The 115,343-nt window shown below is 61.1% G+C and carries 79 protein-coding genes, 1 tRNA gene, 3 rRNA genes and 1 pseudogene (2 of these 84 only partly in view); 26 read left to right on the top strand and 58 right to left on the bottom strand.

Annotation, left to right across the window (positions count from 1 at the left end; genetic code table 11):
- The 9 genes from QMK55_RS14555 to QMK55_RS14515 all read right to left on the bottom strand — a co-directional run.
- Window positions 1-76: the beginning of an alpha/beta hydrolase gene (locus QMK55_RS14555; RefSeq protein WP_320329427.1), read on the bottom strand. Its footprint begins 506 nt before the window's first position; only the first 76 of its 582 coding nucleotides appear in the window; its start codon is at window positions 74-76; its stop codon lies beyond the left edge, outside the window.
- Window positions 77-367: 291 nt separating this feature from the next.
- Window positions 368-769 carry an ExbD/TolR family protein gene (locus tag QMK55_RS14550; RefSeq protein WP_085631869.1) on the bottom strand — a complete coding sequence of 134 codons (402 nt, stop codon included), beginning with the start codon at window positions 767-769 and terminating at the stop codon, window positions 368-370.
- A 1-nt stretch (window position 770) separates the two neighbouring features.
- A complete protein-coding gene (locus QMK55_RS14545) occupies window positions 771-1,496 on the bottom strand; it encodes a MotA/TolQ/ExbB proton channel family protein (protein ID WP_102354714.1) in 726 nt (241 codons plus the stop codon).
- Window positions 1,497-1,541: 45 nt separating this feature from the next.
- On the bottom strand, window positions 1,542-2,357 hold the full coding sequence (locus QMK55_RS14540; RefSeq protein ID WP_320329426.1) for an energy transducer TonB: 816 nt from the start codon (window positions 2,355-2,357) through the stop codon (window positions 1,542-1,544).
- A gap of 275 nt (window positions 2,358-2,632) precedes the next feature.
- Window positions 2,633-2,968: a hypothetical protein gene (locus tag QMK55_RS14535; RefSeq protein WP_102354716.1), complete on the bottom strand. Its 336-nt coding sequence runs from the start codon at window positions 2,966-2,968 to the stop codon at window positions 2,633-2,635.
- A 53-nt stretch (window positions 2,969-3,021) separates the two neighbouring features.
- Window positions 3,022-3,345: a hypothetical protein gene (locus QMK55_RS14530; protein ID WP_102354717.1), complete on the bottom strand. Its 324-nt coding sequence runs from the start codon at window positions 3,343-3,345 to the stop codon at window positions 3,022-3,024.
- A 161-nt stretch (window positions 3,346-3,506) separates the two neighbouring features.
- The gene (locus tag QMK55_RS14525) at window positions 3,507-3,833 is read right to left on the bottom strand and encodes a hypothetical protein (protein ID WP_025111024.1); all 327 of its coding nucleotides are present in this window, start codon (window positions 3,831-3,833) and stop codon (window positions 3,507-3,509) included.
- Window positions 3,834-4,022: 189 nt separating this feature from the next.
- A complete protein-coding gene (locus tag QMK55_RS14520; RefSeq protein ID WP_320329425.1) occupies window positions 4,023-5,366 on the bottom strand; it encodes an aryl-sulfate sulfotransferase in 1,344 nt (447 codons plus the stop codon).
- A gap of 24 nt (window positions 5,367-5,390) precedes the next feature.
- Window positions 5,391-7,751, bottom strand: a complete 2,361-nt coding sequence (locus tag QMK55_RS14515; RefSeq protein ID WP_102354719.1) for a TonB-dependent receptor — start codon at window positions 7,749-7,751, stop codon at window positions 5,391-5,393.
- A 165-nt stretch (window positions 7,752-7,916) separates the two neighbouring features.
- Here QMK55_RS14515 and QMK55_RS14510 point away from each other — a divergent pair, with 165 nt between their 5' ends.
- Window positions 7,917-8,861: a LysR family transcriptional regulator gene (locus QMK55_RS14510; RefSeq protein WP_320329424.1), complete on the top strand. Its 945-nt coding sequence runs from the start codon at window positions 7,917-7,919 to the stop codon at window positions 8,859-8,861.
- 190 nt (window positions 8,862-9,051) lie between these two features.
- Window positions 9,052-10,668 carry an alkaline phosphatase family protein gene (locus tag QMK55_RS14505; RefSeq protein WP_102354721.1) on the top strand — a complete coding sequence of 539 codons (1,617 nt, stop codon included), beginning with the start codon at window positions 9,052-9,054 and terminating at the stop codon, window positions 10,666-10,668.
- Between the two features lie 108 nt (window positions 10,669-10,776).
- Here QMK55_RS14505 and QMK55_RS14500 read toward each other — a convergent pair whose 3' ends face one another.
- Window positions 10,777-11,697 carry a TauD/TfdA dioxygenase family protein gene (locus QMK55_RS14500; RefSeq protein WP_102354722.1) on the bottom strand — a complete coding sequence of 307 codons (921 nt, stop codon included), beginning with the start codon at window positions 11,695-11,697 and terminating at the stop codon, window positions 10,777-10,779.
- A gap of 181 nt (window positions 11,698-11,878) precedes the next feature.
- Here QMK55_RS14500 and QMK55_RS14495 point away from each other — a divergent pair, with 181 nt between their 5' ends.
- Window positions 11,879-12,799, top strand: a complete 921-nt coding sequence (locus QMK55_RS14495) for a LysR family transcriptional regulator (RefSeq protein ID WP_102354723.1) — start codon at window positions 11,879-11,881, stop codon at window positions 12,797-12,799.
- Window positions 12,800-12,922: 123 nt separating this feature from the next.
- On the opposite strand, the gene QMK55_RS14490 is transcribed toward QMK55_RS14495, so the two are convergent.
- Window positions 12,923-13,936: an ABC transporter substrate-binding protein gene (locus QMK55_RS14490; RefSeq protein ID WP_320329423.1), complete on the bottom strand. Its 1,014-nt coding sequence runs from the start codon at window positions 13,934-13,936 to the stop codon at window positions 12,923-12,925.
- A gap of 408 nt (window positions 13,937-14,344) precedes the next feature.
- Between QMK55_RS14490 and QMK55_RS14485 the strand changes: the two genes are divergently transcribed.
- Genes QMK55_RS14485 through QMK55_RS14475 form a run of 3 tightly spaced genes read left to right on the top strand, consistent with a single transcriptional unit; the run spans window position 14,345 to window position 18,380 of the window.
- Complete coding sequence (locus tag QMK55_RS14485; RefSeq protein ID WP_320329422.1) at window positions 14,345-15,943, top strand: ABC transporter permease; 1,599 nt, start codon at window positions 14,345-14,347, stop codon at window positions 15,941-15,943.
- Entirely contained in the window at window positions 15,940-16,755 is an 816-nt protein-coding gene (locus QMK55_RS14480; RefSeq protein WP_102354726.1) for an ABC transporter ATP-binding protein, read from the top strand. Before QMK55_RS14485 ends, QMK55_RS14480 begins: the two co-directional genes overlap by 4 nt.
- Before the next feature lie 14 nt (window positions 16,756-16,769).
- Window positions 16,770-18,380 carry an arylsulfatase gene (locus QMK55_RS14475; RefSeq protein WP_320329421.1) on the top strand — a complete coding sequence of 537 codons (1,611 nt, stop codon included), beginning with the start codon at window positions 16,770-16,772 and terminating at the stop codon, window positions 18,378-18,380.
- 217 nt (window positions 18,381-18,597) lie between these two features.
- Here the strand turns inward: QMK55_RS14475 and QMK55_RS14470 are convergent, their stop codons facing one another.
- Window positions 18,598-19,671: a fatty acid desaturase gene (locus QMK55_RS14470; RefSeq protein ID WP_320329420.1), complete on the bottom strand. Its 1,074-nt coding sequence runs from the start codon at window positions 19,669-19,671 to the stop codon at window positions 18,598-18,600.
- A 100-nt stretch (window positions 19,672-19,771) separates the two neighbouring features.
- On the opposite strand from QMK55_RS14470, the gene QMK55_RS14465 reads away from it, so the two are divergent.
- The gene (locus QMK55_RS14465; RefSeq protein WP_102354729.1) at window positions 19,772-20,776 is read left to right on the top strand and encodes an AraC family transcriptional regulator; all 1,005 of its coding nucleotides are present in this window, start codon (window positions 19,772-19,774) and stop codon (window positions 20,774-20,776) included.
- Between the two features lie 207 nt (window positions 20,777-20,983).
- Here QMK55_RS14465 and QMK55_RS14460 read toward each other — a convergent pair whose 3' ends face one another.
- Complete coding sequence (locus QMK55_RS14460) at window positions 20,984-21,661, bottom strand: Crp/Fnr family transcriptional regulator (RefSeq protein ID WP_102354730.1); 678 nt, start codon at window positions 21,659-21,661, stop codon at window positions 20,984-20,986.
- Between the two features lie 82 nt (window positions 21,662-21,743).
- On the opposite strand from QMK55_RS14460, the gene QMK55_RS14455 reads away from it, so the two are divergent.
- Complete coding sequence (locus QMK55_RS14455) at window positions 21,744-22,268, top strand: DUF962 domain-containing protein (RefSeq protein WP_103520474.1); 525 nt, start codon at window positions 21,744-21,746, stop codon at window positions 22,266-22,268.
- 81 nt (window positions 22,269-22,349) lie between these two features.
- Here QMK55_RS14455 and QMK55_RS14450 read toward each other — a convergent pair whose 3' ends face one another.
- The 6 genes from QMK55_RS14450 to dibA form a co-directional block, all read right to left on the bottom strand.
- Entirely contained in the window at window positions 22,350-23,339 is a 990-nt protein-coding gene (locus QMK55_RS14450) for a sulfate/molybdate ABC transporter ATP-binding protein (RefSeq protein WP_102354732.1), read from the bottom strand.
- Window positions 23,340-23,342: 3 nt separating this feature from the next.
- Window positions 23,343-24,215, bottom strand: a complete 873-nt coding sequence (gene cysW / locus QMK55_RS14445; protein ID WP_041477435.1) for a sulfate ABC transporter permease subunit CysW — start codon at window positions 24,213-24,215, stop codon at window positions 23,343-23,345.
- A 13-nt stretch (window positions 24,216-24,228) separates the two neighbouring features.
- Complete coding sequence (cysT, locus tag QMK55_RS14440; RefSeq protein ID WP_007952818.1) at window positions 24,229-25,047, bottom strand: sulfate ABC transporter permease subunit CysT; 819 nt, start codon at window positions 25,045-25,047, stop codon at window positions 24,229-24,231.
- A 155-nt stretch (window positions 25,048-25,202) separates the two neighbouring features.
- Entirely contained in the window at window positions 25,203-26,216 is a 1,014-nt protein-coding gene (locus QMK55_RS14435; RefSeq protein ID WP_102354733.1) for a sulfate ABC transporter substrate-binding protein, read from the bottom strand.
- Between the two features lie 138 nt (window positions 26,217-26,354).
- Window positions 26,355-26,537: a sulfur starvation response protein OscA gene (gene oscA, locus QMK55_RS14430; RefSeq protein WP_003220508.1), complete on the bottom strand. Its 183-nt coding sequence runs from the start codon at window positions 26,535-26,537 to the stop codon at window positions 26,355-26,357.
- A 300-nt stretch (window positions 26,538-26,837) separates the two neighbouring features.
- Window positions 26,838-28,757 carry a phosphodiesterase DibA gene (gene dibA / locus QMK55_RS14425; RefSeq protein ID WP_320329419.1) on the bottom strand — a complete coding sequence of 640 codons (1,920 nt, stop codon included), beginning with the start codon at window positions 28,755-28,757 and terminating at the stop codon, window positions 26,838-26,840.
- A 146-nt stretch (window positions 28,758-28,903) separates the two neighbouring features.
- Between dibA and desA the strand changes: the two genes are divergently transcribed.
- A complete protein-coding gene (gene desA / locus QMK55_RS14420; RefSeq protein WP_025113401.1) occupies window positions 28,904-30,088 on the top strand; it encodes a delta-9 fatty acid desaturase DesA in 1,185 nt (394 codons plus the stop codon).
- Between the two features lie 247 nt (window positions 30,089-30,335).
- Window positions 30,336-31,325 (top strand): GGDEF domain-containing protein, encoded by a 990-nt coding sequence (locus QMK55_RS14415; protein WP_102354735.1) that lies wholly within the window; start codon window positions 30,336-30,338, stop codon window positions 31,323-31,325.
- 137 nt (window positions 31,326-31,462) lie between these two features.
- On the opposite strand, the gene QMK55_RS14410 is transcribed toward QMK55_RS14415, so the two are convergent.
- The 3 genes from QMK55_RS14410 to gabD all read right to left on the bottom strand — a co-directional run bounded on the left by QMK55_RS14410 (window position 31,463) and on the right by gabD (window position 35,720).
- Window positions 31,463-32,674 (bottom strand): response regulator, encoded by a 1,212-nt coding sequence (locus QMK55_RS14410; RefSeq protein ID WP_320329418.1) that lies wholly within the window; start codon window positions 32,672-32,674, stop codon window positions 31,463-31,465.
- A 140-nt stretch (window positions 32,675-32,814) separates the two neighbouring features.
- Window positions 32,815-34,092, bottom strand: a complete 1,278-nt coding sequence (gene gabT / locus QMK55_RS14405) for a 4-aminobutyrate--2-oxoglutarate transaminase (RefSeq protein ID WP_320329417.1) — start codon at window positions 34,090-34,092, stop codon at window positions 32,815-32,817.
- A gap of 185 nt (window positions 34,093-34,277) precedes the next feature.
- Window positions 34,278-35,720: an NADP-dependent succinate-semialdehyde dehydrogenase gene (gene gabD / locus QMK55_RS14400; RefSeq protein ID WP_320329416.1), complete on the bottom strand. Its 1,443-nt coding sequence runs from the start codon at window positions 35,718-35,720 to the stop codon at window positions 34,278-34,280.
- 443 nt (window positions 35,721-36,163) lie between these two features.
- Between gabD and QMK55_RS14395 the strand changes: the two genes are divergently transcribed.
- Together QMK55_RS14395 and QMK55_RS14390 are read left to right on the top strand one after the other, a co-directional pair.
- Window positions 36,164-36,240 (top strand) — tRNA-Arg (locus QMK55_RS14395).
- 283 nt (window positions 36,241-36,523) lie between these two features.
- A complete protein-coding gene (locus QMK55_RS14390) occupies window positions 36,524-37,525 on the top strand; it encodes a restriction endonuclease (protein ID WP_320329415.1) in 1,002 nt (333 codons plus the stop codon).
- A 240-nt stretch (window positions 37,526-37,765) separates the two neighbouring features.
- Here the strand turns inward: QMK55_RS14390 and QMK55_RS14385 are convergent, their stop codons facing one another.
- The 5 genes from QMK55_RS14385 to QMK55_RS14365 all read right to left on the bottom strand — a co-directional run bounded on the left by QMK55_RS14385 (window position 37,766) and on the right by QMK55_RS14365 (window position 41,593).
- The gene (locus tag QMK55_RS14385; RefSeq protein ID WP_320329414.1) at window positions 37,766-37,975 is read right to left on the bottom strand and encodes a hypothetical protein; all 210 of its coding nucleotides are present in this window, start codon (window positions 37,973-37,975) and stop codon (window positions 37,766-37,768) included.
- 79 nt (window positions 37,976-38,054) lie between these two features.
- Window positions 38,055-38,651, bottom strand: a complete 597-nt coding sequence (locus QMK55_RS14380; RefSeq protein WP_320329413.1) for a hypothetical protein — start codon at window positions 38,649-38,651, stop codon at window positions 38,055-38,057.
- The gene (locus QMK55_RS14375) at window positions 38,648-39,229 is read right to left on the bottom strand and encodes an RNA polymerase sigma factor (protein WP_320330257.1); all 582 of its coding nucleotides are present in this window, start codon (window positions 39,227-39,229) and stop codon (window positions 38,648-38,650) included. Before QMK55_RS14375 ends, QMK55_RS14380 begins: the two co-directional genes overlap by 4 nt.
- A 29-nt stretch (window positions 39,230-39,258) precedes the next feature.
- Complete coding sequence (locus tag QMK55_RS14370) at window positions 39,259-40,944, bottom strand: VWA domain-containing protein (RefSeq protein ID WP_320329412.1); 1,686 nt, start codon at window positions 40,942-40,944, stop codon at window positions 39,259-39,261.
- Window positions 40,945-41,032: 88 nt separating this feature from the next.
- Entirely contained in the window at window positions 41,033-41,593 is a 561-nt protein-coding gene (locus QMK55_RS14365) for a YbhB/YbcL family Raf kinase inhibitor-like protein (RefSeq protein WP_102354742.1), read from the bottom strand.
- 139 nt (window positions 41,594-41,732) lie between these two features.
- Between QMK55_RS14365 and QMK55_RS14360 the strand changes: the two genes are divergently transcribed.
- The gene (locus QMK55_RS14360) at window positions 41,733-43,262 is read left to right on the top strand and encodes an FAD-dependent oxidoreductase (protein WP_102354743.1); all 1,530 of its coding nucleotides are present in this window, start codon (window positions 41,733-41,735) and stop codon (window positions 43,260-43,262) included.
- Here QMK55_RS14360 and pgaD read toward each other — a convergent pair.
- The 13 genes from pgaD to QMK55_RS14295 form a co-directional block, all read right to left on the bottom strand.
- Window positions 43,255-43,788, bottom strand: a complete 534-nt coding sequence (pgaD, locus tag QMK55_RS14355) for a poly-beta-1,6-N-acetyl-D-glucosamine biosynthesis protein PgaD (protein WP_102354744.1) — start codon at window positions 43,786-43,788, stop codon at window positions 43,255-43,257. The genes QMK55_RS14360 and pgaD overlap by 8 nt on opposite strands.
- On the bottom strand, window positions 43,785-45,140 hold the full coding sequence (gene pgaC / locus QMK55_RS14350; protein WP_102354745.1) for a poly-beta-1,6-N-acetyl-D-glucosamine synthase: 1,356 nt from the start codon (window positions 45,138-45,140) through the stop codon (window positions 43,785-43,787). The genes pgaD and pgaC overlap by 4 nt, the downstream gene beginning before the upstream one ends.
- Before the next feature lies 1 nt (window position 45,141).
- The gene (pgaB, locus tag QMK55_RS14345) at window positions 45,142-47,139 is read right to left on the bottom strand and encodes a poly-beta-1,6-N-acetyl-D-glucosamine N-deacetylase PgaB (protein ID WP_102354746.1); all 1,998 of its coding nucleotides are present in this window, start codon (window positions 47,137-47,139) and stop codon (window positions 45,142-45,144) included.
- A gap of 12 nt (window positions 47,140-47,151) precedes the next feature.
- Complete coding sequence (gene pgaA, locus QMK55_RS14340; RefSeq protein WP_320329411.1) at window positions 47,152-49,635, bottom strand: poly-beta-1,6 N-acetyl-D-glucosamine export porin PgaA; 2,484 nt, start codon at window positions 49,633-49,635, stop codon at window positions 47,152-47,154.
- A 241-nt stretch (window positions 49,636-49,876) separates the two neighbouring features.
- Complete coding sequence (locus QMK55_RS14335) at window positions 49,877-51,382, bottom strand: YdgA family protein (protein WP_102354748.1); 1,506 nt, start codon at window positions 51,380-51,382, stop codon at window positions 49,877-49,879.
- Between the two features lie 290 nt (window positions 51,383-51,672).
- Complete coding sequence (locus QMK55_RS14330; protein WP_025113416.1) at window positions 51,673-52,308, bottom strand: hypothetical protein; 636 nt, start codon at window positions 52,306-52,308, stop codon at window positions 51,673-51,675.
- Window positions 52,309-52,401: 93 nt separating this feature from the next.
- A complete protein-coding gene (locus QMK55_RS14325) occupies window positions 52,402-53,844 on the bottom strand; it encodes an efflux transporter outer membrane subunit (RefSeq protein WP_102354749.1) in 1,443 nt (480 codons plus the stop codon).
- On the bottom strand, window positions 53,841-54,728 hold the full coding sequence (locus tag QMK55_RS14320; RefSeq protein WP_102354750.1) for an HlyD family secretion protein: 888 nt from the start codon (window positions 54,726-54,728) through the stop codon (window positions 53,841-53,843). The genes QMK55_RS14325 and QMK55_RS14320 overlap by 4 nt, the downstream gene beginning before the upstream one ends.
- Window positions 54,725-54,934, bottom strand: coding sequence for a DUF1656 domain-containing protein (locus tag QMK55_RS14315; RefSeq protein WP_027611129.1), 210 nt, complete (start codon window positions 54,932-54,934; stop codon window positions 54,725-54,727). Before QMK55_RS14315 ends, QMK55_RS14320 begins: the two co-directional genes overlap by 4 nt.
- Window positions 54,931-56,994 carry an FUSC family protein gene (locus QMK55_RS14310; RefSeq protein WP_102354751.1) on the bottom strand — a complete coding sequence of 688 codons (2,064 nt, stop codon included), beginning with the start codon at window positions 56,992-56,994 and terminating at the stop codon, window positions 54,931-54,933. The genes QMK55_RS14315 and QMK55_RS14310 overlap by 4 nt, the downstream gene beginning before the upstream one ends.
- A complete protein-coding gene (locus QMK55_RS14305) occupies window positions 56,991-57,419 on the bottom strand; it encodes a MarR family winged helix-turn-helix transcriptional regulator (RefSeq protein WP_320329410.1) in 429 nt (142 codons plus the stop codon). The genes QMK55_RS14310 and QMK55_RS14305 overlap by 4 nt, the downstream gene beginning before the upstream one ends.
- A gap of 130 nt (window positions 57,420-57,549) precedes the next feature.
- Window positions 57,550-57,795, bottom strand: coding sequence for a DUF2789 domain-containing protein (locus QMK55_RS14300; RefSeq protein WP_320329409.1), 246 nt, complete (start codon window positions 57,793-57,795; stop codon window positions 57,550-57,552).
- Window positions 57,796-57,919: 124 nt separating this feature from the next.
- Window positions 57,920-58,381, bottom strand: coding sequence for an aminoacyl-tRNA deacylase (locus QMK55_RS14295; protein ID WP_102354753.1), 462 nt, complete (start codon window positions 58,379-58,381; stop codon window positions 57,920-57,922).
- Between the two features lie 174 nt (window positions 58,382-58,555).
- Between QMK55_RS14295 and QMK55_RS14290 the strand changes: the two genes are divergently transcribed.
- Window positions 58,556-59,086 (top strand): NfeD family protein, encoded by a 531-nt coding sequence (locus QMK55_RS14290; protein WP_320329408.1) that lies wholly within the window; start codon window positions 58,556-58,558, stop codon window positions 59,084-59,086.
- 2 nt (window positions 59,087-59,088) lie between these two features.
- The gene (locus tag QMK55_RS14285) at window positions 59,089-59,847 is read left to right on the top strand and encodes a slipin family protein (RefSeq protein ID WP_041070974.1); all 759 of its coding nucleotides are present in this window, start codon (window positions 59,089-59,091) and stop codon (window positions 59,845-59,847) included.
- An 18-nt stretch (window positions 59,848-59,865) separates the two neighbouring features.
- On the opposite strand, the gene QMK55_RS14280 is transcribed toward QMK55_RS14285, so the two are convergent.
- The 12 genes from QMK55_RS14280 to QMK55_RS14225 all read right to left on the bottom strand — a co-directional run bounded on the left by QMK55_RS14280 (window position 59,866) and on the right by QMK55_RS14225 (window position 76,107).
- On the bottom strand, window positions 59,866-61,461 hold the full coding sequence (locus tag QMK55_RS14280) for a glycosyltransferase family 39 protein (protein ID WP_320329407.1): 1,596 nt from the start codon (window positions 61,459-61,461) through the stop codon (window positions 59,866-59,868).
- A 182-nt stretch (window positions 61,462-61,643) separates the two neighbouring features.
- Complete coding sequence (locus QMK55_RS14275) at window positions 61,644-63,191, bottom strand: efflux transporter outer membrane subunit (RefSeq protein ID WP_178082087.1); 1,548 nt, start codon at window positions 63,189-63,191, stop codon at window positions 61,644-61,646.
- Window positions 63,188-64,258 carry an HlyD family secretion protein gene (locus tag QMK55_RS14270; protein ID WP_320329406.1) on the bottom strand — a complete coding sequence of 357 codons (1,071 nt, stop codon included), beginning with the start codon at window positions 64,256-64,258 and terminating at the stop codon, window positions 63,188-63,190. Before QMK55_RS14270 ends, QMK55_RS14275 begins: the two co-directional genes overlap by 4 nt.
- Window positions 64,259-64,284: 26 nt before the next feature.
- The gene (locus tag QMK55_RS14265; RefSeq protein ID WP_320329405.1) at window positions 64,285-65,823 is read right to left on the bottom strand and encodes an MFS transporter; all 1,539 of its coding nucleotides are present in this window, start codon (window positions 65,821-65,823) and stop codon (window positions 64,285-64,287) included.
- Window positions 65,824-66,040: 217 nt separating this feature from the next.
- The gene (locus QMK55_RS14260; RefSeq protein ID WP_025113444.1) at window positions 66,041-66,958 is read right to left on the bottom strand and encodes a LysR family transcriptional regulator; all 918 of its coding nucleotides are present in this window, start codon (window positions 66,956-66,958) and stop codon (window positions 66,041-66,043) included.
- Between the two features lie 175 nt (window positions 66,959-67,133).
- On the bottom strand, window positions 67,134-68,000 hold the full coding sequence (locus QMK55_RS14255) for an ABC transporter permease (protein WP_102354759.1): 867 nt from the start codon (window positions 67,998-68,000) through the stop codon (window positions 67,134-67,136).
- Between the two features lie 20 nt (window positions 68,001-68,020).
- Window positions 68,021-68,881: an ABC transporter ATP-binding protein gene (locus QMK55_RS14250; protein WP_320329404.1), complete on the bottom strand. Its 861-nt coding sequence runs from the start codon at window positions 68,879-68,881 to the stop codon at window positions 68,021-68,023.
- 5 nt (window positions 68,882-68,886) lie between these two features.
- On the bottom strand, window positions 68,887-69,912 hold the full coding sequence (locus tag QMK55_RS14245) for an ABC transporter substrate-binding protein (RefSeq protein WP_320329403.1): 1,026 nt from the start codon (window positions 69,910-69,912) through the stop codon (window positions 68,887-68,889).
- Between the two features lie 18 nt (window positions 69,913-69,930).
- Window positions 69,931-70,827, bottom strand: a complete 897-nt coding sequence (locus tag QMK55_RS14240; RefSeq protein ID WP_320329402.1) for a TauD/TfdA family dioxygenase — start codon at window positions 70,825-70,827, stop codon at window positions 69,931-69,933.
- Between the two features lie 371 nt (window positions 70,828-71,198).
- Window positions 71,199-72,566 carry an HlyD family type I secretion periplasmic adaptor subunit gene (locus tag QMK55_RS14235; protein ID WP_102354763.1) on the bottom strand — a complete coding sequence of 456 codons (1,368 nt, stop codon included), beginning with the start codon at window positions 72,564-72,566 and terminating at the stop codon, window positions 71,199-71,201.
- Window positions 72,556-74,712 (bottom strand): type I secretion system permease/ATPase, encoded by a 2,157-nt coding sequence (locus tag QMK55_RS14230; RefSeq protein ID WP_102354764.1) that lies wholly within the window; start codon window positions 74,710-74,712, stop codon window positions 72,556-72,558. The genes QMK55_RS14235 and QMK55_RS14230 overlap by 11 nt, the downstream gene beginning before the upstream one ends.
- 42 nt (window positions 74,713-74,754) lie before the next feature.
- Window positions 74,755-76,107 carry a TolC family outer membrane protein gene (locus QMK55_RS14225; protein ID WP_320329401.1) on the bottom strand — a complete coding sequence of 451 codons (1,353 nt, stop codon included), beginning with the start codon at window positions 76,105-76,107 and terminating at the stop codon, window positions 74,755-74,757.
- Between the two features lie 355 nt (window positions 76,108-76,462).
- On the opposite strand from QMK55_RS14225, the gene QMK55_RS14220 reads away from it, so the two are divergent.
- Both QMK55_RS14220 and QMK55_RS14215 read left to right on the top strand, forming a co-directional pair.
- Window positions 76,463-94,504 carry an immunoglobulin-like domain-containing protein gene (locus QMK55_RS14220; RefSeq protein WP_320329400.1) on the top strand — a complete coding sequence of 6,014 codons (18,042 nt, stop codon included), beginning with the start codon at window positions 76,463-76,465 and terminating at the stop codon, window positions 94,502-94,504.
- A 148-nt stretch (window positions 94,505-94,652) separates the two neighbouring features.
- Window positions 94,653-94,991 carry a hypothetical protein gene (locus QMK55_RS14215; protein WP_025113506.1) on the top strand — a complete coding sequence of 113 codons (339 nt, stop codon included), beginning with the start codon at window positions 94,653-94,655 and terminating at the stop codon, window positions 94,989-94,991.
- Between the two features lie 124 nt (window positions 94,992-95,115).
- Here the strand turns inward: QMK55_RS14215 and lapD are convergent, their stop codons facing one another.
- Complete coding sequence (gene lapD, locus QMK55_RS14210) at window positions 95,116-97,062, bottom strand: cyclic di-GMP receptor LapD (protein WP_102358699.1); 1,947 nt, start codon at window positions 97,060-97,062, stop codon at window positions 95,116-95,118.
- 14 nt (window positions 97,063-97,076) lie between these two features.
- The gene (lapG, locus tag QMK55_RS14205) at window positions 97,077-97,769 is read right to left on the bottom strand and encodes a cysteine protease LapG (RefSeq protein ID WP_102358700.1); all 693 of its coding nucleotides are present in this window, start codon (window positions 97,767-97,769) and stop codon (window positions 97,077-97,079) included.
- Window positions 97,770-97,965: 196 nt separating this feature from the next.
- On the opposite strand from lapG, the gene QMK55_RS14200 reads away from it, so the two are divergent.
- The 5 genes from QMK55_RS14200 to QMK55_RS14180 all read left to right on the top strand — a co-directional run bounded on the left by QMK55_RS14200 (window position 97,966) and on the right by QMK55_RS14180 (window position 105,043).
- Window positions 97,966-98,676, top strand: coding sequence for a GntR family transcriptional regulator (locus QMK55_RS14200; RefSeq protein WP_102358701.1), 711 nt, complete (start codon window positions 97,966-97,968; stop codon window positions 98,674-98,676).
- Window positions 98,677-99,444: 768 nt separating this feature from the next.
- Entirely contained in the window at window positions 99,445-100,221 is a 777-nt protein-coding gene (locus tag QMK55_RS14195; RefSeq protein WP_102358702.1) for a DUF3050 domain-containing protein, read from the top strand.
- Window positions 100,218-101,147, top strand: a complete 930-nt coding sequence (locus QMK55_RS14190; protein ID WP_102358703.1) for a diiron oxygenase — start codon at window positions 100,218-100,220, stop codon at window positions 101,145-101,147. Before QMK55_RS14195 ends, QMK55_RS14190 begins: the two co-directional genes overlap by 4 nt.
- Before the next feature lie 13 nt (window positions 101,148-101,160).
- Entirely contained in the window at window positions 101,161-104,553 is a 3,393-nt protein-coding gene (locus QMK55_RS14185; RefSeq protein ID WP_320329399.1) for a non-ribosomal peptide synthetase, read from the top strand.
- A gap of 22 nt (window positions 104,554-104,575) precedes the next feature.
- The gene (locus QMK55_RS14180; protein WP_320329398.1) at window positions 104,576-105,043 is read left to right on the top strand and encodes an SRPBCC family protein; all 468 of its coding nucleotides are present in this window, start codon (window positions 104,576-104,578) and stop codon (window positions 105,041-105,043) included.
- Window positions 105,044-105,189: 146 nt separating this feature from the next.
- On the opposite strand, the gene QMK55_RS14175 is transcribed toward QMK55_RS14180, so the two are convergent.
- A complete protein-coding gene (locus QMK55_RS14175; protein ID WP_320329397.1) occupies window positions 105,190-107,070 on the bottom strand; it encodes a methyl-accepting chemotaxis protein in 1,881 nt (626 codons plus the stop codon).
- 329 nt (window positions 107,071-107,399) lie between these two features.
- Here QMK55_RS14175 and QMK55_RS14170 point away from each other — a divergent pair, with 329 nt between their 5' ends.
- The 4 genes and pseudogenes from QMK55_RS14170 to QMK55_RS14155 all read left to right on the top strand — a co-directional run bounded on the left by QMK55_RS14170 (window position 107,400) and on the right by QMK55_RS14155 (window position 112,746).
- A complete protein-coding gene (locus QMK55_RS14170) occupies window positions 107,400-107,900 on the top strand; it encodes a sigma-70 family RNA polymerase sigma factor (RefSeq protein ID WP_102358707.1) in 501 nt (166 codons plus the stop codon).
- Window positions 107,900-108,901 (top strand): FecR domain-containing protein, encoded by a 1,002-nt coding sequence (locus QMK55_RS14165; RefSeq protein ID WP_102358708.1) that lies wholly within the window; start codon window positions 107,900-107,902, stop codon window positions 108,899-108,901. The genes QMK55_RS14170 and QMK55_RS14165 overlap by 1 nt, the downstream gene beginning before the upstream one ends.
- An 87-nt stretch (window positions 108,902-108,988) precedes the next feature.
- The gene (locus QMK55_RS14160) at window positions 108,989-111,490 is read left to right on the top strand and encodes a TonB-dependent siderophore receptor (RefSeq protein ID WP_320329396.1); all 2,502 of its coding nucleotides are present in this window, start codon (window positions 108,989-108,991) and stop codon (window positions 111,488-111,490) included.
- Between the two features lie 77 nt (window positions 111,491-111,567).
- A pseudogene (locus QMK55_RS14155) lies at window positions 111,568-112,746 on the top strand (PepSY-associated TM helix domain-containing protein).
- 72 nt (window positions 112,747-112,818) lie between these two features.
- Here QMK55_RS14155 and rrf (QMK55_RS14150) read toward each other — a convergent pair.
- The 3 genes from rrf (QMK55_RS14150) to QMK55_RS14140 form a co-directional block, all read right to left on the bottom strand.
- Window positions 112,819-112,934: ribosomal RNA gene (gene rrf, locus QMK55_RS14150) — 5S ribosomal RNA — on the bottom strand.
- Window positions 112,935-113,039: 105 nt separating this feature from the next.
- A 5S ribosomal RNA gene (gene rrf / locus QMK55_RS14145) occupies window positions 113,040-113,155 on the bottom strand.
- A gap of 145 nt (window positions 113,156-113,300) precedes the next feature.
- Window positions 113,301-115,343 (bottom strand): 23S ribosomal RNA (locus QMK55_RS14140) (it continues 849 nt past the right edge of the window).

Genomic DNA, 115,343 nt, shown 5'->3' with positions numbered 1-115,343 from the left:
AGTGGGTTTGCCAATGATCTTCTGGCGATCCTTGCCAGCCCGGCACAATCAGATAGCGGATTGATTCGTTGCGCATGGGGGAGCTCTCCTGCGTCGTGTCTGTTCCTGATCGAGTATAGGGACGGGATTTATATTCGTTAAGGAATAAGAAGCTATTTATTAAGACCTGAAAAGAATATTAGATACAGCACCTGCGGGAGCGGCTTGCTCGCGAATGCACTGGATCAGTCTATTCATCTTCGACTGACAGAACGCCTTCGCGAGCAGGCTCACTCCTACAGGAGGTCGTTGGTGTAGCGAGAATCGCGGGATAAAAAAAGGGCCGCACCCTGCCAAGGAGACGGCCCCGGAAAAACGTAAATCCTTGTCACCGCGCAGTGATCACCGACAACTTGGTAATCCCTGCCCGCTCGATCGAAGCCATGGCCCGCGCCACTTCGCCGTAGTTCACCCCGTCGTCGGCCTGCAATTGCACGCGCACTTCTGGGTCTTTCGCCTTGGCCGCCTTGAGGTTGAACTCCAGCAGGTCCGGCTGAATTTCATCCTTGTTGATAAACAGTTTGCCGGCACCGTCGATGCTCACCACCAGCGGGTCTTTCTGCTCGACCGGCGCCACCGCCTCGGTCTTTGGCAGGTTGATCGGAATCGCGTTGGTCAGCAGCGGCGCGGTGACGATGAACACCACCAGCAGCACCAGCATCACGTCTACCAGCGGCGTCACGTTGATCTCGCTCAGTACCTCGTCGCTGTCTTGCGTGGAAAAGGCCATCTCAGGACGCCTCCTTCACTTTTGCTGCGTTGCCCGGCGCCACCACCTTGTTCGCGGTCGGGTGGATCAGCACGCGGAACGAACTCTTCTGCGCCAGGCTGTAGAAGTCGTGGGCGAAGTCATCCAGGTCCGCGGCGGTCAGTTTCAGGCGCCGCAAAAAGTAGTTGTAAACCAGCACCGCCGGCACCGCGACCGCGATCCCCACACCAGTGGCGACCAGTGCCGCGCCGATCGGGCCGGCCACGGTTTCCAGACTCGCCGAACCGGCTGCGCTGATGCCTTTCAACGCTTCCATGATTCCCCACACCGTGCCGAACAGGCCAATGAACGGCGAGGTACTGCCAATACTCGCGACCACCGCCAGACCGGTTTCCAGCGAACGACGTTCGCGCACGATCTGCTGACGCAAGGCACGCTCCAGTCGATCCTGATGGTTGATCGCCTGGCTCAGGTCATTGGCCTGCGGCGCCTCGCCCACCTGAATCGCCGCGTAACCGGCCTGCGCCACCCGGGCGGCAGCGCCGGGCTGGGTTTCGCTCAACTCGGCGGCGGAATCCAGACTCGACGCCGCCCAGAAGCGTTTATGAAACCTGCGATCCTGCGCCTTCAGACGACCGAACTGCACAGCCTTGAGCAGGGCCAGCCCCCAGGTGGCGACGGAAAAAACCACCAGCAGCCAGATCACCGCGCTTTCGATGGATTCCAGTGGAGATGCCAGTAACGTCATGATGTGTTCCCTCGTGTAAACGTTTAGCGCGAAATAGGTTTCGGTTTAATGAATCTTGAAGTCGATGGGCACGCTGACCCAGCCGTCCTGGGCGACATCACCCTGCTTGGCCGGGACGAAGCTCCACTGCTTGACCGCGCTCAGCGCTGCGTCATCGAGCTGTTGCCGGCCACTGCTTTTCTGGATCTGGATCTCGCCCGGTTTGCCGTTGGCCAACACGTGGACCCTTAACATCACCGTGCCTTCCCAACCGCGACGCTGGGCCAGCGACGGGTATTCCGGGGCCGGGTTCTTCAAATATGCGGCGTTGGCCGAGGCCGGTGTCACGGGCGCTGGGGCCGGTGGTGCAGGTGGCGCTGGCGCAGCGACCGGGGCTGCCGGTTGCGGCGGCGCGGGTGGCTGCTCAACGGTTTTCGGTACTGGCTTCGGAACCGGTTTGGCCACCGGTTTCAGCTTGGGTTTTGGAATCGGTTTGGGTGGCGGCGGCTTCACGGCCAACTCGTCTTCAACCGGCGGCGGTGGCTCAACGACCGGCGCCGGTGGCGGCGGTTCGACCACTGGCGGCGCGGGTGGCGCCGGACGCGAAAACTCGATGGTCATCGGCGGAATTTCCGGCGGCACGATCGGCAGCACCGGCGTTGGCTGCTGGTTGAGCCAGTAGATCACCGCAGCGTGCACCACCAGCGCCAGCACACCGAGCAGGATCGCTTCGCGTCGGCTCAGAATGCCCTTGGGCGCACGCTGCAAACGCAACTGCCCCAACGGCACACGATGAGGCCGGCCAAGATCGACCAATTCGCCACTCGGTGCCTGGCGCCACAGCAATTCCTGTGCGCTGGCGGCGGTCTGGACATTGCCCATTGATTCACTCCCTGCGGTCTCTTTTGCGAAGTACCCGACCGGCCGCCACCTGTATCCCCCGTGCGACCGGTCGTTGGGTGAATCATTGGAGCAATCACTTATCTCCGAAAGTAACTTTTATTGATGTGTTTAGATGTTTTTTGTATATAAATTCTCAGCGATCCCCGCGAGGCCACGGCCTGCAAGGGCTTGCGCCGCAGCGCAAATTTACAATGCTTTTCAAGCATGAAAAATATTCGGCCAAAGCATGCGAAAACCGTTTAATCCGCGCTTTTTCAGGGTGCTTGTCGGACAAACTCAAGGCCGGTCAACGCGATCTCTCCGGCCAGGTCGGCAGCGCTGCCCATTGCCCGCAGGCGTGCATAGGACTGATCAGGCGAAAACATCACCCATGCTTGCCCCGTACCATCGGCCATCAACATGCTGAACGTGATGGCAACTGTGCCCGTTGAAAAACCATGCCTGAAATGAAAATTGCCGAATGCGAGTGGGTAATCGGTCCCGGACACAGACAGAGTGCCCGTGAAACTGCCGGTGCGGTCATCGCCATCGGCCAGGGTCAAGGTTGTATCTGAAGGTTCATGACGATAAACGCCGTTGATCGTGGACATGTGCAGCATCCTTGCTTGATGTTTTGAAGGAGAAACCTGGCGCTGGCTGCGCCTCATGCATGGCGAACGAAATCGCCCGGCAGACTGCTGACCGCGCCGTCATAGGTGACACGCACGCAGTGCCCGCGCAATTCGTGCGTGCCGCGACTTGGCGAGAACAGGGTCAGGGCGAAGTAACCGTGATCCTGGTGATTGGCAATGAGCGTGACCACCGTCGGTGGCTGATAGCCGTTGAGGCTGGCATAACGTCCATTGACGATGTCGTAGTCGATGCCTTGGTGATGCAATGTGCCAGCGAAGACACCGGTGCGATCATCGGAATCGACAATAGTCAGTGAGGGTCCATCGAGGGTGTTGGAATAAAGCGCGTTTTGCATGTAAGCGTCCTGATCAATGATTAAGTTCACAGCGAGCTTAGAATCAGGCGCAAGCAAACTCTGTCATCCACAGGAAGCACGACCGGCATGAAAATGACTTATTTCATGTAAGAAAAAGCCGCCAGACTTAAACAGCATGGCGGCTTTTTTGTGAAACTTAATTACTGTTTAATAAATTCTCCCGCCAAACCAACAACATCACCGTCAAAGTTGTTGCGCGAACCCACCGCGCGAACTTTCGAGTAATTGTGATCGGGTGAGAACAATGTCCATGACTGATAGCCAGTACCATCATTCAGCGCCGTAAACGTAATGATCGTAGGCTGCCCGGTGCTGTTCTGGAAATGGTAATGCCCGTAAGCGATGTCGTAGTTCACGCCGTTCTGGCTGAACTTGCCGCTGAAGGTGCCGTTGGAGTCGTTGCCATCGGTAATCGTCAGTTTGGCGCCAGCGTTAGCGTTTACATAATTGCCATTAATGCTCGACATAACGAGATTTCCTTTATCGTTGGATAAGTGTCTTCCGATGAGAGCAAGTTTCCTCCTGGAAACTCACGACACTCAGGATGGTTCGGCATTCACTTATTGTCCACGCGACTTTTCAACGAAATTGCAATAAGCGCTGTTCAAATCGCACATAACTTATCGCCATTCATTCGAGCATTAATTCCTTTTCAACTAACGACTGGCGCTTGTCTGTTGCACGGCCGATGTCGGAGCAATCACGGCGCTCTCGGAGCGGGGTGTGTCCGCCGGCACCCAGTCATAACTCACAGGCAACGCCCGATAGACCCAGTTGCTGATCGCATCGCTGCCCGGCGCCTTGCCCAGATACGGGCTGACGTACTCCCAGACGTTTTCGCCGCTGGCCGTCACCTGGAAAAATCGCCCGTTCATGCCTTCATCGATCAGCGTATTGCCGTTGGGCAAACGTCGCGCGCTGCTGATGAACGAGCTGTAGAACGCCCACCCCGGCTGCTTCGAATTGGCCGCGCTGTACTGCCAGACGATCTGGTTTTTCAGCGGATCGATTTCCAGCACCCGCGAACCGGAAATCAGCCCGAGGGTGACGTTCGGATAACCCGCCGAACCCTGATTGTCGAACACCAACAGGTTACCGGCGCCAGGCAGTCCGGCCGGGATGATGTGCGCGTCATGCTGGCCGACGAACTGGTCCACCGGGCGCGGCAGCTTTTGTGCGGTTTTCGGGTTGATCAGCGGCAAGTTCGGGCCGAGGCGCCAGACCACTTTGCCGCTGCGTTTGTCGATGATCGCGATGAAGTTGGCGTTACGCGAATCGAGTAACAGGTTGTCCGGATTGAAGCGTTTGTCACCGGCATCGAACCACTTGTTCGGCCCGACCACGCTGAGGTTGTTGATGTGCAGGTAATCCGGATTGTCGCTGGCGCGCACCAGTTTCAGTTGCTCCGGGGTGAAGCCGAATTCGTTCAGGTGTTCCGAGGCCAGCCACTGCCATTTCACTGCGCCGTCAGGACTGACTTCATAGATCGCATCGTCGATCACCTCGGGCACTTTGAAACCTTTGACCTGGTGCACTTTGTTCGCCAGCACCACGGTGTTGCCGTTGCTTAACCTGCGTTGATCATGATGCTGTTGCGCCGCGCCGCCGGGCGCCTTGTCACCCCACTGCCAGAGTACTTTGCCGTTCCAGTCCAGTTCGCCGACGCTCTGGTTGCCCAGACCGTTGCCGGCCGAACCGAGCTTGCCCGGATCCTTGTCGCTCAGTTGCAGCAGCACGTGTCCGCGCTCACCGCCGACCAGTTGTGGGTCGATGATCGCCGACGGAAAACCCGCTTGTGGCCAGGTCTTCACCTCATTGCCATTCATGTCGATCAGGTGCGTCTGCTTGTCAGCGCCACTGAAGATCACGTACTGGTTGAACGCCTTGTCCGGGTCGTAACGGGTAACGCCGGTCGGGTACACGCTGGGCGCGGCGAACGCCCCGCTACTGAGCACCGCGCCGGACAACAACAGCGCTGAAGCGGTTTTACCTGGCAACATGATGCAGCTCCTTGAACGATCAAATCAGAAGTCGTAGCGACCGGTTACACCGAGGGTGCGCGGCGTGCCGAGCAGGCCTTCGTAGCCGCCGTTGCCGCCGGTCCAGAGGGTCGTGTAGTAGGTTTTGTCGAAGGCGTTTTTCAGCCACAGCGAGACGTCCCACTGCCCCTGGTTGAAGTCGCCGCGCAGACCGGTCGAGAGGTTGACCACGGCGTAACTCGGGATCTGCCCGTAGTCGGAGTCCTCCACCGTGCCCACCGCTTTGGAGCGGAACGCATAGCTGGCGGTGACGTAGGGTTCGAAGCCATTGGCCAGATTCCATTTGTATTCGCCGTTGGCGTTGCCGATCCATTTCGAGGCGCCGACCACCTGGTGCCCGCTGAGGTCGCAAGAGGCCGGCGCACCCGGTGCCTGGCTGACTTCCGGCGGGCACGGTGCATCTTTGTACGAGAGGTAACTGACGTCGTTGTACGAGCCGTTGAAGTTCAGGGTCAGGCCGCGCAGCGGGATCACCGTGCTTTCAAACTCGACGCCGCGCGAGCGCACCGAGCCGGCGTTGGTCAGGTATTGCACGCGATTGACGTCGTCGTAGGCGTTGGTCTGGTAGGCGTTGACCTGGGTCCAGAACACGTTGGCGTTGAGTTGCAGACGGCGATCCCACAGGGTGCTTTTGAAGCCGAGTTCGGCGTTGTTCGCGCGCTCGGTGCCGATCAGCAGCGAATCGGCGCCGGCGGTTGGCGCAGACCCCACCGCGAGGTTCACCCCACCGGATTTTTCACCGTGGGACAGAGTGGCGTAACCGAGCAGATCATCGGTGATGCGATAACTGAGGTTGAGCAACCCGGACGGGCTGGAGCTGTACTGATTGAGATTGCCGGAATCGTAGGCGCCGGCACGGCCGCGTCGTGCGGTGGCCGCTGCGCCGGTCACCACAGCACCACCGACTGGCGCATCGCGGGTGACCCAGGCATTTTTTTCTTCATAGGTGCCGCGCACCCCGGCGGTGAAATCCAGGCGTTCGGTGAGGTGCCAGGTGCCTTGGGCGAACAGCGCGAAACTGTCGGTCTTGATGTGGCCGTTGCCGACGCTGCCGACATTGGCCAGGGCACCGCGCGGCGTGCCATTCCAGATGTCGGCCTGCGGGCCGTAATAGGCGAAGGATTTGTTGTCCAGATCCGAACCGAAGTAGTACGCGCCCACCACGTAATCGAAGAACTCGTCTTTGGGCGACGCGAGGCGAAATTCCTGCGAGTACTGTTTGTCTTCCACCGAGACACCGGCGTTGTAGGTGGCCGCCACGTTGAGGCCATCGTCGTTGGCCGGAGTGAAATTCCAGAAGCGGTAGGAGCTGATCGAGGTCAGGGTGAAATCACTCGGCAACGTCCAGTTGGCTTCTACCGACGTGCCGCCCTGATGCACGGTAACGTGCTGGTCGCTGTCCAGATTGACCTTGCGGTGCGAACCGTTGACCAGTGTCGCGCCGGCGGCATTGGCCCGCGATTGGTAGAGGTTGACGCCATTGATGGTCGGCCCGGTGCTGTACAGCACGCGGGTACCGGCGCTGGAATCCTCTTCGTTGTAGTCGCCGATCCAGCGCAGGTTGAAATCTTCGTTGGGCTTGAACAGCAACTGCGCACGGAAACCGTCGCGCGATCCGCCATTCAGGTCATGGCCGTTGTACTCGTTCTTGATGTCGCCATCGCTGCGGGTGCGATAGGCCGAAAAGCGCCCGGCCAGTTGATCGTTGAGCGGCCCGGAAATCGTGCCCTTGGTCTGGAAATAGCCGTCCTCGCCGACCGAGGTTTCAATGCTGCGTTCCGGCGTGAAGGTCGGCGCGCGCGTGCTGATGTTGATCACCCCGGCGGTGGTGTTCTTGCCGAACAGCGTGCCCTGTGGCCCGCGCAGGACTTCGAGTTGTTCGATGTCCATCAGGTCAAACACCGCCATCCCCGGACGGCCCAGATACACGTTGTCGATGTACAGACCGACGCTGCCTTCCAGGCCGTCGCTGGCCGGGTTGTTGCCCAGGCCACGAATCGACACGCTGGACTGGCGCGCGTGCATGTAGGCGACGTTGACGCTGGGCACCAGTTGCTGCAAATCCTGAATCCGGTAGACCCGTTGCGTCTCCAGGGTCTGGCCGCTGACCACGCTCATTGGCGTCGGCACGTCTTGCGAACTTTCTTCGCGACGACGGGTGGTGACCGTCACCGTTTCCAGTTGTGAACTGTTGGCCGCAGGCTTGCCGGCCGGGGTCGATGGTGGGGTTTCAGCGTCGGCGGCGTAGCCGTGTGTCCAACTGGCGCTCCCCGCCAGCAACAAGGCCAGAGGCAGGCGTTTGAGCCGTCGTGGCGTTAAGGGTGACGCAAGGTTCAACGGACTCATGGCGCGGCTCCTGGTCAAAAAACACACAGACATCTTCAGCGCTGCATATTCTTTTAAGTTATTTATTTATAGATTTACAAATATTTACTGCATAAGAGATTGCCTTTATAAGGAGTCGACCTAATGCATATCCAATGCATTTCCCGGATATTTTTTATGTGAAAAATGCATATCGACTTGCGCCAGTTACGTCACTTCATCGCCCTCGCCGAACAACGCAGCTTCGTCGCCGGCGCGCAGGCGGTGAACCTGTCGCAGTCGGCGTTCAGCCGCAGCATTCAGGCGCTGGAACACAGCGTCGGCTGTCAGTTGATCGATCGCGGGCGCAAGGCTTTGCCGCCAACCAAACAGGGCCAGGTGCTGCTCGAACATGCTCGGCGGCTGGTCAGCGGCGCGCAGCAGATGGCCAACGAGATCAGCCAGTTCAATGGCCTGGAGGCCGGTGAGCTGCGCTTCGGTTGCGGCCCGGCACCGGCAGCCGGATTGATCCCGCGAGCGATCGGCGCGTTCATCGGGCGTTATCCAAAGGCGCGGGTGCAGTTTCAGGTCGATGACTGGCAGAGCCTGAGCAAACGCCTGCTCAGTGAAGAGTTCGAATTTTTCGTCGCCGACACCCGACACTTCGAGGCCGATCCGGATTACCTCACCTATCGATTGCGCCCGCGTAAATGGCATTTCTGTTGCCGCGCCGGGCATCCGCTGGCTGCTTTTGAACGGGTCACCGCCGAGCAGTTGATGAGTTATCCACTGGCGGTGAGCATCCGTCCGCCGAACCTGCGCAAGGTCATCGTCGACCTCAGCGGCCGCCCGGATTTCACGCCCAATGTGGAATGCGAAAACAGCTCCAGCCTGCTCAGCGTGGTGCTGCGTTCGGACGCGATCGGGATTGTTGGCGCGTATTCCGATGCGCTGCATCAGGCCAAGGGTGAGCTGGTGTGTTTGAAGATTGAGGGCCTGGCGGAAGATCTGGAGGAGCTGTACACCCGTTATGGAATTGTCAGCCGCGCGGGGTATCGGCTGTCACCGTTGGCGGAGGCGATGATTGAGCAGATCAAGGCGATTGATGCGGTGGATGAGGAGGTCTGTTCGCTGGAGAATTTTGCGGTCTGATAAACCGCTATCGCGAGCAGGCTCACTCCTACAAAGGATCGCATTCCTATTGTAGGAGTGAGCCTGCTCGCGATGGCGTCAGCGAAGGCGCTGATGCAATCCCTGCATCAAACCCATTCCCCAAATGCACTTGCCGAACACCCCCACCGAAAGCGAAAACCCTCGCCTGTCTCTCTGACCGGTGAACCCCATGTCCAACCCGCCAAACCCCGTGCGTAACGTGCTGTACATCATGTGCGATCAACTGCGCCGCGATTACCTGTCCTGCTACGGCCATCCGCATCTGCACACGCCAAACATCGATCGCCTGGCCGCCGCCGGCGTGCGCTTCAGCCGTGCCTACACCCAAGGCACGATCTGCGGGCCATCGCGAATGTCCGCCTACACCGGGCGTTACGTCAGCAGCCATCAAGTGGCGTGGAACGCCGTGCCGTTGCCGCTGGAAGAACTGACGATCGGCGACTACCTGCGCCCCCACGGCATCCGCACCGCGCTGGTCGGCAAGACCCACGCCACGGCCAATGTCGATGCGCTGCAGCGCTTGGCAATCAGCCCGGACAGCGCGCAGGCCGAGGTGCTCAACGAGGTCGGTTTCGAACCGTACTTTCGCCACGACGGGATCTTCCCCGACGACCCGTTGTTCGACGACAAACGCGAGTCCGCGCCCTACACCCATTACCTGCGCGAGCAGGGGTTCGACGGGCGCAATCCCTGGCACGACTGGGCCAACGCCGCCGAAGGCGAGAACGGCGAAATCCTCAGCGGCTGGCAGATGCGTCATGCGCATTTGCCAGCGCGAATTCCCGAGCAATTTTCAGAGACTGTCTACACTACAAATCGAGCCATCGACTTCATCGGTGAGCAAGGTGACAAATCCTGGTGTTTGCACCTGTCCTACATCAAACCGCACTGGCCCTACATCGTACCTGCGCCATACCACACATTGTACAGTACGAAATCGATTCTCGAAGCGGTCCGCGCGACGCCCTCCGAAGCCAGCAAACACCCCGTATACACGGCGTTTCGCCAGCATGAGGAGAGTCTCAACTTCTCCCGCGATTCAGTACGATTGAATGTAATTCCCACTTACATGGGCCTGATCAAGCAGGTGGATGATCAGCTTGGGCGGCTGTTCGATTTTCTGCAGAGCAACGGTCGTTGGGATGACACGCTGATCGTGTTCACCAGCGACCACGGCGACTTTCTTGGCGATCACTGGCTGGGCGAGAAGGAGTTTTTGCTGGAGCCGGCGGTGGGCGTGCCACTGATCGTGCGCGACCCGCGGGCGGCGGCGGACATCACTCGAGGCACGGTAGATGAGCGTCTTGCAGAAACCATCGACGCATTGCCGACGTTTCTGCAGGCGCTGGGCTTGGCGGGGGCCGAACATCGGCTGGAAGGACGCTCGCTGATCCCGCTGTTGCACGGTGAAAGCCCCGACTGGCGCCGCTATGCAATCAGCGAATACGACTACGCCTTCCAGGCCCCGGCGCGCGAGCGACTCGGCCAGCCGATCGACCGTTGCCGCATGACCATGGTGCGCAGCGAACGCTGGAAATACCTGGCGTACGACGGCTTCCGGCCACAGTTGTTTGACCTGCTGAATGATCCACAGGAACTGCGCGATCTGGGTGAGGATCCGGCCTACGCGGCGGTGCGCGAGGAACATGCGGGGTATCTGTTCGAATGGGTGCGCGGGTTGAAGCGGCGCACCACGATCAGTCATCAGGAGATTGATTTGCGCGGGCAGCGGTTTCGATATGGGGAGCCGGAGAGCGAGAAAGTCGTACAGATCGGTGTTTGGTGATTAAAAGCTTCGCGAGCAGGCTCGCTCCCACAGGTTTTGTGTCGTTCACATCCATTGTGTTCAACACATTTGCACTGTGGGAGCGGGCTTGCTCGCGAATAGGCCCGATCAGACGCCGACGAGCTCGGCACCTTTAATCGTCTGGCTGCGCTGCCCCGAAGCCCCCACCGGCACTTCACCCTTGAGCGTCACCCGCCGCACGATGCGATCCTGGGTGCCGTAATCATCAATCGCGTAATGCTGGGTCGAACGGTTATCCCAGATCGCCACGTCACCGGCCTTCCAGCGCCAGCGCACGGTGTTTTCCTGACGAATCACGTGGCTCTGCAACAGCCCGAACAGGTGCGCCGAATCAGCCTGCGAGTAACCCTTGATGCGCTTGACGAAATGCCCCAGCAGCAAGCTCTTCTCGCCACTGATCGGGTGCACGCGCACCACCGGGTGCTCGGTCTCGTAGACGGTAGAAGTGAAGATTTTGCGATAGCGCTCGAGCTTCTCCGCCGACACGTCCGGCTTGGCCCCGGCGTAGTCATATTCGTTGCTGTGCACGGCGACCAGTTTGTCCGCCAGTTCACGCAGCTCGCTTGGCAGTTCGTTGTACGCGGTCGCGGTGTTGGCCCACAGGGTGTCGCCACCGAAGGCCGGCGCCACTACCGAGCGCAGAATCGAGGCTTTCGGGTAGGCGTCGACGAAGGTCACGTCGGTGTGCCAGGAGTTGGCGCGCTGGCCCTCGGCACCGTCCAGTTCCAGCAGATAACGCGTGCCCTCACGCACCGGCACGGTCGGATGCGCCACAGGTTCGCCGAGCAGATGGGCGAAGGCTTCCTGGCGCTGATCGTCGAGCTGGGTCTGCTCGCGGAAGAACACGACCTTGTACTGGATCAGCGCCTGTTGAATGGCTTCGACGGTAGCGGCGTCCAGCTCACCGGACAGATGCACGCCACGAATCTCGGCGCCGATACGACCGGCCACTGGATGAACTTCCAGCGCGTGGACAGCGGGTTTTACAGCGAGTGCGGCATTGCTCATGGGTAGACCCTCATCGACTGCTTGCGGTTGGGTGGCAGCGAAACATCGCTCTATCTATATTCCATTTATATCTAATAGATATTCACATGCTTCGTTGACGGAATAAGAGCTTGCATTTAAAACCTCAAGCAACCCTCGTCGCAAATGCCTTCGAGCTATTTTTAGGATGCAGGAAAAGCATATGGATCTTCGCCAGTTGCGTTACTTCATCGCCCTCAACGAACACCGCAGTTTTGTCCGTGCGGCGGACGCAATGGGTATCACCCAACCGGCGTTCAGCCGCAGCATTCAAGGGCTGGAGCAGGAGTTCGGCTGCGTACTGGTGGATCGCGGCAACAAGGATCTGCGCCCCACGCCAGAAGGCCAGGTGGTGCTGCAACACGCCCTGACTCTGGTGCAGGGCGCAGCGTTGCTCAGTGCCGAGGTGACGCAGATGACCAAGCTCGATGCCGGAGAACTGCACTTCGGTTGCGGCCCGGCGCCAGCAGTGAAACTGGTGCCCGATGCAGTCGCGCAATTCATCAACGCGCACCCGAAAGTGCGCACCTGTTTTCAGGTGGATAACTGGGAAAAACTCAGCCGTGCGCTGAGCCGCGAAGAGATCGAATTCTTCATCGCCGACATCCGCCATTTCGAGGCCGATCCGAACTTTCAGACCCAGGCCCTGACGCCCAAGCGCGGGGTGTTTTTCTGCCGTCCGGGGCACCCGCTACTGGCCAAGGAAAGCCTGTCGACCAACGACATGTTCGACTACCCGCTGGCGACCACACTGATCCCGCCGGGGATCCGCAAATTGCTGGCAAACCTCAGCGGCCGGATCGATTTTTCGCCGACCATCGAGACCGAGCATTTCCCGGCGCTGGTGAAAGTAGTGCTGCAATCCAACGCGATTGGCGTGGGCACGGAAGAGGCGTTCGTCGAGGACATTGCCCAGGGCACGCTCGCGCTGCTGCACTGGCGCAATCTGCCGCAGAATCTGGAGACCATGAATGCGCGCTGCGGGATTGTCAGTCGCACCGGATTCAGGCTGTCGCCGGCGGCGCGGGCGATGATCGAGACGTTGGTGGCAGTGGATAAACAGGAGATCAGCGTCGCGGTTTAGGGCCTTTTCGCGAGCAAGCCCGCTCCCACAGGGGATCGCTGTTGAATACAAAATCTGTGTTCACTGAAGATTCCCTGTGGGAGCGGGCTTGCTCGCGAAGAGGCCCGTCCAGACACTAAAGATTCAGAGCTTGGCCGCCGCCAGTTCAGGCGCCACCCAATCGCTGACCTTGAACGGCTTGCGAATCAGTTTCTGCTGCGCCGCCAAGTCCACCGAGTCCTGCAATTTGCCGAGGAACACCGGGTCCAGGGTCGACGGGAATACTTCGCTGAGTTTCTGATCCTGCAGATCCTGCGACAGGATCACCGGTGGATAACTTGCCAGCCCCGACACCAGTTGCACATAGGCGTCCTTGTTGCTGTCCTGGGTCAGCCACTCCACCGCCTGCTGCTGCGCCTTGAGCAGTTTCGCCACGGCCTCCGGATGCCCGTCGACAAACTTGCCAGCGCCCACCAGCACCGACTGCACGCTGCCGGCGCCGCCCAGGTCCTTGGTGTTCAGCGGCAATTCCGCCAGCCCCTTGGCTTGCAGCGCCGTCAGCCCTGAGCTGCCCCACGACGCGTCGATCTGTTTGGCCGCCAGTGCCGCGACCGCGCCGCTGAAGTCGAGGTTGATCACCTTCAAGTCCTTCTCGCTCAAACCCTGGCTGGCCAGCGCCGCGTCAAACGACAACTGCGTGGCGGTGCCACGGAAGATCGCCACGCGCTTGCCCTTGAGATCCTGCAAGGTCTTGATCCCCGAACCCGGCACCACGCCGAGATACTGCTTCACCCCGCGCGCACTGGCGCTGAGCAGACGCGTATCGAGGCCGTTGGACTTGCCGATGATCGCTGCCAGATCGCCCAGATACGCCAGATCGACCTGCCCGTTGGCGAACGCCTCGTTGATCACCGGCCCGGCACCCTTGAAGAAGCTCCACTGGATCTTGATGCCCTGATCGGCAAAGGCCTTTTCGAAGATCTGCCGATCACGCAGCACGTCCACCACACCGCCACCGCTGTGCTGGGTACCGGCGCTCAGGTCGGGCACGGCGATCCTGATTACCTTGAGTTCGTCGGCGTGCGCGGTAAAGGCCAGCAGCCCCGCCAGCGCCGGGATGGTCAACAGACTGAAGACACGTTTGAAGGGAAGGTTCATGGGTGCGGCTCCTTGATCACGACGGGCGTTGAGGAGCCGAAAGTAGGCCGAAGCATGACCTTCGCTTAAATACTATAAATGCACATTTTTATAGCTTTTTACGCTAAGCGAGCAAAAACGCGGCTTGCAGCGGCCTATGCATTAACAGCATCGAAAATATTCTTCGAATGCATTGGATGCGCATCGCGCTGGAGGCCTTAAATGGTCTTACTTATCTCTTAATAGAATTAATTTGAATTTTTATATATCAAATATGCATACACCGCTAACCACCTGTGGGAACGGGCTTGCTCGCGAAGAGGCCGTGTCAGCCAACACCATTCGCGACTGGCACGCCGCCTTCGTGAACCAGCCCACTCCCACAGACGCACAGCGGTCAGCCATGCAACCCGACAACGGAGGTCACCCATGGCCCGTGATTCCCTGCTCAGCCTGCCGCTGCCCGCGCCGCCGATCAAACGTCGGCGGGCGTGGCCAAGCCTCAACCAACGCCTGTTGCCCTGGCTGCTGCCGATCAGCCTGTTCGCCCTGTGGTGGCTGGCGGCGCGCAATCAATGGATGAGCGAACAGATCCTGCCGGCGCCATCATTGGTATGGAACAGCGCTATCGAGTTGTCCCAGGGTGAATTGTGGAGTCACCTGTGGATCAGCCTGCAACGCCTGCTCTGGGGTTTGCTCGCAGGGATATCCGCTGGCGCAGTGTTGGGTGCTGCGCTGGGTTTCAGCCGGCGTCTCGAACGCTTGGCCTTTCCGACATTCGCTGGTCTGGCACAGGTGCCGACGCTGGCGTGGATTCCGCTGTTTATGGTGTTTTTCGGTATCGGCGAAGCGTTGAAACTGGTGGTGCTGATCAAAGCCATCGTGGTCCCCGTGACCCTGCACACACTGGTCGGCGTCCGTGATGCACAACCGAAACTGCGCGAAGCCGCCGCTGTGTTGCGTCTGCCTCCCTACTTGCTGATCCGCCGCCTGGTGTTGCCCGCCGCGCTGCCGGCGTTCATGGCCGGCGTTCGCCTGGCCCTGGCTGCGGGCTGGACCTCGTTGCTGGCAGTGGAGTTGCTGGCGTCCAGCGAAGGCATCGGTTACCTGATGGTCTGGGCGCGACAGCTGTTCATGCTCGACATCGTGTTCGTGTGCATCGTGGTCATCGGTGTGCTCGGTGTAGCGATGGATCGCGGCATCGGTTTTCTTGACCGCAAACTGGTGCACTGGCCGCACCCGGCGACTGCGGAAATCCGCCGTGGTCCGCGCTATGAAGGCTGGCAGCGGCTGCAACCGTGGCTGTTGCCGCTGAGTCTGCTCGGCCTCTGGCAAGTGGCGAGCGACCAGCAGTGGATCGACGCCAATATTCTGGTCAGCCCGCTGGCGGTGCTGGACACGACAAAAAACGGCCTGCTCGACGGCACGCTGATCAGCGGCATGGCCTTGAGCCTCGGCCGCACCGTTGGCGGTCTGTTGTTGGGTGGCGGGCTCGGCTTCGCCCTTGGCCTGCTGCTGGGCCTGTCGCGCACCAGCGAACGGCTGCTCGGCCCGACCCTCGCTGCTGTCCGCCAGATCGCGATTTTCGCCTGGGTGCCGCTGCTCACCGCGTGGTTCGGCCTGGGTGAACTGTCGAAGTGGGTGTTCGTTGCTCTCGCCGCGTTCTTCCCGCTGTTCATCGCCACTCAACGCAGCGTTGCCAACCTCTCGCCGCAACTCAATGAAGCTGCGCAAGTGCTGCGCCTGAGCCTCGGCCAGCGCCTGCGCCGTCTGGTGTTGCCGGGCGCGGCACCGGGGATTTTCGCCGGGCTCAGACTGAGCCTGATCTACGCCTGGCTCGGCACCATCGGCGCCGAATATTTCATGCCGTCCAACGGCGGCATCGGCAGCCAGATGATCGGCGCACAACAGTTGCTGCGCATGGACCTGATCATGGCCGGGATGCTGCTGGTCGGGCTGACGGGCGCCCTGCTCAACCTCATCGGCCAACGCCTGGAAATTCGCGCCACTCGCTGGAGACACGCATGAACGCACCGATTGTCAGCTTCACCCACGTAGGCAAATCCTTCGACGTCGACGGTTTCGAGCTGGAGGCGATTCGCGAATTCAATCTGGACATCGCCGAGGGCGAATTCGTCGCCATCGTCGGCTCCAGCGGTTGCGGTAAATCCACCTTGTTGCGCTTGCTGGTGGGCCTCGATACGCAATTTCGCGGACAGATCACGGTCGATGGCAAAGCCGTCAGTGGCATCGGCGGCGAGCGCGGCATCGTGTTTCAGGAGCACCGTTTGTTCCCATGGTTGACGGTGGCCGACAACATCGGCCTGGGCCTGGTCAACGAGCCACTGGCTGCCTCCGAAAAGCAGCGGCGCATCAACGATTTCATCGATCTGGTCGGCCTGCGCGACTTCACCCGCGCCTATCCACACCAGCTCTCCGGCGGCATGGCCCAGCGCGTGGCGATTGCTCGCGGGCTGGTCGCCAGCCCACGGATTCTGCTGCTCGACGAACCCTTCGGCGCGCTCGACGCACTGACCCGCCAGCAGATGCAGGACGAGCTTCTGGCGATTCGTGCTCGCGCAAAAATCACCACGATTCTGGTCACTCACGATGTCGAGGAAGCGATCTTTCTCGCCGACCGCGTGGTGGTAATGGAGCCGCGTCCGGGACGGATCAAACAGGTGGTCGACATAGCCCTGCCGCATCCGCGTCAGCGCAGCAGTTTCGACTTCCATCAACTGCGTGAAGAGCTGCTGCACGAACTCACCAGTGACGACCATTACCAACCGAGCGTGCCGGTACAGATCCGCGATCTGCCGCTGTCGTTCATTGCCTATTGAGAGGAGCTTCATCGATGCCGCAACGACCCAATTTTCTGGTGATCCTGGCCGACGATCTCGGCTTCTCTGACCTCGGCGCCTTCGGTGGCGAAATCGCCACGCCGAACCTGGATGCCCTGGCCAGCAACGGCCTGCGTCTGACCGATTTCCACACCGCGCCAACCTGTTCACCAACCCGCTCGATGCTGTTGACCGGCACCGATCACCACATCGCCGGCATCGGTACCATGGCCGAGACCCTGACCCCGGAACTGATTGGCAAACCGGGTTACGAGGGTTACTTGAATGACCGCGTGGTCGCCCTGCCCGAGCTGCTGCGCGAGGCCGGTTACCAGACGTTGATGAGCGGCAAATGGCACTTGGGCCTGAAGGCCGAACAGGCGCCGCAGGCCCGTGGTTTCGAGCGTTCGTTCTCGTTGCTGCCGGGGGCGGCCAACCACTACGGTTTCGAGCCGACTTACGATGAGCACACCCCGGGCCTGCTGAAGTCGACCCCGGCGCTGTACATCGAAGACGACACATTCCTCGACGAATTGCCCAAGGATTTCTATTCGTCCGATGCCTTCGGCGACAAGCTGCTGCAGTACCTCAAGGAGCGCGATCAGAGCCGGCCGTTCTTCGCCTATCTGCCCTTCTCCGCACCGCACTGGCCGTTGCAGGCGCCGGCTGACATCGTCGAAAAATACCGTGGCCGCTACGACTCAGGTCCCGAGGCGCTGCGCCTGGAACGCCTGGAAAAACTCAAGGCGCTGGGGCTGATCGAAGCAGACGTCGAACCGCACCCGCTGATCCAGCTCAGCGCGCAATGGGATACGTTGAGCGCTGAGCAAAAGCAGATTTCCGCGCGGGCGATGGAGGTCTACGCGGCGATGGTCGAGCGCATGGACTGGAACATCGGCCGGGTGGTCGATTACCTGCGCCAGCAGGGGCAGCTCGACAACACCTTCATCCTGTTCATGTCCGACAACGGAGCCGAAGGCGCGCTGCTGGAAGCCTTCCCCAAGTTCGGCCCGGAGTTGATGACCTATCTGAACCAGCACTACGACAACAGCCTGGACAACATCGGCCGGGCCAATTCCTACGTCTGGTACGGGCCGAACTGGGCGCAGGTGGCCACCGCGCCGTCACGGCTGTTCAAGGCGTTTACCACCGAGGGCGGGATTCGTGTGCCGGCGCTGCTGCACTACCCGCAACTGCCGATCAAAGGGCAGATCAGCCATGGCTTCGGCACGGTGATGGACATTACCCCGACCATTCTCGACCTGGCCGGCGTGCGCCACCCGGGCAAGCAATGGCACGGCAAACCGGTGGCGCCGTTGCGCGGCAAATCGTGGCTGGGCTTTTTGTCCGGCGAGACGACGCAGGTGCATGACGAACACACCGTGACTGGCTGGGAGTTGTTCGGGCGGCGGGCGATTCGCCAAGGGTCGTGGAAAGCGGTGTGGATCCCCGGGCCGGTGGGGCCGGCGACCTGGCAGCTTTATGATCTGGCGAGTGATCCGGGGGAGATTCATGATCTGGCGTTGAGTCAGCCTGATCGGCTCAGCAGCTTGATCGGGCATTGGCAGCAGTATGTGGAGGAGACCGGGGTGATTCTCAGTGCTTCGCCGTTTCAGCCGGATTGAGGTTGCCTGATCTGACGCCTTCGCGAGCAAGCCCGCTCCCACAGTTGAAATGCGTTCCCCTGTTGGAGGAGACCGGGGTGATTCTCGGTGCTTCGCCGTTTCAGCTGGATTGAGGTTGCCTGATCTGACGCCTTCGCGAGCAAGCCCGCTCCCACAGTTGGAATGCGTTCCCCTGTGGGAGCGGGCTTGCTCGCGAAGAGGCCCGTAAACTCACCCATCAAGCCCGGGCAGTGCGCACCTCTTCCTGCACCACTTCATCCCGACGAACAAACCGGTTTGCCCGCCCAAACGTGCCGAAATCATTGAACCGCACCCCCATCTCACGCATCACTTTATGCGCCACCGGCACCGTCATCTGGCGAATGTAGAACGGTTCCTTGACCACGAAATGGTGAATCCCGTGGCTGCTGCCGAAGTTGAAGCAGAACGCCTGCAACGGCCACAACCACCACGGATTCAGCACCTGACATTGCTGCAGCACATTGCCTGGCTCGACATCACCGTAGTAATGCATGTTCGAGCTGATGAAGTGCAGGCAAAACGTGCGCAGTACGTTCGGGCCGATGATCACCACTGCCGCAATGTCGATCACCTGCATGACCGACTGCGTGGTCGCCGACCATTCAATCGGCGACCCCATGAGGTAGGCGACCCCATTCGCCGCGTGGAAGCCGAGAAACACGTACCACGCGCCCCAATGCACCAGCGCCAGCGGCGCGTAGACCTTCAGCGAGCGTTTGATGATGCTGATTTTGTGCGCCCAGGTTTTCGCCCGCAGCATGCGGATGAACGCCGACATCACGTTGTCACCGACCATCAGCAACCGGGCAAAGCCCCACGGTTCGCCGTTGGTGATCGCCCGTTCCTCCATGTCGGTTTCGGTGCCGGAAACCTTGTGGTGGTTGAGGTGCAAGTGCCGGCGAATCCACGGATTGATCGTACTCGGCCGCGCCAGCCACACCAGGCCCATCATCAGGTTGTGCGGCACGCGCTGTTTGCGGAAATACATGCTGTGGATCAGGTCGTGTTCCAGCTCATGGGTCAACGAGGCAAAAAACGCGTTGAGCAGCAGGCATACCCACCACGCCATGTGGCCAGTGATGTACAGCGCCGCCGAACCGATCATCCCGGCCAGGGCAAAGGCCAGAATCCCCGCACCCAGCGCATCCTGATGCTGCAGGATCGGGTAGCGCTCACGCAGTTCAACGCCCTTGGCCAGCACCACTTCGCGAATATGCGCTGATCGCTGGGCAGCATTGTGTCGCTGGGGGCTTGCAGAAGTACGGTCCATGCTTCCATCCTCTGGTTATCGATGTTCGCATCCTGCGCTGTGCAGTTGCAGAACACGCTAGCCGAGAACGCCAACCTGTTGACCGGAAGCGCCAATCAGCATGAAGGAACCGACCTCCCTCGCCAGCTGGACCCGTGCCTTGCGCAAGCAACTCGATGCGCTGGGGCTGGACAGCATTGCCCTGTGCCAACAGGCCGGCCTCGACCCGCAGCTGATGGACGATCCGAACGCGCGCTATCCGCTGTCCGGCACCACGCGCCTGTGGGAGCTGGCGGTGCAGACCAGCGGCGATCCGGCAATCGGCCTGCGGGTCTCGCGGTTCGTCAGCCCGACCACGTTCCATGCGCTCGGTTATGCGCTGGTGGCCAGCGGCAGCCTGCGCGAGGTGTTCGAGCGCATCGTGCGTTATCACCCGGTGGTCAGCGATGCGCTGGAGCTGGAACTGAGCCGCAGCGATGACCGCTATCTGTTTCGGCTGAACATTCCGTCAGGCAATCCGGCGCCGGCCTTCGAGGCCATCGATGCGTTTGCCGCAATCTACGTGCGCACCTGCCGCAATCGCCTGGGCCGTGACTACGCGCCGCTGGCGGTGTACTTGCGCCGTCCGGAGCCGGGCGATGCGCATCAATGGCACAAGGTATTTCGCGCGCCGGTGCACTTCAGCGCCGCCGAGGATCGTCTGGAGTTCGCCCTCGCCGACTTCGACAGCCACCTCGACGACGCTAACCCGGAACTGGCCGAACACAATGAAGCGGTGCTCAAGCGCACCCTGGCCCAGCTCAAGCCGCTGACCTGGGAACGCAAGGTGCGCGACGCCATCGAAGAACAACTGCCCGAGGGCGAGCCCAGTGCCGAGCGCATCGCCCAGGCGCTGCACCTGAGCCTGCGCAGTTTGCAAAGGCATCTGGCGGATGAAGGGTGTCGCTTCGACACGCTGCTCAACGAGAGCCGCGAGAATCTGGCGTTGCTGCACCTGCGCGATCCGCAGTGTTCGTTGAGTGAAGTGAGTTATCTGCTGGGGTTTGCTGACACCAGCAGCTTCAGTCGGGCGTTCAAGCGCTGGACGGGGATGACGCCGGGGCAGTTTCGCGATCAGTTACGTTGATTGATCCGGAATTTGTGCTGAATCGACTGGCCTCTTCGCGGGCAAGCCCGGCTCCCACAGTGACCGTGTCGTACACAAAATTCATATACGCCAGATAAACCTGTAGGAGTGAGCCTGCTGGCGATAGCAATCTGTCAGTTAAGCAATTTTTGACTGACACACCGCTATCGCCAGCAGGCTCACTCCTACAATGGATCGGTGTGAATTTTAGAGTGTGGCGAGAGCTCGCAATCGCTCGGCATCGAGGATCTCGATCTCGCCGTAACCCAGCCCGATGATCCCCTGCCCCTGCAAATCCTTGAGGATCTGGTTGGTGGTCTGGCGTGACAGCGACAGCATCGACGCCAGCTGTTCCTGAGGCAGTTGCAGCACCCGACGCGGCGGGTCGATCTCGCCGTAGCCTTCGGCAATCATCAGCAGGCGATGGGCCAGGCGCGCCGGGGCCGGCAGCAAACTGAGCTGTTCGAGGTTGATGAAGGTCAAGCGCAATTTCTGGCTCATCAGCAGCGCCAGATGCCGCCAATAAAGCGGGTGCTCGTCGAGGATTTTCAGAAGCGTGTTTTGCGCAATGTTCAGCAGGGTGCACGGCCCGACGGCGTAGGCGTCATGGGTGCGCGGCTGGCCGTCGAACAGGCAGATCTCGCCGAACCAGTGCGGCGCTTCCACCAGGCTCAACAACGCCTCCTTGCCCTGCTCACTTACTGCACCGATACGGATCGCGCCGTCGAGCACCGCGTACAAACCGCACGGCGCATCACCGCGCTGAAACAGCCGCTGCCCCGCGGTCAGCCGGCGTTCCCGGGCCGCCGTCAGCAGACTATCCTGAAAGGATGCAGGCAGATGACTGAACCATTGCCCGGTCATCAGCTGTGAACGCTTATCCATGAACACTCCAAATTGTCGCCTGCCTGACAGAGCTAATGCCGAACCCTGGGCATGCTGCTCTCACCCTACAGGAGGAACAACAATGAAAAGCCTCGTCGATCATTTGAGTCAATACGCCGCGTATCACCGTGACCCGCGCAACATCGCCAGCCACTTTATCGGCATTCCGCTGATCGTGGTGGCGGTGGCAGTGTTGTTGTCGCGACCAGAATGGTCACTGGGCGGCTTGTGGCTATCGCCGGCGGTGCTGCTGGCACTGGCCTCGGCGTGGTTCTACCTGCGCCTGGAAGTGAAACTCGGCGTGTTGATGACGGTGCTGATGGGCCTGTCGGTCTGGGCCGGGCACACGCTGGCGCAGCAGAGCACCACGGTCTGGCTGAGCAGCGGTCTGGCGATGTTTGTGATTGGCTGGGTAATCCAGTTTGTCGGGCACCACTACGAGGGGCGCAAACCGGCGTTTGTCGATGACGTGAGCGGGCTGATCGTCGGGCCGCTGTTTGTGGTGGCGGAAGTGGCCTTCCTGCTCGGCATGCGCCATGAGTTGAAAGAGCAGATCGAGGCGCGGGCGGGTGTGGTGCGGGTCAATCCGAATCGTGCAGCCGTGTAGACCGCTTTCGCGAGCAAGCCCGCTCCCACAATGGAATGCATTCCAAAGGTGGGAGCGAGCCTGCTCGCGAAGCTTTTGATCTTAAAGGCTGGCGACTTTCTGCCAGACCTTCGGTTTGAAGAACAGCGTTTCACCCTTGGCCAGACCGATCAGGCTGTCATGGTCTTTCACCACTTCAGCCTCGATCAGATCCGTCTGCCCTTCCACCTTCAACGTCACCCGCGTGGTTGCGCCCAACGGGCGGATATCGCGCACTTCAGCGGCGTGGTGATCTTCCAGCTCATGTTTGGACAACGACACTTCGTGCGGGCGGAACAGCACGTGGTTGTCGTCACTGAGCAGCAAGCGGTTCGAGTCGCCGAGGAAGTGATAAACGAAATCACTGGCCGGGTTTTCGTAGACGTCGCCCGGTGAGCCGATCTGCTCGATCACACCCTTGTTCATCACCACGATGCGGTCAGCGACTTCCATCGCCTCTTCCTGGTCGTGGGTCACGAATACCGAGGTCAGGTTGATGTCTTCGTGCAGACGCGCGAGCCAGCGGCGCAGCTCTTTACGGACTTTGGCGTCGAGGGCGCCGAACGGCTCGTCGAGCAGCAGCACTTTCGGTTCCACCGCCAAGGCGCGAGCCAGGGCGATACGCTGACGCTGGCCGCCGGACAATTGCTCCGGGTAGCGATCCGACAGCCAGTCCAGTTGCACCATGTTCAGCAGTTCGTGGACCTTGACCGCGATCTGGCTTTCGCTCGGGCGCTGGTTTTTCGGTTTCATGCGCAGGCCGAACGCGACGTTGTCGAACACCGTCATGTGGCGGAACAGCGCGTAGTGCTGGAACACGAAACCGACGTTGCGATCACGCACGTCGTGGCCAGAGACGTCTTCACCGTGAAAGACGATGTTGCCCTGATCCGGGGTTTCCAGACCGGCAATAATGCGCAGCAAGGTGGTTTTGCCGCAGCCCGACGGACCGAGCAACGCGACCAGCTCACCGCTGTGGATGTCCAGGCTGATGTTGTCCAGCGCCTTGAACGCATTGAAATTCTTGCTGACGTTACGCACTTCGATCGACATGAATTATTCCTCCGCGGCGCTGGCGCGCAGGCGGTTGATACGGTTTTCGCTCCACTGCTTGAGCAGCAGGATGAAGAGCGCCAGGATCAGCAACAGGCTCGCCACGGCGAACGCGGCCACGTGGTTGTATTCGTTGTAGAGGATCTCGACGTGCAGCGGCAAGGTGTTGGTCACCCCGCGAATGTGCCCGGAGACCACCGACACCGCACCAAACTCACCCATGGCCCGCGCGGTGCACAGCACCACGCCATAGATCAGGCCCCACTTGATGTTGGGGACGGTGACGTGCCAGAACATCTGCCAGCCGTTGGCGCCGAGCAGACGCGCGGCTTCCTCTTCCTGCGTACCTTGCTCCTGCATCAGCGGGATCAGTTCGCGCGCCACGAACGGCACGGTGACGAAGATCGTCGCCAGCACAATGCCAGGCAGGGCGAAAACGATCTGGATGTCGTGATCCTGCAGCCACGGCCCGAACAGGCCCTGGGCACCGAACATCAGCACGTAGACCAGACCTGCGATCACCGGCGATACCGAGAACGGCAGGTCGATCAGCGTTACCAGCATGCTCTTGCCGCGGAACGAATATTTGCTCACGCACCACGCGGCGCTGACCCCGAACACCAGGTTCAGCGGCACCGAAATCAGCACGGCAAACACGGTGAGTTTCAGCGCCGACAGCGCATCCGGCTCAAAGATCGCGGTGAAGAACGCACCGAGGCCGTTTTTCAAACCCTGCGACACCACGATGAACAGCGGCAGCAGCAGAAACAGGAAAAAGATCAGCCAGCCAAGACCGATCAGGACTCTGCGCGAAGTGGCACTGCCACGGCGCGCAGCGTTGGCCGAGGACGCGGCCGCAATAGACGATTGGGACATGGTTCGCGCCTCCTTATGGGGTTTCGATGCGCCGCTGCAGCAAGTTGATCAGCAGCAACAGAACGAAGGAAACCACCAGCATCAGCACGCCGATGGAAGTGGCGCCGGTGTAATCGTATTGGTCGAGCTTGACCATGATCAGCAGCGGCAGGATCTCGGTTTTCATCGGCATGTTGCCGGCAATGAAAATCACCGAACCGTACTCGCCGACACCCCGCGCGAACGCCAGGGCAAAACCGGTCAGCCAGGCGGGCAGCAGCGCTGGCAGCAGGATGTGGCGGAACACCTGCAGTGGCTTCGCCCCGAGGCAGGCGGCGGCTTCTTCGACTTCACGCGGGATGTCGGCCAGTACCGGCTGCACCGTGCGCACCACGAACGGCAGCGTGACGAAAGTCAGCGCCAGGGTGATGCCCAACGGGGTGTAGGCGATTTTGAAACCGAGGTCGGCGGCGAACTGCCCGACCAGGCCGGTCGGGGTGTACAGCGCGGTCAGCGCAATACCGGCCACGGCCGTCGGCAGGGCGAACGGCAGATCGATCATCGCGTCGATCACCTTGCGCCCGGGGAAGGTGTAGCGCACCAGCACCCAGGCCAGCAGCGTACCGATGATGCCGTTGATGATTGCCGCACACAGTGCGGTGCCGAAACTCAGCTTCAGAGCGGCCAGCACGCGCGGGGCGGAGATGATCGTCCAGAACTGATCCCAGGTGAGTTGGGCGGCGTGGACGAACATCGCCGCCAGCGGGATGAGCACAATCAGGCTGAGGTACACCAAGGTGTAACCCAGCGTCAGCCCGAAGCCGGGTATGACGGGGGAGATACGACGCGACATAAAAGTCCCTGGTTAAAAACGCATCAATGTGGGAGCGGGCTTGCTCGCGAATGGGCCCTATCATTCAACATTTATGCCGTCTGACACACCGTCTTCGCGAGCAAGCCCGCTCCCACATGTTTTGTGCCTGAACATCAGGCTCGTTTCATTTGAGATTACTGCGCCTGATAGATCTGGTCGAACACGCCACCGTCGTTGAAGAATTTCGGCTGCGCGGATTTCCAGCCGCCGAAGTCCTTGTCGATGGTCACCAGTTCCAGTTTCGGGAACTGCTGGGCGTACTTCGCCGCCACGTCCTTGTCACGCGGGCGGTAGAAGTTCTTCGCGGCGATCTCCTGACCGGCCGGGCTATACAGGTGCTTCAGATAGGCTTCGGCGATCTGCTCGTTGCCCTTCTTCTCGGCATTCTTGTCGACCACAGCCACTGGCGGTTCGGCGAGGATCGACAGCGACGGCACAACGATGTCGAACTTGTCGGCGCCGCCTTCTTCTTTCAGCGCCAGGAACGCTTCGTTTTCCCAGGCCAGCAACACGTCACCCTGACCGTTGTTGACGAAGGTGATGGTCGAGCCACGGGCACCGGTGTCCAGTACCGGAACGTGCTTGAACAGGGTCTGTACGTACTCTTTGGCTTTTTCTTCGCTGCCGCCGTTGGCTTTCAGGCCATAGGCCCACGCGGCGAGGAAGTTCCAGCGCGCACCACCGGATGTTTTCGGGTTCGGGGTGATCACCGAGACGTCGTTCTTGACCAGGTCACCCCAGTCCTTGATGCCTTTCGGGTTGCCCTTGCGCACCAGGAACACGATGGTCGAGGTGTATGGGGTGCTGGCGTCCGGCAGACGCTTCTGCCAGTCGGCCGGCAGGGTCTTGCCGAGTTTGGCGATTTCGTCGATGTCGCCGGCCAGCGCCAGCGTCACGACGTCGGCCCGCAGACCGTCGATTACCGCGCGACCCTGCTTGCCCGAACCGCCGTGGGACTGCTGGATTTTCACGGTATCGCCGGCATGGTCCTGCTGCCAGAACTTGATGAATTCGGCGTTGTAGTCCTGATACAGCTCACGGGTCGGGTCATACGACACGTTGAGCAGTTCGTAATCCTTGGCAACCGCGGAACCGGCAAACACAGCACTGGCCAGGGCGGCCAAAGCGTAACGGCGAATCGACGACATGGTGAAAGCTCCTGGAATTCTGGGTGGTGGCTTTTTCTTATGTGTTGCTGGAGTCGGGTTGCTCATTCAAAGATCGCCGCCTGCGACAGCTCTTGCGCACAGCCCCCCTGCAGAAGCTGGCGCAGGCTGCGATCTTTTTCAGCTCGGTTTGTTGCCCGGCTGCTGCAAACGGAATTTCTCTTTGCGTTCGATCTGTACGACCTGGGCGTTGTGCACAGTGATCTCCACCGCGCCGAAACGCAGATCGCGCAGGGCGCTCTGGATTTCACGCAAGATGGTGGTTTCGTCCTGACCGTCAACGCTGCGAAGGGATGCGCTCATGGTGCTGCTCCTTTGAATGGGATATGCCTGGCAGTGGGCGGCACTGCGTTCGGCGTGGGAGCAATATAAGAGAGGCGCAGATATTCTTAAAAAGACTATTTAAGAATGTTTATATAACTAGAAAACATTATCTGGCGGGGCAAGGGTTTGCGCAGATTCGGGACCGACAGATAACCCTGTGGTGAGGGGATTTATCCCCGCTGGACTGCGCAGCAGTCCCAAAATTTTCAGAGTCGATTCGCAACCCAATGGGGATAAATCCCCTCGCCACAGGTTTTGTACTCACCACAGATACTGGATTCAGCCGATAACAGGAGCCTTCGCCCAATCAATATCCCCCGCCGGCACCGGCCGCCCAAACCAGTAGCCCTGGCCCAGATCACATTCCTGATCCAGCAGAAACGCCGCCTGCTCGGCCTGCTCGATGCCTTCGGCGTGCACCTGCATGCCCATGCTGCGGGCCAGCGCGATGATCACGCGAACGATCGCCACATCGTCCTCGTCAGACGGCAGCCCGGCGACAAAACCCTGATCGATCTTGAGCTTCTGCACCGGCAGGCGCTTGAGCCGCAAGAGTGATGAATAGCCGGTGCCAAAATCGTCGATGGCCAGGCGAATGCCCAACTCGCGCAACCGATGCATTTGCTCAAGCGCCACTTCCGGGTCGTCCATCACCGCACTTTCGGTGACTTCCAGCTCCAGACAGGCCGGATCCAGCCCGGTCTCGTGCAGCACCTGCGCCACCTGCTGATACAGCTCGCGCCGGGCAAACAGCCGCGACGAGACGTTCACCGCGACGAACGACAGGACAATCCCGGCCTGCTGCCATCGGCACATCTGCGAACACGCCTGGCGCATGACCCAGGCGTCGATTTCGGCAATCAGCCCGGTGCGCTCGGCAATCGGAATGAATTCCGCCGGCGACACCAGCCCCCGCTGCGGATGCTGCCAGCGCACCAGCGCTTCGACACCGATCAGGCGACGGGTACTCAGATCGTGAACCGGCTGGTAATAGACGCGCAGTTCCTGCTGCTCCAGCGCGCGTCGCAGTTCGAAAGCGATCTCGACCCGTTGCTGCGCATGGGCGGTCAGTTCTTCGGTGTACAACGCATAACCGTTGCGCCCGCTGCTCTTGGCCTTGAACAGCGCGGCGTCGGCATTGCGCAACAGTTGGTCGGCACTCAGCGCGTCGCTGGGGAACAGGCTGATGCCGATACTGGCGTTGATGAACAGCTCGTGCCGGTCGATGCCGAACGGCTCCTTCAGCGCATCGAGAATGCGCTGGGCCAGCGCCGCAGCCTGCACCAGTTGTGGACAACTTTCCGCCAGCACCGCGAACTCGTCACCGCCGAGCCGCGCCAGGGTAATCCCGGGGCCGAACAGGTCCTGCAGGCGCGCCGCTACCGCTTTGAGCAAACAGTCGCCGACGTTGTGCCCGAGGCTGTCGTTGATCATCTTGAAGTGATCGAGATCGATCATCAGCAAGGCGCAGCCGCGCTTGTGAATCTGCGCCGAGGCCAGCGCCTGCTCGGCGCGGTCGCTGAACAGCAGGCGGTTGGGCAGGTCGGTCAAGGGATCGTGGTGGGCGAGGTGCTTGAGTTCGTGTTCGGAGTCCTTGATCGCACTGATGTCGGAAAACACCGCCACATAGTGACTGAGGCGATCCTGGTCGTCGTGAATGACGCGGATGGTCTGCCACTGTGGATAAATTTCACCGCCCTTGCGCCGGTTCCAGATTTCCCCGCTCCACTCGCCGTGGGCCTGCAGGGTGGCGAACATCGCCTGATAGAAGCCCGGTGGATGGTGGCCGGACTTGAACAGGCTCGGCTGATGGCCGAGGACTTCTTCGCGCTGGTAGCCCGTGATCTCCATGAACGCACGGTTGACGTGCACGATCAGGCCCTCGCGATTGGTGACCAGCACCCCTTCGCGGGTGCAATCGAACACCGCTGCCGCCTGGCGCAGGCGCTCACGGTCGGCCTGACGCTCGCGCAACCGCGCACCAATGCCGAGAAACTCACACAGACGCACGCGCGCCAGAAAGATCAACCCGGCACTCAGCGCCGCCCAGACGTAACCGTTGATCAGTTGCCATCGCAGTTGATCGACGGACTCATCGAAGAAATTGTTTAATAAATAACCAGTCCCTTGCAGCCAAGCGGCCGCAAGCACGAGATAAAGCAGCGCTGCACGCAAGGCATCGCGATATGTGGCAGACATTCGGCTGTCCATGTCCCTACAAAAAGGTTGGAATTATAGGTCAAGAAACATCCAGCGACTCTTATCTGAAAGGGCGACTGGTTTTATCTGTGTGCTTGGTGATAATGCAACGGCTGTTTTTTTCTTTTTCGAGGGCCCTATAGCCTATGTGGTACGAAGGTTTTCTTGGCTTGTCGGCCTGGTCACTGGTCGCGGTCACCCTGCTGATGACCCACGTGACAATTGTCGCCGTCACGGTCTATCTGCACCGTTACTCGGCCCATCGCTCGCTTGAACTGAACGCTGGCCTGAAACACTTTTTCCGCTTCTGGCTGTGGCTGACCACGGCGCAGAACACCCGCGAGTGGACCGCCATCCACCGTAAACACCACGCCAAATGCGAAACCGAAGATGACCCGCACAGTCCGGTCATCAAGGGCCTGTCCACCGTGCTGCGCAAAGGCGCCGAGCTGTATCGCGCCGAAGCCGAGAACCCGGAGACCCTGCGCATCTACGGCAAGAACTGCCCCGAAGACTGGATCGAGCGCAATCTCTACAGCCGCTATCCGCTGCTGGGCGTGGCGATCATGGGCGTCATCGACCTGCTGCTGTTCGGCACCATCGGCATCACCATCTGGGCGATCCAGATGATGTGGATCCCGGTCTGGGCTGCCGGCGTGGTCAACGGTCTGGGGCATGCCATCGGCTACCGCAACTTCGAATGCCGCGACGCGGCGACCAATCTGGTGCCGTGGGGCATCCTGATCGGCGGCGAAGAGCTGCACAACAACCATCACACCTACCCTAACTCGGCCAAGCTCTCGGTGAAGAAGTGGGAGTTCGACCTCGGCTGGGCGTGGATCAAGGTCTTCAGCTTCCTCGGTCTGGCCAAGGTGCAGCGTGTGGCACCGATCGCCCACCGCGTCGAAGGCAAGGGCAATCTGGACATGGACACCGCCATGGCGATCCTCAACAACCGCTTCCAGATCATGGCCCAGTACCGCAAATTGGTGATCGGCCCGCTGGTCAAGCAGGAGCTGGACAAGGTCGATCATTCGGTACGCCATCAATTCCATCGGGCCAAACGCCTGCTCTCGCGGGAAACCAGCCTGCTGGAAGACCGTCATCACTTGCGCATCCAGAACATGCTCGAGCACAGCCAGGCGCTGAAGGTAATCTACGAAAAACGCCTGGCCCTGCAGCAGATCTGGGTCAAGACCAGCGCCAATGGCCACGACATGCTCGCCGCCATCAAGGAATGGGTGCACGAGGCCGAGGCCAGCGGTATCCAGTCCCTGCGGGAATTCGCTGACCAGTTGAAAACCTACTCGCTGCGTCCTGCCGCAGTTTGACCGCGGTGAATGAATCCCCTGTGGTGAGGGGATTCATCCCCGATCGGTAGCGCAGCTAGCGCAAATCTGACGACGCGTTCTCATTGATGAAACGCGTCATCCCTACCGCCCGGCGGGAGCACGCTCCCTCGCCACAAAAGCGCGGAACTTAGCACCGAAAGCCCTATCTCAAAGACACTTCGCCACCCCGGCGGGCTGTACTGTGGCCGTTGTCGAAATCGCGGCACGCCCTTTGAGATATGTGCCGATGGTCAACAACAATCAAAAAGACTCATCCCTTGCGCAGTGGCCCGAGGCCGCGCAAACCCTGATGGCGCTGATGCACGCCCAAGGCGAAGTCGCCCGGCTGAGCGAGCGCGAACAGCTGTTCAGTTCACTGCTGGTGAGCGTCAACGCGGTGCTGTGGGCGTTCAACTGGGAAACCCGTCAGGTGCTGTACGTCAGCCCCGCGTATGAGCGGATTTTCGGGCGCTCCGCAGGGCTCTTGCTCGCCGACTACAACCAGTGGCGCGACAGCATCTACCCCGACGACCTGGAATACGCCGAACGCAGTCTCGCCGAAGTCCTGCACAAGGGCGCGGTGGAGGACCGCGAATACCGGATCATCGCCGCCGACGGCCAGGTTCGCTGGCTCAGCGACAAATGCTTCATCAACCGTCAGGACGAGCCTGGGCAACCGGTGATCATTGTCGGCATCGCCGAGGACATCACCGACAAGAAGCACATGGAAACCGAGCTGCAACGCCTGGCGACCACCGACGTGCTGACCCAAAGCAGCAACCGCCGCCATTTCTTCGAATGCGCCAACCGCGAGTTCGAAGAGGCGCGCCTGCAAGGTTCGCCACTGGCCTTTCTGCTGCTGGATATCGATGACTTCAAGCTGATCAACGACAGCTACGGTCACCCCGAGGGCGACAATGTGCTGCAACGGATCGCCGAGTGCGGGCGCGGCTCGTTACGCCGGGGCGATCTATTCGGACGCATTGGCGGCGAGGAGTTCGCCGCGGTGTTCCCCGGTTGCGCACCGGACATGGCGATGCAAGTGGCCGAGCGGCTGCAGCAGGAGATTCAGCGCTTGAGTTTCAGCCATGACGGGCAGACGTTCGGCATCACCGTCAGTCAGGGCCTGACCAGCCTCAAGGAAGGCGACGACAGTCTCGACAGCCTGTTCGCCCGGGCGGATGCGGCGATGTACGAGGCCAAGCGCCAGGGCAAGAACCGGATTATCTCTGCCTGAACCCGGATTCCGATTCAACACATAACCCTGTAGGAGTGAGCCTGCTCGCGATTGGATCTGACATTCAGCATTGATGCTGACTGACAATCCGCAATCGCGAGCAGGCTCACTCCTACAGGGGTTTGGTGAAACTCCGGTTATTTACGCATCCGCATCAACTCCGGCAGCCCGATCTTCAGCAGCCGCGCCGTGCGACTCTTGCCCAGCTCCTCGACGCCCTCATGCTCGGTCAGGCGGGCCATCTGCGCCGCCATGTTCATCACCAGCGCCTCACGGGAGTAGACCCCGCCACCGAGCTGGTAGACCGACGCAATCAACTCACGCAACTCCAGCGGCAAGCGCCAGCGAGTGCGCAATGCCGAACCGTAGGCCGCGCCAAATTCCGCCAGCGCGTCGCCCACCTCTTCCCACTCATCCAGCTCTCCGCCGGCCTGTGTCCATTCCTGCAAACAACGCAGCAACGCCAGATCGCCGAGACGATGCAGCATGCCGGCGCAATAACAGCGCTCCTGATCCAGATCGAGCAGGCGCGCCAGCGTGCGCGCGTATTCGGCCGTGTGCAGCGACAGCCCCCAATAGCGTTCGGCGTAGTCCGCCAGACACGGGTCGCTGAGTTTGGCGCTGCGCTTGAGCGCCAGGCCGAGAATCAGGTTCATGCTCTGCCCGGTGCCGAGCCGATGCAGCGCTTGCCCCAAGGTCTGCACCGCCGCGCCATGATGCTGCGCTGCGCTGTTGGCCGCCGCGATCAGTACGGCGGTGATTTGCGGGTCAGTGCGGATTTCTTCTTCCAGCAGCTTCAGATCAAGGCCGCTCGGGTTCAGGCTGCGCTTCACCGCCACCTGCACATCGGTCATCAACGGCGCACCGTCGGCCTGTTCGCGGCGCCGCTCAAGGAACACCGACAGGGTCATGCCCGGCGCCAGGGTCGGCACCTCGCAGAACACCTCTTCGCCGGCATCCAGCAGCAGGCCCTGCAAGCGCTCGGTCAGGCTTTCCATGTTCAACGGTTTGGTCAGGTAGGCCGTGGGCGCCAGCGGTATGGCTTCGCGCACGCTGGCGCTGTCATTGCGGCTGCTCATCAGAATGAACGGCAGCGGCGGATTGCGTTTGCGCTGCCGCACACTGCGCAGCACGCTCAAGCCATCGATGCCCGGCAACTCCCAATCGACGATCGCCAGGTCATACGGCACTTCGCTGAGCAATGACAGGGCTTGCTGACCGTCGGCACACAGGTCCAGCCGCGCATCGCAACGGACGTTGAGCAACACTTGTTTGAGCAGGTCCCGAGACCACGGATCGGCCTCGGCAATCAGCACTCGGGGTACGGCGGGTAAATCAACGGCAGTCATGCGCGCTCTCCCTTGCAATGCCTGAACCTTAGCCAATGCTGGCCTTTCGATACAGCGTAAAAGCACTGGATGTGTTTCAAGCGGCGTAAAAAAACCCGCCGAAGCGGGTTTTTTGTCTATCCGGTCACACAGTGCGCGACTTACAGCTCCGAGAAGCACTCTTCGATGATCGCCAGGCCTTTGTCCAGTTGCTCGTCCGGCGAGGTCAGCGGTACGAGTACGCGCAGAACGTTGCCGTAGGTGCCGCAGGACAGCAGGATCAGGCCCTTGTCACGCGCCTTGGCCACAACGGACGCTACAGCGGCGGCGTTTGGCTTGTGGCTGTCGCCGTTTTCGAACAGCTCGACCGCGATCATCGCGCCCAGGGCACGCACTTCGCCGATCACCGGGTACTTGGCCTGGATGGCCTTCAAGCCGGTTACCAGACGCTCGCCGACAGCCTTGCAGCGGTCCAGCAGTTGCTCTTCTTCGAACACTTCCATCACGGCCAAGGCCGCGGCGCAAGCGATCGGGCTACCGGCGTAGGTGCCGCCCAGGCCGCCAGGGGCGATAGCGTCCATGTATTCGGCCTTGCCGCAGACACCGGCCAGCGGGAAGCCGCCCGCGATTGATTTTGCGAAGGTGGTCAGGTCGGCAGCAACGCCCATCTGTTCCATGGCGAAGAAGGTGCCGGTACGGCCAGCGCCGGTCTGCACTTCGTCAGCGATCAGCAGGATGCCGTGCTGGTCGCACAGGGCGCGCAGACGCTTCATGAATTCTTTCGGCGCGACGTAGAAACCACCTTCACCCTGCACAGGCTCGATGATGATCGCGGCGATGTCTTTCGGCTCGGCGTCGTTCTTGAAGATGCGTTCGATGGACGCGATCGAGTCGTCGATGCTCACGCCGTGCAGTTCGTTCGGGTACAGCGCGCGGAAGATGCCGCCTGGCATCAGGCCCATGCCGGCCGAGTAAGGTACGACTTTACCGGTCAGGCCCAGGGTCATCATGGTGCGACCGTGGTAAGCACCGGTGAACGCGATCACGCCGGCACGACCAGTGGCGGCACGGGCGATTTTCACGGCGTTTTCCACTGCTTCGGAACCGGTGGTCACCAGCAGGGTTTTCTTGGCGAAATCACCTGGCACCTTGACGTTGATCTTTTCGCACAGCTCAACGTACGGCTCGTAAGCCAGCACCTGGAAGCAGGTGTGAGTCAGCTTGTTCAACTGTTCGGTCACGGCCGCGATGATTTTCGGGTGCACGTGGCCGGTGTTCAGCACAGCGATACCGCCGGCGAAGTCGATGAATTCACGACCTTCGACGTCAGTCACGGTAGCGTTCTTCGCCGACTCGGCGAAGATCGGGTGAATCTGGCCAACACCACGTGGAACAGCTGCGGTACGGCGGGCCATCAGTTCAGCGTTAGTCTTGCTCATTACAGTCCTCATTCACCGCTCATCGGGCGGCGTGGCTCAAGGATTAAGCGGGAGGAATCGGCGGTGGCAGCATGCGATGATCGACTGCCACGGCGTTCCCGGCCGCAGAGAAAATTCCGGTTTGAAACGACGCAAAGGGACAGCGCTCTCGTGCCCTTTGCGTTTACAGCGATCCCTTTCTCGGCTTAGATGCCCAGGCAGAGGTATTTGATTTCCAGGTAATCCTCGATGCCGTACTTGGAGCCTTCACGGCCCAGGCCCGAGGCCTTGATGCCGCCGAACGGCGCGACTTCATTGGAGATCAGCCCGGTGTTGACGCCGACCATGCCGTATTCCAGCGCTTCAGCGACACGGAACACACGACCGAGGTCGCGAGCGTAGAAGTAGGAGGCCAGCCCGAACTCGGTGTCGTTGGACATCGCGATCACTTCGGCTTCATCTTTGAAGCGGAACAACGGCGCCAGTGGCCCAAAGGTTTCTTCCTTGGCCACCGCAGCGTTTTTCGGCACGTTGGTCAGGATGGTCGGCTCGAAAAAGTTGCCTTCCATTGGCTTGCCACCAGCCAGCACGGTGGCGCCTTTGGCTACAGCGTCAGCGATGTGCTCTTGCACCTTGGCCACGGCTTTTTCGTCGATCAGCGGGCCAGTGGTGGTGCCGTCTTCCAGACCGTTGCCGATCTTCAGTTTGGCAACTGCCACCTTCAGCTTCTCGGCGAACGCATCGTAGACCGAATCCTGAATGTACAGGCGGTTGGCGCAGACGCAGGTCTGGCCATTGTTGCGGTACTTGGAAATGATCGCGCCTTCGACGGCCTTATCCAGGTCCGCGTCGTCGAACACGATGAACGGCGCGTTGCCGCCCAGTTCCAGCGAGACTTTCTTGATGTCCTTGGCGCATTCCGACATCAGTTGACGACCGATTTCGGTCGAACCGGTGAAGGACAGCTTGCGCACGATCGGGTTGCTGGTCAGCTCGCTGCCAATGTCGCCGGCGCTGCCGGAGACCACGCTGAACACGCCTTTCGGAATGCCGGCACGCTGGGCCAGCTCAGCCAGGGCGAACGCGGAGAATGGAGTTTGCGAAGCCGGCTTGAGCACCATGGTGCAACCGGCGGCCAGCGCAGGGCCGGCTTTACGGGTGATCATCGCCGCCGGGAAGTTCCACGGGGTAATCGCGGCGGTCACGCCGATCGGCTGCTTGATCACGATCAGGCGCTTGTCCGGCTGGTGGCCTGGAATCACGTCACCGTAGATGCGCTTGGCTTCTTCGGCGAACCACTCGATGAACGAAGCGGCGTAAACGATTTCGCCCTTGGCTTCAGCCAGCGGCTTGCCCTGCTCGAGGGTCATCAGACGCGCGAGGTCGTCCTGGTTCTCGATCATCAGTTCGAACCAGCGACGCAGCTTGCCTGCACGCTCCTTGGCGGTCAGTGCACGCCAGGCCGGCAGCGCTTTATCAGCGGCTTCGATCGCGCGGCGGGTTTCAGCGGCGCCCATTTTCGGCACAGTACCGAGGATTTCGCCGGTGGCCGGGTTGTTGACCTTGATCGTCTGACCGTTGTCCGCATCGACCCAAGCGCCATCAATGAAGGCTTGCTGGCGGAACAACAGGGTGTCTTTAAGCTGCATGTCGGCTTTCCTTAACAGCACCGCGGCCTGCGCGGAGCAAAATTATGATTGTAGAAAGGCGCCTCGCAAGGCTGCCGTCAGGGAAATCAGAGACCGGGGCAAGCCCATCAATCGTGCACGATTCGAAACACGTGCGGCTCAATACCCAGTCAAAGAGCGTTTGAAATCTCAAACGGATCGTAGGATCAAAGGGGTTAAAGGACAATAGGTCGTTCGAAAAAAAGAACAAAAACGACGTGTTTGTGGAAATTTCCAGATCAACGAGCAAAAAGTCCCGGCCGCAGCCAAACCATAGAACAGCCCGGCAAAAGCGCCAAGCGAGGGTTTTGCAGAACGTTACAGCTTTAAGGAATGCAGCGATTTCTCCCGACACGCGCCCTGACAAAGCCCGCCAAAACCCAGCATGGACGCCCCGAGCCGACCTAGGTATGATGTCGCCCGCTGCACCAGTAGCTCAGCTGGATAGAGTACTGCCCTCCGAAGGCAGGGGTCGTGGGTTCGAATCCCGCCTGGTGCACCACTGATTTAAACGAGAAAGCCCCGGACTGTGATGGTCCGGGGCTTTTTTGTGGACGCTGGTTTTCCTGGCAAATGATTATCCAAGCTTAGACAGATGGGGCAGTTGTCAACTTAGAGTTGACAACTGCCCCAGTCGACGCACTAAACGTCATCGACGAAATCTTCGGAATTTGCCGCCCATGACTGAAGCATCTACCTTACTCTGCGATTCTTGCGGTGCGCTACGAGATGTAGCTCGGGAAAACTAGCAATCGCATACGAAACTCAAAAACCAAGGAGGTGATATGACCAAAATGTGGATGATCCGTGGCGAGTCTGGTCGCCTGTACGATGATTTCCGTGAGCGTGGCGTGGTCGCAATCGGATGGTCGCAGCTCGCACCGCTGGCGAAGCCCGGCATGTCGCGCAAGGAAGTAACTCGCCTCTATCAAGACGTCGAGCCCAACATCAAACCCGCCACAGCCATATCAGGTGCATCGCAGGTTTGGCGCTTCATCAACGAAATACAGCCCGGCGATTGGGTCGTTACCTACTCTCCCGCCAATCGCACCTATCTCGTCGGAAAGATCACGGGCGATTTCAAACATAACCCTGATTTGGCCGACCTCGGCATGTCACTGACACGCCCAGTGCAGTGGATAGATCAAGAAGTTGATCGCGACAGCCTCACTTCAGCGAGCAAAAACAGCCTCGGCTCAACACTTACGGTGTTCGTCGTTCCGGACTTTGCGCTCCAAGAGTTGAAAGCGATGGCAGCTGGCAACAAACCACCTGCGCTACCGCCAGTCGAAGAAGAATATCCGGACAGCGATCTTCTGGCAGGTATGGAAAGTCTGGCGCTTGAACGTATCAAGGATCTGATCAGCGCATTGCCGTGGGACGATATGCAGCACCTTGTCGCGGGGATTTTGCGAGCGATGGGTTACAAGACACAGGTGTCCCCCGCCGGTCCTGATCGCGGGAAGGACATCATCGCATCACCGGATGGATTCGGCTTTGAGAACCCACGCATCATCGTGGAGGTTAAGCACCGCAAAGAGCAGATGGGCAGTCAGCAAATCCGCAGCTTCCTGGGTGGACGGCATAAGGATGATCGCGGACTTTATGTCAGCACCGGCGGGTTCAGTAAGGACGCCTACTACGAAGCTGAGAGGGCTAATGTGCCGCTAACGCTTTGGACATTGGACAACCTCGTACGCGCATTGATTGAGCATTACGGCCAGACCGATTCGGAGACCAAGCGGTTGATACCGCTAAAGATGACGTACCTGCCTGTTGCTGTCTGACACGCTGATGTTCTAGCTCTCGAACGATACCCGACCAGAGTTTCCAAACTGGGCAATCCTCAAGTAAACCTTGACGGTTCGAGCCTCGTACTTGAGTTGGGTCAGGTAGCTTTCTTAGGTAGTTTCTGAGGTGGTTTCTTGGGTAGCCCCAAGAAAATCTTCCATTGTTTTTCTAACATCACTGTCCGACCACCCTCAGCGCACAGTAGTTTGAGGGTGGTGGAGCCCCACTGTTAACCGTCACTCCGTCGTCCAGTCAAACTCATCGTAATCGTCGTCTTCGTCATCCTCTTCCCCAACTTCCTCAAAAACCTCGTCTTCTTCCACGACGTCTTCTTCCGACTGGTTCAGCAGAAACTCCTTACGCGCTTCAGTAATCGCGCGCCGCATCTCCTCGCCCTTCTGCGGGCAGTTGAGGAGTTGGGCGATGCGGTCGATTTTTGGTGCCACGGTGTTCTCCAGCGTTCAGCCATGGCCCGATAGTGCGCGTTTTTGCCGGGCAATGCCAAATGGCTGGGCGATCAGGCGGTCAGTTCTGGCGGATTTGTTCGAGTCGCCGGTCGAGGTCCACGCCGGGGTAGCGTTTGTGCAGGTTGTTGTACAACGCATCAGCGGCTTGCGACTGGCCGGATTCGCGCAGGCGCAGGACTTCGCGCAGTTGCGTGTCGAGGCCGTTGGCCGGGGCGGCGGCGCGTTTGCTGACTTTGGCTTCGTCGGCGCTGATTGCGCCGCTTTGCATCGGTGCAGCCATTTCCATCATCGGCGCCGGCGCGGGCATGGCGCCAGCGGGGGCTGCCAGCGACTGCGCTTCGGGGGCTTGTTTGCGCGCCAGTGGTGCGGCGGGTTTGGCGGCCGGGGCGAAGTCGAATCGAGGTTGCGGCTCCGGTGCACGTTGCACCAGCGACAGCATCAGGGCCACGCCGACCAGGCTGGCGAACGCGACCTGCCAACGGGGTTTCTGGCAGGCTTGCAGCCAACGTTGCCACAGGCTTGGCTTGGGTGCCGGGGCGGCGCGGTGGGCAGCGGCGAGAATCAGCGCATCGAGGTGCTCTGGCGGTTCGCCGGTGTGTTGCTCGCGGTAATGCCTGAGCAGTTGTTCTTCGGGTGTCTGGCGGGCGTCAGTCATGTCAGTACCTCCTCGGCCAGCAGCCGACGCAGTTTTTGCTGGGCGTAGCGCAAGCGGCTCTTGACGGTTTCCAGCGGTGTTTCGGTGAGGCTGGCGATTTGCGCCAGGTCGAGGTCGCCATGGGCGCGCAGCAGGAACACTTCGCGCTGATCGGCGGGCAGGGTTTGCAGGGCGCTTTCCAGGCGCTGGCTGTCGCGGCTGAGGTTCAGCAGTTGTTCGGGATCGTTGGTCTCGTCGCCAACCGCATGCAGCTGTTCGTCGTAGCTGTCATGCAGCGGCTGATGAGCACCGTGTTTGCGCCAGTGATCGATCAGGCGATTGCGCGCAATCTGGAACAGCCACGTACGAAACGTCGCCCTCCCCTGTGGCTGACTGGCGCTGCGGATCAGGCTCAGCCAGGTGTCCTGAAACACCTCGTCAGCCAGTTCCGGTTTGCCGCTCAATCCCAGCAGAAACCGATACAACCCCTGACGATGGCGGGCGTACAAAATCTCGAACGCCGCGCTGTCGCCGCCGCGATAACGCGCCAGCAGCGTTTCATCGCTGCTGGCGGCCGGGCTGTCTGACGAAGCAAACAGCTGACTGATGAAGCCTTTCAGACGGCTCACTATTCAATCCGTCGCTCAGTGGGCATCGCATTCGACGCGGTTGAGGTGCGCAGGCTCTGCGCCAGTTCCACCAGTTGCACGAACTCGTTGCGCAAGCCGAAACGGTCATCGCCGCGCGCACCACGGGCCAGCGCTTCGGTATCCTTGAGGCTGAAATCGCCGGTGTAACGACCATCCTTGAGTTGCTGGGAAAACGCCGCGACGGCAGCGGCAAAGCGCAGATCCTCGCTGGCCGGTGCGACCTGACTGGCAATCGGCCGCTCGATCAGCAGACTTTTCCCACCTTCGGGCTGTTGATAACGCACACGCAGCATCGCCAATTCCCCGTCCTTCGCCGCAACCGCCGCCTCCGATTTACCGTAGCGCAGCGGTTCCAGCCAGCCCCTCTCACCTGCCGGAACAATTTCATACAGCGCAGTCACCGTGTGTCCTGCGCCGACTTCACCGGCATCGACTTTGTCGTTGCTGAAGTCCTCACGCTTGAGCGCGCGGTTTTCGTAGCCGAGCAGGCGATATTCAGTGACCTGCGCCGGGTTGAATTCCACCTGCAGTTTGACGTTTTTCGCCACCACCGCGAGGGTCGAGCCCAGCTGATCCACCAACACTTTGCGCGCCTCGCGCAAGTTGTCGATGTAGGCGTAGTTGCCATCGCCGGCGTCGGCCAACTGCTCCATCAAGTGTTCATTGTAGTTATCCACACCGAAACCCAGGGTGGTCAGGGAAATCCCGGTCTTGCGTTTATCCACAGCCATTTGCTTGAGGCTGTCGAAGTCGCTGATGCCAACGTTGAAGTCACCGTCGGTGGCCAGCAGGATGCGGTTGATGCCCTTGGGGATAAACGCTTGCTGCGCCATTTGATAGGCCAGTTCGATGCCCGACGCGCCAGCGGTTGAACCGCCTGCGGTCAATTGCTCGATGGCGGTGCGAATTTTCGCTTTCTCGCGTCCGGAAGTCGGCTCCAGCACCACCCGGGATTCGCCGGCATACACCACCAGTGAGACCCGGTCTTGCTCGCGCAATTGATCGACCAGCAACTTCAGCGTGCTTTTGACCAGTGGCAGACCTTCGCGGCGATCCATCGAGCCGGACACATCCACCAGAAACACCAGATTCGCCGGCGCCAGTTCCGCCACGGCGCGGTCGGAGGTCTTGATGCCGATGCGCAGCAGGCGCGTGTGCGAGTTCCACGGGGTGGCGGCCAGTTCGGTGGTCACGCCAAATGGCGAATCATCGGTTGGCAACGCATAGTCGTAGGGAAAGTAATTGACCATTTCCTCCAGTCGCACCGCGCCTTCTGGCGGCAGACGCCCCTGATTGAGCAAACGCCGGACGTTGGCATAGGCGCCGGTGTCGACGTCGGCGCTGAAGGTCGAGACCGGGGACTCGGCGACGCTATGGATCGGGTTGTCGGCCAGCGCCTGATACTGCTCGCGCTGCTCGTCGCGGTAGCCCTGTGGATTACTGTCCGGGGCCGGCATCGCGGTGAAACTGGCGATCGGCGCCGCACGCGCACTGCGTTTGGCCATGGCGACATCGGCCATAACCGCTTCGTGCTGAATCGAAGCCTGCGGCTGGGCGGGCGCCGGGACGGCGGCCGACTCCGGATTGGAAGACACGCCGCAACCGGCGACGGCCAACAGCACACCGACCGCAACAGGTCGCAGGAAAGGCAGAGAACGGGACATGGGGGCTGACCTCGGGATGAAAGTGATCCATTCATCCTCTGAGACGGGCAACCCCTTCAGTTCGGGTTAAACGCCGCGGAAATTATTTTCAGCGGTGATAACGCCGCACCACACTGCTGTTACGCAGGACGTGGCCTTTGATCTTGTCCATCAGTTCGGCACGGGTCAGGCCGGCCGGCAAGGCGTCCGGGGCGAGGTCCAGGGCGTAGATCTGGATGATGTAGTGGTGAGCACTGTCGCCAACCGGTGGGCAAGGCCCGATGTAATTTGTAGTGCCTTTGCTGTTGGTACCGCCCACACCTTCGAGGTTGGACTTGGCGCCGACACCGGCCGGGATCTGCCGGGTAGTGGCCTTGATGCCGTAGTGAATCCAGTGATCGACACCCATGCCTTTCTGACCGTCCGGGTCATGCATGACGATCGCGTAGCTCTGGGTGGCGCTGGGGCCAGCGTTCCAGGCCAGCGCCGGCGACTGGTTCTTGCCGCCACAGCCGGCCGAATCGCTCGCTGCGGCCGAGGTGAACAGGCGATTGTCCGAGACTCCGGGGATGTCGAGGGTAAAGCGCTCGGCTGCCTGCGCCGGAAACTGCACGCAAAGGGCGACGGCAACGGCCGCCAGCCAAGGGTTGAGAGAGGTCAATCGGGTCATTCCGGGAGCACCTTGTGCAGTTGGGCCTTCGTCGGCCTGCAAACTATAGCTGTACCGTTGATGCTGTGGCAGTAGCAATTGGCTGAACCTCGCACTGTGCCGCAAACTCGTAAGAGAAATACCCGCGAGGAAGCCGATCATGTCCCTGCACCGTGTCGCCCTTTTCGCCGATGTTCCTGCAGACCGTGGCCTGCCAGTCGAAATCGGCGACTGCAAGATAGTTCTGCTGCGCGCAAACGGCCAGCTACGGGCCTTTCAGGGCGAATGCCCACATGCCGGCGCGCCGCTGGCTGACGGCGCGCTGTGTCACGGACGCCTGATCTGCCCGTGGCACAAGGCGGCGTTTCGCGCCGAAGACGGTGCATTGTGCGAACCGCCGGCCCTCGACAGCCTCAAGCGTTATCCGCTGGAGTTACGGGGCGAGGAGGTCTGGGTCGACGATCAACCGATGCCGGATGCGCATACACCGCCGGCAGATGATCCGCGCACGTTCGTGGTTGTCGGTGCGGGCGCAGCCGGTACCGCGTGTACGGCGGCACTGCGCGAGAAAGGTTTTGGTGGCCGAATCATCATGATCGACCGCGAACCGGACGCCGCTTACGACCGCACGGTGCTGAGCAAATTTGTCCTCGCCGGTGAGATGACCGCGCAGGACACCCCGCCACTGCGTGATGAAAATTTTTATAGAGAGCAGCGCATCGAACGCCGGCAAGGCGAAATCACTGCCCTCGATGCCTCAGCGCAAACCCTGCAGTTTGACGACGGCCAGTCCCTGCACTACGACGCGGCAGTGCTCGCCACCGGCGGCGCGCCCAACCCCCTGCTATTGCCCGGTGCCAATCTGCCGCAGGTGTTTGTCCTGCGCTCGAAAGCGCAGGCCGAACAGATCATGCGCGCGGCCAGACCCGAGCAGCGTGCGGTAATCATCGGCGACAGCTTCATCGCCCTCGAATGCGCCTCGGCCTTGCGCCAGTTCGGTCTCGACGTCACGGTCATCGCCCGCCACGTCATTCCGTTCGCCGCACAGTTTGGCGAAGCCGTGGGCAAGGCGATCCGTGCACTGCACGAGGCGCACGGGGTGAAATTCATCACCGATCACGAAGCCCGGGAAGTCACTGGCGACGGCAAGGTCGAGGCGGTGTTGCTGGACAACGGTTTGCGCGTGTCGGCGGATCTGGTGCTGGCGGGGGTCGGCGTGCATCCGGCCACCGAGGCATTTGCATCGCTGCCAAGGGAGAAAGACCAGTCGCTGCACGTCGATGCCGGCCTGCGCGTCTGCGCAGGGTTATGGGCGATTGGCGATATCGCCACCTTCACCCTGAACGGTCAGCCGCAACGCATTGAACACTGGCGTCTGGCACAGCAGCACGGGCGCATCGCCGCCGCCAACATGCTCGGCGCTGATGAGCATTATCTGGATGTGCCGTTTTTCTGGACCTGGCACTTCGGCAAGAACTACGACTACCTGGGCCATGCCAGTCAGTGGGATGAGGTCGAGTTCAAGGGCGAACCCGAACAGCCGCCCTTTATCGGCCTGTTCGGTCACAACGGCGTGGTGGTCGCCGCCGTGGCCTGTGAAGAAGAGCGGGCCATGGCGATGCTGGCCGAACGAATGAAGCAGCCGCTGCCCATGGAAGAGGCGTGGCGGCTGATTCGCGCGCTCAGCTAGGCCGATTCAGCGGATCACGGTTATCGTCGTCCTCGGCGTGCAGAAAGATCACCCGAGGGTGCTCCAGCGGCGCCAATGGAGGTGGTAACTCCGCCGCCCCCAGCGGACGGAAGTTCAGCACCACATGGCTGATATCACCGTCCTGATCGTTGTGAATGGTCATCACCCCAGGCGTGCGCAATGTCTGCAAACGCCCATCGCACAGGCGGAAACTCTTGCTCAGCCCTTCATCGTCCACCACTGGCGCCGGCAAACGGCGCTGGGCAAAGCTTCTGCTTTTGCGCTGTTGATAGCGAGCCCAGGCAATCAGGATCACCGCGTTGACCAGCGCCACCCACAGGTAGATGTGCAAGGTGCCCAGTGCTTCGAACGCCGAGTTGTCGATTCGCGGCCCACCGGCATGAGTGTCGATCAGCGGCCACAGCCCGCGTATCAGCAGAAACAGCAAGCCGACCCAGGCCAGCACGGTGAGGATCACATCGATCACGACCAGAAAGGGGCGCTGACGGGTCCGGATGATTTTCATTTGATGACCTCCTCTTCGTCGTCTCCCGCCGGTTTGATACCCCGGTCAGGGCTGACCCAACGCGCACGCTTCTGATGCTGCCCGAACAACACCTTGGGGAAGCTGACCAGCGTGGTCAGCAGGCTGATGAACCAGAACACCAACGGATACCAGACCACCCAGAACATGGTGCGCCCCAGGCCCGGTTCGTAGCGCCGATCAATGATGATGCTGACGGCAAACTGCACCAGACAGACGAACGCCAGCAGCAGCCCGGTGAACGCCGGCGGCATCAGATGGTGAACGGCAATGGCATCCGGCATGACCACGAACTTGCCCACCGCCCAGAAAATCACCGACAGCAGGAAGGTGAAAGCCCAACCGGTCGACAGGCAGTATTCGAACAGCAGCGGCCATAGGTAACGATGGCGGTACTGCCAGATCCCGCGAATGTTCTTGAACAGCACCTCGGCACCGCCCTGGGCCCAGCGCAGGCGCTGTTTCCACAGGCCGCCGAGGGTTTCCGGCATCAGGATCCAGCACAAGGCGCGCGGCTCGTAGAAGATGCTCCAGTGATCGAGTTGCAGCTTCCAGCTGATGTCGATGTCTTCGGTGATCATGTCCGGGCTCCAGTAGCCGACCCGGTTCAATGCGGTACGGCGGAACGCGACGATGACGCCGGAAACGGTGAAGATCCGTCCGAATACCCGCTGCGTGCGCTTGATCAGTCCGATGATCGAGGAGAACTCACCGACCTGCACCCGCCCGACCAGGGTCGAACGTGTGCGAATCCGTGGGTTGCCGGTCACCGCGCCAAGCCGCGCATTGTCGAGCATCGGCGCCACCAGATAGGCCGCGGTGTTCGGCGCCAGCAGCGCATCACCGTCGATGCACACCAGATATTCGCTACGTGCAGCGATGGCGCCCATGCGCAGGGCCACGGCCTTGCCCTGGTTTTCCGCCAGATGCAGGACCCGCAATCGTGGGTCTTCCTTGGCCAGCGCGTCCAGCACTTGCGCGGTGTTGTCCTTGGAGCCGTCGTTGATCGCAATGACTTCAATGTTCGGGTAATGCTGACCCAGCGCCGCGTGAATCGTGTCGGCGGCGTTGTCGCCTTCGTTGTAGCAAGGGATCAGGATCGAGATCAGCGGCTCGCCTTCCAGCGGCGGCGGCAGGGTGTCGTCCTTCCACGGCCAGTGGCGCTCCCAGTGCAGCCAGAAATACAGGCCGCCGGAAATCCACAGGCCGGACATGAACAACGGGTAGAAGAACACGAAGTCCATCAGGAACTGCCCGGTGACCAGAAAGATCAACCCCAGCGGCACGCCGAGGACGAGCGCCAGAACAAGCAGGGCTAACAGTCTATCCAGCATGTCATGGGTTCCATTTGTTGGAGAGCGCAGGCCTTACGGTTTTCAGGTCCGGCAGGTTGTCGAGGAAGTTGTCCGGGTAGTAACCGAAACTGTTCGCGCCCTGGCGCTTGAGCCGGCCCATCCAGTCGGCCAGTCGTGCGCCGTCAATGTCGGCCTGGTCCTTTTTCGTCCAGTCGCGGGCCTGCAGTTCGAACACCGTGTGATCCAGAGCACCGGGGCGCTGCTTGATCTTCGCCACCAGTTCTTCGAGCCACGGGCCGGATTGCGCCAGGGTCTGTTTCTCCATCAGCGGCATGGCCATCGGCGCCGTCCAGTCGTAGGTCACGAGGAAGTCGTCGAGGTTCTGTGCAAACCAGGCTTCGCTGTCGGGGTTGAGGATCGGTTCGGCAAAGATGTTGCGTGCGGTCTCCACCTGCGGGCCACGAATCGCCCGGACCTTGGCGGTCAGTTCATTGGTGAAATCGATCAGGTAGCGGCTCTTGAAGCGCGTCCAGCGCTGCATCGCTGCCGGATCATCGCGAAGCGCGGCAATCGACCCCGGCAAACCCTGCGCGGCATAGGCTTTCAAGGCCTGGGGGCTGGCGTCTTCGAAGTCCGAGAGCACCGCGTCGTCGTGGTAGAGAATGCCGTCGACCGAGGTCAGGCGCGCCACGTCTTCGTAGATTTCACCGATGATCCTCCGTACTTCCGGATCGAACGGCGACAGGCGCTGATACTGATCCGGATCGACCGCAGTGGTGCCAGTCTTCGGATCCCAGCGAGTCACACGCGGCAGTTTCGCATCGAGGCCAAAACTGAGCACCGGCATCCAGGCGAACACCTTCACATGGGCGCGGGTGCGCAGTTGCCAGGCGACGCGGTCGAAGATGTCGGCGCGTACTGGCAGGTGACGGTTGGGGAAGTACAGCGAGTGCACCAGACCGTCACCCTTCGGATCAGCGAAGGCCTGCAGGAACACGGTGTTGGCGCCCATGTCAGCCATGCGCTGGATCAGCTTGCCAAGGTTGATTTCCTGCTGCGCCGGGTCCGGGTCATAGACATTGTCCAGATCGACGTGGACCACGCGCATGGTGAAATCCGCCTGCGCCGCGACGATGCTGTTGGCGAAATGCTCGCCGTCAGGATCGGAGGCCACCAGGAAGCGCGGGCTGCTCATCAGGTTGTCGAGGGCGTCGAGACCGTCGTCCAGAGTCAGGGCCATTTCGTAGCCCTGCTCGCCGACCACCGCCAGCGAAGTGCCGTCCGCCGCGCCGTACGGCCAGACCCAGATGCGCGGTTTCTTGCCGGTGACCTTGCGGATCTTTTCCGAAATGGTCGCGACGTCGTTGCGGATCCGTGCACGGAAATCCTCTTCGGACTCGTAGCGCTTGGTGACCGGATCGTAGCGGCGGGTCGCCGCCGCCGGCTGCAGGTTGCCCTGCGGGTTGGCGAGGATGCCTTTGTGACTGGCGTCCGTGTGCGCGGCGATTTCCACCAGCCCCGACTGCGAGATTTCCCGCACCTGATCCCAGGTCAGGAAGTCGGTTCGTGCCCGTGGCGCGCCGGCGAAATCCACCGGTTGATTGAGCGGCGTGTCGATCCACACGCCGACCGGCGCCAGCAAGGCGTGCCAGTTGTAGGCGCGCAGCAGCGGCAGCACGCGGGTATAGAAGCTTGAGTAACCGTCGTCGAAGCTGAGCAGGATCGCCTTCGGTGGCAGTTCCGGGCCGCCTTTGCGCGCGGCCATGATCTGGTCGACGGTGACCGGTTTGTAGCCGTTCTCGCGCAGCCACGCGAGTTGCTCGATCATGCGCTCAGTGCGCACCGCCACCACGGCCTGATCGGGGTCACGGTCTTCGACGTCGTGATAGGCGATACCCAGCACATGGTTTTTCGGCCACGGCTTTTCATTGGCCGCTACCGGACGCTGCGACGGCGGCGCGAAGGCCGGAGCTTGCTGGGCGCAGGCGCTGACCAGCAGCACTCCCAGCAAAAGGATGAAACGCGTAATCAAAGGCATCTTCAAACTCTTCTAGAAGCGGAAAGTGAGGTCGACAAGCAGACGCAGATCGGTCTCCCGATCACCGTCGTAGGGCCGGTTGATCACACTGAACAAGCCGCCCACCTCGAACACGTCGTTCCAGGCATAACGCTGGCCGTAGCCGAGCATCGCCATGCCGCCGGTGCCGTGATCACGCTGGCTGTAGGTGCCCGCACCGGCCTGAAACTGCTGGCTCCACGAGGTTTCGTAACGGTGGTAGAGCACATGGTTGACGTTGACCGTCGGCATGACGCTGAAGTCCGACTTCGGGTTGAAGTACGGCACATCCTCGGAATTGGAGTTGTGGCTGGTACCGACTTCCAGACCGGCATCGACCTGCACGTTCGGCGCGCTGTAAACGCCCTCGCGTCCAGTCAGTAAAGCCTCGACGCGATTGTTGCCATCGCTGAAGTGCGACGGGCTGACCGACAGCCGCCACTCACGGCTCTCGTTGGCGCGCCAGCGGATGAACGCGTTGCCGCCATTGGCCTTGATGTCGCTGTTGAGGGCGCGCAATGGCGTCTCGGCCGACAGATAAGCGAAGCTGCCGCCGTACTGCCAGTGGTCATCGATGTCGCGGGCAATCGCGATGCGCGCGCCCTGCTTGGCGCCGTAACCGTAATCGTGGTTGGAGACTTCGGCTTGCAGGCTCATGTCGCGGGTGCGCCGTTCCAGGCCAACGCGCTGGAAACGGTCGGTGCCGGTGCCTTCGGCAAAGTCGCCGGTGGCATAGCCGGCGCCGACGAACACACGCCAGTCTTCATCGATCGGCGGGCTGTACAGGGTGCTCTGGATGCCGAAATCGCGGCTGCCACTGACCGCACCTGCACCACCGCTACCGCCGCCTCCATTGGCTTTGCCACCGTAGGCTTCGACGCGCAGTTCGGACATGTCGTGCACTTCGCGCTCACGGGCCGCGCGTTGTACCTGACGGTTGTCCGGGAAACGCTCGACCACGTCATCGGTCAGCGCATCCATCTGCCGCCATTCCTGCAAGGTCATCGCGGTGCGCGCCTGGGCCACCTCCAGACCCATGTCACGGGGCACCATGCTCTCGGTTTCCTTGAGCTGGTTTTCGGCGCGGCGTGGCCACTGACGGGCCAGATACAGGTCGGCCTGGGCCAGACGCAGGCCGACGTTGCCCGGCGCCTGATCGACCAGTGTCTGCAGGCGTTCCTCGCCGTGCGGCAGGTCGGAGCCGTAGGTGCCGGCCTGCGCCGCGAGTTGCTGGGCGTCCATCCATTCGTCATTGGGGTTGCCGATCGGCAGGCCCTTGAGCTCGACCCTTGGATTCTGGCTCTTGGCCAGATCCTCGGCGACTTTGCGCGCCTCTTCGGCGCGGTCGCTTTCCAGCAGCGAGTAGTACAACGCCGTGGAGTCTTCGAGGCGATCACCCACATCGGCATCCGGCGCTGACAGCACCTGACGATACAGGTCGGTGGCGATTTCCGGCTGGCGCTGATCCAGATACGACGCCGCGACCCACCGCAGGGCGTAGGTCGGAATCTTCACGCCTTCGGCTTGCAGCTTTTGATATTCGGTAATGACCTGGGCGGTGCGTGCCCGGGCCTTGAGCGCGCCCATGCGGTCGATGCGCCAGCGAATCACGTCATCGTGGGCGCTGGCATCCGGAGTCCAGGTGGCGAGCAATTTGTCGTAGTCGGCCAGCGCGCGATCAGCGATCACGTAGCGTTCCTTTTCGCTGCGGGCCGCGAACTCGGCCAGACGCACGCGCTCGGCGGCCAGATCGCCTTCGAGACGACGCAGGGTCACCGGGTCGATCAGCCCTGGCCGTTGATTGGCCAGGCGCAGCGCCGGTTCCGGCAGACGCGCCTTTTGCAGGGCGACCACGTATTCACGTGCGACTTCCGGCTTGCTGCCGGCGCGGATGAACGCCTGATCGTATTCAAACAGGGCGTCGTACTGCTTGCCGGCGCGGGTCAGGGCATAGCCCAGCGCGAGTCGACGGGAGGGATCATCCGGTTTGGCGGCAACCAGCGCCTTGGCGCGGGTCACGGCTTCGTCGGGTTTGCCCGAGTCCGCCTGAGTCAGGGCCAACCCCAGTTGCAGGTCGGGGTTGCCCGGCTCCAGCGCCAGGGCCTTGTTGTAGACCTGAGTCGCCTGATCCCAACGCTTGAGGTTGCGATAGGCGCGTGCGGTGGCGGTCAGTGCCTGCACCGGCAGCACCCGGTCACGGCCCTGGGTTTCATAGACCTGCACCACTTCGGCGTCGAGACCCGCCCAACTGGCGATCTGCAGGTGGTCGCTGATCTGGCCGGTGGTCGACTGGCCAGGCGGCACCTGACGCAGCACGTTCAGCGCCGGCGTGGTCTGCCCGGCACGGGCATCACGCACCATCTGATCATAGGGAGTATCGGCAAACGCCAATGCCGGCCAGAGCAACTGGCTGCACAGCGCAACGCGAAACAACGGGCGTAGACCACGATGTAAAACGGGAACATCAATACGCGGCATTCGTCAGCATCCTTACATGGCCAGCCGGGTCGCAATGCCCCCCTTGCCCATTCGTAACGGAGACTGAGCCAATAAAGACTCAGCCAAGCTTAGTCAGGCAGTCTTGCATGCAAGCGTAGTTGAATATCCCGATCACAATAATTGTTCAGAATCGTGGCGCCGGATCAGCCGGACACCAGACAGCAAAACGCCCGGCGTCTGCGGGATACAGAGGCCGGGCGTTGTTATTTAGAACGCAGTATTACTGCACTTGCGTGACGCCAGCGAACTTGCTCATCAGGAAGCCGACGAACTGCTCAACGGTCATCTTCTGGCCGTTGAATTCCACTTGATTGGCGGCGTAATGCAGTTTGGTCACGACATTGGTGCCGTCGATGGTCGCCAGCTGCGAGCCGACCGCCATGCCAGAGAACATGTCGGCACCGGCGCTCGCCTGGTCGACAATGGCTTTGGCGTCAGTCTGGCCGTCAAGTTGCGCCTGGACGCTGAGCAGATCGATCAGCATCGGCTTGGACACCTGGACATTCAGATCCAGCAGCGCGATCAACTGTTTGCCCAGTTGATCTGGCGGCAGGTCCATCGACGGCGGCTTGGTCAGGTCGATCACCAGACTGGCGCGGCTTTCACCATTGGCGGTCTTCAGCGACAGGTTTTCCAGCGCAACCTGTGGGCCGGCGCCCAGCAGTTTCTGCAGATCCGCCTTGACCTGCGCCGATTCGGCTTCGGTCAGGTTCAACTCCGGTGCCGGCAAGCCAGCTTCGGCAGCGGCCGCCGCTTCTTTCTCGTACGGCTGCAATTTGGTCTGGTAGATCTGCATCAGCGACATTGTCGACGGGATGTCGAGGTTCTTCAGGCTCATGGCCATGCTGGCCGAGCCGATTTTCTTGTCGTTGAGGGTCACTTCACTGACCTTGTAGTCGGCACGGCCAGAGGCGTTACTGCCGCTCTCTTCGGTGAGGTTCTTCATTTCGAAGTTCTTCACGCCGAGAACCGACTGCTTGGGACCGAAGGTGGTTTTGCTGCTGGTCAGCTCAAGAGTGTTTTCCCCGGTGTAGTAGCCGTAGCTGCTCTTGGTCAGGTTGCTGGCCAGGGTCAAACCGTTGAGTTCGACCTGCACCGGCGCCTGGTCTTGCGCCACGGTGACCAGCTTCAGGTTGTCCATGTAGCCGTCAGCCTTGACCTTCTGCGCCTGGGCACTGGCGGAGATGTTCAGGGTCAGGCCGGAGAATTTCAGGCTCGACTGCTCGTCCAGCGCAGTTTCCAGCGGCAGCAGTTCGACGCTGCTGGTGGTGGATTCGTCGTAGCCGATGTTGGTCACGCCTTTGAGCGGCGCGGCGCCCTTGGCGGCGGCAAACCATTTTTCAGTGGCCGGGTTCTTTTCCAGCTCGAAGTTGCTGGTGGCCATGACCGGCAGCCACTTCAGCGACACCAGACGCGAGAACGGCAGCGGGCCGTGCTCGATGTGGTCGACGAACAGCAGCTCGACCGGCGCGTCACCGAACATCTCGCCTTCGCCCTTGAGGCGGTAGTGCGCGGTGCTGGTGAAGGTGTGACGCTCCAGCGACACCAGTTCCAGCGATGCACTGCCATTGGAGCCGGCCATCGCGGTCTGCAGCTCTTTGTTGGCGTTGGTCACGGCGTTGTTCAGCACGCCTTCAATCTTGGTCCCGGTATACCAGGCCCCGCCGGCACTGATGGCGCCGATCGCTACAACAATCCCGAGAAGCACGCCTGCTGATTTATTCATGAATGACCTGATCAATGTCCGTGGCTGAAAGTGTGGTCGTCTTCCCTGAACCCGTGACCGGGTTGCGGCTCGACTCCGCTGAAATTAACGATGGAGATTAGCACTGGGTGCGCGAGACGGCCCAATGTTTAAAGGTTAAAGAGTGTCTATGGGGAGTGTGGACAGTCGACAGGCAGGGAGAGTTGCAGTGTTTTCAGGCCGTCTTCGCGAGCAGGCTCGCTCCCACAGGTACAGCGTTGTCCTTGTGGGAGCGAGCCTGCTCGCGAAGAGGTCAGTGAAGGCAATGCACATCAGGAATACTGGACCTCGATCTCATCGAGTTGATGATCAAAGCTCTTGAGCCGCGCCGTCCAGGTATACACCAGCACTTCAAAATCCCGATCGATCACCGCCCCGCCCGGCCCGTCGGCCCGGGGATCGCAGAAGTCCAGCTGATAACGTTCACGGGCCATGGCCGTGGCGACATCCGACAGTTCACGGGCGTTGTTGAGCCAGTGCCAGCCTTCATCGGCAATTTGCTTGTCGAGCTCCAGGCACTGTTTTTTCAGGGCTTCGAGGCTTTTTTCCAGCGGTGTGCCGGTGAGTTCGCCCATCACCTCGGCGAAGGTGCGCCCCGGTTGCCAGTAGCTGCCCCAGAAGTAGCGATCAAACACGGTTTCGACCCGGCGCAGGGCGACTTTGGTGTCCCAGATCAGCACCAGAGTCTTGCCTTGTTCAAGCTGCCGTTTCTTGACCCGCTGCACCTGGATCGACGCCCAGGCCACCACCACGATTGCCATCACCGCGATCAACGCGGTGGCGCTGTCGAGGAAAACCATGGCCTTGTCGATCTGGTGGGCCAGCATGATGCCGTAGAAATAGGTGGCCGATAGCAGCACCAGCGCTACCAGGGCGCACCAGAAGCCGAGAGCGTAAGGGTTTTTCATTATTGGTTTCCCCTAGACCAGCGCTAGCAATGTGCGCTGAAAGGGTGCGTTGCACGGGGCACCCTTTCAACACTTCAAAGCATAGCAACGGGTTCAGGGTTTGCTGGCGCTTGAGGCTTGCGTTCGTCCGCTTTCCCAACCGCCGCCCAGCGCGAGGAACAAATCGATCTGGCTCATGGCAACCTGAGTGTTGGCGGCGGCCAACTGCGCGGTGACATCGGTGTAGGTGCGGGTCGCCTGCAGGTCGGCGAGGAACGACTCACGCCCGGCCTGGAAGAAGCGGTGGGTCTGGTCGGCTGCCAGCTTCGCCGACTGCTCGGCATCGGCCAGTGCGTCGCGGCGTTGCAGCAGCGCGCTGTACTGGGCCAGACCGGTCTGGGTTTCGCGGATGGCGTTGAGCACCACGCCGTCAAAATGCGCCAGCGCGCCCTGGGTGTTGGCTTCAGCTTCGCGGATACGCGCGCGCGCACCGTTGGTCGGCACTTTCCAGCTCAGCGACGGACCGAAGCCCCAGCGATTGGTCGACGGATCGCCCAGGTCGGAAACAATGCCGACGGTGCCGATGGTCGCGCCGATGCTGATGTCCGGGTACAACTCGCCAGTGGCGATACCGATGCCGGCAGTGGCGGCGGCCAGCCGACGTTCGGCCTGACGCACATCGGGCCGGCGCTTGAGCAGTGCCGCACCGTCACCGACCGGCACCAGTTGAGCGATTTTCGGCAGTTCGGCGCAACTTGCGGTGCCGGCCGGCAGTTGATCGACCGGTTTGGCCAGCAGCATCGACAGGCGGAACAGCCCGGCCTGACGCGACGCTTCATAACGCGGCATATCGGCGCGCAACGACTTGAATTGGGTTTGCGAACGGGTGACCTGGGTTTCATCGCCACGCCCGGCATCGCGCAGGCGCTGGATCAGGGTGGTGCTTTGCGATTGCAGGTCGAGGGAGTGCTGGGCGATTTCCCGCTCTTCATTGGCGGCACACACCTGGGTGTAGGCCCGCACCACGTCCGCCACCAAGGTGATGCGCGCGGTATCGGCCGCCGCTTGCGTGGCATCGGCGTTGGCTTTCGCCGCTTCGATGCCGCGCTGCAACGTGCCCCACAGGTCGAACTGATAAGAAGCACTGATGCCGATGTCAGCAACGTTGGCCACCGGCACTTTTTCCGGCAGCAGGAACGCCTGACCGGATTCCTGCAAGCGCTGCGCGCCCATCTTCACGCCGCCGCTCCAGCCACCGGCCGCTTCAGCTTCATCGACCTGCGCGCGGGCCCGCGACAGGTTCGCCGCCGCCACCCGCAAGTCGGTGTTGGAAGCCATGGCCTGCTGCACCAGTTGGTCCAGACGCGGGTCCCGGTACAGGCGCCACCAGTCCGCCGGCACCGGCGCCGAAACCACTGGCTTGCCATCCACGGCCAGCTCGCCCTGCAAGTCTTTGCGCTGAACCGCCGCGTCTGCGGGCAGGTGATAGTCCGGCCCGACCATCTGACACGCCGAGAGCATCACGCCCAACCCGGCGATCATCAGGACCCTGTTCATTGCGCAGGCTCCTGCTTCTGGTCGTCGATGATCGAGACTGTAGCGGTACGTCCGGCGATCATTCGGAAGTCTTCCGGCACGTCGTCAAAGGCGATGCGCACCGGAATCCGCTGCGCCAGACGTACCCAGCTGAATGCCGGGTTGACGTTGGGCAGCAGGTTATTGCCGCTGGTACGGTCGCGGTCTTCGATACCGGCGACGATGCTTTCAACATGCCCGCGCAGCTTGGCTTTATCGCCGATCACGCGGATATCCACGGACTGGCCGACATGAATGCCGTCGAGTTTGGTTTCTTCGAAATAGCCGTCGATGTGAAACGAATTGCTGTCGACCACCGACAACACCGGACGCCCGGCGGTGACGAACTCCTGCACACGTGGCGCACGGTCGTTGACGTAGCCGTCCACCGGGCTGCGGATCACCGAGCGCTCGAGATTAAGCTGTGCGCTGTCCACCGACACCAGCGCTTCGGCCAAGGCCGATTGCGCCCGGGCGACTTTCGACTGGCTTTCTTCCAGCTGTTCGGCCGGCACCAGGTTGCCCAGGCCACGGTTACGCTTGGCTTCGCGCTGCGCCTGGGCGAGGGTTTCTTCGCGGTCGGCGACCGCTGCCTTGGCCTGACGCAGGGCCAGTTTGAAGCGGTCCTGGTCGATGCTGAACAGCACCTGGCCGCGCTTGATCAACTGGTTGTCCTTGACCTCGACCTGCTGGATCAGTCCGGACACGTCCGGGGCGATCTGGATGATGTCGGCGCGAATGTGGCCGTCGCGGGTCCACGGCGCAAACATGTAATACATCACCATGCGCCAGACGAGGACGACGGCGAAAGTCACGATCAGCAGGGTCAGTACCACGCGACCGATGGTCAGAAACGGTTTTTTCATGTCATCAGGTATCGACTGAGTGAGTCCACGCCATACAACAGCACAGCGTAGAGAGCCACGTTGAACAATGCCCGGTGCCAGACCAGACGGTAAAAGTGCAGACGCGTGAGCACGCCGTGCACCAGCAGAAACAACACATAGGTGATGCCCATCAGCACCAGCAGGGTCGGCAGGAAAATGCCGCTGATATCCAGATCACCGATCATAGGGGCGCTCCATCGGGCAGCGGTTCTTCGGCATCGCTCGTGCTGACAAATTCCACGCCGGGCAGCAGCGCCAGGCGCAAACCGCTCAAGGCATGCAACAGGTTTAGACGGGTTTCCTCGTCGCCGTGGCCTTTGAGCGCACGGCGCGCGCGGTCCATTGTCATCAATAAGGGACTCGGTGCCGGCAAGCGTTCGCCCGCCTTCAGACAAGCACGGAAATACTCGCCAACCTCGGCCACCACTTGTTGCAGCAAGGCATTCGGCGCGCCTTCGACACGCGGGGTGTAGGCCAGCAAATCCAGCAGGTTCAGGCCCACGCGCACTTCACGCATGGCAATCCCGGTGTCCTGACCGGTCATCGCCAGACGTGGCAGGTGCTGCATCAGACGGTCGAGCAACTGCACGCCCAACTGCCGGTGTTCGGCGAGGTTGGCCGGCTCGGTCATGTGCACGATGTCTTTCCAACTGAAGCGAGTCAGGCGCTTGGCCGCCAGCTCGACGCCGAACGGACGGGCAATCAGGGTCCAGATGAACGCGAACAACAAACCCATCGGGCCGGCCAGGTTGGAGTTCACGAAAGCGAAGAAGTCCGCGTCGTACGCGCCCTGAATGCTGATGAACGACGAGGTGTTGACCAGCGTCAGAAGCATGCCGAGGTAGAAGCGCGGCTGCACGGTCAGGGTGCCGACACAGATGAACGGGATCGCAAACGCCAGCACCAGCATCGGAAAATCGTGCAGGTTCGGCAGAATCAGAAACAGATAGAGACTGGCGAACAGCACCGACATCCCGGTCCAGAAAAAGAACCGGTAGATCTGCGGCGCCGGGTCGTCCATCGAGGCAAAGAAACTGCAGGCCACCGCCGCCAGAATCACCGCACTGCCGCCGTCCGGCCAGCCGAGCAGAATCCACAACGTCGAGGCAACGATGATCGCCAGAATGGTCGAGGCCACCGAATACAGCATCATCCCGCGGTCGAGAAATGGCGTCAGCCGCCCCAGGCGCCAGTGCCGGTACACCGCGCGCCAGCTGTCCTGCCGCTCGCACAGAATCGCGTCCTGCAGGCTGCGACAGTCCTGCCACAGATCGATGAATTCACCGAGGCGATAAATCGAGTTGGAGAACAGCAATTGCTTGCGGTCTTCCAGCGCCTCGCAGCTCGGCTGCAAGGCCTGAAGCTGATCCTTGAGAGCCTGCCAACGCGCCAGATCGGCGTCTTTATGGCCGAGCCACTCACGGGTTGCCGCCAGCAGCGGCGCAAACTTTTCCACCAGTTCCGGCGTGCGCCGCTCAAGGGCATAGAGCGAGTCTTCAAGGGCGTCGATCACCGGCAACAGGTGGATCATCCGTCCGCGCAGCTCCTTGGTGTTGCGCACGGTTTGCGGCCGGGAGCCTTCGTGGGGCAACTGGCCGATCATCAATTCCAGGCTGTTGAAACTGGCAACCATGGCCATGCGCAGGGCCGTGACTTGCTCCGGCTGAACATCGCGGCTGAGAAATTTCAGGCTGTACGTGGTGGCATCGGCGAACCACTTGCCCACCGCGTCGTTGAACACCGGCGCCAGCCGCCGCGGCCAGAACATCGCGCCGATCACCGCCGCCACGGCGATGCCAAGGAAAATCTCTTCGGTGCGCGCTTCCGCCACATCCCACACCGCCAGTGGGTTATCCACCGTCGGCAAGGCAATCAGCGGCAGGGTGTAGCCGGCCAGCATCAGCGCGTAGTTATTGGCAGTACGCAGGTGCAACGACAGGAACAGCAAGATCCCCGTCCACAAGGCGATGACCACCACCAGCACATACGGACTCTGCACGAACATCGGCACAAACAGCACTGCCGCCGCCGCCCCGAGAAAAGTACCGATGGCGCGGTACAGCGCCTTTGAACTGGTCGGGCCGAGAAACGGGCTGGAGACGATATACACCGTGGCCATCGCCCAATACGGACGCGGCATCTGCATGAGCAAGGCGATGTACAGCGCGATCATCGACGCTGCAAAGGTACGGACCCCGTAGAACCAGTCCCGGGCCGGAGGAATGCCGGAGAAAAAACCGTTCAAGAATTGATCACCACAGGCGGATTGGCCGCCTCAAAAGCTCTCAGTACCCGAAGCGTAGCTTCCAGATCACTCCGGTCGATGCCTTCAAGCACTTCATGACGCAGACGGACCAGTTCGACTTCCACCGCCTGCACCAGCTCGCGGCCAGTGTCGGTCAGGCTCAAGCACTTGGCTCGGCGATCCTGCGCATCTTCGGTGCGACAGACATATCCGGCGTGGCACAACTGATCGAGCAGGCGCACCAGAGACGGACTCTCCATCCCGGCCGCCTGCGCCACCTGCACCTGGCGAACGCCCTCACCCAGCCGCCCGATCATCAACAACGGCACGGCGCAGGCTTCGGAGATGCCGTAGTTGACCAGCGTGGTCTGGCAGATCTTGCGCCAGTGCCTGGCGGCCACCACCATGGCACTGCTGATGTTCATCTGGAGAGCGTCGAGGGGATTCGGCACGGGGAAATGCACACTGTTAGCTTGCTAACTATCAATATCGCATTGGCGGGGAATTTCAGTCAAGTTTTGAAACAAATCTTCATTCAGGCGTTTCAGCACCTCTTTACGCATCGCGCCCCTTACGCAGCAGCACATTCAACTGATCCACCACCTCCGCCCAATCTGCATCATCAAGAATCTCGCTGCGCAAAAAATCCGCCTGGCTTTTGGTCCAGAAGAACGCGTCCGCCAGGTGCAGTTCGGGTTTGAGTGGCGAGTGGGTGGCGATGAATTGCTCGATGCTGGTCGGGTCGCTGCTCAGGCCGAGTTGGTCGAACAGGGACGGCAGGCTATGGCTTGGCTGCTCCATTGGAGGACTCCTTCAAAAAATCGGTGCGAGGAAGATTCGCGAACAAGCCCGCTCCCACAGGGGATTGCGGTGAACCTGTGGGAGCGGGCTTGCTCGCGAAGGCGTCAGTGACAACACCACACCCCTATTGACTCAACTCCCGCACCTGCGCATGCGGCACCATTCTCAGGAACTCGGGCATGCTCATGTGCAGCAGATAGTTGTGGTTGCCGGCTTCCAGGTAGATGTCTTTCTGCCGGGTCAGCAGCGGATCGATGACCATGTCCAGACCATAGGAATCACCCAGCGGCGGCACCGCGCCGCGTTCGCAGTCATCGAAGATATGCGCCAGATTGCTTTCCCGGGTGATCTGCCATTCACCGTTGCTGCGCACTTTGCTCAAGTCCAGGTGCCGGCTGGCCGGCAGCACGGCCATCAGGTAATGCCCGTGGTGGTCGTCGAGGATCACCGATTTGGCTACCCGTTCGGCGGGCACCCCGCTAACCCGTGCGGTTTCCAGGCTGCTGGCCGAGTGTCGGTGGGCCACGACGTCATATTCACAGTGCGCCCGGTTCAGGCTGCTCTGTACTTTTTTTGCCATACGCATGATGCACCTCGGTGTCACGCTGACCGTTGTTGCTGTTCTGCTGAGTCTAGTTCGGCATGCCGCTGGCGACGGGAAATCCGCTCACCGGACACATCCGCTCATTGATCAAAATTCATCCAGCGCCAGGCTCAACTAGACTTAAAGAACCACCCCAGGACTCTCCCGGAGGGTCACGTGAACAGCCGATGTTGTGCGTTTGCCTTGTTACTGCTGCTCAGCGGCTCAGCCCTCGCGGCGGATGTCCCGCTGACGGCGGTGAATCCGGTCGGCCTGTGGCTGATCACGCTCGGCATTGCCTTTCTGATCGCCGAAGCCGCGCTGCCCAACTACGGGGTGATTGGCCTCGGCGGGATCATCATGTTCGTCATCGGCGCGCTGATTCTGGGCAACGCCGAGTTGCCGGTGCCGATGATCATCGGCCTTGGCCTGATCAGCGCCCTGCTGCTGATCGCCTTGATCGTCCGTGCCTTGAAAACCCGCCCCCGCCACGCTGTCAGCGGTGATGCCGGGCTGGTCGGCAGCGTGACGGCGGTGACCACCGTGCAAACGGAAAACGCTCACAGCGGCTGGGTGCAATTGCAGGGCGAACATTGGCAAGTGCACAGCACGACACCGCTGCACACCGGGCAATCGGTGCGCGTAGTCGGACGAAATGGCTTATTGCTGAAAGTCGCCGCGACTGACGCGGTGCGACACGGAGAGTGATCATGGGTCTGCAAATCGGTTTTGTTGCACTGCTGCTGTTGGTCATCGCCCTGGCCGGGTCGACGTTCCGCATCCTGCGTGAGTACGAGCGCGGCGTGGTGTTCCAGCTCGGACGCTTCTGGCAGGTCAAGGGGCCGGGGCTGATCCTGCTGATTCCGGTGGTGCAGCAAATGGTCCGGGTCGACCTGCGCACCGTCGTCCTCGATGTGCCGCCGCAGGATGTGATCACCCGCGACAACGTCTCGGTGAAGGTCAACGCAGTGCTGTATTTCCGCGTGCTCGACCCGCAGAAGGCGATCATTCAGGTCGAAGACTTTCTCTCGGCCACCAGCCAACTGGCGCAGACCACCCTGCGCGCGGTGCTCGGCAAACATGAACTGGATGAACTGCTGGCCGAGCGCGAGCAGTTGAATATCGATATCCAACAAGTGCTCGATGCCCAGACCGACGCGTGGGGCATCAAGGTCGCCAACGTCGAGATCAAGCACGTCGACCTCAACGAGTCGATGGTGCGCGCCATTGCCAAACAGGCTGAAGCCGAACGCGAGCGCCGGGCCAAGGTGATCCACGCCGAAGGCGAACTGCAGGCCTCGGAAAAACTCATGCAGGCCGCCGAAATGCTCGGCCGCCAGCCCGGTGCCATGCAGTTGCGCTACATGCAGACCTTGAGTTCGATTGCCGGCGACAAGAGCTCGACCATTGTCTTTCCGTTGCCGATCGAGTTGCTTAAGGGGATGGCGGACCTGTCGGGCAAGACTTGAGCCTGCGCAGGCCAGCGATCATCCACCCGATTTTTCGGCGCTTGGCACCCTCACATACAGGCGGGCAAAAGCGCCTCCGGCATGGACATCGCTCTGCCGCTGCCAGCCCTCGGGCAACGCTGCAAACTCATTCGACTCATCCAGTGTGCCGATCAGCCAGACCCGATTGCTGCCCTTGGACACGTCTGCGAGTTGATCGAGGTAAACCTCCTCGCTGACCAGCGTGCCGAACCCGTAAGCGTTGGGACGCGTGGAGCGCCCGTCCGGCGCAGGTGGCGTGTACAGGCGGACCTGCGCGTCGGTGCGGTTGTAGTAGATGTAACTGAGGTACCACATCATGTCGCTGGTGACGATCCGGTCACCCTCAGTGAAGTGCCGGTTGACGTAGTCGACCACTACGCTGAACTGATCATTGCTGTCGACCGTGGCGTTGTTCTTCACGCCCACCAACTCGACGCCGACGAACAGCACCAGAATCGCCAGCGCCAGCACGCGAAAGCCTGTGTACAAGCGATCGACCGCCAGCGCCACCAGCATCGGCAGCCCCAGCGCGTAGACCGTCACGTAACGTTCGATGAACACCGGCGAGATGAACGACACGCCAAACACCAGCAGAATCGGCACCACGCTGTAGGACAGCAGCAACAGGCTACCGCGAAACACACTGCGATCACGACGCAGGCCAACGACGATCACTGCCGCCAGCGCCACTGGCAAGAGCCAGAACAGCCACGCCGGCAGGGTTAAACCATCGTCCTGAATCAGCAACGACCAGACCATCGACGGCAACGAAACGAGGGTCACCGGGTCTTCCCAGCCGATGTCGTTACTGGCCTTGAGCTCCGGGACGTGCTGCAGCAGATCAAGCAGGTTGGGCACCCACGGCAGGTAAAGCAACGCGATGCTCAGGTTGGCCAGCCACCAGCCCGGGCGCTGGATATGCCGCAGCCGATACCCCGGCTGCACGCGCACCACCGCCAGGTACAGCCAATGGCTGATCACGCAGAGCACGGTGAAGTAATGGGTATAAAACGCTACCGTCATCAGCAGCGCATAGGCCACCAGATAGCGATGCCGCCGCGGTTGGCGGACCCAGTAGATCAGCGCAATCGTCGCCCCGATCAGCCACATGCCGAGCAGCGAATACATGCGCACTTCCTGGCTGTAGCGCACCGCGGTGGGCAACAGCGCCAGCAGCAGCCCGGCCAACAACGCGGCGCGGCGGGTGGCGAGCAGATCCACCAGCCACACGCCGAGGCCGACGGTGACGATCCCCGGCAACGCGCTCATCAGGCGAATGGACAGGATGCCGTCCCCGAACAGGCCGATCCAGCCGTGCAGCAACATGAAATACAGCGGCGGATGCACGTCATGGGCCGCATGCCCCCAGATCTCGGCCAGCGGAAACTGGCTCAGCAGGACACTGGAGCCTTCATCGAACCAGATCGCCGCCGCCGTCAGGTCGTAAAAACGCACCACCGCCGCCAGCAGCATGATCGGCAACAGCCAGTGCTCTCTGGCCCAGCGAATCAGGCGCAGGGCAACCAACCATGCCCCCGGGACCGCACGTGGATCCTGCGTGTCGCCAACCGGCGTTTCTCTGTGTGCCGCCATTGCATCCTCTTGCTGTGCCGGAATGTCTCGAACGGAAGGTCCCGAACCTGCCGTCACTTTAGGTCAGCCACAGCAGGGCCGTCGATGGCGGTGTGCGGTTTCACGATATCCGGCAATCCGCTCAAGCCGCTTCTACGCTCTGGCATAGCGAGAATCGGTTATGCCGGAACAGACATTGGCCATTAGCGTTGCGCCATCTCCGCCTCCGGATACACCGACTGCCATCCCCCACCCAACGCCTTGTACAACCCGACCATCGCCAGCGACACCCCGGTCGAACTTTCCACCCACTGCTCCTGCGTCGCCAGCAACGCGCTCTGCACGGTGAGGACGTTGACGAAATCGACCACGCCTTCGACGTATTGCTGTTGTGCGGTGCGCAGGGCGATCTGGTTCTGGCGTACGGCTTCGGCGAGGCTGTCGCGGCGGCGTTGGCTGGCGTTGTATGCGCTCAATTGGTCGTCGATTTCATGCCAGGCGCGCAGCACGGTTTGCTGGTAGGCGATGGCCGCTTCCTGTTGCTGGGCTTCGCGCAGTTGCAACATGCCGCGCAGGCGTCCGCCGTCGAACAGCGGCAGGCTGAATTGCGGGCCGATACCGAACGCGCGTGAACCCCAGGAGCCGAAATCACTGAGTTGCATTGCCTGTGAGCCGAGGCTGCCGGACAAGGTGATGCGCGGATAAAAATCGCCCTTGGCCACGCCGATGTTGGCGGTGGCGGCATGCAGATGCGCCTCGGCCTGACGGATGTCCGGACGGCGTTCGGCCAGCTGCGACGGCAGGCCAATGGCGACTTGCAGCGGCGACTGCGGCACCGCCGCGTCTGTGGATAACGCTTTGGCCAACGCTTGTGGCGGTTCGCCCATCAACAGGCTGATCGCGTTGATCAGCTGCGACTGGCGTTGCTCCAGGGCGGGCAGACGCGACTCGATGGCGGCGACCTGCGCGGCGGCTTCGGCGACGTCCAGATCGGTCGCCACACCATCGTTGAGGCGCAGTTGCGACAGTTTGAGGCTGTGCCGGGCGACATCGAGGTTCTGCTCGGTGACCGCACGAGTGTTCTGCACGCCGCGCAGCTGGATGTAGTTCTGCGCGGTGTCGGCAAGAACCGCCAGCAACACGCCGCGACGAGCGTTTTCGGCGACTTCAAGGTTGGCGTCGGCGGCTTCGGTTTCCCGGCGCACGCGGCCCCAGAAATCCAGTTCCCACGAGGCCGAGAAACCGGCGTCCCACAGGTTGAAGGCGGAATCGCCATTGTGTCCGGACGGATCACTCAGGCCTTCGCCGCTGTTGCGTTTACGCGCGTAGCTACCGGTAGCGACGCTGTTCGGGTAACGATCCGACGTGATCACCTGGCGCGCGGCGCGGCTTTGTTGCAAGCGGCTGCTGGCCAGTTGCAAGTCGAGGTTGCTCTGCATTGCACGCTGTGTGAGGGCCGAGAGCTGCGCATCATGGAAAACATCCCACCAGCGTTCGTTCAGCGGCTGACTGACCGCCTGGCTTGGGGCGGACCTGGCGGGTTTGGCCCAGTCGGCGATTTGCGTGGCCTGGGGTTTGTGGAAATCCGGGCCGACGGTGCAGGCGCTGAGGCCAAGGGCGAGCAAGGCACTGAAGGTGAGTTGCTGCCACTGGCCTCTTCGCGAGCAGGCTCGCTCCCACACGTTGGAATGCGTTCCTCCTGTGGGAGCGGGCTTGCTCGCGAAAGCGCCAGCCGATTCGACCTTGATCATCGCTGAGTCACCTCACGCACCGCCGGCGCCGAACGGCGGGTATCAATGCGCGCTTCAACCGACATGCCGACGCGCAGTCGCTCGGCCAACGGCTGACCCGGTTCAAGCAGGATCTTCACCGGAATCCGCTGCACGACCTTGGTGAAGTTGCCAGTGGCGTTATCCGGTTTCACGGCAGCAAAGGTCACCCCGGTCGCCGGCGCGATGCTTTCGACGCGGCCGCTCAAGGCTTCGCCGCCGAGGCTGTCGACCCGTACCTCAACTGCCTGGCCCGGCTGCACGTCGGTCAGTTGGGTTTCCTGAAAGTTGGCGATCACATAGGCCTGGCGCAACGGCACCACCGCCAGCAGTTTGCTGCCCGGCGTGACATAAGCGCCGACGCGCACCGCCCGCTCGCCGACCATGCCGTCCTGTGGCGCAGTGATGCGCGTATAGGACAGCTCGAAACTGGCGATTTCCAGCGCCGCCTGCGAGTGCTTCAAACTGCCTTCGGCGGCATCGCGCTGAGCCGTAAGAATGTCGACCTGCTTGCGCTCCGCCGCCAGTTTCGCGGTTGCCGTGTCGAGGTGCGCAGTCGCCTGATCGATACGCGTGCGCGCCTGTTGCGCGTTCTGCACAGTCCCGGCACCGACGCCGGCCAAATGGTTGTAGCGATTCAATTCCTGCTGAGCAAAAGCCATTTCAGCCTTGGCCGACACCACCGCAGCCTGGGCCTGAGCGATCACCGACGTCTGCCGCTCCAGCGTCGCCCTGGCGTTTTGCAATTGCGCGCGGGCGACCAGGGTTTGCGCATCGGCGGCTTGCGCAGCGGCGCGCAGATCACGGTCATCGATCAAGGCCAGCAGTTGGCCGGCCTTCACTTGCTGGTTGTCTTCCACCAGCACTTCCTTGATGAAACCGGCCACGCGCGGCACCACCAGAGTGTAGTCGGCCGAAACGAACGAATCGTTGGTGTTTTGCTGAGTCCGTTTACCAAACAGGCCGGGCATCGCCAGGTACACCAGCACACCCACCGCCAGTGCGGCGGCCACGGCCACCGCGAGTTTCTGCTTTGCTTGAGTCGTCATAAAAACCTTCTGTTTCAGTACAGCCATCAGGTCGGCGCGCGCGGCGGAAAGATCCGCGTCGGCAGCCAGAAAATCAGCAGGATCAGCGTCACCGCGACGCCGGCCATGCACACATAGAGATCAGAAGAAGTCAGCACCACCGCCTGTTCGTGCAGGCGATGGGCGAGGCCCGGATCGCTGCCATCGGCCAACGGTGAATTGCCGAGGTTGTCGATCAACATGGTCGAGTGGAAATGCAGGCGCGCGGTGGTCAGCGCTTCGATCACACCGGTGGCGACCACTGCTGCCAGGCCTTTCACCGTGTTGAACCAGGCGGAAGCGAACGGCCCGTCCTGCGGTTGAATGCTGCCGGTGGACAACATCAACAGCGGCAGTACCGACATCGGCTGACCGAAGATCTGCAACCACTGCAGGACGTAGAAATTGTCGCGAATCCATTCCGAGGTCAGCAGCGAGCCGCCCAGGCAGGACAGCGTCAACATGCTCAAGCCGATGCCCAGCACCCAGCGACAATCGACCCAACGCAAGTTACACAGCGCCGCCACCAGCGGCAGCGCAATCAGCTGCGGCAATGCGGCGATCAGCATGATCGGCGCAGTCTGCACCGGGCGGTAACCCTGCACCTGCGCCAGATAGCTCGACGGAATCAACACCACCGCCTGCAACACCACCAGCACCCCGGCGAGGGTCATCAGCGCGAACGACAGGTTGCGGATGCCGAGCATCTGCAGCTTGAAAAACGGGATCGGCTGCGACCATTCGTTGATCAGAAACGCCAGCAACAACAGCGAGCCGGCGCCGAGCAGCGCGCAGATCAGGTCCGATTCGAACCAGTCCAGTCGATTGCCCTGGAGCAAGCCGATCACCAGCATGCAGATCGCCGGAAAGCCCAGCAGCAGCCCCTTCCAGTTGAAGGTCTTGAGGCGTTCCAGACGCAGCGGATCCTGCGGAATGCCCCAGGCGACCATCGCCATGGCAATCAGGCACGGCACGATGATTTGCCAGAACGTCCATTGCCAACCGACGTATTCACTCCACAAACCGGCCAGCGGCGTGCCGAGGCCGGGGCCGAAAGTCGCGGTCAGCGCGTAACCGGCCAGGCCATAGAGTTTGAAATTGGCCGGCAGGAACCGCAGGGCAACGGTCATCAGCATCGGCGGCAACGCACCGCCGGCCAGGCCTTGCAGGGTGCGCATCAGCAACAGGCTTTCGTAGTTCGGGGCGAACGGGCACAGCACGCCGAGCAGCGTGAACAGGCTGATCGCGCAGAGGGTGAAACGGCGTAGCGAAAAGGTCACCGAGCACCACGGCGCGAAAGCCATCGCTGCCACCGAGGTCGCGGCGTAGCAGGCGACCAGCCAGGTGCCTTCGTCGTACCCGATGTTCAGCGCGCCACGGATGTCGGCAAGCGCGACTTTGGTCACCATCTCGTTGAGGCCCGAGACCAGCACCGCCAGCAGCACGCCAATCAGGCCGGTGATGATCCGCGCCCCGAACATCGGTGGCGTGGCCGCCGTCGCCGGACTGGCCGCAGCGATGTGCGCCGGGACCGTCAGGGATGTCATGAATGCGAACTCCGGAGGGAAAATACCGGAGCATCTTAGTCGGGCTTACTGCTGACGAAAATTGACTTATCGGCAGGTTATAAGTGCGTCAGGCGCAATTATTTCCCCTGTAGGAGTGAGCCTGCTCGCGATGGCGCCATTTCAGTCGATATTTTCGGCGACTGGTACACCGCTATCGCGAGCAGGCTCACTCCTACAGGGTTTTTGTGGTTTCGAATCAGGGTTGCGCGGCCAGCCACGTTTCGTCGCAACACGCCTTGAGCGTTTCGCGCAGCCAGCGGTGCGCCGGGTCCTTGTCGAAGCGCGGGTGCCAGGCCTGGGTCAGCATCAGCGTCGGCAGCGGGATCGGCAGGTCGAACGAGCGCAGCTTCAAGCCCAGACGGCGCACGCTGAGCAGCGCTTCCTTGGGCACCGGCAGGATGAGGTCGGAATCGGGCAAGGCAAACATCGCCGCATGGAAGCTCGGCGCGATCACCGCCACCCGCCGCTCCAGGCCCAGGGCGTTCAGCGCGGTATCGATGGGCCCACGGGCAATGCCACGGCGCGACATGCTGATATGGGAGAACCCGGCATAACGCTCGGCGGTGATTTCACCGTCGAGCAACGGATGATCCTCACGCACCAGACCCACGAAATGCGTGGAAAAGAGGTTTTGCACTTTGACTTCCGGGGTCACCGGACGGGTGTTGCTGACGCTCAGATCGATGCGCCCTTCGCGCAGCGCTTCATCGTCACCATCGCCCTCGGGGACGAAGCGCAATTCACAGTGCGGCGCCAGTTGGTCGAGGGTGTCGAACAGCTTGCCGCCGTACACACCAATGAAAAAATCGTTGGCACGGATGCTGAAACGCCGGCGCAAAGTGCCCAGTTCCACGGTGTCGGCCGACCGGAACAACAGCGCCGCTTGCTCAACCACATCACGCACTTGTTCGCGCAGCTCGAGGGCTTTGGGGGTGGGCACCAGGCCACGGCCGGCGCGCACCAAGATCGGATCGCCGATGGCTTCACGGATGCGCGTCAGGGTGCGGCTCATGGCGGCGGGGCTGAGGTTCATGCGCCGCGCAGCACCGACCACACTGCCTTCGTCGAGCAAAGCGTCGAGGGCGACCAGCAGGTTCATGTCCGGGAGTTGCATGCAGAGCACTCGTGGCCGATCTGGATTGATCTGGGTGCAATGCTAGCAAACATCCTTGAAACAGGTGGCGTATGAACCGACGCCTTCGCGAGCAAGCCCGCTCCCACAGGGGAAACGCATTTCAAATGTGGGAGCGGGCTTGCTCGCGAAGGGGCCAGTCCTGCCAACAGAAATCTCAGCGCTGCATACCCCAGCGCTTCACCGTCACCCGCTCCAGCGTGTCGAACACCAGATTCTCCACCAGCAACCCGATCAGGATCACCACCGCCAACCCGGCGAACACCTTGTCGGTGTATAACTCGTTGCGATTCTGGAAGATGTACCAGCCCAAACCGCCTTTGCCACTGGTCGCACCAAACACCAGCTCAGCGGCGATCAGCGTGCGCCAGGCAAACGCCCAGCCGATTTTCAGCCCGGCGAGAATCGACGGCAGCGCCGCCGGTATCAGGATGAACAGCACAAAACGCATACCCTTCAGCCCATAGTTGCGCCCGGCCATGCGCAGGGTTTCAGACACACCGAGAAAACCGGCGTAAGTGTTCAACGCCAGCGCCCACAGCACCGAATGCACCAGTACGAAGATCAGGCTGTTCTGCCCCAGCCCGAACCAGAGCAAGGCCAATGGCAGCAAGGCGATCGCCGGCAGCGGGTTGAACATCGAGGTCAGGGTGCTCAGCAGATCGCGGCCAAACTGGGTCGACACCGCCAGCGTGGTCAGGGCAAACGCCAGCACGATGCCGATCAGGTAACCCTTGATCAGCACCACCAGAGATATCCACACCTTGCCCAGCAATTCACCACTGAGCAGGCCGTCGTACAACGCATGACTGGTCTGCAGAAAACTCGGCAGCAACAAGTCGTTGTTCTGCACCCGGGCGACGATTTCCCACAACACCGCAAGCAACATCAGGATCAGGCTTTTACGCAGCCAGCCCTGTTGCCACAGGCGTTGGCCCAGCGGTAATTCGCGCTCGAGCGGCACGCTGGTCAGCGGTTCAGGGACGGTCTCAAACTCTTGTCGTACAGACGATCGTTGGCTCATCGGGCAATCCTCCAAAACGCTCAATAAGCGATGCGAATGTCGTTGAAGTCGTGGTCACGCTCGGTTTCCGGCGACTGGCCTTCATCGAACAGCAAACGGTGAATGCGCCGTGCCGACTCCTGAAACGCCCCGCCGCCGAGGCTTTGCAGATCGTATTGATGGCTGTGCACTTCAGCGCGCACCCGCCCCGGATGTGGCGACAGCAGCAGGATGCGATTGCCGACCACCAGCGCCTCTTCGATCGAGTGGGTGACGAACAGCAAGGTGAAGCGCACCTCTTCCCAGAGCAGCAGCAATTCTTCCTGCATCTTGCGCCGGGTCAACGCGTCCAGCGCGGCGAAAGGCTCGTCCATCAAGAGGATTTTCGGCTGCATCGCCAGCGCTCGGGCAATCGCCACCCGCGCCTTCATGCCGCCGGACAGGGTGTGCGGATAGGCATCGGCAAACGCTGCCAGACCGACTTTTTCCAGATAGTGCAGCGCGCGCTCTTCGGCGTCTTTTTTGTGCAAGGTTCGCGAGGCGAGCAGCGGAAACATCACGTTCTGTTTGACGGTTTTCCACGGCGGCAGTTGATCGAATTCCTGGAACACCACGATCCGGTCCGGACCCGGCCCATCGACACGCTGACCTTGCAGGCGGATCTCGCCTTCACTGGGCGCAATGAAGCCGGCGGCCGCCTTGAGCAAGGTCGACTTGCCGCAGCCCGACGGGCCGAGCAGCACGAAACGGTCCGCCGGATCGATTTCGAAACTGACCTGATGCGTGGCCCGCACCACCCGTTGCGGGGTGCGGTATTCGAGGCTGACGTTATCCACCGCCAGTAGCGCCTGGCTGCTGGCGATCGGGTTGCTGGCCGCGTGGCCTTGCAAGGGGGCGTTCATCTCGATCAGCTCCCTTGCAACGGTTTGGCGTCCTGGAAGAAGTAGTCCTTCCAAGATTCAGGTTTGTTCTTGATCGCGCCGACGCGGTAGAGGAATTCGGCCAGTGGATACGTATTTTTAGGCGTGACGCTGAATTCGAACTGCGGGTTGTCGATGATTTTCAGCAGCTCGGCGCGGTCGATCCTGGCTTTGGTCACGCGAATGTAGGTGTCCGCTGCGGCGCCTTTATCGTTCTGGGCGAATTGCGCGGCTTCGGTCAGCGCTTCGACGAAGGCTTTGTAGGTCTTCGGATTGTCGTTGCGGAATTTTTCGGTGGCGAACAGCACCGTCGGCGAGTTCGGGCCAAGGATGTCGTAGGAGTTGAGCACCACGTGCACATTCGGATTCTGCAGCGCCTGATCCTGGAACGGCGGGTTGGAGAAATGCCCGGTCAGCTCGGTGCCGCCGGCAATCAACGCGGCGGTGGCGTCCGGGTGCGGGACGGCGATGGTGTATTTGTCGAGGCGATTGAATTCCTTGTCACCCCACTGCTTGGCCGCCGCGTATTGCAGGAAACGCGACTGCACCGAAACGCCCACCGCCGGCACCGCGATGCGGTCCTTCTCGGTGAGGTCGGCGATGGTTTTGACCTTGGGGTTATTGCTCACCAGGTAGTACGGGAAGTTGCCCAGCGAAGCCACGGCTTTGACGTTCTGCTTGCCGTGGGTGCGATCCCAGATAGTCAGCAACGGGCCGACCCCGGCACCGGCAATGTCGATGGAACCGGACAGCAGCGCATCGTTGACCGCCGCGCCGCCCGAGAGCTGCGTCCAGTCGACCTTGATGTCGATGCCTTCCTGCTTGCCGTACTTCTCGATCAGGCCCTGATCGCGCACCACGTTGAGCAATAAATAGACAATGCCGAACTGCTCGGCGATGCGGATTTCACCTTCGGCGTGGGCCACAGTCGGCGCCACCAGGCTGCCGGCAATCAGGCTGAAACCCAAGCCAATAGCGGCAGCCAGCGGTGCAAATGGAAGACGTTTGGACATGATCGGATCTCCGGCAAATCAGAAAGGCGCGTCGCCCTGAATGGTCGTGCGATACAGCTTGCGGCGCAGGTGCGCAGGGCAGCCGGCGGCAAGGTGGATCAGCGAGCGGTTGTCCCAGAACACCATGTCGTGGGGCTGCCACTGATGGCGATAGATGTTTTGCGGCAGCACGCTGTGGGCGTAGAGCTCGGCGAGCAGTTGTTTGCTCTCGTCCTCCGGCAAACCCACGATGCGCGTGGTGAAGCCTTCGCTGACGAACAAGGCCTGGCGGCCGTTTTCAGGGTGGGTACGGACGATCGGGTGCACCACTTCGGCGACCTGCGCCAGTTGCTCCGGGGTCAGGGTCGGGCGCCAGTTGCCTGCGAATTTGGTCTCGCTGTAGCGCGCCGTGTAGGAATGCGCGGCCGAGCGGCCTTCGACGGCTTTGCGCAACGCTTCGGGCAGGTGGTCCCAGGCTTTGTGCATGTCGGCAAACAGCGTGTCGCCGCCCTCGGACGGCAGCTCCTGGGCATGCAGCATCGAACCGAGACTCGGCAGCTCTTTATAGGAGAGGTCGGAGTGCCAGAACTTGCCGGCATCGCCGAGGCCGATGCTCTGGCCGTTCTCGACGATGTTGGAAACGATGAGAATTTCCGGGTGATTGGCCAGCAGGAACTGCTTGAGCACGTGAATCTGCAACACGCCGAAACGGCGGCTGAAGTCGATCTGCTGGTGCGGGGTAATGCGCTGGTCGCGGAAGACCACGACGTGGTGATCCAGATGCGCACGGTGGATGCGGGCGAAGTCCTGGTCGTTGACCGGGCGGGTCAGATCCAGACCGATGATTTCGGCGCCGACGGCACCGCTGAACGGGCGGATTTCAAAGGCTTGCGGCGCGGCAGTCGCGACGCTTGGGGTGGCAGTAGCTGCGGACATCTTTCAATCTCCCACGCACGGCGCGCTCACGGGCGCGCACGTCGATCAGAAACTCACGCTGGATTACGTGTTGGTTCAGGTCGTGCGGCGCGCCGATTGGTCGGCAGGTACGCAGGGGGATGACTTTAAAGCTATAAGAACTTGAAATTAAATACCGTTAATGAATAACGATATGGCGAATGGTGAGGAATGGACGGTTTGGTGAGTGACGATTTGTGTCACTTATTGACAGATGTGTGGTGAATTGGCTGGCCCTATCGCGAGCAGGCTCACTCCTACAGTTGATCAGTGGACACAGATTCTGTGTTCGACCGAGATCCATTGTAGGAGTGAGCCTGCTCGCGAAGGGGCCGTCAGCCGCGCTGAAGGTCCTAGCGCTCGTGCAACGCCTCGGCCCGCGCCCGGATGATCGGCTTGAGCAGATAACTCAACACCGACTTCTTGCCGGTGATGATATCCACCGACGCAACCATCCCCGGAATGATCAGCAGCGGCTTTTCATCGGTGCCCAGGTGGCTGCGCTCGGTGCGCACCTTGATGATGTAGTAGGTGGTTTTCTTGTCTTCGTCGGTGATGGTGTCGGCACCGATCTGCTCGAGCTTGGCTTTGAGTCCACCGTAAATGGTGTAGTCATACGCGGTGAACTTCACGATCGCTTCCTGCCCCGGGTGCAGGAAGGCAATGTCCTGCGGACGGATCTTGGCTTCGACCAGCAAGGTGTCATCCAGCGGTACGATTTCCACCATGTCGCTGCCCGGCTGGATCACCCCGCCGATGGTGTTGACCAGCAACTTGTTGACGATGCCGCGCACTGGCGAGGTGACCAGCGTACGGCTGACCCGGTCTTCCAGCGCCTTGCCGGTGGCCTGGGCCTTATTCAGGTCGGTGCGGGCTTCGTTGAGTTGGGTCAGCGCTTCACTGCGGAATTTGCCGCGAGTTTCATCAATTTTGCGCTGCACTTCCTTGATCGCCGATTCGGCGCGCGGGATGGCTAGCGTGGTTGCATCGAGCTGACCACGGGTTTCCACCTCGGCACGCTTGAGCCGCAGTACTTCCACCGGCGATACCGCGCCCTGGGCCACCAGCGGCTCGGACATGTTGATTTCCTGGCGTTGCAGGCCCAGTTGCTGGCGGTACTGCGCCTGCTTGGAGCTGAACTCGCGCAGCTCTTGCTGACGCTGGATCAACTGCTCCTGCAAACCACCGATCTCGTCGTGCAATTGCTGGCGGCGGCTGATGTACAGCGACTCTTCGCTTTTTGCCTGGCCCGGCACGGCTTTGAGTACGTCCTCAGGGAAATTCAGCGGACGGTCATCGACCTCGGCGCTCAGACGCTCGACGCGCAGCAGCATCGACAGTCGATCGGCCTCGGTTTCGCCGACGTTGGAAGCAAATCGCGTGTCGTCGAGGCGAATCAGCGGTGCGCCAGCCTCGACGATCTGACCTTCCTTGACGAACAGTTCGGAGACGATCCCGCCCTCGAGGTTCTGGATTTTCTGGATCTTCGACGATGGAATCGCCTTGCCGTCGCCCTTGGTCACTTCGTCGATCACGGCGAAGTTGGCCCACAGCAGCAGAAAGATAAAGAAGCCGATGATCGCCCAGATGGTCAGGCGCACGACGCGCGGGGCGTCCTCGATCAGCGCCTTGTTGACCTCCGGCAGCGGCTGGCCCTGCAGCGAGGCAGAACCCTTGAAGTAGCGACGGATCGACTCTTTGACACCCGACTTAAGCAACACTGATCTGCCCCTTCTTCAACGCTTCCATCACGGCGGCTTTCGGGCCATCGGCGAGAATCTGTCCACGGTCGACCACCAGCAGACGGTCGACCAGCGATAGCAGCGAGGCCCGGTGCGTCACCAGCACCACGGTCTTGTTTTCAACGACGGCGGCCAGGCGTTGCTTGAGGCGTTCTTCGCCGGTGTTGTCCATGGCGCTGGTCGGTTCATCGAGCAGCAGGATCGGCGGGTTGAGCAGCAGCGCCCGCGCCAGTGCGACGTTCTGCCGTTGGCCGCCGGACAGATTCTGCCCGCGCTCGCCGACTTGCAGCTCGTAGCCTTGCGGGTGCAGGCGGGCGAACTCATGGACACCGGCCAGTTCGGCGGCTTGCAGCACCAGTTCGTCTTCGACGTAACGTGCTCCGGAGACCAGATTGTCGCGCAGGGTGCCGGCCAGCAGCTGGATGTCCTGCGGCACGTAGCCGATGTTGTAGCGCAGCTCGCTGACGTCGATCTGACGGATATCCACACCGTCCACCAGCAACGCGCCGTCGTCCGGTTGATACAGGCCCACCAGCAGTTTCGCCAGCGAACTCTTGCCTGAACCGCTGCGGCCAATGATGCCGATCTTCTCGCCGGGACGGATCACCAGGTTGATGTTTTTCAGCGCCGGGTTCTGTTGTTCCGGGTAGGTGAAGTTCAGCTGACGGCACTCGATCGCGCCCTGCAGCACCTTGCGGCTCAGCGGACGCTCTTCGAAATTGCGCTCCTGCGGCAGCTCCATCATCTGGTCGACCGAGGTCATGGTCACCCGCGCCTGCTGGTAGCGGGTCAGCAGACCGGACAGTGACGCCAGCGGGCTGAGCGCGCGGCCACTGAGCATGTAGCAGGCAATCAGACCGCCCATGCTCAGGTTGCCGGCGATGATCTGGTACACGCCGAAGACGATCATGATCACCCCGGCCAGTTGCTGGATCAGCAGGGTGATGTTCATCGCCAGACCGGAGAGCATTTTCACCCGCAACTCGAGACGGCTGAGGGTGCCGATGGTCTGTTCCCACTGGTATTGGCGTTCACTTTCGGCGTTGTTGACCTTGACCGCGTCGAGGCCGGCGAGGGTTTCGATCAGGCTCGACTGCCGCTCGGCACCGAGGGCCATGGTGCGTTCCATGGTCGCTACCAGCGGCTTCTGCAGCGCATAGCCGATCAACAGCGCAATCGGGAACGCCAGCACCGGAATCCACACCAGATGCCCGCCGAGAATGGCGATGACGATGAAGATCAGGATGGTGAACGGCAGGTCGATCAGGCTGGTCAGGGTCAGCGAGGCGAGGAAGTCGCGCAGGCTCTGGAACTCATGGATGTTTTGCGCAAAGCTGCCGACCCGCGCCGGGCGGTACTTCATGGCCATACCAACGATGCGCTCGAACAGCGTGGCGGAGATGATCAGGTCGGTTTTCTTGCCGGCCAGATCCAGGCACAGGCTGCGCAGGCTTTTGAGTACCAAGTCGAAGATGTAGGCACCGGTGATGCCCAGCGCCAGCACCCACAGGGTCGCTTCGGCCTGGTTCGGCACCACGCGGTCGTAGACATTCATCACGAACAGCGGCGCGGCCATGGCGATGATGTTGATCAGGAAACTGGCGGCGATCGCGTCGGCATACAGCCAGCGGGAACGCTTGAGGGTGTCGCGAAACCACGAACGCGCACGCGGGATCAGTGTGCCGTGGTTGACGTCGAATTTGTGCTGCGGCTGGGCGAAGAACACTTTGCCGGTGTAGTCGTCGGCCAGCAGTTCGCGGCTGACCACCGATTCGCCACCGTCGCTTTCGCTGAGCAGCACCCGGGCTTCGTTCTCGCCTTGCCAGCCGAGCAGGACCGCACTGCGGCCATCCTTGAGCAGCAACAGCGCCGGCATGGCAATCGCCGGAATCTCTTCCAGCTTGCGTTGCAGCACCCGGCCCTGCAGGCCGGCGCGAGCCGCTGCGCGGGGCAGCAACTCGACACTCAGGCGTTGCTTGGGCAGCGGCAGACCGGTGGTCAGCATCGCCGCGCTGGCGGGTTTCTGGTGCAGCATGCACAGAGCGAGCAGACCATCCAGTAACGGATCGTCGTGCATCGCGCGCGGATCATGAATGAGTTGAACTCGACTGACTTCTGATTCCACGCTCGGCACTCTTGGCTAACAATTGAACAATGAAGGTTCTGCTCAATTCATACCGGGCAGTTGGACCTTCGGCTTCACATCGTTCTGCACGACGGATGCCAATGGTGCGACCACTCCCTGGCTTCTGAGCAACTCGCCCATGGTCGCCTTGATTCGATACTGAGTAAATAACTGAATGTTCTTGATCTCGGCCAAACGACGCGAAGCGGTGAACAACTCGTTTTCGCTGTCGAGCAAATCGAGCAGGGTTCGCTCGCCAAGGCTGAACTGACGCTGGTAGGCGGTGCGCACTGCAGTGCTGTGATCAACGTATTGCTGAGCGATCGGCACCTGGGCGTTGGCATTGTTCAGGGCGTTCCAGGCCAGGCCCAGTTCTTCGTTCAACTGACGCAAGGCGTTGTTGCGGATGTCCAGCGCCTGGTTCGACAGGTACGACTTGGATTCCAGATCGGCCTTGTTGCTGCCACCCGAATACAGGTTGAAGCGCATGCGCAGCATCGCCTGCCATTCGTTGTTGTGACCGTTCTGGCCGTCCAGATCGTTGTCGGCGGTGCGCCCCAGTTCGGCGTCGAAACGCGGGTAGAACGTCGACTTGGCGGTTTCGTACTGCTTCTCGGCCGCGGCGATGTCGGACTCGGCCGAACGCAGGATCGGGCTGTTTTCCAGCATCTGCGTGCGGGCTTCATTGAGGTTGGCCGGCATCATCGCCATGAACGGTGCAGGACGCTCCAGCTGGTCAGGCATCTGGCCGACGGCGCTGAGGAAGTTGGTCTCGGAGTCGGCAAGGTTGGTCTGTTCGGTGATCAGGTTGTTGCGCGCCTGAGCCATCCGCGCTTCAGCCTGATCGAGGTCGGCACCGCTGCCGACACCGCGCTGGGTGCGCAGCTGGATCTGGTCATAGATGCGCTGGTGGCTCTTAAGATTTTCTTCGGCCAGACGCACGAATTCGCGGCGGGTCAGCACGTCCAGATACACCTGGGCAACGGTCAGCGCGGTGCGCTCGGAAGTGCCGAGCAACGAGTAGGCGCGGGAGTTGACGGTGGCTTGTTGACGCCCGACTTCGCTGGACGTCGCAAAACCGTCAAAAACCATTTGCGAGAGACGTAAACTTGACTCGCCGCGGTTCAGGGTTTCGTAGTGGTTGCTCCCGCCATTGGCGCGGGTGGTCACGCTGTCGGTACCTTCACGACCATAACCGCCCAGCAGATCGACCTTGGGCAGGTATCCACCTTTGGCAGCCTTTAACTGATAATCCGCCGCCAAACGACTGTTGACCCCTGCCTGGATCTCCGGATGGACATCCAGTGCCTGTTGCATGGCTTCTGGTAAGGATTGTGCTTGGACGAAAGAGGCGGCGAGAGCGAAGGGTACAGCCAGGAACAGGGGCGAACGCATGATAGGTATTTCCCAGAACTTCTTGTCTTGAATCACAGCAGAACGTGGCGCTGCGTCGGATGATGGCAACCGGAATGACCGTATGTCGGAAAGTTCAAAATAGGAACTGGATCACACGCTGAAGGACAGGTCGCCGCATAAATATCAATGTGACATTACTGGGACGATTGTTTAGGATGGCACCCAGAAGGTCAATAGTTTGGCATAAAGTTAATAGCGAAAAAATCTAGCCAAATTATTGACGAGAGTCGCGTCAAACTTGATTCGCAAATTTTTAAAGTACGTCCAGACTGAATCGGCGCCAAAGCCATCAGGCTATGGAAGTCAACTGAACGTAACACCCGGAGAGTCTTCAATGAGCAGTGTTGTTGCCATCGTCAAAAGCATTGTCGGTCAGGTATTCGTGGTCTCCCCCGAGGGTGTACGCCGCGTGCTCGTTGAAGGCGATCGCCTGTTCGTCGGCGACCAGATCGACACCGGCCTCTCCGGCGCCGTATCGCTGGAACTGGCTGATGGCCGCACCCTGGATCTGGGCCGCGAGACCCAGTGGAGCGCCAATGCGCCCGACTCCAGCGCTGACCTGGCTGAAGCCACTGCGCAAGCCGCGCCTTCTGTAGCAGAACTGCAGCAGGCCATCGCCGCCGGTGTCGACCCGACCACCGCTCTGGATGCTACCGCTGCCGGCCCGAGCGCCGCAGGCACTGGCGGTGCCGCCGGTGGCGGTCACAGCTTCGTGATGCTCGACGCCACCGCTGGCCGCGTTGATCCGACCATTGGCTTCCCGACTGCAGGCATCAACTCCGGCGCACAAGCAGCGCAAAACATCACCGGCGGCCAGACCACCGACACCACCACCAACGCCCTGCGTGAGTCGACCCTGAGCCTCAGCGCCACGCCGACCATCACCGAAGCCGGCGGCGTGCTGGTGTACACCGCGACCCTGACCCAGGCGCCGCTGACCGACCTGACCATCACCCTGTCCAATGGCTCGGTGATCGTGATTCCGGCCGGCTCCACCACCGGCACCGTCAACGTGCCACTGGCACCGAACGACACCGTTTATAACGACCCGACCCAGATCGACGTGACCGTCACCGGCACCACTGGCGGCAACGGCATCACCGTGACCCCGCCGACCACTCCGGCGACCACCCAGGTCACCGACACCATCGACACCACCACCGTCACCCTGACCGCTGGCAACAGCGTCACCGAAGGCGGCCAGATCACCTACACCGCGACCCTGACCAACCCGGCCCAGACGCCGGTGACCGTCACCCTGTCCAATGGCTCGACTATCACCATCGAAGCCGGCCAGACCACAGGCACCGTCAACGTGCCGACCCCGCCGAATGACGTCTACAACAACGGCAGCACCGTCAGCACCATCATCACCAGTGCCACCGGCGGCAACTTCGAAAACCTGGTGCCGAACCCGACACCGGCGGTGACCACCATCACCGATTCGATCGACACTACCAACCTGACCCTGACCGCCACTGGCAGCGTGGTCGAAGGTGGTCAGATCACTTACACCGCGACCCTGACCAACCCGGCGCAGACGCCGGTGACCGTCACCCTGTCCAACGGCTCGACCATCACCATCGAAGCTGGCCAGACCACGGGCACCGTCAACGTGCCAACCGCGCCGAACGACGTCTACAACAACAGTGGCACCGTCAGCACCACGATTACCGGCGCGACCGGCGGCAACTTCGAGAACCTGGTGCCGAACACGACGCCAGCGACCACCACCGTGACCGACTCCATCGACACCACCAACCTGTCGCTGAGCGCCACCGGTACCGTGGCTGAAGGCGGTTCGATCGTTTACACCGCAACCCTCACCAACCCGGCCGGGACTCCGGTGACCGTGACGTTGAGCAACGGCTCCGTCATCACCATCGAAGCCGGCAAAACCACCGGCACCGTGACCGTCCCGGCGCCTGCCGACGACGTCTATAAAGACGCCGGCAAAGTCGAAGTCAGCATCACCGGCACCACTGGCGGCAACTTCGAGAACCTGGTGCCGAGCACCATTGCGGCGGTCACCGAAGTCACCGATACCATCGACACCTCGACCGTCAAACTGACTGCCGATACCTCGGTCGCTGAAGGTGGCACCGCCACTTACACCGCCACCGTCGGTGCACCGGTGACTGGCTCGCCAGTCACCGTCACGTTGACCAACGGCCAGACCATCACCATCGAAGTCGGCAAGACCACCGGCACCGTGACCACCACCGCGCCGAACGATGCGCTGACCGGCAATCCACCGCTGACCAACGCCATCACCAACGTCAGTGGCGGTAACTACGAGAACCTCGTCGCCGACAAAACCCCGGTATCGACCACCGTGACCGATACCGTCGACACCACCAACCTGTCGCTGAGTGCGACCGGGACCGTGGCCGAGGGTGGTTCGATCGTTTACACCGCAACGCTGACCAACGCTGCCGGATCGCCCGTCACCGTGACCCTGAGCAATGGCGCGGTGATCACCATCGAGGCCGGCAAAACCACCGGCACCGTGACCGTTCCGGCACCTGCCGATGACGTCTATAAAGACGCCGGCAAAGTCGAAGTCAGCATCACCGGCACTACTGGCGGCAACTTCGAGAACCTGGTGCCGAGCACCGTCCCTGCGGTCACTGAAGTCACCGACACCATCGACACCTCGTCCGTCAAACTGTCCGCTGATACCTCGGTCGCCGAGGGCGGCACCGTCACTTACACCGCCACCGTTGGCGCGCCTGTGACCGGTTCGCCGGTGACCGTGACCCTGGCGAACGGCCAGACCATCACCATCGAAGTCGGCAAAACCACCGGCACCGTGACCACCACCGCACCGAACGATGCGTTGAACGGTCATGAGCCGCTGAACAACTCGATCACCGATGTGAGCGGCGGCAACTACGAAAATCTCGTGGCCGACAAAACCCCGGTCAGCACCACCGTGACCGACACCGTCGACACCACCAACCTGTCGCTGACCGCCACCGGTACCGTGGCTGAAGGCGGTTCGATCGTTTACACCGCAACCCTCACCAACCCGGCCGGGACTCCGGTGACCGTGACGTTGAGCAACGGCTCCGTCATCACCATCGAAGCCGGCAAAACCACCGGCACCGTGACCGTCCCGGCGCCTGCCGACGACGTCTATAAAGACGCCGGCAAAGTCGAAGTCAGCATCACCGGCACCACCGGCGGCAACTTCGAGAACCTGGTGCCGAGCACCATTGCGGCGGTCACCGAAGTCACCGATACCATCGACACCTCGACCGTCAAACTGACTGCCGATACCTCGGTCGCTGAAGGTGGCACCGTCACTTACACCGCCACCGTTGGCGCGCCTGTGACCGGTTCGCCGGTGACCGTGACCCTGGCGAACGGCCAGACCATCACCATCGAAGTCGGCAAAACCACCGGCACCGTGACCACCACCGCACCGAACGATGCGTTGAACGGTCATGAGCCGCTGAACAACTCGATCACCGATGTGAGCGGCGGCAACTACGAAAATCTCGTGGCCGACAAAACCCCGGTCAGCACCACCGTGACCGACACCGTCGACACCACCAACCTGTCGCTGACCGCCACTGGCTCCGTCGCTGAAGGTGGGTCGATCGTTTACACCGCGACCCTGACCAACCCGGCCGGCACCCCGGTGACCGTGACCCTGAGCAATGGCTCGGTGATCACCATCGAAGCCGGCAAAACCACCGGCACCGTGACCGTTCCGGCCCCGGCTGACGACGTCTACAAGGACGCCGGCAAGGTTGAAGTGACCATCAAGGATGCGTCCGGCGGCAACTTCGAGAACCTGGTGCCAAGCACTGTTCCGGCCGTTACCGAAGTCACCGACACCATCGACACTTCGACGGTCAAACTGTCCGCTGATACCTCGGTCGCCGAGGGCGGCACCGTCACTTACACCGCCACCGTTGGCGCGCCTGTGACCGGTTCGCCGGTGACCGTGACCCTGGCGAACGGCCAGACCATCACTATCGAAGTGGGCAAAACCACCGGCACCGTGACCACCACCGCACCGAACGATGCGTTGAACGGTCATGAGCCGCTGAACAACTCGATCACCGATGTGAGCGGCGGCAACTACGAAAATCTCGTGGCCGACAAAACCCCGGTCAGCACCACCGTGACCGACACCGTCGACACCACCAACCTGTCGCTGACCGCCACTGGCACCGTGGCCGAAGGCGGTTCGATCGTCTACACCGCGACCCTGACCAACCCGGCCGGCACCCCGGTGACCGTGACCCTGAGCAATGGCTCGGTGATCACCATCGAAGCCGGCAAAACAACTGGCACCGTAACGGTTCCAGCGCCTGCCGATGACGTCTACAAAGATGCCGGCAAGGTCGAAGTCAGCATTACCAATACGGCGGGCGGCAATTTCGAGAACCTGGTGCCAAGCACCGTTCCGGCCGTTACCGAAGTAACCGACACCATCGACACCTCGACCGTGAAGCTCAGCGCCGATACTTCGGTGGCTGAAGGTGGCACCGTCACTTACACCGCCACCGTTGGCGCGCCTGTGACCGGTTCGCCGGTGACCGTGACCCTGGCGAACGGCCAGACCATCACCATCGAAGTCGGCAAGACCACCGGCACCGTGACCACCACCGCGCCAAACGACGCGCTGACGGGTCATGAACCGCTGACCAACTCGATCACTGGCGTGACGGGCGGCAACTACGAAAACCTCGTCGCCGACAAGACTCCGGTCAGCACCACCGTCACCGATACCGTCGACACGACGAATCTGTCGCTCAGCGCCACCAGCTCGGTCGCCGAGGGTGGTTCTATCACCTACACCGCGACATTGACCAACGCGGCTGGCTCGCCAGTCACCGTGACCCTGTCCAACGGTTCGGTGATCACCATCGAAGCCGGCAAAACCACTGGCAGCGTGACCGTTCCGGCGCCTGCCGATGACGTCTACAAGGACGCCGGCAAGGTCGAAGTGACGATCAGGGACGCCGCAGGTGGCAACTTTGAGAATCTGGTGCCAAGCACTGTTCCGGCCGTCACCGAAGTCACCGACACCATCGACACCACGTCGGTGAAACTGACCGCGACCGAGTCGGCCGCTGAAGGTGGCACTGTCACCTACACCGCCACCGTCGGCGCACCCGTCACCGGTTCGCCGGTCGTGGTGACCCTGGCCAATGGTCAGAACATCACCATCGAAGTCGGCACGACCACCGGTACCGTCACCACCACCGCGCCAAACGACGCGTTGAACGGTCACGAGCCGCTGACCAACTCGATCACCGGCGTGAGCGGTGGCAATTACGAGAATCTGGTCGCCGATAAAACCCCGGTTTCGACCACGGTCACTGACACCGTCGACACCACCAATCTGTCGCTGACGGCGACCGGCACCGTGGCTGAAGGCGGTTCGATCGTTTACACCGCGACCCTGACCAACCCGGCCGGCACCCCGGTGACCGTGACGTTGAGCAATGGCTCGGTGATCACCATCGAAGCCGGCAAAACCACCGGCACCGTGACAGTTCCGGCCCCGGCTGACGACGTCTACAAGGACGCCGGCAAGGTTGAAGTCACGATCAAGGATGCTGCGGGCGGCAACTTCGAGAACCTGGTGCCAAGCACCGTTCCGGCTGTCACCGAAGTCACCGATACCATCGATACTTCCACCGTCAAACTGACGGCCGATACGTCGGTCGCAGAGGGCGGCACGGTTACTTACACCGCCACTGTCGGCGCGCCTGTGACCGGGTCGCCAGTCACCGTGACCCTGGCCAACGGCCAGACCATCACCATCGAAGTCGGCAAGACCACCGGCACCGTGACCACCATCGCACCGAACGATGCGTTGAACGGTCACGAGCCGCTGAACAACTCGATCACCAACGTCAGCGGCGGCAATTATGAAAACCTCGTCGCCGACAAAACCCCGGTCAGCACCACCGTGACCGACACCGTCGACACCACCAACCTGTCGCTGAGCGCGACCCCGGCGGTGAACGAGGGCGGACAGATCACCTACACCGCCACCCTGACCAACGCCGCCGGCACTCCAGTGACCGTGACGTTGAGCAATGGTGCGGTGATCACCATCGAGGCCGGTAAAACCACCGGCACCGTGACCGTCGATGCACCGAAGGATGACGTCTACAAGGACGCTGGCACCGTTGAAGCGACCATCAAGGGCGCGACCGGTGGCGACTTCGAAAATCTGGTGCCGAACACGACACCGGCAGTGACCACCGTCAACGACACCATCGACACCTCCACCGTGTCGCTGACTGCCACCGCCAACGTCGCCGAAGGCGAAACCGTGGTCTACACCGCGACCGTGACCGCGCCGGTAACCGGCGCGCCAGTCGTGGTTACCCTGTCCAACGGCCAGACCATCACCATCGCCGTCGGTGAAACCACCGGCAGCGTGAATTTCGTTGCACCAAACAGCCCGCTGGCCGGCGGTAGTTCGCTGAGCGTAACCATCGACAAGGCCACCGGCGGCAACTACGAAAACCTGGTGACCGACAGCAAACCGGCGAACACCTCGGTTTCGGACACTGTCGACACCACCAACCTGAACCTGACCGCCAGCGACTCGGTGGCTGAAGGTGGTTCGATCGTCTACACCGCGACCCTGACCAACCCGGCTGGCACGCCGGTGTCCGTGACCCTGTCCAACGGCGCGGTGATCACTATCGAAGCCGGTAAAACCACCGGCACCGTGACCGTTCCGGCCCCTGCCGATGACGTGTACAAAGACGCGGGCAAAGTCGAAGCAACCATTTCGACTGCCACGGGTGGCAACTTCGAAAACCTGGTGCCAAGCACCGTACCGGCTGTGACCAATGTCACCGATACCATCGACACCACCACGGTCAAACTGACCGCGACCGAGTCTGCGGCTGAAGGTGGCACCGTTACCTACACCGCGACTGTCGGTGCGCCGGTAACCGGTTCGCCTGTCGTCGTGACCCTGGCCAACGGTCAGAACATCACCATCGAAGTCGGCAAGACCACCGGCACCGTGACCACCATCGCACCGAACGATGCGTTGAACGGTCACGAGCCGCTGAACAACTCGATCACCAACGTCAGCGGCGGCAATTATGAAAACCTCGTCGCCGACAAAACCCCGGTCAGCACCACCGTGACCGACACCGTCGACACCACCAACCTGTCGCTGAGCGCGACCCCGGCGGTGAACGAGGGCGGACAGATCACCTACACCGCCACCCTGACCAACGCCGCCGGCACTCCAGTGACCGTGACGTTGAGCAATGGTGCGGTGATCACCATCGAGGCCGGTAAAACCACCGGCACCGTGACCGTCGATGCACCGAAGGATGACGTCTACAAGGACGCTGGCACCGTTGAAGCGACCATCAAGGGCGCGACCGGTGGCGACTTCGAAAATCTGGTGCCGAACACGACACCGGCAGTGACCACCGTCAACGACACCATCGACACCTCCACCGTGTCGCTGACTGCCACCGCCAACGTCGCCGAAGGCGAAACCGTGGTCTACACCGCGACCGTGACCGCGCCGGTAACCGGCGCGCCAGTCGTGGTTACCCTGTCCAACGGCCAGACCATCACCATCGCCGTCGGTGAAACCACCGGCAGCGTGAATTTCGTTGCACCAAACAGCCCGCTGGCCGGCGGTAGCTCGCTGAGCGTAACCATCGACAAGGCCACCGGCGGCAACTACGAAAACCTGGTGACCGACAGCAAACCGGCGAACACCTCGGTTTCGGACACTGTCGACACCACCAACCTGAACCTGACCGCCAGCGACTCGGTGGCTGAAGGTGGTTCGATCGTCTACACCGCGACCCTGACCAACCCGGCTGGCACGCCGGTGTCCGTGACCCTGTCCAACGGCGCGGTGATCACTATCGAAGCCGGTAAAACCACCGGCACCGTGACCGTTCCGGCCCCTGCCGATGACGTGTACAAAGACGCGGGCAAAGTCGAAGCAACCATTTCGACTGCCACGGGTGGCAACTTCGAAAACCTGGTGCCAAGCACCGTACCGGCTGTGACCAATGTCACCGATACCATCGACACCACCACGGTCAAACTGACCGCGACCGAGTCTGCGGCTGAAGGTGGCACCGTTACCTACACCGCGACTGTCGGTGCGCCGGTAACCGGTTCGCCTGTCGTCGTGACCCTGGCCAACGGTCAGAACATCACCATCGAAGTCGGCAAGACCACCGGCACCGTGACCACCACCGCACCGAACGATGCGCTGACCGGCCATGCGCCGCTGACCAATGCCATCACCGACGTGAGCGGCGGTAACTACGAAAACCTCGTCGCTGACAAAACCCCGGTCAATACCACCGTCACCGACACCGTCGACACCACCAACCTGTCGCTGACCGCGACCGGTACCGTGGCTGAAGGCGGGTCGATCGTTTACACCGCGACCTTGACCAACGCCGCCGGCTCGCCAGTGACCGTGACCCTGAGCAACGGCGCTGTCATCACTATCGACGCCGGTAAAACCACCGGCACCGTGACCGTTCCGGCCCCTGCCGATGACGTGTACAAAGACGCGGGCAAAGTCGAAGCAACCATTTCGACTGCCACGGGTGGCAACTTCGAAAACCTGGTGCCGAGCACTGTTCCTGCCGTCACCAACGTTACCGATACCATCGACACCACCACGGTCAAACTGACCGCGACCGAGTCTGCTGTGGAAGGTGGCACCGTCACCTACACCGCTACCGTCGGTGCGCCGGTAACCGGTTCGCCGGTTGTGGTGACTCTGTCCAACGGCCAGAACATCACCATCGATGTGGGTAAAACCACCGGCACCGTGACCACCACTGCGCCGAACGATGCGCTGACCGGCCATGCGCCGCTGACCAACGCCATCACCGACGTGAGCGGCGGCAACTACGAAAACCTCGTGGCTGACAAAACCCCGGTCAATACCACTGTCACCGACACCGTCGACACCACGAATCTGTCGCTCAGCGCGACCGGCACCGTGGCCGAAGGTGGCTCGATCGTTTACACCGCAACATTGACCAACGCCGCTGGCTCGCCAGTCACCGTGACTCTGTCCAACGGCGCCGTGATCACCATTGACGCCGGCAAAACCACTGGCACCGTGACTGTTCCGGCTCCGGCGGACGACGTTTACAAAGACGCGGGCAAAGTCGAAGCGACCATTTCCACCGCTACCGGTGGCAACTTCGAGAACCTGGTGCCGAGCACCGTGCCGGCAGTGACCGACGTCACCGACACCATCGACACCTCTACCGTCAAACTGACCGCCGATACCTCGGTGGCCGAAGGCGGTACTGTGACCTACACCGCCACTGTTGGCGCACCAGTCACTGGCTCACCGGTGACCGTCACTCTGTCCAACGGCCAGAACATCACCATCGAAGTGGGTAAAACCACTGGCACCGTGACCACTACCGCGCCGAACGATGCGCTGACCGGTCATGCGCCACTGACCAACGCGATCACCGGTGTAACCGGCGGAAACTACGAGAATCTGGTCGCTGACAAGACGCCGGTTTCGACCAACGTCACCGACACCGTCGACACCACCAACTTGTCCCTGAGCGCCACCAACACGGTCGCCGAGGGCGGCTCGATCATCTACACCGCGACCCTGACCAACGCCGCTGGCTCGCCAGTCACCGTGACGTTGAGCAACGGCGCTGTCATCACCATCGAGGCCGGTAAAACCACCGGTACCGTGACCGTTCCGGCCCCTGCCGATGACGTGTACAAAGATGCGGGCAAAGTCGAAGCGACCATTTCCACCGCTACCGGTGGCAACTTCGAAAACCTGGTGCCAAGCACCGTACCGGCTGTGACCAATGTCACCGATACCATCGACACCACCACAGTCAAACTGACCGCGACCGAGTCTGCGGCTGAAGGTGGCACCGTTACCTACACCGCGACTGTCGGTGCGCCGGTAACCGGTTCGCCAGTCACCGTGACCCTGGCCAACGGTCAGAACATCACCATCGAAGTGGGCAAGACCACCGGCACCGTGACCACCACCGCACCGAACGATGCGCTGACCGGCCATGCGCCGCTGACCAACGCCATCACCGACGTGAGCGGCGGCAACTACGAAAACCTCGTCGCCGACAAAACCCCGGTCAGCACCACCGTGACCGACACCGTCGACACCACCAACCTGTCGCTGAGCGCGACTGGCACCGTGGCTGAAGGCGGTTCGATCGTTTACACCGCGACCCTGACCAACCCGGCCGGCACCCCGGTGACCGTGACGTTGAGCAATGGCTCGGTGATCACCATCGAAGCCGGCAAAACCACCGGCACCGTGACCGTTCCGGCCCCGGCTGACGACGTCTACAAGGACGCCGGCAAGGTTGAAGTCACGATCAAGGATGCTGCGGGCGGCAACTTCGAGAACCTGGTGCCAAGCACCGTTCCGGCTGTCACCGAAGTCACCGATACCATCGATACTTCCACCGTCAAACTGACGGCCGATACGTCGGTCGCAGAGGGCGGCACGGTTACTTACACCGCCACCGTCGACGCACCCGTCACCGGTTCGCCGGTCGTGGTGACCCTGGCCAACGGTCAGAACATCACCATCGAAGTGGGCAAGACCACCGGCACCGTGACCACCACCGCACCGAACGATGCGCTGACCGGCCATGCGCCGCTGACCAACGCCATCACCGACGTGAGCGGCGGCAACTACGAAAACCTCGTGGCTGACAAAACCCCGGTCAATACCACCGTCACCGACACCGTCGACACCACCAACCTGTCGCTGAGCGCCACCAACACGGTCGCCGAGGGCGGCTCGATCATCTACACCGCAACCCTGACCAACGCGGCTGGCTCGCCAGTCACCGTGACTCTGTCCAACGGCGCCGTGATCACCATCGACGCCGGCAAGACCACTGGCACCGTGACCGTTCCAGCGCCAGCTGACGACGTCTACAAAGATGCCGGCACCGTGCAGGCAACAATCACCAATGCCAGCGGCGGCAACTTCGAAAATCTGGTATCGAGCACCGTGCCGGCCGTGACTCAGGTCACCGACACCATCGACACTACCTCGGTCAAACTGACCGCGACCGAGTCTGCTGCTGAAGGTGGCACCGTTACCTACACCGCGACTGTCGGTGCGCCGGTAACCGGTTCGCCTGTCGTCGTGACCCTGGCCAACGGTCAGAACATCACCATCGAAGTCGGCAAGACCACCGGCACCGTGACCACCACCGCACCGAACGATGCGCTGACCGGCCATGCGCCGCTGACCAATGCCATCACCGACGTGAGCGGCGGTAACTACGAAAACCTCGTGGCTGACAAAACCCCGGTCAATACCACCGTCACCGACACCGTCGACACCACCAACCTGTCGCTGACCGCGACCGGTACCGTGGCTGAAGGCGGGTCGATCGTTTACACCGCGACCTTGACCAACGCCGCCGGCTCGCCAGTGACCGTGACCCTGAGCAACGGCGCTGTCATCACTATCGACGCCGGTAAAACCACCGGCACCGTGACCGTTCCGGCCCCTGCCGATGACGTGTACAAAGACGCGGGCAAAGTCGAAGCAACCATTTCGACTGCCACGGGTGGCAACTTCGAAAACCTGGTGCCGAGCACTGTTCCTGCCGTCACCAACGTTACCGATACCATCGACACCACCACGGTCAAACTGACCGCGACCGAGTCTGCTGTGGAAGGTGGCACCGTCACCTACACCGCTACCGTCGGTGCGCCGGTAACCGGTTCGCCGGTTGTGGTGACTCTGTCCAACGGCCAGAACATCACCATCGATGTGGGTAAAACCACCGGCACCGTGACCACCACTGCGCCGAACGATGCGCTGACCGGCCATGCGCCGCTGACCAACGCCATCACCGACGTGAGCGGCGGCAACTACGAAAACCTCGTGGCTGACAAAACCCCGGTCAATACCACTGTCACCGACACCGTCGACACCACGAATCTGTCGCTCAGCGCGACCGGCACCGTGGCCGAAGGTGGCTCGATTGTTTACACCGCAACGCTGACCAACGCCGCTGGCTCGCCAGTCACCGTGACGTTGAGCAACGGCGCCGTGATCACCATCGACGCCGGCAAAACCACTGGCACCGTGACGGTTCCAGCGCCAGCCGATGACGTCTACAAGGACGCCGGCACCGTTCAGGCCACAATCAAAAATGCCAGCGGTGGCAGCTTCGAAAACCTGGTGCCAAGCACCACGCCAGCCGTGACCAGTGTCACCGACACCATCGACACCACAGGCGTGAAACTCACCGCCACTGGCACCGTGGCCGAGGGTGGCACTGTCACCTACACCGCCACAGTCGGTGCGCCTGTGACTGGCTCACCAGTCACCGTGACCCTGTCCAACGGCCAGACCATCACCATCGACATCGGCAAAACCACCGGCACCGTGACCACCACCGTACCAAACGATGCGCTGACCGGTCATGCGCCGTTGACCAACGCGATCACCAACGTCAGCGGTGGCAACTACGAAAACCTCGTGGCCGACAAGACCCCGGTCAACACCACGGTCACCGACACCGTCGACACCACCAACCTGTCGCTGAGCGCCACCAACACGGTCGCCGAGGGCGGCTCGATCATCTACACCGCAACCCTGACCAACGCGGCTGGCTCGCCAGTCACCGTGACTCTGTCCAACGGCGCCGTGATCACCATCGACGCCGGCAAGACCACTGGCACCGTGACCGTTCCGGCACCAGCTGACGACGTCTACAAAGATGCCGGCACCGTGCAGGCAACGATCACCAATGCCAGCGGTGGCAACTTCGAAAACCTGGTGTCGAGCAACGTACCGGCAGTGACCAGTGTCACCGACACCATCGACACCACCACCGTTAAGTTGACTGCCACCGACACCGCAGCGGAAGGCGGCAACGTCGTCTACACCGCGACCGTCGGCGCGCCAGTAACCGGTTCGCCAGTGACTGTGACCCTGTCCAACGGCCAGACCATCACCATCGACATCGGCAAAACCACCGGCACCGTGACCACCACCGCACCGAATGATGCGCTGACCGGCCACGCTCCGTTGACCAACGCCATCACCAACGTCAGTGGCGGTAACTACGAGAACCTCGTCGCTGACAAAACCCCGGTTTCGACCACCGTGACCGATACCGTCGACACCACCAACCTGTCGCTCAGCGCGACCGGTACTGTGGCCGAGGGTGGTTCGATCGTTTACACCGCGACCTTGACCAACGCTGCCGGTTCGCCGGTGACCGTGACCCTGAGCAACGGCGCCGTGATCACCATCGACGCCGGCAAAACCACTGGCACCGTGACGGTTCCAGCGCCAGCCGATGACGTCTACAAGGACGCCGGCACCGTTCAGGCCACAATCAAAAATGCCAGCGGTGGCAGCTTCGAAAACCTGGTGCCAAGCACCACGCCAGCCGTGACCAGTGTCACCGACACCATCGACACCACAGGCGTGAAACTTACCGCCACTGGCACCGTGGCCGAGGGTGGCACTGTCACCTACACCGCCACAGTCGGTGCGCCTGTGACTGGCTCACCAGTCACCGTGACCCTGTCCAACGGCCAGACCATCACCATCGACATCGGCAAAACCACCGGCACCGTGACCACCACCGCACCGAATGATGCGCTGACCGGCCACGCTCCGTTGACCAACGCCATCACCAACGTCAGTGGCGGTAACTACGAGAACCTCGTCGCTGACAAAACCCCGGTTTCGACCACCGTGACCGATACCGTCGACACCACCAACCTGTCGCTCAGCGCGACCGGTACTGTGGCCGAGGGTGGTTCGATCGTTTACACCGCGACCTTGACCAACGCTGCCGGTTCGCCGGTGACCGTGACCCTGAGCAACGGCGCCGTGATCACCATCGACGCCGGCAAAACCACTGGCACCGTGACGGTTCCAGCGCCAGCCGATGACGTCTACAAGGACGCCGGCACCGTTCAGGCCACAATCAAAAATGCCAGCGGTGGCAGCTTCGAAAACCTGGTGCCAAGCACCACGCCAGCCGTGACCAGTGTCACCGACACCATCGACACCACAGGCGTGAAACTTACCGCCACTGGCACCGTGGCCGAGGGTGGCACTGTCACCTACACCGCCACAGTCGGTGCGCCTGTGACTGGCTCACCAGTCACCGTGACCCTGTCCAACGGCCAGACCATCACCATCGACATCGGCAAAACCACCGGCACCGTGACCACTATCGCGCCGAATGACGCGTTGACCGGTCATGCGCCGTTGACCAACTCGATCAGCAACGTGACCGGCGGCAACTACGAAAACCTCGTCGCCGACAAGACCCCGGTCAGCACCACCGTGACCGACACCGTCGATACCACCAACCTGTCGCTGAGCGCGACCGGCACCGTGGCCGAAGGCGGTCAGATCACCTACACCGCGACCCTGACCAATGCGGCCGGCTCGCCGGTGACCGTGACCCTGAGCAACGGCTCGGTGATCACCATCGACGCCGGCAAAACCACCGGCACCGTGACCTTGCCTGCGCCAGCCGACGACGTCTACAAAGACGCCGGTAACGTGCAGGCCACCATCACCAACGCCAGCGGCGGCAACTTCGAAAACCTGGTGACCAACACCTCGCCAGCCGTGACCAGCGTTACCGACACCATCGACACCACCACTGTCAGCATCACCGGCAGCACCTCGGTGACCGAGGGCCAGACCGCCAGCTACACCGTCAGCCTGACGCACCCGGCGCAAACCGACGTGACCCTGAAAATCGTCTACAGCGGCACCGCTGCCGACGGTTCGGACTTCACCGGCGTGTACACCGTGAAGATCCCGGCGGGCGCCAGCAGTGCGCAGTTCAACGTCGCGACCATCGATGACAAGATCACCGAAGGCACCGAAAACTTCGTGGTCAAGATTGACTCGGCCACCGGCGGCAACTTCGAGCACCTGGCCGTCAGCAGCACCAATGGCAGCGTCAGCACCTCGATCATCGACAACGATGCGCCACCGGTCATCGACCTGGACGCCAACAACTCCAGCGGCGCTACCGGTGCCGACTACAAGGTGACGTTCACCGAAAACACCCCGGGCGCCGGCGTGTCGATTGCCGACACTGACCTGACGATCACCGACCCGGACAGCACCATGCTGACCGGCGCGACCATCGTGCTGACCAACCGTCAGGACGGCGATGCGCTGAACCTGGGCAACAGCGTCAATGGCATCACCATCAATGCCAACAGCACCAACGGCACCGTGACCCTGACCCTGTCGGGTAACGCGACGCTGGCCGACTATATGCAGGCGATCAAGAACATCACCTTCACCAACGGCAGTGAAAACCCGAGCACCGTGCCGCGGATCATCACCGTGACCGTGACCGATGGCGGCAACTACTCCAACACCGCGACCACCACGGTCAACGTGGTGGCGGTCAACGATGCGCCGGTCGCCGCTCCGGTCAACGTCACCGGCACCGAAGACACTCCGCTGATCCTCGGCTGGTCGACCTTCGGTGTGACCGACGTCGACAGCCCGGCCAGCAGCCTGGGCATCAAAATCACCCAGCTGCCGGGCGAAGGCAAACTGCAGTACCTGGACGGTTCGACCTGGAAAGACGTCGCCAACAACCAGACCTTCAGCAAGGCTGATATCGACGCCGGCAAACTGCGCTTCATGCCGGATGCCAACGAGTCGGGCGTCAACGGTTACGGCGGCACCGGCGTGGGCAACAACCAGGCCGACTACGCACAAATCAAATTCCAGCCAACCGACGGCCAACTGCTCGGCAACACCGGTACCGTGAAGATCGACATCACGCCAGTGGCGGATGCACCGACCGTGAGCGTGGCTGACAACAGCGTGAAATCCACCGGACTGGTCAAGGAAGTCTGGACCGGCCTGCCGGGCCTTGGGACCAGTGGCAGCGGCGCAGACTCGACCACGTTGAAAAACGTGATCGACGGCGCCGGCACCCCGAACTCCAGCGGCACCGTGACCAACGTGCAGTCGGATGGCAGCGTGACCGCCGGCACCGCGTCGAAAACCTCGGGCCTGATCTATCTGGAAGCCGGCAAGACCTATTCCTTCAGTGGTGTGGCCGACGACAGCCTGTTGATCACCATCGGCGGCAAGAGCGTGGCTTCGGGTACCTGGGGCGCGGGCGGCGCGATCAGTGGTTCGTTCACCCCGACCACCAGCGGCTACTACACCCTGGACATCTACCACCACAACCAGAGCGGCCCGGGCAGCTATGACGTGAACCTGTCGGTCAACGGCAGCACGCCAATCGACCTGAGCAGCGCCGGCGTGCCGATCTACACCGGCGTGCAGGATCTGCTGAACTCCGGCGTGACCGTCTCCGATCTGCATGGCAGCAACGGCGAAGGTTATTACGACGGCTACAAGCTCAACACCGGCGCCGAAGGCACCACGGTGAAACTGTCGGCGATCAACACCGCCCTGACCGACACCGACGGCTCGGAAACCCTGAGCGTGAAGATCAGCGGCGCGCCAGTCGGCTCGGTGCTCAGCGATGGCGCGGGTCATACCTTCACCGTCACCGCCACCAGCGGCGACGCCAATGTCACTGGCTGGAACCTCGGCAGCCTGACCGTGACCCCGCCGACCTACTACAACGGCCAGTTCAACCTGACCGTGACCTCGACCTCCACCGAGATGGTCGGCGGCTCGGCCAGCAGCACCGCGACCATTCCGGTCACTGTGGTGCCGGCAGTGTACAACGCGGTGGTCGGTACCTCTGGCGATGACACCTTCAACGGCACCGATGGCAACGACATCATGGTCGCCGACATCGGCGGTCTGACCGTGGTGCCGGGCACCAACTACAACATCGCGTTCATGGTCGACAGCTCGGGCAGCATGAGCGCTTCGTCGATCAGCGCAGCCAAGGACTCGCTGACGTCGGTGTTCAACACCCTCAAGCAGAGCCTGGGCGGCAGCAACTCGGGCACGGTGAACGTATTCCTGGTGGACTTCGATACCCAGGTCAACAAATCGGTGTCGGTGAACCTCAACGACCCGAACGCGTTGACCCAGCTCAAAGCCGTGCTCGACTCGATGTCGTCCGGCGGCGGCACCAACTACGAAGACGTGTTCAAGACCACGGCCAACTTCTTCCAGAGCACCGAAGCACTGGCCAACACCGGGGCGAAGAACCTCACATACTTCATCACCGACGGCCAGCCGACCTACTACCAGAGTGGCGAGCAGACCAACCCGACGCTGTACGGCAGCGTGAAGCTCGATGATGTGGTGAAGACCAGCAACTACAAACTGGGCGACTCGTTCAGCACGTACATCGACAACACTCACGCGCTGACCATCAACAGCGCCGGCACCGTGACCCTGCAGACCTACAATTCGCGCTGGGGCACCTGGAGCGGCAGCAACCTGGGCACCATCCACGCGCAGGGTGACGGTACCTACGAGTTGTCGAACCTGGCAGGTTCCGGCAGCAGCACCACGTCGGCTACCACTGATAACGCCAGCAGTGGCTTCGCGCTGCTCAGCGGTCTGTCGAACGTCGAGGCCATCGGTATCAACAGCGGTGTCAGCCTCAATGATCTGAAACCGTATGACTCGGATCACTCGCCACAGACCAACATCGATCCGAAGGATCTGGCCAACTCGATCATCGGCCACACCGAAGCCACGCTGCCGGGCAACGACACCGTCAGCGGTGGCGACGGCAACGACATCCTGTTCGGCGACCTGGTGAGCTTCAACGGCATTGCCGGCGAGGGTTATCAGGCGATGCAGGCGTTCGTTGCGCAGCAGACCGGCGTCGACGTCAGCAAGGTCACCACCAGCAACGTGCACCAGTACATCACCGAGCACTATCAGGCGTTCGATGTGTCCGGCGCGCACGATGGCAATGACACCCTGCTGGGCGGCGCGGGCAATGACATCCTGTTCGGCTCGGGCGGCAACGACCTGCTCGATGGCGGCAAGGGCAATGACATCCTGCTCGGCGGTACCGGCAACGACACGCTGATCGGCGGCCAGGGCAACGACATCCTGATCGGTGGTTCCGGTGCCGATACCTTCGTCTGGAAAGCAGGCGACACCGGCAACGATGTGATCAAGGACTTCAACGCCAGCGAGGGCGACCGCATCGACCTGCGTGATCTGTTGCAGGGCGAGACCGGCAGCACCATCGACAACTTCCTGAAGATCTCCACGGTCGACGGCGTGTCGTCGCTGCAAGTCAGCTCCGGCGGCAAGTTCAACTCCGGCGACGCGGCAGCCGCCACGCCGGACGTGACGATCAAACTGGAAGGCAACAACTGGTCGAGCGCCAACATTCACAACCTGATTGCCGGCAGCGACCCGACCATCAAGGTCGACCACAACAACAGCTGATGCGTGAACAAAACGGCCGCCCCCCTGGGGCGGCTGTCACGTTTGCGCCTATCGCACCGGTGACGATTTCGTCGCCGCACCGCATACTCGCGTGCAGTTGGCCTATGCTGCTGACAGCATGACGCTGGATCTTTCTGAGGGATGCTCAATGTTTTACGTGCAACGCGATGCGCAGGGTCAGTTGATTCGCGTGGAAGCTGCGGCCTACGCCGAGGCCACGGAAACGCTGCCGGCCGACCACCATGAAATTCAGGCCTGGTTCGCCAACGCGGCCGTGGAAAACAGCCTCAAACAGCTCAAGCAGAGCGACTTTGAAATGATTCGGGTACTCGACGACCTGATTCAGGTGCTGACCCAGAAAGGCGTGATCCGGGTCACCGACCTGCCGCCGGCGGCGCAGGCCAAGTTGATGGATCGTACCCAGGCGCGGGAAGCACTGGGCGGGTTGAGCCAGTTGATCGATGAAGATGAGAGCGGGTTGATCTGACCCGCGATCTACGGCGACTGGACTGGCCCCCTTTGCGAGCAAGCCCGCTCCCACATTTGAAACACATTCCAATGTGGGAGCTTGCTCGCGAAGGCGGCATCACTGACACCACCGCACCAAACGATTACTTCCAGGGCTTGGGCTCACCAAACAACTGCCCCTGCACCCCATACAAGCCCATCTCGCGAATCACCGACAACTCCCCTTCGGTCTCCACCCGCTCGGCAATCAACGGCAGGTCAATGCTGTGCGCCGCACGCTGGATTGCTTCGATGAACAGACGCTTGTCGCTCTCCTGATCGATCGCGCGAATGTAGCTGCCATCGATCTTCAGGTACGCCAGCCCCAGCCGCGCCAGGTTGCCGATCATGCTGAAACGTCCGCCAAAGCGCTGCAGACTCAGCGAGAAGCCCAGCTCGCGCAGGCGCCGGGTCAGTTGCTCGAGCACCGCTTGTTCCGGCAATTGCTCCTCGCCGATTTCCAGGGTCAGGCGCTCACCGAGATTGGAGTGCGTACGCAGAATCTCGAAGACTTTGTTCAGCGCCTGCGGATCAGCCAGGGTTGCCGAGGACAGGTTCAGCGCCAGTGAATCCTCATGCTCTTTCATCTGCTCCAGCACGCGCTCGAGCATCAAGCGGTCCAGCCGCGCCGTCCAGCCGAAACGCTCGAGCCACGGCAGGAAACGCCCGGCCGGAATGGTCTGGCCCTGATCATCCAGCAGCCGTGACAGCACCTTGTAATGCAGTACCAGTTGCGTGTCCTGAGCGGCCACCACCGGCTGGAAAAACAACTCGAAACGCTGTTGATTCAAGGCCTGATCGAGCAAGCGGTGCCAGGCGTGATGATCGTCGCCGACGTCCGCCACCAGGCTCTGATCGATGCACGCCCAGTTCTGCTCGCCCTGCCCCTCGGCCTGCGCCAGCGCCTGATCGCCGAGGGTCAGCACCGCTTGCGGTGAATCGCCGTGAACGAACGGGGCGAGGCCGATGGAGGCCACAGCCGGCACATCGGTGGCGCCGGTGGCGTGCAGACTGCTCAACGCACTGTCGAGGTTCTGTGCCAGTTGCAGCGCTTCCTCGCGCACCAGCCCCGGCGCCAGCACGGCGAACTCACCGCCGCGAATCCGCGTGACGAGGTTCTGGGTTTCCGGGTATTTGGCGCATTCGCGCGACAGAGTTTCGCCCACCGCTTTCAACAGTTCATCGGTGCGCTGCCCGCCCAGACGCTGGTTGAGCCCGGCCAGATCCTTGACCCGCAACAACAGCAGGTAACCGGAGCTGGCCTGTTCCGGGTTGCTCACCCGGTTGTGCAACTGCATCTCGAAATAGCGTCGGTTGGCCAGCCCCGTGAGGTTGTCCTGATAGGACTCGGCGCGCAGTTTTTCACTGCGCTCGGCCTGCTCCTGAAACAGCGCCTTGAGCTTCTCGACCATCTGGTTCATCGCCTGCACCACGCGCCGCAGTTCAGGGGTGCGCGGCAGCTCCGGCAGGCTGAGGAATTCGCGGCGGGCGATGGCGTGGGACTGCTTGACCATGTAATCGAGCGGGCGCAATTGCCGGCGCAGCAGCAGCGCGCCGAGCACCGCACTGACCGCGCCACACAACAGCAGCCAGCCGAGGCTGCCCAACGCACTCTGCCACAGCTTGGCCACGGCAAACATCGGGTGGCTGACCACCTCGACCCGCGCCGCCTGCTCCCAGCCACGGCTGACCAAGGCGTCGCCGCCAGCCGGTTCGAGGCCGATCAGGTTGACGAACCAGTCGGGCACATTGGTGACTGCCGGAATCCCGCTGCGCTCGACGATGGTCTTGTCGGTCTTGAGGTCGACCACACGGATGCTCGCGTAATAGCCGCTGTCGAAAATCGAGCTGACCAGCAGCTCGACCATCGCCGGGTCATCGATGTTCGGCGTCAGCGACAACGCCAGCGCCGTGGCGGCGTCCTGGGCGTGGGAGCGCAGCTGGTTGACGTACTGGGTGCGCGAGCTCTCTAGACTGACCATGAAGCTGCCGGTGAAGGCAACCACCAGGAACAGACAGATAGCGATCAACAGCTGTTTGAACAAAGACATCTGAGCGCGTGCTCCTAGTTAGTCGTTTCGACCGGGAAACCTTCGGCCTGCATTTTTTTCAGCACATCCTGCCAGCGCGACAGGCGTTTGGTGTCACTGACCTTTTTGTTGCCCTTGGCCCCCGGCAGGTACAGACCTTCGGCATTGAAAGAGTAGACCGGCAACAGGTCGGTTCGCTGGGACGCCGGCTGGATCGGATCGATCAGGCTGTCGAGCACCAGCGGCATGGCATCGGGGGTGGCGTAGTAAGTCAGCACCATGTGCGCGCGATTCTGGCGCAGAGCCTTGACGTAGGTGATGCGCAGCTTGTCACTGGAGACCCCGAGATGGCGCAGGCTGAAATACTTGGCGATCGCGTAGTCTTCGCAATCGCCAGCACCTTTCCACAACGCTTCGATGGGCGTCTCCCAATAATCGACCTGCCCCCACAGATCGATATCCTCTACATAGCGCATCTGTTTGTTGAAAAACAGGTTCACCACCTTGAGCTTGTCCATCTCGCTGACCTGTTTCTGCGTGGCCAGCAGATTTTGCCAGGCATCGATCCGCTGCTGCCCGGCGCCCAGCGGCCCGTACAGCGCCGTGGCTTTGCGGCTGATCGCGGAAAAATCCCAATCGGCATGCAGACCGCCCAGCATGACGCCGGCCAGCAGCAGTGCGCAGCCTAGCCAGCGCAGAGTCCGGGGGATCGCGAAACGTACCGCCACAGCAGGGTTCCAGGGGGCAGGAAGGAAAGCGTTTGATGGTGAAGCTTAGTCCGGCAAAAAACAATGGCACCATGAGATCATCGCCATCGCGCTAAACTTCACACAGGACAGCGATCCTTTACATGGTTTGACAACCTGTAGAGCAATCACTAGTGTCTTTGGATCCAAATTCCGTGATCATTCAGGGTGAGTAGTTGTGACACAGAAGCCCAAACCGCTGCACAGCATCAAAGTCGATGGGCCGATTCCCGCTCACCTCGCCCGTTCGACCATCGAAGAGACCCTGCGCGCGGCGATCCTGGACGGTCGCTTGCCGTGCGGCACCGCCCTGCGCCAGCAGGACCTGGCCGACCTGTTCGGGGTCAGCCGCATGCCGGTGCGCGAGGCTCTGCGCCAGCTCGAAGCGCAGGAACTGCTGAGCGTCACCACCCACAAGGGCGCCGTGGTTGCGCCGCTGATTCAGGGCGACGCCACCGAAACCTACGAGTTGCGGATCCTGCTCGAATCCGAAGCCATGCGCCAGTCGATCCCGCTGCTGACCAGCGCCGATCACGCGCGCGCGGCCAGCTATATCGAAGAACTCGAAACCCAGCACGACTACACCGAAATCGGTCGGCTCAATCGCCTGTTCCACATGGCCTTGTACAGCAAGGCGCCGAATCAGCGTCTGCTGCGGCTGGTCGAAGACGGCCTCAACGAGGAGGAGCGTTTTCTGCGTTTCAACCTCGAAGCCATGGGCCTGGGCAAATTGTCCCAGGAAGATCACCGCGCCATGCTCCAGGCAGTGATCGAGCGCGATATCGAACTGTCGGTGGAGCTGCTCACGCAGCATCTCAACCGAGGCGTCGAGGTGATTACCCGTTTCCTCGCCAGCCCTGCAGGACAAAACCGCAAGGCCGTGCGCTGACACCCTCCACGCCGGTCATGGGCCTCTGCGCCTGACCGGCGAATAACCCGCTTACAAATCCTCTCTACGCTGCGCCGCAAACCGGGTGGCGGATCGGCCTGTTCGCTCTAACCTCCCTGCGCCGGTTTGCCCGGCATTGCACCTCGCTGCGGACGAATCGGTCATAGCCGTCCCGCCAATTTACCCGCACTCTTTAACGGCCAACCCATGAAGAACGGGCGACGCGCCGCACCGCCGGCGCAGTCCCCGCACCAGGAACCTACGGAAGGAGCCTTGCCACGGGATAAAAGGAAGTTACGGCGCCGTTTTCGGCCAACTTTCATTCCTATACATCACTTCAATCTCTGCATCGGAAAGTTGCTTTGAGTGAGGCATTCACTCTTGTACTCAATTTTGGCCTTTATTTGCCGAAAGGAGCAACTACGCCCAAGTAAAACTTAAATCAAAAGTTTTACCGGACCAACTCATACTTAAAAAACAACCCACTAAAAATAATTAAAAATAAACTTGTTAAGTTATTTAACGATGTATTAGCTTTTCCTCGCCGAGCAGGGTTAGTCCTACAAATACGGCACAGCTCCGCAGTCAAGCTACAGCCATGGCAGATAAGCACCAGGCTATAGCCCAGAGCCTTTCATGCACTTTGCAAACTTTCATTAATCCGAATGAGGCCAGCGTTCGCCAATAGAAAACGTTTCAGACTTATTGAGTCCGCGTTGATGCACTGAATGAGCAACTCCTTCTATTCCAATAACACCGAGGTTCGCCATGATGCCAACTAAAGAACAACTCGCCCTGAAAAAAGCTCAATTGAGCGTTCACCCGATCTTCACCGAGATCGATTCGCTATCGGTACTGCGCCGGTTCATGGAATCCCACGTCTTCGCCGTATGGGATTTCATGTCGTTGACCAAACGCCTGCAGCAGGAACTGACCTGCACCCGCCTGCCATGGTTGCCGCCACGCGACCCGCATGCCGCACGCCTGATTAACGAAATCGTGCTTGGCGAAGAGTCCGACGACCGTCCCGCCCATGGCCATTACAGCCATTTCGAGCTGTACCTGGACGCCATGCGCGAAGTCGGGGCGAGCACCACGGCGGTCGAGCGGTTTGTCACGCTGCAACAGGAGGGCGTGAGTTATGACGTCGCCCTGCAAAGCGTCGAGGTGGACCCGGCAGCAGCGAAATTTGTTCGCGAGACTCTGAACATCGCGCTGCACGCACCGGGCCACAGCGTCGCCGCCGCGTTTCTGCATGGCCGCGAGAGCGTGATCCCGCCGATGTTCCAGCGCATTCTCGATGACTGGGGGATCGGCATCGAACAGGCTCCGACCTTTCGCTATTACCTGGAGCGCCACATCGAGGTCGACTCCGAAGATCACGGCCCGGCGGCGGAGCAACTGCTGGAGCGGCTGGTTGATGGCGATCCGCAGCGTGAAGCCGAGGTCTACGCCAGCGCCATTGCGGCGGTGGAGAGCCGCATCGCCCTGTGGGACGGCCTGCGCCTGAGCATGCGTGAGCCCTTGGCGGAGGTGGCCCAATGAACGCCGCCGATTACCAATCCTTCGCCGACGCCTGGGAAAGCCGCGCCACCATCCGCACCCGGCCACGGCGTGTGCTGGAAGACGATGAACGCCTGATCTATCCGCTGAGCCGCCAGCCTCTGGTGCTCAGCGAAACCTTCCTGCGTGAGTGCCCGCAACAACGGGATTTCGCCCTGGTGCAGACACTGTACAAATTCATCAACGACGTGGTGATTTTCGAAACCGAGATCGTCGACCAGACCGCCCGCGCCATCGCCAAGAATCGTTTCGCCGTGCCGTTCCCGTTCGCCTGTCGCTACGACGCCATGACCGTGGTGGTGGACGAGGATTACCACGCATTGGTGGCGATGGATTTCATGCAGCAGACCGTGGCCATGAGCGGCATCGAGCCGATCGAACTGCCCGCTGAAATCGAACTCAGCCGGGCGATTCCTGCCGCCGTGGCACTGGCGCCCGAGCACCTGCGCAGCGCGGTGGAGCTGATCTGCGTGGCTATCGCCGAGAACACCGTGACCGGTGACGTCGCGGCATTCGCCCGAGACGACACGGTCAAGCCGTCGATCAAGGGGCTGATGGCTGATCACCTGCTCGACGAGGGCCGGCATTCGAGCTTCTGGGCGCGGATGGTGCGCATCTATTGGCACACCGCCAGTGATGCGGATCGGGAAACCATTGCGCAGATTCTGCCGGTGTTCATCGGCCATTACCTGACCAACGACATCCAGAAGTCATTCGATCTGCGCCTGATCGACGCCTTGCCGGTGAGCGATGCGATCCGTCGTTCGCTCAAGGATGAAATGGCCGGGCTGGCCTTCCCGATCAATCGTCACCATCCGCTGGTGGGCAACATCGTGCGGTTTTTCCACAACAGCTCGCTGCTCGACACGCCCTGCGTGCAGCACGCCTTGCGTGACTATCTGGTTTGATGAGGAGGCCGACATGAGACGTCTCGACATTTTGCTGATTGGCGCCAGCCAGGCCATGACCGACCTGGCGCAGGAACTCGAACAACACGGTCACTCTTTGCTGCGTAGCAGCGCGGCGCAATCGACGGTGGATCTGATCATCGACGATGGCTTCATCGGCGCCGGCGATTTCTGCGCCATCCCGCACTTGCATCTGCGCCTGGGTATCGGTGCGCAGAGCCTTGGCGGTTTACCGACGCTCGACCTGCTGTGCTTCCTCGGCTCGTCACTGATCAGCCGTGTGCCGATCGGCGATGAGCCGTCCGGCAACGGTCAGGCACTGCGCCAGCGCGTGCTGACGCATGTGGTCGACGAAGTCGCGTTGCTGGTCAGCCGTTTCTCCCGCGATGCCGAGTATTTCCAGCAGGCAACGCCGGCCACGGCACCGGACTTCGAACAGGTGGAAGACCTGCTGTTTCTCGACAGCCTGGCCTACGTCCATCGCCTCAACGCGACGGCGCATCCGGCGTTGTTGCAACAGGCGCAGACGCCGCTGATCGAACGCCTGCAACGCAGCCTGATCGAACACGCCGAGCGACCGGCACTGCACCTGGCCGAGCAGTCGCTCAGCTATCGCCAGTTGCACACGCACAGCCGGGCGATCCAGCAACGTCTGCAGCCACTGCTCGAGCAGCATCCGCAGCCGTGGATCGTCGGCATTTGCCAGCCGAAAAGCCCGGCGCTGTTCGCCTCGATTCTGGCGGTGCTCGGCAGTGGCGCGGTGTACCTGCCGCTGGAGCCGAGCCATCCGTTGCAGCGCCAGCAATACATCCTGCAAAACGCCGGTGCGGTATTGTTGCTGCACGACGGTGAGCATCCGCTCAGTGAGTCGATGCCCGGGCTGGATGTCAGTCGTATCGACAGCGCCGACGCCGACCTCAGCCAACCGCTGATGCGCCAGCGCCCCGAGCTCGACGCGCCGTGCATGGCGCTTTACACCTCGGGCACCACCGGCCATCCGAAGGGCGTGCTGCTGAGCCAGACGAACCTTGCGCACTTCACGGCGTGGTACGCCGATTACGTGCAGTTGCGCGCTGAAAGTCGGGTCTTGCAGTTCTCCTCGCTGAGTTTCGATTCTTCGCTGATCGATATCTTTCCGACGGTGCTCCAAGGCGCCGAACTGGTGGTACCCGACGACACTCAACGCCGCGATCCGCTGCAACTGGTTGCGTTGATCCGCCGCCGGCAACTGACCCACGCGTTCCTGCCGCCAGCGCTGCTGAGCATCCTGCCGCTGGAGCAACTGCAAGGCGTGGAGGTGATGACCGGCGGCGATGTCTGCGAGCCCTTCGTCATCGAGCAACTGACCCGGCAGGGCAAGCTGCACAACCTCTACGGCCCCACCGAGGCCACGGTGCTGATCACCGCCCGGCAACTCAAACCGGGTGACAGCAACCGCACCCTCGGTAGGCCGATTGCCAACAGTCAGGTGCTGATCCTCGACGACGATCTGCAACCGGTGCCGGAGCACACCGTCGGCGAATTGTTCATCGTCGGCCCCGGCGTCTGTCTCGGCTATCTGAACAATCCGCAGCAGACCGCCGAACGCTATCTGACCCTGCAACTGCCGCACGGCCAGACCTTGCGGGCCTACCGCAGTGGTGACATGGCCAAGTGGGGCGAACACGGTATCGAGCTGTGCGGGCGGCGCGACAATCAGGTGAAGATCCGTGGCTTCCGGGTCGAGCCGGAAGAGATCGAGCGCTGCCTGCGCGAGAGCCAGTTGTACCGTCAGGTGGCGGTGGTGATCGACAGTCAGCGGCGGATTCTCGCGTTCCTCGCCCAGCCGCAATCAGACGCCGCTCGTGATGCGCTGAAGGCCCATGCCCAGCAGTTTTTGCCGGACTACATGCAACCGGTGGCGTGGACTGAACTGCCGCAGATGCCGTTCGCCAGCAACGGCAAGGTCGATCGCAAGGCCTTGCTTGAGCTGCCGGTCAGCGTGCAGGACAGCGGCCCGAAATGCCTGCCGGCGAATGCCGACGAAGCGCTGTTGCTGGAGATCTGGGCGGAACTGCTGGAACTTCCGAGCAGCGATATTTCCACCGACGAGAGTTTCTTCAACCTCGGTGGTCACTCGATTCTGCTGTCGCGGATGTTGCTGCGTTTGCGCGAGGAATTCGGGCGCAGCATCTCGATCAACCGCTTCATCGAACTGCCAACCATCATCAAGCTCGCGACGTTGGTGCGCGGTACCGATGACAGCGCGGTGCTCAGCGCCCAGGCCATGGCCGACGCCGAGCGTCCACTGGACATCGAGCCACTGCCGATCAGCCGCCTGGGCGATGTGCACAAGGTGATCGTCACCGGCGCCAACAGTTTTGTCGGCGTACACATCGTCGAAGCGCTGCTCGGTTGGGGCGCCAGCGAAGTGGCGTGTCTGGTGCGTGACGGTGACGGACAAACGGCGGCGCAGCGCTTTACCCAGGCGTTGCGGGAGAACCGTCTGGAGCATCTGGACTTGAGTCGGGTGCGGATCTATTCGGCAGACATCACGCGTCCGCAACTGGGCTTGGCCGACGACGATTATCAGCGCCTCGATCGCGAGTTCGGTGCACTGGTGCACAACGCCGCCAACGTCAATCACGTGCTCGATTACGAGTCGCTGGCAGCGGATAACGTCGAGCCGATCTTCGAGCTGTTGCGCCTGTGCGAAGGGCGCAGCAAAAAGGTCTTCAACTTCGTCTCGACGCTGTCGGCTTCAAGCACCGTCGATGGCGAAGGCCGAGTGCTCGAGTTACCCGCCGCAGCGACCCCGCCGATCTACATCCGCAACGGCTACAACCTGTCGAAATGGGTCGGCGAGCGCATCCTCGAGCGGGCCCGCGAGCGTGGGGTGTGGGTCAACCTGTATCGCCCCGGCAACATCAGTTTCAACAGCCTGAGCGGCGTCTGCCAGCCGCACAAAAACCGTTTGATGCTGATGCTCAAGGGCTCGATCCAGCTCGGTCAGGTGCCCGCCTTTGCGCTGAATTTCGACCTGATGCCGGTGGACTTTCTCGCCCGCTTCATCGCCTTCCACGCCAGCCGTTATTCGACCGAACGTGCGGTGTTCAACCTGCACAACCCCGAGCCGCTGAGTTGGGATGCCTACGTCGCCTCGTTCCGCGAAACCGGCAGTGAGTTCTCGCTGGTCAGCGTGGCCGACTGGCAGCAGCAATTGGGTCGGGTCGATGCCGACAACGCGCTGTTCGGCGTACTCGGTTTCTACCTCAACGGCTTCGAGGAGGACATCGGCGACATCTCCCTGATCGGTCACGCCAACGCCGAAGCCGGCGTGCAGCAAATGGGTGCGCAATACCCGGAAAAATCCCCGGCGTTGCTGCGTCGCGGCTGCGATTACCTGAAACAGATCAACTTCATCTAGTTCAACCAAAAGGAGCATCACCATGAGCAATCTGCAACCCGACACCCTGATCAAAAACCCTCACGGCTGCCATGTCGTTTCTTCGGTGGAAGTGCCGGCGGACGCGGCGCAGGTCTGGGCGGTGGTCGGCAACTTCGGCGGTTTCGAGCGCTTCATTCCGGCGCTGTCGCACATCGAAATGACCGGCGAAGGCGTGTCTTCGCTACGCAAGAAATTTTTCAAGGACGGCAACGTGGTGGTTGAACAGCTCAACTCCCGCGATGAACAGGCGCGGGCCATGACCTGGACCACGATCTACAACACGTTGGGGGTGGCCAATCTGTGGGCGGCGATGAATGTGGAATCGTTGGGAACGGGGAAGTCTCGGGCGACCTGGACGATCATTGCCGAACCGGCTTCAGGTGGTGAAGAAGCGCTGCCGGGGTTCAAGGACTTCGTGCAGGGGTTTGCCGATGATGCGATGGGGAACGTGCTGAAGCTGTTTGTGTAAGGCTTCAGTTCTTTAGTAGATGAACCACCGCCTTCGCGAGCAAGCCCGCTCCCACATTTTGATCGCATTCCTTCAAGGGGAACACGGTCAACCTGTGGGAGCGGGCTTGCTCGCGAAGAACGCTAACGCGGTCTTCAATCTGACGATCAGATCTTGAAGCTGTCCACCAACTGCTTCAACCGGTTGGCCTGCTGCGACAACGCATCACAATCCTTCAACGTCTCGTTGAGGTTGGCGACGCTCTGCTGGTTCAACAGGTTGATCTGGTTGACGTCGACGTTGAGGGTTTCCACCACGGCGGTCTGCTCTTCGGTCGCGGCAGCCACCGACTGGTTCATGCCGTCGATCTCACCGATACGCTGGGTCACGCTGACCAGTCGCAGGCCGGCCTGGTTCGCCACTTCAACACTCTCTTCGCTGGACGCCTGACTGGCGTTCATGGTGGTCACCGCTTCACGCGAACCGACCTGCAAGGAGGTGATCATCTTGTGGATCTCTTCTGCCGACTCCTGGGTGCGATGGGCGAGGTTGCGCACTTCATCCGCCACCACCGCAAAACCACGTCCGGCTTCTCCGGCACGCGCCGCTTCAATGGCCGCGTTGAGTGCCAGCAGATTGGTCTGCTGCGAAATGCCTTTGATCACATCGAGGATGTGGCCGATGTTGTCGGTGCTGGCATTCAGGGTTTCGATCTGGGTGCACGACAGGCTGATCTTCTGCGAGAGCTCGGTCATGGCCTGGATGGTTTGTTCAACCACCTGACGACCGTCATCGGCCTGCTCGCTCGCGCCGCTGGCGTGCTGCGAAGCATCGGCGGCGTTGCGGGCGATTTCCTGAGTAGCGGCGCCCAACTGGTTGATCGCGGCAGCCACGCTGTTGGTGCGTGCGCTTTGTTCGTCAGAACCGACGATCGAAGCGTTGGACGATGCCATTACCCGTTGCGACAGATCGTGTACGTGACGGGTGGCCGACGACACTTCGGAAATCGACGCGTGAATCCGCTCGACGAACTGGTTGAACGAGCTGCCCAGCTCCGCAAATTCATCCTTGCCTTCCACGACCAGACGACGGGTCAGGTCACCTTCGCCCTGGGCGATGTCCTGCATCGCACGGCCCATGGTGGTCAGTGGACGCATCAACACGTTGATCAGCAGGCTCAGCAGCAGCGCAATGGTAGCGACCGCAACGAACATGGCGATCAGCGCCGAGGTACGGAACTGGCTAAGCGCGGCGTAGGCCTTGTCGCGATCGATCGACAGACCGATGTACCAATCGGCATTCGGCAAATCGCTGACCGGGGTGAACGACAGGATGCGTTCCTGACCGTTAAGCACCACGTTCTGGTTGCCCTTCTCGATGCGCACGCTGGAATTGGGGTAGATGTCCTTCAGGTTCTTCATCACCTGATCCTTGTCCGGGCTGACGATCACCTGACCGTCGCCGCTGACCAGGAACGCATGGCCGAGGCCACCGAAGTCCACCGAATTGATGATCTTCACCAGGGTTTCCAGGCTCAGGTCACCACCGACCACACCGAGCAGCTCGCCATTCTTTTTCACCGGCATGGCGATGGTCACCACCAGACCACCGACGGCGGCCATATACGGCGGGGTCAGCATGGTCTTGTCGGCGGTAACGGCCTGCTTGTACCAAGGGCGCTGACGCGGGTCGTAGCCGTCCGGCATCTTCGCGTCCGGGCGCTGGGTGAACACACCGTTGGCCTGGCCGACGTAGGTGAACTGGAAGTTTGAGGTGAAGGCCGGTTGATCGACCAGCCCCGGGAAGTCGGCGTTCTTGCCCTGATGAGCAACGTTCTGTGCAAGGTTTTCCAGCACCAGAATCCGCCCGCTCATCCAGTTCTGCACGCTGCTGGCGGTCAGATCACCAGCCTGCTGCACGGAGGACTGGAGGTTCTGGCGAATGGTGTTTCGCTGCAGATAGTCGTTGTAGAGGGTGAACAAAGCGAAAGCCAGGACCACAACGCCCGAGGCGGCCAACAGAATTTTATGGCTGAACTTGAGATTCATTTCATGGGACTTCTTATGAAAAAGTGGGGATGCGTTCCGGGATGCAACATTCCATGTAGCTCCAAAATGTCCAATAGCTGGCAGGCAGCGTTCTGATGGCCGCTCTACTTTGGTGCACGCATGTCTCACCAGTCTGTCGGCACCGTTCGCCAAAATCTTAGGGCTGTGTGGGAAATGTACGGTGTTTCTGCCAGATTCCCGCCGAACGGCGTGCCAGAAGGTTCGCCGCAAAGTTTTTTTGATTGTTATCAGAGTGACGGTTGCAAAATTCACAGCCCTTGATAAAAATGCGACTAATTATCATTTGTGACGTTCGGGCTGTCGCGTTCATGTCCTCACCTGAGTTTGCAGTGCAGGCGCTTTACAGTAGTCATCACGGCTGGCTCAACGCCTGGCTGCGGATGCGGCTGGGCAATGCCGCGGATGCGGCGGATCTGGCGCAGGACACTTTCGTGCGCCTGCTGCAGCGCACCGAACGCCTGGAACTCAAGGCACCCCGCGCTTTTTTGCGCACCATCGCCCGCGGTCTGGTGATCGACCACTGGCGCCGTGAAGAAATCGAACGCGCCTATCTCGAAACCATCGCCCATTTGCCCGAAACCGAAACCCCGAGTGCCGAAGCCCGCGCTCTGGTGATCGAATTGCTCGAAAGCATCGCGCGCATGCTCGAAGGCTTGCGGCCGAAGGTGCGTCAGGCGTTTCTGCTGGCGCAGTGCGAAGGTTTGACCCACAAGCAGATCGCCGAGCAGATGGGGTTGTCGCTGCGCTCGGTGGAGCGTTACGTCGCCGATGCGCTGTATCACTGCTACGTATTGCGGTACGCAAGCTGATGCCTGTGGATAACGTCTCTTCCGGGCGCCGGGTCGAACCGCCGCAACAGGTGGTCAAACAAGCCATTCACTGGTTGCTGCGGCTGCGCAACAACCATGGCAATACGCGCCTGAGTCGTCAGTGCGAAGCATGGCGTGCCGAACATCTCGAACATGAACTGGCCTGGCAGCGCGTGCAGTCGCTGCAGGCTGAGCTGAGCCATAACCTGCGCGCAGTGCCCGGCGCACACGTGGCGTTCAATACGCTGGAAAACAGTGCGCAGGGACTCGGACGGCGACAGGCCTTGAAGCTGTTGTCCGGCGCCTTGCTGATGGGCTCCGCCGCATGGCTGGCCAAAGACACCTCGGCCTGGCAGCAATGGCGCGCCGACTACGCCACGGCGACTGGTGAGCGGCGGGGTTTCCAGTTGCCCGACGGCACGCGGATCGAGCTCAACACCGCCAGTGCGGTGGATCTGGATTACACCGCGCAGCAGCGGCTGATCAAACTCACTCGCGGCGAAATCATCGTCACTTGCGGCGGTAACGATGAAGGCGCGGCGTTCAACCGAGCGCTTCGCGTGCAAAGCCGTCACGGCATTTATGAGCCGACCAATGCCCGCTTCATCCTGCGTCAGGACAGCGATTGCACGCGGCTGAGCGTCACCACCGGGCGCGTCGCCATCCACAGCGGCGGCACCTCAGTTGAGGCGCTCGCTGGGCAGACCTACCTGATCGATCACCATCAGGTGCGCCCGGCGCCGCCACTGGATATGGACGCGGGCGCGTGGGTCGACGGTTTGATCGTGACTCGCAACATGCGCCTGGGCGATTTTCTCAACGAGGTCGGACGTTATCGTCAGGGCTTCGTGACGTGTGCATCAGCCGTGGCTGATTTGCGCCTGTCCGGGGTGTTCCGGCTGGAGGACACCGACAAGCTGCTGGCGATCCTGCCGCAGACGCTGCCGGTGCAATTGCGTTATCGCACTCGATGGTGGGTCACGCTGGAACCAGTGGCTTGAAATTATTTTGGCGGGTTTTTGCCGCAAGTCCGGCTTGGTCAGTAAGCACTTCAACTCAGCCTTTGCGACTTGCCACGGAAACCTACAATGACTGTCCGCATCACCTGTAAGAAACCTCTGAATTTCAATGCCGAATCGGGTTTGTTGCGCCACGCCATTCGCACGGCCCTGCTCTCCACTATTCTGGGCGCCGGTGTGTTGCCCTGCCTGAGCCTCGCCGCCAATGCCAGTGAGGCGAGTAGTCATCGCTACACCATCGCCGCCGGCCCGCTGGGCGAAGCGCTGAACCAGTTTGCGCGCCAGGCCGGCATCACCTTGTCGATGACTCCGCAGCAAACGCAGGGACGGCAATCTCCGGGCGTACAGGGTGAATATTCAACGGATCAAGCGTTGAGCCATTTGCTCGGTGGCTCGGGTCTGGAAGCAGTCAGCCAGGACGGCAGCAGCTACATCCTGTATCCAGTCAACGACAGCGACGCACTGGCGTTACCGACCACCGATATCAAAGGCTTCGCCCTCGGCAACGCACTGGGCAGCATGGAGGGCTACAACGCCACCCACAGCCAGATCGCCACCAAGACCAGTACCGCGTTGCTGGAAACCTCACAAAGTGTGTCCGTGGTCACTCGCGAACAAATGGACGACCAAGGCTCGCAGACCGTCTCCCAGGCGATGCGTTATACCCCCGGCGTGCTGACCAACCCTTATGGTGCGACCCACCGCTACGACTATGTGGCGATGCGCGGTTTCAACGACGGCTCGGTGGACAATATCTACCTCGACGGCCTCAAGTCGATGGGCGACAGCGGGACCTACAGCACCATGCAGGTCGATCCGTATTTCCTCGAGCGCGTGGATATTCTCAAAGGCCCATCGTCGGTGTTGTACGGCCGCAGCTCGCCCGGTGGCCTGGTGGCGCTGACCAGCAAGAAGCCGTTGTACGAGGCCTATCATCAGGTTCAGGCGACTGTCGGCACCCAGGGTCAACGCGGGGTCGGTTTTGACTTCAGTGGCCCGGTCGATGACGACAAGCGCATTGCCTATCGTCTGACCGGATTGACGGATCAGTCCGACACGCAGTCCGACCACAACAAGGAAAAACGCTTCGCCCTCGCTCCGACCCTGAGCATCGATTTCACTGAAGACACCTCGCTGACGCTGCAGGCGTATCTGCAGCACGATCCGGATGGCGGCTACCACGGTGGCGTGCCGGCGGACGGCACGATTCATCAGCGCAACGGCAACCGCATCTCGCCGCACTTCTTCGAGGGCGAGCCGGGGATTGATGGCTACTCGCGGGATCAGCAGTCGTTCGGCTATCAGTTCGAGCATCGCTTCAACGATGTCTTCACGGCGCGGCAGAACTTCCGTTACCTCGACTCCAAAGTGAACATGGATCAGGTCTACGCCTACGGCTGGACGACACCGACCAGCAACGAACTTAACCGTTACTACACCGGCGGCGATGAGCGCCTGCATGCATTCATCGTCGATAACATGCTGCAGGCTGAACTCTTCACCGGTGCCACCAAGCACACCGTGTTGATGGGCACGGACTATCAGCGACGCAAGACGGTGGTCGACTGGACCAGTGGCGGCCTGGCACCGATCAATGCGTTCAATCCGATCTACGGCAACTCGGCGATCGAAATGTATGGAGAGACCAGTTATCTGCGGCGCCTGGAGCAGACCGGGGTGTACCTGCAAGACTTGATCGAGATGGACCAATGGCGCTTCTCGCTGGGTCTGCGTCAGGACTGGGTCGAGACTTCCGATGAAAACCGCATCGCCGAAGCAGGGCGCCCGCTGGGCACGCAAATCAATGACCGACGCACCAAATTGACTGGCCGCGCTGGCGCGCTGTATCTGTTCGAAAACGGCATGGCGCCGTACATCAGTTACTCCGAGTCGTTTAACCCGAACTCGTATGCCGACAGCGCCGGCAATCCGCTGCCGCCAACCGACGGAACGCAGTGGGAAGTCGGCCTGAAATACCAGCCGTCAGGCACCGACAACCTGTTCACCGCCTCGCTGTTCCGCATCGATCAGGAGAACCTCGCGACCAAGCTGCCGCAGGAAAACTTCTATCGCGCTGTCGGCGCTGTCCGTTCGCAAGGCTTGGAACTGGAAGCGCACATGCAGTTGACCGACAACCTGAAAGTGCTCGGCAGCTATACCTTTACCGATATCGAGTACTCGAAGTCGATGCTCAGCACCCTGAGCACGCCGACCAATGTGATCGAGAACAAGGGTAACTCGCCGACTCAGGCACCGCGTCACATGGCGTCATTGTGGGCGGACTACAAGTTCGATAACGCGGCACTTGATGGCCTGCGCCTGGGCGGTGGTGTGCGCTATGTCGGCTACAGCTGGGCGGATGCGGAAAACACGCTGAAGGTGCCTTCCTACACCTTGTTCGACGCCTCGATCGGTTATGACCTGGGCAAGGTCGGCTTGAAGGGCGTCGACGTGCGCCTGAACGCGAACAACCTCACCAACGAGTCCTACGTGGCCTCCTGCGCGAGTCTGAACTTCTGCTACATGGGCGAAGAGCGCAACGTCGCCGCCACGGTCAGCTACCAGTTCTAAGCCTTTGCCTTGTGCATAAAAAAGCCAGCCTCTGATTGTTCAGGGGCTGGCTTTGCCGTCTCTGTGGGGAAATTTTCATGCGCGCATTGTTAGTGTTGTTACATCGCTATATCGGCCTGGTGACGGCGGTGTTTTTGCTGCTGGCCGGGATTACGGGGAGCATTCTGGCGTTCAGTCATGAGCTGGATGAGTGGCTGAATCCGCAATTTTACGCGGCGTCTACCGAGGGTCAGCGATTGCCTCCCGGAACGTTGGTCGATGTTGTGCAAGCTGCGCATCCCAAGCTGCAGGTCTGGTACATGGAGTACCCGGACAAATTGGGGCATACCGCGTTATTGGCGGCTGTCCCGCGTAACGATCCCTCGACAGGCGAACCGTTTGATGAACGCAATCAGGTGTTCTACCTGGACCCGGTAAGTGCCGAACAGAAAGGGCAACGTTACTGGGGCGAGTGCCGCTTTGCGCGAGAGAACTTCATCCCGTTCATTCTCGAGTTTCATTACAACCTGACGTTGCCCGGTAACTGGGGATTGTGGCTGATGGGCCTGGTGGCCATCGCTTGGGTGAGCGATTGTTTCATCGCGCTGTGACTGACGCTTCCGCGGGGCAAGCCGTTCTGGGAGAGGTGGTCGACGGCTTGGAAGATCAAGAGCGGGCACGCTTATCGGCTCAACTTCGATCTGCATCGGGCGGGGGGATTGTGGCTATGGTTGCTGCTCCTGCCGATTGCGATCAGTAGTGTCGCGATGAACCTGCCGAGTCAGGTATTCAAACCGGTAGTGTCGTTGTTTTCGCCCATTGAGCCGAGCATCTATGAGTCTCGCGAACGAATGCCTTCTTCCGAGCTCGGCGTGACGCGGTTAAGTTATCAACAGGCGTACGAGAGGGCATTGCAGGAGGGGAAGAGGCTAGGACTGACAGCAGCGATCGGGGAGTTGTATTACAGCTTTGAGTACAACTTCTACGGCGCAGGGTTTGGACAGCACGACACTGAGGCCCATGGCAAATCCTGATTGTTCTTTCATGGCACGGACGGAAGATTATTAGGGCAGGAAATCGCTGGAGAAGGGACGTTGGGGGAACGCTTTTATCGATTGCAGTTACCGATACACGGCGGACGAATCATTGGCTTTACCGGGCAGGTGATGGTCGCGGTGTTGGGTTTTCTGATTGCGGGGCTGTCAGGGACTGGCGTCTACATCTGGTGGTGCAAGTGGCAGGCCCGACGTATTAGCAAGGCCCGTAAAACAGCCTGATCGGTTTTTTGGGCAGGTCCTGAAACGACAAAACCCCTGTCTGCGTCAGCAGACAGGGGTTCTGGAATTTAATCTTGACGATGACCTACTCTCACATGGGGAAACCCCACACTACCATCGGCGATGCATCGTTTCACTTCTGAGTTCGGGATGGGATCAGGTGGTTCCAACGCTCTATGGTCGTCAAGAAATTCTGTATCTGGCCCGTCAACACGGTAACGTGCCAGCAAAAATGGGAACTTCTACTAAAACAAAACCCCAATTGCTTTCGCAATTGGGGTTTCGGAATTTAATCTTGACGATGACCTACTCTCACATGGGGAAACCCCACACTACCATCGGCGATGCATCGTTTCACTGCTGAGTTCGGGATGGGATCAGGTGGTTCCAACGCTCTATGGTCGTCAAGAAATTCGGTGTGCCGACTCGTCTTTCGACGCCTCAGCAAATTGGGTATGCGATAGTTTGTGTGTTTCTCTCGAACTTTCGGTTCGTTTCGTCTTCACACACCGCAATCTGGCCTCTCTCGAGTTCGCAAATTGCTTGGGTGTTATATGGTCAAGCCTCACGGGCAATTAGTATTGGTTAGCTCAACGCCTCACAGCGCTTACACACCCAACCTATCAACGTCGTAGTCTTCGACGGCCCTTCAGGGAACTCAAGGTTCCAGTGAGATCTCATCTTGAGGCAAGTTTCCCGCTTAGATGCTTTCAGCGGTTATCTTTCCCGAACATAGCTACCCGGCAATGCCACTGGCGTGACAACCGGAACACCAGAGGTTCGTCCACTCCGGTCCTCTCGTACTAGGAGCAGCCCCTCTCAAATCTCAAACGTCCACGGCAGATAGGGACCGAACTGTCTCACGACGTTCTAAACCCAGCTCGCGTACCACTTTAAATGGCGAACAGCCATACCCTTGGGACCGGCTTCAGCCCCAGGATGTGATGAGCCGACATCGAGGTGCCAAACACCGCCGTCGATATGAACTCTTGGGCGGTATCAGCCTGTTATCCCCGGAGTACCTTTTATCCGTTGAGCGATGGCCCTTCCATACAGAACCACCGGATCACTAAGACCTACTTTCGTACCTGCTCGACGTGTCTGTCTCGCAGTCAAGCGCGCTTTTGCCTTTATACTCTACGACCGATTTCCGACCGGTCTGAGCGCACCTTCGTACTCCTCCGTTACTCTTTAGGAGGAGACCGCCCCAGTCAAACTACCCACCATACACTGTCCTCGATCCGGATAACGGACCTGAGTTAGAACCTCAAAGTTGCCAGGGTGGTATTTCAAGGATGGCTCCACGCGAACTGGCGTCCACGCTTCAAAGCCTCCCACCTATCCTACACAAGCAAATTCAAAGTCCAGTGCAAAGCTATAGTAAAGGTTCACGGGGTCTTTCCGTCTAGCCGCGGATACACTGCATCTTCACAGCGATTTCAATTTCACTGAGTCTCGGGTGGAGACAGCGCCGCCATCGTTACGCCATTCGTGCAGGTCGGAACTTACCCGACAAGGAATTTCGCTACCTTAGGACCGTTATAGTTACGGCCGCCGTTTACCGGGGCTTCGATCAAGAGCTTCGCGTTAGCTAACCCCATCAATTAACCTTCCGGCACCGGGCAGGCGTCACACCCTATACGTCCACTTTCGTGTTTGCAGAGTGCTGTGTTTTTAATAAACAGTCGCAGCGGCCTGGTATCTTCGACCGGCATGAGCTTACGGAGCAAGTCCTTCACCCTCACCGGCGCACCTTCTCCCGAAGTTACGGTGCCATTTTGCCTAGTTCCTTCACCCGAGTTCTCTCAAGCGCCTTGGTATTCTCTACCCAACCACCTGTGTCGGTTTGGGGTACGGTTCCTGATTACCTGAAGCTTAGAAGCTTTTCTTGGAAGCATGGCATCAACCACTTCGTCACCCAAAGGGTAACTCGTCATCAGCTCTCGGCCTTAAGATCCCGGATTTACCTAAGATCTCAGCCTACCACCTTAAACTTGGACAACCAACGCCAAGCTGGCCTAGCCTTCTCCGTCCCTCCATCGCAATAACCAGAAGTACAGGAATATTAACCTGTTTTCCATCGACTACGCTTTTCAGCCTCGCCTTAGGGACCGACTAACCCTGCGTCGATTAACGTTGCGCAGGAAACCTTGGTCTTTCGGCGTGGGTGTTTTTCACACCCATTGTCGTTACTCATGTCAGCATTCGCACTTCTGATACCTCCAGCAAGCTTCTCAACTCACCTTCACAGGCTTACAGAACGCTCCTCTACCGCATCACCTAAGTGATACCCGTAGCTTCGGTGTATGGTTTGAGCCCCGTTACATCTTCCGCGCAGGCCGACTCGACTAGTGAGCTATTACGCTTTCTTTAAAGGGTGGCTGCTTCTAAGCCAACCTCCTAGCTGTCTAAGCCTTCCCACATCGTTTCCCACTTAACCATAACTTTGGGACCTTAGCTGACGGTCTGGGTTGTTTCCCTTTTCACGACGGACGTTAGCACCCGCCGTGTGTCTCCCATGCTCGGCACTTGTAGGTATTCGGAGTTTGCATCGGTTTGGTAAGTCGGGATGACCCCCTAGCCGAAACAGTGCTCTA

This window comes from Pseudomonas sp. P8_229 (assembly GCF_034008635.1).
Classification (GTDB): Bacteria; Pseudomonadota; Gammaproteobacteria; order Pseudomonadales; family Pseudomonadaceae; genus Aquipseudomonas.
Note: the sequence above shows the minus strand (reverse complement) of the source record. Positions and strands in the feature narration are given on the sequence as shown.

Bases quoted from the DNA above. Each gene is read 5' to 3' on its own strand.
- QMK55_RS14550 (WP_085631869.1), bottom strand. From the start codon at position 769: ATGGCCTTTTCCACGCAAGACAGCGACGAGGTACTGAGCGAGATCAAC.
- QMK55_RS14545 (WP_102354714.1), bottom strand. From the start codon at position 1,496: ATGACGTTACTGGCATCTCCACTGGAATCCATCGAAAGCGCGGTGATC.
- QMK55_RS14540 (WP_320329426.1), bottom strand. From the start codon at position 2,357: ATGGGCAATGTCCAGACCGCCGCCAGCGCACAGGAATTGCTGTGGCGC.
- QMK55_RS14535 (WP_102354716.1), bottom strand. From the start codon at position 2,968: ATGTCCACGATCAACGGCGTTTATCGTCATGAACCTTCAGATACAACC.
- QMK55_RS14530 (WP_102354717.1), bottom strand. From the start codon at position 3,345: ATGCAAAACGCGCTTTATTCCAACACCCTCGATGGACCCTCACTGACT.
- QMK55_RS14525 (WP_025111024.1), bottom strand. From the start codon at position 3,833: ATGTCGAGCATTAATGGCAATTATGTAAACGCTAACGCTGGCGCCAAA.
- QMK55_RS14520 (WP_320329425.1), bottom strand. From the start codon at position 5,366: ATGTTGCCAGGTAAAACCGCTTCAGCGCTGTTGTTGTCCGGCGCGGTG.
- QMK55_RS14515 (WP_102354719.1), bottom strand. From the start codon at position 7,751: ATGAGTCCGTTGAACCTTGCGTCACCCTTAACGCCACGACGGCTCAAA.
- QMK55_RS14510 (WP_320329424.1), top strand. From the start codon at position 7,917: ATGCATATCGACTTGCGCCAGTTACGTCACTTCATCGCCCTCGCCGAA.
- QMK55_RS14505 (WP_102354721.1), top strand. From the start codon at position 9,052: ATGTCCAACCCGCCAAACCCCGTGCGTAACGTGCTGTACATCATGTGC.
- QMK55_RS14500 (WP_102354722.1), bottom strand. From the start codon at position 11,697: ATGAGCAATGCCGCACTCGCTGTAAAACCCGCTGTCCACGCGCTGGAA.
- QMK55_RS14495 (WP_102354723.1), top strand. From the start codon at position 11,879: ATGGATCTTCGCCAGTTGCGTTACTTCATCGCCCTCAACGAACACCGC.
- QMK55_RS14490 (WP_320329423.1), bottom strand. From the start codon at position 13,936: ATGAACCTTCCCTTCAAACGTGTCTTCAGTCTGTTGACCATCCCGGCG.
- QMK55_RS14485 (WP_320329422.1), top strand. From the start codon at position 14,345: ATGGCCCGTGATTCCCTGCTCAGCCTGCCGCTGCCCGCGCCGCCGATC.
- QMK55_RS14480 (WP_102354726.1), top strand. From the start codon at position 15,940: ATGAACGCACCGATTGTCAGCTTCACCCACGTAGGCAAATCCTTCGAC.
- QMK55_RS14475 (WP_320329421.1), top strand. From the start codon at position 16,770: ATGCCGCAACGACCCAATTTTCTGGTGATCCTGGCCGACGATCTCGGC.
- QMK55_RS14470 (WP_320329420.1), bottom strand. From the start codon at position 19,671: ATGGACCGTACTTCTGCAAGCCCCCAGCGACACAATGCTGCCCAGCGA.
- QMK55_RS14465 (WP_102354729.1), top strand. From the start codon at position 19,772: ATGAAGGAACCGACCTCCCTCGCCAGCTGGACCCGTGCCTTGCGCAAG.
- QMK55_RS14460 (WP_102354730.1), bottom strand. From the start codon at position 21,661: ATGGATAAGCGTTCACAGCTGATGACCGGGCAATGGTTCAGTCATCTG.
- QMK55_RS14455 (WP_103520474.1), top strand. From the start codon at position 21,744: ATGAAAAGCCTCGTCGATCATTTGAGTCAATACGCCGCGTATCACCGT.
- QMK55_RS14450 (WP_102354732.1), bottom strand. From the start codon at position 23,339: ATGTCGATCGAAGTGCGTAACGTCAGCAAGAATTTCAATGCGTTCAAG.
- cysW (WP_041477435.1), bottom strand. From the start codon at position 24,215: ATGTCCCAATCGTCTATTGCGGCCGCGTCCTCGGCCAACGCTGCGCGC.
- cysT (WP_007952818.1), bottom strand. From the start codon at position 25,047: ATGTCGCGTCGTATCTCCCCCGTCATACCCGGCTTCGGGCTGACGCTG.
- QMK55_RS14435 (WP_102354733.1), bottom strand. From the start codon at position 26,216: ATGTCGTCGATTCGCCGTTACGCTTTGGCCGCCCTGGCCAGTGCTGTG.
- oscA (WP_003220508.1), bottom strand. From the start codon at position 26,537: ATGAGCGCATCCCTTCGCAGCGTTGACGGTCAGGACGAAACCACCATC.
- dibA (WP_320329419.1), bottom strand. From the start codon at position 28,757: ATGTCTGCCACATATCGCGATGCCTTGCGTGCAGCGCTGCTTTATCTC.
- desA (WP_025113401.1), top strand. From the start codon at position 28,904: ATGTGGTACGAAGGTTTTCTTGGCTTGTCGGCCTGGTCACTGGTCGCG.
- QMK55_RS14415 (WP_102354735.1), top strand. From the start codon at position 30,336: ATGGTCAACAACAATCAAAAAGACTCATCCCTTGCGCAGTGGCCCGAG.
- QMK55_RS14410 (WP_320329418.1), bottom strand. From the start codon at position 32,674: ATGACTGCCGTTGATTTACCCGCCGTACCCCGAGTGCTGATTGCCGAG.
- gabT (WP_320329417.1), bottom strand. From the start codon at position 34,092: ATGAGCAAGACTAACGCTGAACTGATGGCCCGCCGTACCGCAGCTGTT.
- gabD (WP_320329416.1), bottom strand. From the start codon at position 35,720: ATGCAGCTTAAAGACACCCTGTTGTTCCGCCAGCAAGCCTTCATTGAT.
- QMK55_RS14390 (WP_320329415.1), top strand. From the start codon at position 36,524: ATGACCAAAATGTGGATGATCCGTGGCGAGTCTGGTCGCCTGTACGAT.
- QMK55_RS14380 (WP_320329413.1), bottom strand. From the start codon at position 38,651: ATGACTGACGCCCGCCAGACACCCGAAGAACAACTGCTCAGGCATTAC.
- QMK55_RS14370 (WP_320329412.1), bottom strand. From the start codon at position 40,944: ATGTCCCGTTCTCTGCCTTTCCTGCGACCTGTTGCGGTCGGTGTGCTG.
- QMK55_RS14365 (WP_102354742.1), bottom strand. From the start codon at position 41,593: ATGACCCGATTGACCTCTCTCAACCCTTGGCTGGCGGCCGTTGCCGTC.
- QMK55_RS14360 (WP_102354743.1), top strand. From the start codon at position 41,733: ATGTCCCTGCACCGTGTCGCCCTTTTCGCCGATGTTCCTGCAGACCGT.
- pgaD (WP_102354744.1), bottom strand. From the start codon at position 43,788: ATGAAAATCATCCGGACCCGTCAGCGCCCCTTTCTGGTCGTGATCGAT.
- pgaC (WP_102354745.1), bottom strand. From the start codon at position 45,140: ATGCTGGATAGACTGTTAGCCCTGCTTGTTCTGGCGCTCGTCCTCGGC.
- pgaB (WP_102354746.1), bottom strand. From the start codon at position 47,139: ATGCCTTTGATTACGCGTTTCATCCTTTTGCTGGGAGTGCTGCTGGTC.
- pgaA (WP_320329411.1), bottom strand. From the start codon at position 49,635: ATGCCGCGTATTGATGTTCCCGTTTTACATCGTGGTCTACGCCCGTTG.
- QMK55_RS14335 (WP_102354748.1), bottom strand. From the start codon at position 51,382: ATGAATAAATCAGCAGGCGTGCTTCTCGGGATTGTTGTAGCGATCGGC.
- QMK55_RS14330 (WP_025113416.1), bottom strand. From the start codon at position 52,308: ATGAAAAACCCTTACGCTCTCGGCTTCTGGTGCGCCCTGGTAGCGCTG.
- QMK55_RS14325 (WP_102354749.1), bottom strand. From the start codon at position 53,844: ATGAACAGGGTCCTGATGATCGCCGGGTTGGGCGTGATGCTCTCGGCG.
- QMK55_RS14320 (WP_102354750.1), bottom strand. From the start codon at position 54,728: ATGAAAAAACCGTTTCTGACCATCGGTCGCGTGGTACTGACCCTGCTG.
- QMK55_RS14315 (WP_027611129.1), bottom strand. From the start codon at position 54,934: ATGATCGGTGATCTGGATATCAGCGGCATTTTCCTGCCGACCCTGCTG.
- QMK55_RS14305 (WP_320329410.1), bottom strand. From the start codon at position 57,419: ATGAACATCAGCAGTGCCATGGTGGTGGCCGCCAGGCACTGGCGCAAG.
- QMK55_RS14300 (WP_320329409.1), bottom strand. From the start codon at position 57,795: ATGGAGCAGCCAAGCCATAGCCTGCCGTCCCTGTTCGACCAACTCGGC.
- QMK55_RS14295 (WP_102354753.1), bottom strand. From the start codon at position 58,381: ATGCGTATGGCAAAAAAAGTACAGAGCAGCCTGAACCGGGCGCACTGT.
- QMK55_RS14285 (WP_041070974.1), top strand. From the start codon at position 59,089: ATGGGTCTGCAAATCGGTTTTGTTGCACTGCTGCTGTTGGTCATCGCC.
- QMK55_RS14280 (WP_320329407.1), bottom strand. From the start codon at position 61,461: ATGGCGGCACACAGAGAAACGCCGGTTGGCGACACGCAGGATCCACGT.
- QMK55_RS14275 (WP_178082087.1), bottom strand. From the start codon at position 63,191: ATGATCAAGGTCGAATCGGCTGGCGCTTTCGCGAGCAAGCCCGCTCCC.
- QMK55_RS14270 (WP_320329406.1), bottom strand. From the start codon at position 64,258: ATGACGACTCAAGCAAAGCAGAAACTCGCGGTGGCCGTGGCCGCCGCA.
- QMK55_RS14265 (WP_320329405.1), bottom strand. From the start codon at position 65,823: ATGACATCCCTGACGGTCCCGGCGCACATCGCTGCGGCCAGTCCGGCG.
- QMK55_RS14260 (WP_025113444.1), bottom strand. From the start codon at position 66,958: ATGCAACTCCCGGACATGAACCTGCTGGTCGCCCTCGACGCTTTGCTC.
- QMK55_RS14255 (WP_102354759.1), bottom strand. From the start codon at position 68,000: ATGAGCCAACGATCGTCTGTACGACAAGAGTTTGAGACCGTCCCTGAA.
- QMK55_RS14250 (WP_320329404.1), bottom strand. From the start codon at position 68,881: ATGAACGCCCCCTTGCAAGGCCACGCGGCCAGCAACCCGATCGCCAGC.
- QMK55_RS14245 (WP_320329403.1), bottom strand. From the start codon at position 69,912: ATGTCCAAACGTCTTCCATTTGCACCGCTGGCTGCCGCTATTGGCTTG.
- QMK55_RS14240 (WP_320329402.1), bottom strand. From the start codon at position 70,827: ATGTCCGCAGCTACTGCCACCCCAAGCGTCGCGACTGCCGCGCCGCAA.
- QMK55_RS14225 (WP_320329401.1), bottom strand. From the start codon at position 76,107: ATGCGTTCGCCCCTGTTCCTGGCTGTACCCTTCGCTCTCGCCGCCTCT.
- QMK55_RS14220 (WP_320329400.1), top strand. From the start codon at position 76,463: ATGAGCAGTGTTGTTGCCATCGTCAAAAGCATTGTCGGTCAGGTATTC.
- QMK55_RS14215 (WP_025113506.1), top strand. From the start codon at position 94,653: ATGTTTTACGTGCAACGCGATGCGCAGGGTCAGTTGATTCGCGTGGAA.
- lapD (WP_102358699.1), bottom strand. From the start codon at position 97,062: ATGTCTTTGTTCAAACAGCTGTTGATCGCTATCTGTCTGTTCCTGGTG.
- QMK55_RS14195 (WP_102358702.1), top strand. From the start codon at position 99,445: ATGATGCCAACTAAAGAACAACTCGCCCTGAAAAAAGCTCAATTGAGC.
- QMK55_RS14190 (WP_102358703.1), top strand. From the start codon at position 100,218: ATGAACGCCGCCGATTACCAATCCTTCGCCGACGCCTGGGAAAGCCGC.
- QMK55_RS14185 (WP_320329399.1), top strand. From the start codon at position 101,161: ATGAGACGTCTCGACATTTTGCTGATTGGCGCCAGCCAGGCCATGACC.
- QMK55_RS14180 (WP_320329398.1), top strand. From the start codon at position 104,576: ATGAGCAATCTGCAACCCGACACCCTGATCAAAAACCCTCACGGCTGC.
- QMK55_RS14175 (WP_320329397.1), bottom strand. From the start codon at position 107,070: ATGAATCTCAAGTTCAGCCATAAAATTCTGTTGGCCGCCTCGGGCGTT.
- QMK55_RS14170 (WP_102358707.1), top strand. From the start codon at position 107,400: ATGTCCTCACCTGAGTTTGCAGTGCAGGCGCTTTACAGTAGTCATCAC.
- QMK55_RS14165 (WP_102358708.1), top strand. From the start codon at position 107,900: ATGCCTGTGGATAACGTCTCTTCCGGGCGCCGGGTCGAACCGCCGCAA.
- QMK55_RS14160 (WP_320329396.1), top strand. From the start codon at position 108,989: ATGACTGTCCGCATCACCTGTAAGAAACCTCTGAATTTCAATGCCGAA.